Here is a 114362-nt window from a genome sequence, read left to right as displayed (position 1 = left end):
GCGAGGTGGTCCGGGTCCCCGGTGCCGGGAATGGCGAGCACGTGGGCGCCCTGGTGCAGGGTCCAGGCCAGGCGTACCTGCTGCGGTGTGACGCCGTGGGCGCGGGCGACGGCCTCGACGGCCTCGCTCTGCACGGCGCTCGCGCCCGCCTCCCGACCGGTGCCGGCCAACGCGAAGAACGGCACGTAGGCGATCCGCCGCTCACCGCAGGCCCGGACGACGTCGTCCTGTTTCCGGTAGGCGTCCACCCCGTAGTTGTTCTGCACGCAGACCACCGGCGCGACGTCGGCCACCTCGTCCAGCTGCTCAAGCCGGACGCCGGACAGCCCGAGGTGCCGGATCAGCCCGGCGGCGCGCAACTCGGCGAGCGCGCCGAACCGGTCGACGAGCGGCACGGCACCGGGCCCCCGGCCGAGGCGCAGGTTCACCACGTCGAGCTGGTCGCGGCCGAGGCGACGCAGGTTCTCCTCGACCTGGGCACGCAACTGGGCCGGGGTGAGCGCCTCGGTGAAGCCCGCCTGCGGGTCGTACCCGAAGCCGACCTTGGTGGCGATCACCAGGTCGTCCGGGTACGGGGCGAGCGCCGCGCGGATCAGGTCGGGGGCGTAGCGGGCCGGGCCGGTGCCGACGCCGAGGGCGCCGCCGGGCGAGACGTAGAACGCGGCCGTGTCGATGTGGTTGACGCCCAGCTCCACGGCGCGGCGCAGCAGGGCGACCGCCCGGTCGCGGTCGGGATTGGCGGTGATCCGCATGGAGCCGAAGCCCATCCGGTACACGGTCCGGTCGCCCAGGGTCCAGGTGCCCGCCGCGGCGGCGGTGATCTCGTCGGTTGGCATCGGGCGACAGTAACCAGCACGGGTACGCGGCGCAGTCGGCCGCGTACCCGATACCGCCCGGCGGTGACGTGGGTTAGTTTTTACCTACCGACGGAGCAGTTTCGGCGGTGTGCGGCGGGCGCAGCACCGGCACCAGCAGCAGGGTCGGCAGCAGCAGCAGCGGCACCACCAGCAGGGCGCGCAGCGTGCCGACCTGGTCGCCGAGCAGCCCCAGCAGCGGCGGCCCACCCAGGAACGCGGTGTAACCGATCACCGCGACCACGCTCACCCGCACCGGCGCGTGTGCCTCCTCGTCGGCGGCCGCGCTCATCCCGACCGGGAAGCCCAGCGACGCACCGAGACCCCACAGCGCGACGCCGACGATGGCGAGCGGCCCCGAACCGGCGAGCACGGCCAGGCCGGCACCGACCACGGCGAGCCCGATGGTGCCGGTGAGCACCGGCACCCGACCCCAGCGGTCCAGCGCGACGGTGCCCGCGGTGCGCCCGGCGGTCATGCCCACGACGAAGACCCCGAAGACCGCCGCGCCGGCTGCCTCGCTCAGGTCCCGTCCGTCGATGAACGCGACGGCCAGCCAGTCGTTGGCGGCACCCTCGGTGAACGCGGCCACCAGCACGAACAGCCCGATCAGCAGGGTGCGCGGTTCCCGCCAGGCGGCGAGCTGGGCACGGCGGCGGGCCGCCGGGGTGGCGTCCGCCGGGTCGCCGGTGTGATCGCCGACGACGGGCAGGAACGTCCGGGACGCGAGCACGGTGCCGGCCAGCACGATCACCGCCACCGCGACGAGGTGCGCGCCGACCGCCACGTCGAACCGGGCCGCGCCGGCGCCGAGCGCCGCTCCGGCCACCGAACCGAGGCTCCACCCCGCGTGGAAACGGGGCATGATCGTACGACCGAGGCGGCGTTCCACAGCCGCGCCCTCGACGTTCATCGCCACGTCGCAGGCACCGGAGCCGTAGCCGAAGGCGGCAAGTCCCAGGGCCACGATGGCGAACGACCCGGTCATCGTGGCGCCCAGCCCCGCCACGGTCAGGCCGAGGGCGACAAGCACGGTGGCCAGGGTCACGGTGCGGGCCGCGCCGAGTCGCTGGGCGAGCAGGCCGGAGGTGGGCATGGCGAGCAGCGCGCCGACGCTCATCGCCAGCAGGAGCAGCCCGAGGCGGCCGGCGGAGAGGTCCAACGCCTCGCGGACCGCCGGTACGCGGGAGAACCAGCTACCGACGGCCAGCCCGTTGAGGGTGAAGGTGACAGCGACGCCGTTGCGGGCGATCAGCACCGCCCGCGAGGGCGGTGTGGTGGCCGGGGCCAGGGGTCTGCTGGTGGGGGCGCTCACGGGGTCAGGTCCTCTTTCTCGGGGTGATCTCCTGGCACGATCGCACACCTGAGAGCGCTACCACCACAACCGGCAACCGCCCCTTACCGCCAATGGACCGACCAGGGCATGATGTGAACAGGCGTTTGTCCGACCGGACGGGCCGCCGCGGGGAGGCGACGATGACGGCAGCGGCACAGCGACCTGCCACTCTCGAGGACGTCGCCCGGATCGCCGGGGTGTCGCGGTCCACCGCGTCGCGGGTGATCGCCGGCACGGGGTTCGCCTCGCCGGCAGCTCGGGAACAGGTCACGGCAGCCGTCGACCAGCTCGGTTACGTGCCGAACCCGGCCGCGCGGGCGCTGGTCCGCGGCGGCGGCGGCGTACGACTGGTCGTGGCCGCTCAGGGGGCCAGCGCGGCGGTGCTGGACGACCCGTACGTCCACCAGGTGGTCGGCTCGGCCGCCCGGGTGTGCACTCCCGCCGGTGTCGGGGTGGCGCTGCACTGGCTGCCGCTCGGTGACCCCCGCGGCCTGCACCAGCTCGCCGGGGACCGCACCGTGTGCGGGGTGATCCTGGTCAACACCACCGAGGACCTGCTGGCGGCGGTGCCCGGGTCGCTGCGCGGCCGGGTGGTCTCGATCGGAGTCGGCTCGGCGACCGTGCCGTCGTTCGACGTCGACAACGCCGCCGGCTCGGACGCGGTACTCCGCCACCTGTACGCCGCCGGTCGCCGCCGGATCGCCATGGTGACCGGCCCCCGGTGGCTGCCCTGCGCGCAACGCCCCGTGCAGACGTACCGCCGGCTGATGCGCCAGGCCGGCCTGCCGGAGTGGGAGATCACCGGGGACTTCACGGCGGCGCGCGGCCGGGTGGCCGCCGGCGAGGCACTGCGCCGCTGGGCGGACGTCGACGCGATCTACGCGATCAGCGACGACACCGCGCTGGGAGTGATCGCGGGGCTGCGCGACGCCGGTGTACGGGTGCCGAGTGACGTCGCGGTGGCCGGCTTCGACGACATCCCGCTGGCCGGGATGACCGCCCCGGCCCTGACCACGGCGAGTCACCCGGTCGGGCGGATCGCCGTGGCCGCGGCCACCGCCCTGCTGGACGGGCGTCCGGCCGCCCGGGTGACTCTCTTCCCGTCCACCCTGGTGGCCCGGGCCAGCGCCTGAGCCCCGACCGCCGGCGGGTCGCCGCGCCTCCCGCGCGAGGCCGACGGTTAAGCCCTGGCCGCCCGGGTAACCGCGTCGGACGTTGCGTCGACCGCGAGGAGCGCAGGCCGTGTCCGACTCCGCGCCGCCGTACCCGGATCCCCGGCACGGGCGGCTGACCGCCCGCCCCCACCCGCCGGTGACGCCGGGCCCCACCGGGCTGGTGCGGATGACCGGCCCCGACGGGGAACGGCTGGCGCTGGCGTACGTCCCGGATCCGGCACCCGACGGTTCGGCGTACCGGCTGGTGCTGCTCCTGCACGGCGCGGGCGGCTCCGCGCGACAGGGGCTGGACCTGCTGTCGCCGGTGGCGGACGCGCAGCACCTGCTGCTTGTCGCCCCGGAGTCGTCGGCGGCGAGTTGGGACCTGATCGCCGGCGGTTTCGGGGCGGACGTCCGACGGATCGACGGGCTGTTGGCGACCGTGTTCGACGGCTACCCGGTGCGGGACGTGACGTTCGGTGGCTTCTCCGACGGCGCCTCGTACGCGCTCTCCCTGGGCCTGGCGAACGGGGATCTGGTCGACGCGGTGCTGGCCTTCTCCCCCGGTTTCGCCGCGCCACCGACCACCCACGGTCGACCACGGATCTTCGTCTCGCACGGTGTCGACGACCGGGTGCTGCCCATCGACGTGTGCAGCCGCCGCCTCGTTCCGCACCTGCACGGCCTCGGGTACGACGTCAGGTTCGAGGAGTTTCCCGGCGGCCACGAGATCCCCGCTTCGATCCGCGACCGCGCCACCACCTGGCTCACGCTCGGGGAGACGTCAGACGGCGGGGAGGCCGAGGGCTTCGTCGACGCGGGCGAGGACGGCGGCGTCGTCCTCCGGGTTGACGCCCCGCAGCAGGTCGATGGCCGTGGCCCGGACCTGACCGACGATCATGGCTAGGGGAAGGGTGGGCGCGGTGCCGAAGAGCTGCCCGGCGGTGTGTACGGCGGCCAGCGCCGACTCGGCGGCCCGGGTGCCGTGCCGGTCGGCGGTCTCGTCGTGGCCGTCGAGGTCGGCGGCGAGGGCGGCACCGGCCTGGCGAACGGCCTCGGCAAGCGATCGCAGGGCGGCTCCCAGCTCGGGCGGCGCCGGGGTGTGCAGCCGGCTGAGCGTCACGCCGGCGCGGGCCAGCACCCGGACGTTGCGGACCGCGTAGTCGATCTGCCGGATCGACTCGTCCACCGATCTCAGCCGACCGATGTGCCGGCGCCGACGTACGTTGAGCCGCAGTGCCTCACCGGCGGCCAGCACCCCGTCGCGCAGCCCGTCCACCCGGGCGTCCATTCCCCGGGCCTGCGTCAGCGCCGCGAACGCGGCGGCCTCGTCGCCGTGGTCAAGCGCGTCGGCGATCTCGCCGAGCAGCCCGGCGAGTTCGTCGAAGGTCCGCCGCACCTCGGCGACAAGCGGCGCGAGGGGGTGCCGGGCGTCGACAAGCAGGCTGGCCGCGAGCGCGACAGCGCCGCCGATCAGCGCGTCGACGAAGCGGAACGGCACCAACGACCCGTCCGGCGGTGCGACCACCACCAGGTAGAGCGCGGAGACCGCGGCCTGCACGAGCGTCACGCCGGTGGCTCCGAAGGCCACCGCGAGGACGACGGTGAGCAGGATGACGGTGCCGACCGTCCAGGTGCTGCCGGGGCCGAGTGCCTGCACCACCAGGTCCGCGACGAGCACCCCGGCGGCGACCCCGAGCACGACCTCGACGGCCCGGCGAATACGTTGACCGCGCGCCTGGCCGAGAACGATCAGCGCCGCGGCCGGCGCGAAGAACGGCTGGGGATGCCCGAGCAACCGGGTGGCCAGCAGCCACGCCACGGTCGCCGCCACGGTCGCCTCCAGCACCGGCCGCCAGCCGTGCCGCAGCCGCCCACCGGCCGTCCGCAGACCGCTGAACCGCACCATCGCCACCTCCTTGCGCCGCCGGCCCCCGACACCCGGGGTGATCGTCTCCCATCACGCGAGGGACCTGCTCACCGGGCTGCTCCGGGGTGGGATCGCGGACCGGGACGGCGGGTCACTTCCCGGTGAGGGCGCGCAGCAGCGTACGGACCGCCGTGCTCAGGTCGGCACGGCTGGCCGCGCTGCCGGGCTGCGGGGCGCTGAGCGCGCCCGCGCCGACCAACCTGTCGAAGAGCAGCCCGTCCACGAACGCGACGAACTGGTCGCCCTGTCGCTCGGGGTCGGCGGCCCCGGCCCGGGTCAGCAGGTCCCGGGCCTGCACCCGCAGGCCGGTGCCGTGTTGCAGGATGCCGCGCAGCTCGGGCCGGTGCACCGCCTCCAGCAGGCAGGCGTACCGGGCCAGGGTCCGGCTGCGCCCGGTGCTGAGCCAACGGTCGAGCACCTCGGCGACGCCGACGGCGAGGCCGTCGAGATCGTTTCCGTCGAGCCGGGGGGCGCCGGTCGGCGGCGGCGGGCCGGTCGGCAGGTCGTGGTGCGCCAGGTCGGCCCGGTCCCGTTCGGCGAGCCGCCCCACCACTGCCTCGATCAGCGCCTGCCGGGTGCGCAGGTACGCGGAGGTGGTGCCGGGGGGCATCCCGGCGCGGCCGTCGACCGCCCGGTGGGTGAGCGCTCGCATGCCACCGTCGGCGATCAACTCGATGGCCGCGTCGGTGAGCGTCGCGATCCGGTTCGCCCGCGCCGTCATGGCACTCCTTCTTCTCGGGGTCCGCAGGTAGTATCACTCTTCTACAGATGTAGAAGGAGGATCGACATGGACGACGCACACGCGGTAGTGGTGGGCGGCGGGATCGGCGGGTTGAGCGCGGCTCTCGCCCTGCACCGGCACGGGTGGCGGGTCACCGTGCTGGAGCGCGCCGCCGAGCTGCGCGAGGTCGGTGCCGGCCTGAGCCTGATGTCCAACGCGGTGCGCGGCCTGGACGCCCTCGGCCTCGGCCCGGCCCTGCGCCGGGGTGGCCACGGTGAGGCACCCGGCGGCATCCGCGACCGGCACGGGCGGTGGCTGTCCCGGGTGGACGCCTCGGAGATGATCCGGCAGCTCGGCACCACGGCGCTCGGCGTGCACCGGGCCACGCTGCATCGCAGCCTGCGCGAGGCCCTGCCGGCCTCCTCCCTGCGCACCAACGCCACTGTGGAACACGTCGAGTCCGACCCGGACCACGCCGAGGTGCGCTACCGGGGGCCCGACGGCCCGCACACCCTGGACGCCGACCTGGTGGTCGGTGCCGACGGCCTGCGCAGCCTGGTCCGCGCCCACCTCTTCCCGCGACACCCCGGCCCGGTGTACGCGGGGTCGACGGCGTGGCGCGCGGCTATCGCGTTTCCGGACCCGGTCCCGGCCGCGATCACCTGGGGACCGGGAGCCGAGTTCGGCATGGTGCCGATCGGCGACGGCCAGCTCTACTGGTACGGCGCACTGAACGCCCCGCCCGGCGGCCACGCCCCCGACGAGCTGGCGGTCCTGCGGGAACACTTCGGCGACTGGCACGCCCCCATCCCGGCGCTGCTCGCGGCGACCCCACCCGGCGTCGTCCTGCGCAACGACATCCACCATTTGGCCGTGCCGCTGCCCTCGTACGTGCGGGGACGGGTGGCACTGCTCGGCGACGCCGCCCACCCGATGACACCAAACCTCGGTCAGGGCGCCGGGCAGGCCATCGAGGACGCCGTGGTGCTCGGCGCGGTCTGCGCCGACGGTGCCGAGGGGGTGCCCGCCGCCCTGGCCGCGTACGACAGGCAGCGTCGACCGCGCAGCCAGTCCGTGGCCCGGGCCTCCCACGTCGCCGGGCGGTTCGGACAGCAACTGCACAACCCGATCGCCGTCGCGGTGCGCAACACCGCGTTGCGCCTCACCCCGGGCCGGGCCGCCCTGCGGAGTATGGCCCGCTACGCCGACTGGCGACCCCCCGCCGGCTAGGCCGGCCCGGTGGGCGTCCGGCCGGTGAACGAGGCGGTGTAGTCGGACGCAGCGAGGAACCGGGTCAGCACCTCCTGGGTGCCCGGAGTCCACTGACGACCGTTGAGCACCTCGTCGCCGGGCACGAAGACCATCGCCGCGCCCTCACCGAGCACCACGTCCTCCTGCCGGGCCCGGGTGAGGCCGAGAAAGTAGTGCATCTCCCGGCCCAGTTCGGGACGCGCCTGCACGGCGATCGGGCGCAGCGGCCCGTCGGGGCGCAGGCCGGTCTCCTCCCACAGCTCCCGCTCGGCGGCCTGCTCCGGCGTCTCCCCCGCCTCCGCGTGGCCGCCGGGCAGCCCCCACACGTCCGGGTGGTACATCGCGTCGGCGTCGCGCAGTTGCAGCAGCACCCGCCCGTCGGGATCCACGAGCAGCACACACGCGACGACAATCACCGGCTCAGCTTAGGCGGGTGCGCCGCCCTGGTACGCCTGCTCCCCCACCGCCACCAGTCGCGCGTGGTCGGCGGCGTCGGTGAGCATGCCGCGCAGGCCGGCGGCGTAGGCGGTCGCGGCGGGCACCCCGAGCTGGGCGGCGAACGCGTACTCATCTGCCAGGGTGATGTCGAAGATGGCCGGGTCGTCGGTGGACACCGAGCAGGCGACCCCGGCGTCGGTCAGCACCGTCAACGGATGCGGCAGGTCCGGTCGGGCCACGCCGAGGCGCAGGTTGGAGGTGGGCGTCACGTCCAACACGACGCCCCGCCCGGCCAACTCGGCGACCAGCTCCGGGTCCTCCACGGCCCGCACCCCGTGCCGGATCCGGACCGCGCCCATCGCCAGCACCTCGCGGACCGCCTCCGGCCCGGCCGCCTCGCCCGCGTGCGGCACGAACGGCAGGCCGCCGTCGCGAGCCAGCTCCACCATCCGGCGGTACGGCGTGGTCGGGTGCCGCCCCTCGGCGCCGGACAGCCCGAAGCCGACCACGCCCCGCCCGGCGAACCGGGTGGCGATGCGGGCCGCGTTCTCGGTGAAGCCCACCTCGTGGCCCCGGCAGACCTGCGGGGTCAGCCCGATCGACACCCCGTACGACTCACGGGCCTCGACCGCCGCGTCGACCAGGGCGGCGAGCAGGTTCGCCCAGCCGGACAACCCGAGCCGCTCCTCGGCGTCCACTATCGGTTCCAGGTGGACCGCGCCGTCGCGGGCGGCCTCCGCCGCGTAGGCCAGCAGTGCCCGCTGGTAGTCCTGCGGCGTCCGCAGCACCGTCGTCATCGCGTTCCAGGTGGCGATGAAGTCGTACAGGTCGTCGAACCGTCCGGGTGTCTCGGCCGGCACCGGGAGGCGATGGCCGCGGGCCAGCGCGGCGAGCAGCGCCGGACGGACCGTTCCCTCCAGGTGGACATGCAGTTCGATCTTCGGGGTGTGGCGCTGAGCCGGCGTCATCGTGGTCCTCGGGGGTGGCTGAACGGGTGCGCCCAGCCTGCCCCAGCCCGCCCGGACCGACCTCCCCCGCGCGGGGGATCACCACCAGGAAACTGTTCTTGGCCCCAAAGCTCCAGAGTAGTCAATTGCACGCCGGTCGGCCTCGGTCACATATGACAGTGCGTCGGTACAATCGGCGACTACCTTGTGACTGATCGCTGACTGCTCTTGGTGAAATGGATCACACACACTGAGCCCATGAACAGGAGAGTCAACCGCGGTAAGGCACTCCGCGTCGCGGTGTGTCTCGTTCTGGTCGCCGCGCTGAGCGGCTGCATGCAACTCAACATGGGGCTCACTGTCAACGCCGACGACACGGTCGACGGGCAGTTGCTGCTGACCGCCGAGAAATCCCTGCTGACCTCGCGGAACAAGAACATCCCGGTGGCCTTCGCGGAGCTGCGGCAGAACATTCCCGCCCTGCCGGCGGGGGAAGAGACCCGGTACGAGGACGACAAATTCTTCGGCGCCCAGATCAGTTATCGCAAGGCACCGCTGGCAGGTTTCGACACGGAGAGCGTGAAACTTGTCCGGGCCGGCGACTTGTACCGTTTCACGTTGCCGCTCGATCCGTCGAAATACGGCGGAAAGGTGGCCGAGCAGAATCCGCAGCAACAGCAGGCATTCCTCAAGTTGATGTCGTTCGAGATCTCGGTGACATTCCCCGGCCGGGTGATCGACAGCAACGGCACCGTCAATGGCCGGTCGGTCAGCTGGAAGGTCGACCCCAACAAGGACAAGCCGGCCGAGCTGCGCGCCGTCGCCGAGGCGCCACCTCGACCGTCCACCTCGCCGGCCGCCGCCGCTGACGACGGCGGCGGGATCGGATGGCCGCTGATCGTCGGCGGTGCCCTCCTCCTCCTGCTGCTGCTCGCCGCGGTGGGCGTACTCCTGCTGCGACGCCGGCACGCCACGGCGCCGGCGGCCCCCGACCCGACCTCGCCCGGACCGACATCGCCGGGCCCGCCCGCCGGCGCCCCGGGGCCCGGTTGATCCACCCGGTGGCCGGCTCAGCCGGCCACGCCCGGCCCCGGTGCTCCCACCCGGCAGCACCGGACCTCACCACCACATCCCGGTCGCACCATCGCAGAAAAGGGGGATCGTCATGAGCGATCTCTTCACCTGGGCAGCCCTGGGGACCATCGCGGGCGCGAGCGCCGCCACCCTGCTGGCCACCAACGTCATCGGCGGGCTGATCGGCCCCAGTGGCGACAAACTCCGCAAGTGGATCGCCATCGCCATCGCGCTCCTGCTGTCCTACCTGACCGCGGCGTTCGCCGACGACGCCGGCGGCGAGAAGTGGATCATCGCGTTCTTCAACGCGCTCGTCATCTTCTCCGCAGCCCTCGGTGTCAACCAGTTCCCGCCCGGCAACCGGCAGGCCACGCCGACCCAGGTCGCGAGCGGTCGCGAGCCCCGAGTCTTCCGTTCCTGGGTCTGAGGGGATGACGTCATGATCTTCGGAGTTCTCAGCGCGGCGGTCCAGGTCATCCTCGGCGCCCTGTTCGGCTTCCTCGCCGGCGGCCCGATCGGGCTCGTGGTCGGCGCCGTCGTGGGCCTGCTCGTCGGCGCGGTCTTCGGCTGGGCGGTGGCCTCCGCCGGGGTGTACGCGGCGGACGCCCGCGGCATCTTCCTCTTCGTCGTCGACCACACCTGGAGTCTGCTCAACACGGTCGTCGGCGCCATCTACCTGACCGTGCACCTGGTCTTCGGGCACTCGCTGGACCGGCCCACCTCGTCGGGCAGCGGCCGGGTCAGCGTGGTGGAGGGGGTCTCGCCCCGCTACGCCACCACCATCGGCACCGTCTGCGCCGGCTCCAGCTCGGGCATCCAACGCCACGAGGACGTGCACATCTTCCAGGGTCGCCTGCTCGGCCCGCTCTACATCCCGCTGGTGCTCGCGAACTACGTGCTGTTCACCATCGCCCCGGTGTGGCTGCTCTACCACGACCACACGAACGCCCCGATCAACCGGTTCACCAGGTACTTCGAGATCGGCGTCTACCCGCACGTGTGGAACGAGGCCATCGCGTACCGGATCCAGGGGACGCCGCCGCGATGAGCGACCACGGGCGCGGACCGATCGAGACGGCCACCGCCGAGTTGGCCGCCTGGCTGACCAGCGCCGCGGGCGAACCCGTCCCGATCGGCCCGCCCCGCACCGACGGCGACGCCGCCGGCCTCACCCTCTGGCCGCTGGAGCTGCGCCCGGCCCGGCAGACCCGCTCCAGCGGCGCGGTCCGCGAACCGTACCGGTTCACGGTCCGCCACCTGCTCTACGTGACCGGGCCGGCCGGGTTGCCCCGGCTGGACCGGGTACTCACCACCGCCACCCGTGACGGCAGCTACGAGGTCGTCCTGGAGGCGGGCGACGCCGCGCTGTGGGCGGCGTTCGGCGCCGCGCCGCGCCCGGCGCTGCTCATCGACGTACCCGCACAGGTCGACCACCCGGCCCCGGCCGCGCCACCGGTGCTGCAACCGCTGCGGTTGCGGCAACTGGACGTACGCACTCTCACCGGCCGGGTGGTCGGCCCCGAGGACCAACCCCTCGCCGCGATGCGGGTCGAGCTGTCGGCCACCGGGTCCGCCACCCGCACCGACACCGACGGCCGGTTCCAACTCGTCGGCGTCCCGCACGACCCCGAGCACCCGGGCCCGGCCCGGCTCCGGCTGACCGGGCGTGGGCTCGTCCTCACCGCCGACGTCGACCCCGGCGAACCCGACCTCGTCATCGTCTGCGCGCCACCGACCCACTGACGCCCGCCCACCCGCACAGGAGGACCGATGCCCAGCTACTTCTCCCCCGGCATCTATGTCGAGGAGGTCCCCAGCGGCGCCCGACCGATCGGACCGGCGAGCACCAGCATCGCCGCCTTCGTCGGTCTCGCCCCGAACCGCGACGCCCAACTGGGCCGGGCGGTGCCGGTCAACAACTGGACGGAGTTCCTGCGGCTCTTCGCCGACGGAGAACGGGTGGAGAGCACCCCGCTGGCCCGAGCGGTCTTCGGTTTCCTGGACAACGGGGGCGCCCGCTGCTGGGTGGTGAACGTCGGCGAGGGCGGCGCGATCACCGGCACCGGGCAGCGGCGCGGTGGCCTGCAACTGCTGGAGGCCATCGACGAGATCTCCATCATCGCCGCGCCCGGCTTCCACGACGTGGTGTCGCACGAGGCGCTGCTCAGCATGGCCGAGCGGACCCGCACGATGGTCGCCATCTGCGACCCGGCACCCGACATCGACGACATCGCCGCGCTGACCCGGGTCGCGACGCCGTCCACCGGCAAACCCCCCAAACCCGCAGAGGGTACGGGCGGCGGCGCGGCCGGCGGTCCCGGCGGCGGCGCGGCCCAGCCGGGCGGCTCCGGCGGCCACGAGGGGGCCGCCTACCGGCCGCGGCAGTCCGAATTCGGCGCGTTCTACTACCCCTGGCTGCGGGTCCGCGACCCGATCAGCGGCGAGTTGGAACTGACCCCGCCGAGCGGGCACCTGGCCGGCATCTGGGCCCGCACCGACGCCCTGCGCGGAGTGCACAAGGCACCCGCCAACGAACCCGTCCGCGGGGCCGTGGACCTGGCCTACCTGGTCACCCGGCCGGAACACGACGTGCTCAACCCCAAGGGCGTCAACGTGATCCGCTACTTCGCCGGTGAGGGCATCCGGGTCTGGGGGGCCCGTACGCTCGCCGCCGAGGCCAGCGAGTGGCGCTACCTCAACGTCCGACGCCTCAGCATTGCCATCGAGCAGGCCATCGCCAACGGCACCCGGTGGATGGTGTTCGAGCCCAACGACTTCACCCTCTGGCGCTCGATCCGGCGCGACATCGGGGCGTTCCTCACCCGGGTGTGGCGCGACGGCGCGTTGCTCGGGCGCAGCCCCGAGGAGGCGTTCTTCGTCAAGTGCGACGAGGAGACCAACCCGGCGGACGTCCGCGACGCGGGCATGGTGATCGCCCACATCGGCATCGCCGTCGTCAAGCCCGCCGAATTCGTGGTGTTCAAGCTGAGCCAGTGGGCCGGCGGCACCGAGACCGAGACGATCGGAGGCTGACATGCCCACCACAGCCACCCCGCAACCCGGCGCCCCGGTCGACCCGTACCGGGCGTACAACTTCCGGCTGCTCATCAACGGCGTCACGAACGGCCACTTCACCGAGATGACCGGGCTGGAGGTGAACATCCCCGGGCAGCCGTACCGGGAGCACGGCCTGGGCCGGATGCGGATGGTGCCCGGCCAGGCCGAGTACGAGCCGGTGACGCTGCACTTCGGCCTCACCGCCTCCCGGGAGCTGTGGGACTGGGTGAACGCCACCGCGCAGGGCACCCTCAACCGTCGCAACGTCTCAGTGGTGCTGCTCGACTCGGTCGGGACCGCCGAGGTGCTGCGGTGGAACCTGATCGACGCCTGGCCCACCCGGTGGCGTGGCGCGCACCTCAACACGCTCAGCCACGAGATCGCCATCGCCTCGCTGACCCTGCGCTACGAGGGTCTGGAGCTGGAGACCGGCGGTGCCACCGCGCCGACACCCGCGTAGCTGGCTGGCCGGCCGGCTGCGCTCAGCGGCCGGGGCGGTGCAGCGCCTCGCCGGGCGGGTCGAGCCCGCCGGGGCACCCGCACGGTCGGACCCGCCGAAGGCGGCACCGCCGACGCTGGGCACGCCGACGGTGGGCGCGCCGGCTTTGGGCGCGCCGGCTGTGGCACCGCGCCGATTCGGCGAACCCCCGCAGCACTGGCTGGACCTGGTCGCCGCCCACGCGCCCGGCCTGCTGCACGACCTGGACGTCGGTCGGCCCGCTGCCGCAACGACAGAGGGGCGCGATGACCCCGCCGACGGCTCCGGCTTCGACGATCGGATCGATCAGGACGGACCGGACCGGTGGACCGAGCTGACCCGACCGACTCGGCCCGCCGGGGAGGGTGCCGGGCTCCCTGCCGACCCGGTGGATCGTCGTGCCCCCGGCACAGTGGGCCATCGTGCCCCCGGCACAGTGGGCCATCGTGCCCCCGGCACAGTGGGCCGTCGTGCCCCCGGCACGGTGGGCCGTCGTGCCCCCGGCACGGATGGTCGGTCCGGCCACGCAACAAGCATGAGCGGGCCTGACGCGGCCGCGCACTCCTCCGGGAGTGGCCGCCCGGCGTCCGCCACACCGGGCACCGTGGGTGGCGACGGCACGGTGGACGCGGCGTACGGCGTCGACGGGCCGGAGGCGGTGAGCGGGGTCGGACGGCCGGACGGGTCGCGCTCGACGGGTGCAACCGGAGAGTCGACGCACGCGTCGAGGGCAGCCGACCGGTCCGGCGGCCCGGAGATGGACGGTGCCAGCCCACGGGTCGGCAGCGACGCCTCCGACGGCGCGGTGACCGCCGAGGTGCCCCGCGCACCGGATGCGGACCGCCGTCCGCCGGGCCGGCTGCGGGACGGTTGGCGGCAGCGCGTGCCGTCCCGACGGGTCGCGGCGACGGAACCGGCGCCTGTCGACACCCCAGCCACCGACCCGAAAGAGCAGCCCCGAGTCGGAAACCCAACCCGGCCGGCCGCCCCTCCCCTCCGCACCCACCCTGCCGAGATCTTGGAAGATTTCGGCCCCTCCAGGGGCACTTTCCTTCCAAGGTCCACAACTGACTCCGCCGGCGGCGGCGGGGCGGCGGGGGGCGGGGCGGCGGGGGGCGGCGGGCTGTGGCCGGCGCTGCCGGACGAGCTGGCACGGTCGGGGCAGCAGGTTGGCGAGCGGGTTGGACAGCACACCGCACCCCGCAACGGTGCGGCCGCGAGGGCCGCGGGCGTGGGTTGGATCGGCTCGGTGCACCGCGAGCCGGGCGGCGGGCGAGGGCCGGAGAACACGGGGTCCCAGGCCGACGCGACGGCGTTCGACAGGTGGCCGGCGCTGCCCGACGACACGGCGCTGTGGTCGGTCGCCGGTGCGGCGCTGGACACCGCCCAACTCGGTCGACTGGACCGGGAACAGGCGGGTGGCTGATGGAGCGCGTCGCCTTTCTTATCGACTCCTCCGGCGAGCGGGTGGACTGCCTGCTCAACCCGGAGACCGTGCAGGTGACCCGGCTCGCCGGGGTACGCCATCGGGGTGCCGCCGGCGGGCAGCTCACCGGGTCCGGGCTGGCCGACGACCCGCTTGTCTTCACCGGCGGTGGTCGGACCGAGCTGGTGCTCGACCTGCTCTTCGACGTCGACTTCGTCCAGGCGCAGGTCCGTCCCGCCGACGTACGGGTGCTCACCCGTCCCCTGTGGATGCTCGCGGAGAACTCGGCAGCCGAGCACGGTTGGCTGCGTCCACCGCTGGTCCGGTTGGTCTGGGGAAAGACCTGGAACGTGCCCGGCGTGATCATCGCGGTGGCGGAGCGGTTCGACGCGTTCACCGGCACCGGCTCGCCCCGGCGTTCCTGGCTGCGGCTGAAGCTGGTCCGCGCCGCCGAGACGGCCGACCAGGCCGAGGCGGGGTTCGCCGAGGAGTTGGCGGCGGCGAGCACCCCGACCGCCGCGCCGGGCAGCGCGGTGATCGCGGCCGGCGACGGCGCCGCGGAGCCGGGCCGATCCGGTGTGCGTTTCGACCTGCTGTCCAACGACGCGCTCGGCTCACCGCTGCGCTGGCGTCTGCTGGCCGACCACAACCGGATCACCGACCCGCTCGCGGTGCCGGCCGGCACCACCCTCGCCGTCCCGCCACCTGGCGCCCCGAGCGGCGGTCGATCGACGGCGATGGGTGCGGTGACCGGTGCCGCGCGGGCGCTGGCCGGGGCGGTTGGTGCCGGCGCGTCGTTCGTCGGAGCCTCGATCGCCACCGCGCCCGCCGCCTGGGGCCCGACCGGCCCCACACCCACCAGCGCCAACCCGGGGGGTACGCCGTGACAAGCGTCGCGCCCCGCGCCCTGATCGTCCTGCTCGACGGCGCCGAGCTGACCGGCGCGGTTCGTCAGCGGATCCGCTCGCTGCGGGTGGCGGCACGGCTGGACCAGCCCACCCAGGCGGAGCTGGTGCTCGCCACCTCCGTCGGCGTCGGCGCGTTCGACCCGGCGGTGCGCCCCGGCACAACCCTCGACGTGCGGCTCGCCGACCAGGCCGACGCCCTGTTCAACGGTGAGGTCACCGCAGTGGAGGTCGAGTACGCCGCCGACGGCGCGGCGGTGCTGCGGCTGCGGGCGTACGACCCGCTGCACCGGCTGCGCAAGCGGCAGGGGTTGCGGGTCTTCACCTCGGTGACCGCCGTCGAGCTGGCCCGGGAACTGTGCGGCGCGGTGGGGCTGGAGGTGACAGCGGAGGTCGACGGGCCACGGGTGGACCGGTTGTTGCAGCACCGGCACAGTGATCTGGATCTGCTGCGCGAGGTGGCCGGCCGGGCCGGGCTGCACCTGGCCGCCGACGGCGGCGCGGTCCGGCTGGTCACCCTCGCGGGCTACGGAGAGCCGGTCGCGCTGGCCCTCGGCGCGAGCGTGCACACAGTGCGCCTGTCCACGAACGCCGACCAGGCCAGCGGTGCCAGCGCCGCGCTGGGCTGGCACCCGCAGCGGGCCGAGGTGATCAGCCAGCAGGCCGACGAGGCGCGATGTGGCCGACCGGCGTTCGACCGACCGGACCCGGCCGATGTCGGCGCCGACGGGGTCCGCACCGCCGTCGACCAGCCGGGCCGCAGCGACGACGAGTTGGCGGCGCTGGCCCAGGCGCGGCTGGACACCCGGGCGGCCACCCTGGTCACCGCCGAAGGGGTGGCCGAGGGCGATCCGGCGCTGCGGCCGGGCCGACGAATCGAGCTGAGCGGTGTGCCCGACCCGGTCGCCGGGGCGTACGTGCTGACCGAGGTGGTGCACACAGTGGACGCCAACGGGCACCTGACGCGGTTCTCCACGGTGCCGCCGGCCACCCCGGCGACCCCGCCCGGCGCGGCGGTGGTCACCCTCGGCACCGTCACCGACGTCGCCGACCCCGACGGGTTGGGCCGGGTCCGCCTGACCCTGCCGGCGTACGGGGACCTGGACGCCGGCTGGCTCGCCGTGCTCTGCCCCGGCGCGGGACGGGGCAAGGGTCTGGTGGCGCTGCCCGATCCGGACGACACCGTGCTGGTGGCGCTGCCCGGTGGCGAGCCGGCCTCGGGCGTCGTGCTCGGTTCGCTGTTCGGCGCCGTCGAGCCGTACGACGCGGGCGTCGACGACGGCCGGGCGCGGCGCTGGACGCTGCGCACCGCCGGCGGGCAGTCGATCGTCGTCGACGACGTGCGGCGCAGCCTGCGGATGTCCACCGAGGGTGGCAGTTTCCTGGAGCTGACCCCGGAGTTGGCCACCCTGCACGCGGCGTCGGACCTGGTGATCTCCGCGCCCGGCCGGGCCATGGTGGTCCGCGCCCGCAGCGTGGACTTCCTGCGTGCCGAGTCGACCGAGGACCCGACCACCGCGGCGCGGCAGGCCCTTTCGCTGGCCCGCGCCCACCACGAAGGAGGCGGCTGATGCGCTGGATCCACAGTGACTCCGTGATCACCTGCGATCACGACGGCCGGGTCGAGAACCGACCCTCGCAGCAGTGGGTGACAGTCACCGGCGTACCCGTGCTTGTGGACGACGACCCGGAGGGACGCACGATCGTCGCCTGCCCGAACTACGGCCCGACCGTCAAGCCGTGCACGAAGACGGAGAGCCTGCGCGTCGGTTACAGCGACTGGCTGCGGGTCGACGGGCACCGGCTGGTGCTCGACAACCTGAAGGGGTTCACCAACGGCACCCCGCCCGACTCGATCCACCACGTCGTGCGCGACCCGCGCCAGCGGTTCCTCGGGGCGGACCGGTGAGGGCCTTCCGCTTCGTCGGGGCCGGCTTCGACGCGGGGCGGGGCGGCGGCCTGGCGCTCACCGCGGCCGGCGGCCTGGCGATGACCGAGGGCGACGAGAGCGTACGGCAGGCGCTGTTCCTGCTCCTGTCGACGACGCCGGGCGAACGGCTGATGCGACCCGGGTACGGCTCCCGACTGCACCGGCTCGTCTTCGCGCCGAACGACGACACCACGGCCGGTCTGGCCATCCACTACGTCCGGCAGGCCATCGCCCGCTGGGAGCCGCGGGTCGAGGTGATCGACGTGGACGCCGGGCCGGATCCGGACGACGCGTGGCGGCTGGTGATCCGGTTGGACTACCGGGTGCGCGCCAGCCTGACACCCGGGCAACTGGTCTTCTCCGTGGACCTGCTCCCCGCCGACGAGCCCGCGCAGGGAGGACAGTCATGACGCTGCCCGTGCCGCACCTGGACGATCGCGGCTTCCTCGACCTCGTCACCGAGGCCCGGGAACGGATCCGACAGTCCTGCCCGGCCTGGACCGACCTGTCGGCGCACGACCCGGGGATGGCGCTGGTGGAGGCGTTCGCCCACCTGACCGAGGTGATGATCTACCGGTTGAACCAGTTGCCGGAGAAGGCGTACGTCTCGTTTCTGAACCTGCTCGGGGTCACCCGGCACGCACCCACCGCGGCCTGGGCCGACGTCCGGTTCACCCGCAGCGGCAGCGACCGGGCCGCCATCCGGATCCCGGCCGGTCTGCGCGTCGCGGCGGCCCGGGGCGCGGATCCCCGGCCGGTCGTCTTCGTCACCACCGAGCCGACGCTGCTGCCCGCCGACGAGACGTCGGTGACGGTACGGATGCACCACTGCGAACCGGTCGAGGCGGAGTTGCTCGGTGTGGGCACCGGCCAGCCGGGGCAGGTGCTGCGGGCCGCCCACGCGCCGCTGGCGCACACCGCCGAGGCGCTGGACCTGCTGCTCGGCGTGGAGGTGCCGGCCGGCACCGTCGAGTTGGGCGCGGCGGCCCGGGAGCACGACGGCCGCACGTTCGAGATCTGGCGACCGGTGGACAGCTTCGCCGGGCTCGGCCCGCAGGCCAAGGCGTACCTGGTGGACCGCTGCTCGGGCACCGTCACCTTCGCCCCGGCCCTGGACCTGCGACCGCCGGCCGCGCCCGGCGACCCCGCGCCGGCCGGCCCGGCGCCGGTGACCGTGGCGGCGGTGCCGCCGGCCGGACGGCAGGTCCGGCTCTGGTACCGCGCCGGTGGCGGGCCCACCGGCAACGTGGCCGCGGGCACGCTGACCAGCCTGCGCGACCCGCTACCCGGGGTACGCGTGGACAACCCCGCCCCGGCGGCCGGCGGCCGGGAGGTGGAGGCGTTGGAGTCGGTGCTTCTGCGCGGCCCGTACGAGTTCTTCGCCCAGCAACGGGCGGTCACCGCCCGCGACTTCGAGGTCCTCGCCACCAGCTCCGGTGCGGTGGCGCGGGCGCGGGCGTTCACCCGCGCGGCGGTGTACAGCTTCGCCCGGCCCGGTGAGGTCGAGGTGGTGCTGGTGCCGTACGTGCCGCCGACGGCCCGCCCCGGTGGCCGGCTGCCGGTGGCGGTGCTGCGCGAGCACGAGGTGCCCGAGGCGCGCCGCCGGGTGGAGGCGGACCTGGAGGAACGCCGGATGCTCGGCATCCGGTCGCGGGCCACCTGGGCCCGGTTCAAGGCGGTGTCGGTCCGGGCCCGGGTGGTGGTCCGCCGGGAGGAGGACGTGGACGCGGTACGCCGCCGCATCCACGACCGGCTGCACCAGACGTTGAGCCCGCTGCCGACCGCGCTCAACCCGACCGGCTGGCCGTTCGGCGAGCCACTGCGGGCGTCGAACGTGTACCGGCTGCTGGAGCACGCCGAGCCGGGTGTGCGCTATGTCGAGTCGGTCCGGTTCGTGGTCGACGAGGCCCCCGACGCGGAGGTACGCGCCCTCGCCGTCGACCAGTACCAGCCGCGCACCTGGTATGCCGGTCGCGGGCCGGTGCTGTTCCGGTCCAGCAACGGCGGTGCGGGGTGGGAGCCGGCCGGCCGGTTCGACGGTGAGACGGTGCTGCGGGTGGCGCCCGCGCCCGCGCCGGTGCGGCCGGGCATCGTCGCGCGCCCCGGCTCGGTGGCCGTGGTGACGCTGCGGTCGTCCGGCGGCTCCCGGGTGCACCTGAGCAGCGACCTGGGCGAGACCTGGTCACTGCTCACCGACCTGGACGCGCGGATCTCCGACGTGGCCTGGCTGGACCGGGACGGCGCGGGCGCGCTGCTGGTAGCCACCGACACCGGCCTGTACGAGGTGTCGTTGCTGCCCGGGGCGGTGCCGTTGCAGATCCTGGTCGACCCGTCCGACGCCGATCGGGGGTTCTACGCGGTGCGCGCGTTCGTCTCGGAGCGGGGCGCGCCGGGGGTGGCGGTGGCCGCGCAGGCCGGCTTCGGGGTGTACCTGTCGACCGCCGGTGGCCGACCGGGCAGCTTCGTCCACGTGGGCCTGGCGAACGTGGACAACCGGGTGCTCGCGGTGCAGTACGACGGCCCGGCGACGCTGCTGTGGAGCGGCGCGGGCGAGCCGGACCCGAAGAAGCCGGGGCAGGGTTGCCACCGCACCCGCTTGTTCGAGTCCGACGTGAAGTGGCAGCCGGTGCAGAACGGCTGGGTCGGCGGCACCTGCCGCGACCTGGCGTTCGCCGGCCAGCTCGCGGTGGCGGCGACGCAGAGCGGCGGGGTGCTGCGGCTGGACACCCTCGGCGCACAGCCGCAGTGGCAATCGGTGTCCGTCAACTGCGGGTTACCGCTGCGCGACCGGACCCGGTTCGTGCCGGTCGACGCCATCGCCGTCGGCAGCCCGGCGGGCGGAGCGGGCGGCAACCCGGCGGGTGGCGGCCCGGCTGGCGGAGCGGGCGGCCCGGTGGCCGGGCCGGCGGAGCGGCTGATCCTGGCCGGCGGCGAACGCGGCGTGCACCGCAGCGCCAACGCGGTGGACTGGACGCCCAGCGCCAACCAGGCCACCGCCGACGTGGTGACCGTCCCGGATACCTGGCTGCTCTGCTCCGGCGAGCACGACATCGAGGTGGTGCGCCAGGATGCGACGTTCGGCGATTGAACGGCTGCTGCCCGCCGCCTACCAGCGGGCCTGCGTGCCCGGCAGCGTGCTCTGGGCGCTGCTGGACGTGATGGAGGGGCTGCACGCCCCGGACGAGGCGATCCTCGCCGAGGTGGACGCCCTGTTCGACCCGTACCGGGCGCCGGACGGGCTTGTCGTGCGGTTGACCCGCTGGGTGGCGATGGACCACGTGGTGGCCTCGCCCCGGCCCGACGCCCCCCTGCCGCTGCCGGTGGGGCGGCTGCGCGACCTGGTGGCGAACGCCGCGCTGCTGGCCCGGTGGCGCGGCACCCCGTACGGCATGCGGAGAGCTCTCGAGGTGGCTACCGGGTTGAGTGGTTTCGCTCTGGACGAGCCGGCCGAGCAGCCCTTCCACGTCGTGGTGCGCGTCCCGGCCGCCGCCGCCGGCCAACTCGCCGTGATCACCCGCATCGTCGAGGCGGAGAAGCCCGCCTCGACCACCGTCGAGATCGTCCTGGAAGAGGAGTCGTCATGACCACCGAATGGGCGGTCGTCGCCGCCGCCGAGCAGTTCACCCTCGACCCGCGCAACAGCGGCGAGCTGACCTTCACCGTCTCCAACCCGGGCAACGCGCCGGACACTGTGGTGTTCGACGTGGCGCCCGGTGACGGCTCCCAGCGGGCGTGGTTCACCGTCGCCGAGCCGCAGCGGGTGGTACCCGGGCAGGGCTCGGTGTCGTTCCTGGTCAAGCTCGCCGTGCCCGCCGGCACCCCGCCTCGGCGGTACGACATGACCGGGTTCGCGTACTCGGCGAACACCGCGCCGGAGGAGAGTTCGCGGTCCAGCGGTCGGGTCACCTACGAGGTGCGGGCGGTCGCGCCGCCCCGGCGTACCCCGTGGTTGTGGATCGCCGCCGCGGCGGCGTTGGTGCTGGTGGTGGTGGGCGTGGCGGTGGTCCTGCTGACCCGCGACGGCGAGCCGGCTCCCGGCGAGCCGCGGGTGGTCACCATCGAGGCGGAGAGCCTGGTGGACGCCGCGGTCGTCACGTCTCCGCAGAGCAGCAAGGCGGCCGTGGGCGCGCAGCCCAACTGCTGCGGGGTGACCTGGTCCGGGGACAAGCAGCTCTTCTTCACCGGGCTGGCGATCGGTGATCAGGTCACCGTGACGGTGCAGATCCCGGCGGACGGCACCTGGCGCTTCGCGGCGGTGCGGACCACGTCGTTCGACTACGCCAACACCGTCTTCGCCATCGACGGCACGCAGGTCGGCGGCACGTTCCTCGGCTTCACACCGAAGGTGCAGAAGACGGAGTTCCTCGACGTCGGCACCGTCCGGCTCACCAAGGGCTCCCACCAGGTGACGCTCCTGGTGGTGGGCAAGACGCAGGGCACCGACCGGTACTTCGCGGGCGTCGACGAGATCCGGTTCACCGAGCTCGTGGCGCAGGCCGTGGCGCGATGAGTGGCCGGCAGAAGGCGTTGCTGGGGCTGCTCGCCGTGCTGCTGGTGGCGCTGTTCGCGGTCGCGGTCGGCGTGGGCGGCGACGACCGGGGTGATCCGGGGGCCCGGCACGGGTTCGTCGACCGGTTGGGTGCGTTGGGCGGCGAACGGGCGGCGGTGGACCCGGGCACTGTCGACGCCGACTGCGCCGACGAGACGGGCCGGTTGACGTTCTCCGGCAGGTGCGTGGTGCGGGTCGCCGACCCGGGTGGGCTGCGCACCCTGGTGCTGCGCAGCGCGGCACGGTTCATCGTCGTCGCGCCGGCGCCCGGCGATGCCGACCTCACGATCCGCGACGAGGTCGAGCCGGCGCCCGACGGCACCGGCGCGGTGGCGAAGGTCGCCGTCGACCAGGCCACCGAGGTGGGCCTGACCTGCCCCGGCCTCGGTGGCTGCACTGTCGTCGTGGCCACCTCCTAACCCGATCACCGTGGCCACGCCGTGGCCTGATCACCGTGGCCACGCCGTGGCCGGAGAGGAAGGTGCCGCGATGGGTGACCTGCGTAAGCCGTTCCTGCTGCTGGCGATGCTCGCCATCGTCCTGACGATCGGTGTGGAGCTGGGCGCCGGGCTGCTGCTGGGCGGCGCCGACGCCGGCGCTGCCCTCGCGGACAGTGCCGGCGCGCTGGAGGTGGACCTCGACGACGTGTCCGGGGTCACCGAGCCGTCCGGTCGGGGTACCGGCTACCTGGCGTTGATCGACGCGGTGGCGGTCTGGAGCACCGGGCTGTTCTGTCTGGGCATGCTGCTGCCCGAGCGCGTCCAGGGCCGGGTGCAGGGCGTCGCCAGCCTGATCTTCTCGATCATCCTGATCATCGTCGGGTTGGTCGCGCTCGTCGTCGCGTTCGTGGAACTGTCCATCATGGTGTCGCTGTTCCTGGCGGTCCCGTTCGGCACGCTCGCGTACCTGGCGCTGTGGGGGTTCTTCCCGGTCGGCGAGGCGGCGGTGCTACTCGGGCTGGTGCTGCTGCTCAAGCTGGTGTGGGTCGGGCTGTTGCTGCTGGCCCAGCCGCGTTTCCTGCAGAACAAGGGTCTCGTCCTGCTGATGCTCACCACCCTGCTGTGCACCGTCGTCCTGGAGTTCCTGCACAACCTGGTGCCGGTGATCCTGGTCAGCATCGTCGACGACGTGGCGGCACTGATCTTCGCGGTGATCGCGATCATCTGGGGCCTGGTCCTGCTGATCGGCTCAATCCCGGCGATCGTGAAGGCCATCCGGGTCACCGCCGCGCTGCCGGCCCGGTGATGCGCCCACCCCACTGAACCCCGCTGAACCCCGGTGATCATGAGGTTATCGCCATCCCGGCCGGCGTGTCGTGGCAACAACCTCATGATCGACGCGTGCCCTGACCGGGCGGGCGGGCGGGCGGGGTCAGTCCACTTTGGTTAGGAGGGGTTTGCCTTTTTCTACTACGTAGGTGGCTAGCTCGACTGCTATTCCCTTGCCTACGTTGCGGGCCTGGTGGTGGACGCCGTAGGGCACGGTCAGCGCGTCACCAACATTGCACACCACTGGTGGTTGACCCTCGAGCGTGTATTCCAGACTGCCCTGCAGGACGCAGATGATCTCTTCGCCAGGATGGAAGTGCTTGAACGGCGGTGAGTCCGGCGTGAATTCCACCCGACTCTGGATGACCTCGCGTCCTGGAATGCTGAGATCGTGTTTCTGCAGATCGACACGCCACAACCCCGGCGCTCCCTCGACCGCTGTCGGACTGATGCCCTTGGGTCGATCTTGTCCGCCCACCACGGCCTCCTATGGGCCGTCGTGCAGACGACGCCCCGCTCCCTTGATCTATCCGCTGAGGATAAGGGGCCGCAGACGCGTCCGGGGCGGAGATGACCGACAAGGCAGCCCACGACACGCCGACGCGCATCGCGGGCTGCGAGCCTTGATCATTGCGCAGATTCCCACCACGCCAGATTGGCGGCCGCGTGGGCGACCGGTTCAATGACCTCCCACACCTCCGCGATGGAGCCGTCGGCGATACGCAGGATGTCGACGACCACGATCTCCGGTCCCCCGTCGGGGAGCCGACGCCGCGAGTGCACCACGACGTGGTCACTGTCGGCCACCAGGTGAAGGATTTCGACCCGCATGCCGGCGGTCGGGCCCAGCGCGGCGCCGACTGCGGCGAGCCATTCCGCCTTGGTCGAGGTTGTCGAATCCGGCCGGTGGTGGATGAAGTCCTCGCTGAGGAACGAGGCGAGCGTGTCCGTGTCGCCCCTGTCGACCAGCCCCACCAGCGCGCGTTGGACGATGCTCTTGTTCTCCGTCGTCATGGGCCCCAGTGTTTGCCCGGTGCGTTCGGTTGTCGATGACATCGCACTTCATGGCGTTCGACGCGACGATGAGTACGCTCATGATCGTGTATACGGTCGGTGAGCTCCTGCGGCAGTGGCGGCAACGCCGCGGGCTCAGCCAACTCGACCTGGCGATCGCCGCGGACGTCTCGGCCCGGCACGTCAGCCTGGTGGAGACCGGCAGGTCCAGACCAAGCGCGGACATGATCCTCCGGCTCGCCGAGCAACTCCACGTGCCGTTGCGTGACCGCAACCGTCTGTTGCTCGCCGCCGGCTTCGCACCCCGGTACGCGGAGCGTCCGCTCGACGACCCCGCCCTGTCGGCTGCCCTCGACTCGGTCCGCAGGGTCCTCCAGGCGCACGAGCCGTACCCGGCACTGGTCTTCGACCGTCGGTGGAACATCGTGCTGAACAACCGCGCGCTCGACCCGTTCCTCGCGCAGGTCGCGCCCGATCTGTTGCGACCACCGGTGAACCTGGTGCGGCTGGGTCTGGACCCGCGTGGGTTCGCTCCCCTGGTCGTCAACCTGGCGGACGTACGTGCGGTGTTCCGCAGCCGGATCTCGCGCCAGCTCGCCGCAGCGCCCGACGCGGAGCTCACCGCACTCTACGAGGAACTGCTGATGCCCGAGGACCCGGTGGGCCAACGGGTCGACGCCGACGTGGTGATCCCGATGATCCTGCGGATCGGCGGCCGAGAGCTGCGGCTGTTCTCCACCATCACCACATTCGGCACCCCAATGGACATCACGATCGACGAGATCGCGATCGAGTCCTACTACCCGGCAGACCCGGAGAGCGCCGCCTACTTCACGACGTAGTAGCACCGTCCGGCCGCCGGATGGACGCGCCGGCTGCCAGGGCAGCGGCGGTGCCGGCGTCCAAGGCGCCGTCGGCGACGACCACCGCGTGCCGGCCTCGCCGCGTCGTGCCGGCCGCGATGGTGGCCGGCCGCTCGAACGCGAACGCCACTCCCACGCCCGGATACATCGCGGTCCGCGTGAACCACCGGTCGCCGTCGCCGAGACCGCTGAAGACCAGGGTGTACGCCCGCCCGTCCGGCCCGGTGCCGACCAGGGCGACCCACGGCTCGGCGGAACCGTTCACCGCCTCCTCCCCCGTCGTCGAGGGGCCGAACACCGACGCGGGCTCGGCCGAGACCGCCCGCCAGAAGAACCCGCCGTAGCCGGCACGGTCCGGGCGGCCGTTCGTGGTCGGGCTGCCCAGCCGCACGTCCTGCCCGTCCGGGGCGCGCAGCGTGTAGTCCACGTCCAGCCGCCAGGCCGGCACGTGCCCGTCCACCGACACGGCGCCGAGCCGTCGGTTCTCGGTGAGCAGCACCGCCCCCTGCGGGTCGCGCCACTCAAGTCGGTGGGCCAGCCGGTCGGCGGACCGCTGCGACCACCCGGTGTGCGCGATCCGCCCGTGGTCGGCACGCCAGGTGTAGCCGACGTCGCGCACGTAGGTGCGCCCGCCCCAGAGGTTGGAGCCGTTGACGTCCGGCACGGCCAGGGAGGCGCCGAGGTGCCAGACGTGGTCGGCGGGCAGCGCGTCGGTGACCACCGTGCCGCCCAGGGTGCGGACCGGGTGCAGGTACGGTCGCGGCCCGTGCCGCGCGTCCAGCGCCGGGTCGACCACGTACCGGGCCACCTCCGTGGCGCCGACCACCAGCCGCGCCGACTCCTGCCCGGCGTTCACGGCAGCTCCGGGTGGGCGGGGACCGGCCGGCGGCCGGCAGGGCTGGCGGGGACCGGCCGGCGGCCGGCGACGGCGTGCAGGGCGGCCACGGTGTAGCCGGCGAGGATCGGCACCGCGACCGGGGTGACGAGCACGGCGAGCAACCCGGCCAGCGCGGTCACCCCGGCGAGGGCTGCCCACCGGGCGGGGGCGTCGAGGCAGGCGCGGGCGGCGGATCGGGCCGCCGCCCGCCACCGCCCGCCCCCGTTGCCGCCCACCTCGACGACGACCAGCCCGGCGTACCCGGTCAGGCCGGCCGCGACAAGCGCGGTCACCAGCAGCGCCGGCGGTCCACCCGGCACCCGGCCGGTGACCAGCGCCGCCAGGTCTGCGGCGAGCAGCCCGGCCACGCCGATCGTGAGCAGGCTGACCGGCACGCCCGGTAGCACCGACCGGCCGAACCGGCGCACGGTTTCCCGTGCCGACGGCCAATTGCCGGTACGCGTCCAGTCGTGCACCGCCGCGCTGGCGGTGCCGGCCGCCGCCGCCGCGGTGAGCAGGGGTGCCGCGGCGAGGGTCAGCAGGATGCCGAGCAACGCCAGGTCGGCGGCGTCGCGGGCGACGTCCCGCCAGTCCCGCCGACCGCCGGTGTCCGTCGCCGGTTCAGCCCTTGATGCCACTTGTGTTGATCCCCTCGACGAGCATCCGCTGGAAGGCGACGAAGAACAGGAAGACCGGCAGCAGCGACAGCACCGACATGGCGAACATCGGCCCGACCGCGCTCTGGCTCGTCGAGTCGATGAACAGGGTCAACGCGACAGGCACCGTGTAGTCCTCCAGTTGGGACAGGAAGACCAACTGCCGGAAGAAGTCGTTCCAGGTCCAGATGAACGAGAAGATCGCCGTGGTGACCAGCGCGGGGCGGCTCAGCGGCAGGATGATGTGCCGGAAGATGCCGTACGGGCCGGCGCCGTCGATCCGGGCCGCCTCGTCCAGTTCGCGGGGGACGCCCCGCATGAACTGCACCATCAGGAAGACGAAGAACGCCTCGGTGGCCAGGAACTGCGGGATGAGCAGCGGCAGGTACGGCCAGTCGCCGCCGACCAGCCCGAGCGTCCGGAACAGGATGTACTGCGGCACGATCAGCACGTGTTGCGGCAGCAGCAGCGTGCCGATCATGACGGCGAACCACACCCCGCGCAGCCGGAACCGCAGCCGGGCGAAGGCGTACGCGGCCAGCAGGCAGGAGAGCCCGTTGCCGGCGACGGTGAGCAGGCTGACCATCGCGCTGTTGAGGAAGAACCGGCCGAAGCTGACGTCGAAGTTGGACCACCCGGCGGTGTAGTTGCCCGGCGAGAACCGCTCCGGCAGCAGGCCGACGTTGTTGACGATCTCCTCCGGGGACTTCACCGAGGTGCCGACCATCCAGATCAGCGGGTAGAGCACCACGGCGACGATCGCCACCAGGATCAGCAGTCGCAGCACCGATCGACCGCCGGTGCGTCGGCGCGCGGTGGGCGCCGGTCCGGTCGGTACGTCGGCCGTCGGGGTCACCGTCACCGTCACCGGTCCTCCCCGTCGGAGTAGTGCACCCAGAACCGTCCGGTGCTGAAGAAGATCGCGGTGATGACCGCGATGGCGAGCAGGAACACCCAGGCCATCGCCGAGGCGTAGCCCATCTGGAGTTCGGTGAAGCCGGTGATGTAGAGGTTCAGCGTGTACATCAGCGTCGAGTCGACCGGGCCGCCGGTGCCGTTGCTGAGCACGAACGCGGCGGTGAAGCCCTGGAATCCGTTGATCGTCTCCAGCACCAGGTTGAAGAAGATCACCGGGGAGAGCATCGGCAGGGTGACGTTGCGGAACTGGCGGAACCGGCCGGCGCCGTCGACGGAGGCGGCCTCGTACAGCTCGGTGGGCACCTGCTTGAGCCCGGCCAGGAAGATCACCATCGGCGCGCCGAACTGCCAGATGGCCAGCACCATCAGGGTCTCCAGGGCCCAGTCCGGGTCGTTGACCCACGGTCTGCCGGTGATGCCGAAGAGGCTCAGCAGCGAGTTGAACGCACCGTCGCGGTTGAACATGTTCACCCAGACGATGGCCAGCGCGACGCTGCCGCCGAGCAGCGACGGCAGGTAGAACAGCCCCCGGAACAGCCCGACGCCGCGCCAGGCGCGGTTGAGCAGCAGCGCCACGCCGAGCGCCGCGGCCAGCTTCAGCGGTACGGCGATCAGCGCGAAGGTCACTGTCACCCGCACCGCGTGCCAGTACGACGGGTCGGCGGTGAACATCCGCTCGTAGTTGTCCAGCCCCACCCACTGTGCCTCGGCGAAGGGGGTGAGGACGTCGTAGTTGGTGAAGCTCAGGTAGAGCGACAGCAGCATGGGGATCGCCGTGACACCCATCAGGCCGATGAGCCACGGTGACAGGAAGACGTACCCCGCCAGACCTTCGCTGTGCCGGAGGCGTCCGGGCCCACGCCTCCAGGCGTGGGCCCGGACGGATCCGGGGCCGCGTCGGGTCGGGTCGGGCGCCGTGGTCAACGCCACGAACGGCTCCTCTCCTCGCGTTGGGTCTGTGTCGAAGTCCCCGGTCGAGCCGAGGCGGAGTCCAGGCGGCGGTCCGGCAAGGCGGAGATGGGTCCGGATACCGGTGTTGTATCCGGACCCGTCTCCAACGCGGCCGGTCGTTGGCTGGGCCCGCCGCAGGCCGGCCAGGGACTTCGACACAGACCCTGGGGGCGGTCAGGCGATGGCGGACCTGCACGCCTCGACGAACTGGGTGGCGGCCTCGGCGGTGGTGGCCCGGCCGTACTGGGCGTTCTCGGCGGCCTTGATCAGCTCGGACTTGACCTTGCTGTGTCCCTTGATCGGCACCTGTGGCGACTTGCCGAACTTCTGGGTCAGCTCGGCCTCGACGGCGATGGACTGCTTCATGGCAGGGTCGGTGGTGTCGTCGCTGACCACCCGACGCAGGTCCAGGTTGGACGGCAACCCCCGGTCGGTGCCGAGCAGCTTGACCACCTCGACGTCGTTGTTCAGGAAGTTGATCACGTCGACCGCGACGTCCTTGTTCTTGCTGCCCTTGAAGACCGACCAGTACATCGAGGCCCGGGCCCACTGCGCGATGGGGTCACCCGGGTAGGCGATCACGCCCAGCTCGTCCTTGGTGTTCTTCTTCAGGTCGGGCATCTGGTTGGCCCACACCCAGGAGGTCGCGGCCTTGCCGGTGACGACCAGCTGCTTGGTGACGTCGCTGGAGTTGCCCTCGTGGATGACGTCGGCGGTCGGGGTGGCCCTGCGGTCGCGGGCGCCCTTCCACAGGTCGAACCACTTCGTCACGTCCTCGGCGGTGAAGCCCAGCTCCTTGTCCTGGTAGAGGTCCTTGCCCTGCTGGCGCAGCCAGACCCAGAACGCCTTGTAGTCGGCGCTCGGGTCCTGGGTGCCGGGCACCTTGGTCTTCGCGGTGACCTGCTCGGCCCAGGCGATGTGCTGCTCCCACGTCATCCCGGTGGTCGGCTCGGGCAGGTTGTGCTTGGTCAGCAGCGTCTTGTTGTAGACCAGGCCCTGGGTGTTCTCCCCGGCGGCCAGGCCGGCGAGCTTGCCGTCGACCACGCCGTACTGCCAGAGGCTCTCGGGAAACTTCGAGGTGTCCAGCTTGCCGGACTTCTGGTAGGAGGTCAGGTCGAGCGTGGTGTTGCGGGCCGCGTACTCGGCAAGGAAGTTGTCGTCGATCTGGAACAGGTCCGGCGGGTTGCCGCCGGCGGTGAGCGTGGCCAGCTTGTCGAAGTAGCCCTGGTTGGCCTGCCAGGTCTTCTCGAAGGTCACGTTCGGGTGCTTGCGGGTGTAGAGCGCGAGGGCGTCCTCGGTCAGCTTGGCGCGGGCGTCGCCGCCCCACCAGAAGATGGAGAGCTTGACCGGGGCGTTCGGGTCGGCGGAACCGCCGCCGTCGTCGTCGCCGCAGGCGGCGGCCCCGAACATCAGCGGCGCGGCCACCGTCATGGCGAGCAGGCCGCGCAGCAGGCGCCGCCGGGGCAGCGGGGTACGGTCATTGCGCCCGACGGGCGCGTCAACGGTGGGGGACGTGGCGGGGTGCATGTGCGCTCACTCCTCGGCATTAGGAGGCGACGGCGTCACCGGTGGCCGCGGTCGGGATGCCCGGGCCCGCAGGGCAATGCGGGTCCGGGCCATGCGGTGCGGCCAGGGAACGTGCCGGTCGGGCGTGCGGGCCCGGTCCGGTCGAGTCGCGGATGACCAGGTCGGTCTGGAGCATTACCTGTGCTGTGGTACGACGGACGCCGAGCGCCGTGCCGGCACCGGGTCCCCGCGCACCGCGCGGTGACTCGATGTCCTGTTGCAGCAGCATGTCGACGGCCGTCCGGCCGGCGGCCCCGGTGGGTGTGGCCACCGTCGTCAGTTTGGGGCGGGTGAGCCGGCTCAGGGTGATGTCGTCGACGCCGACGACGCTCACCTCCTGCGGCACCCGCACCCCGAGCGCGTCCAGCCCTTCCATCAGGCCGATCGCCATCAGGTCGTTGTAGGCGAGCACTGCCGACACGCCGCTGCGTCGCACCTGCTCGGCGACGGCGGCGCCGCCGGTCTCGGTGGGCGCGTTGGGGCCGAGCACTGTCAGCTCCGCGCCACCGGCCCGGGCGGCCGTGCCGGCGGCGCGGCGCATCTCCCGGTTGGTCCACGAGCTGCGCGGGCCGCCGAGCAACGCGATGCCGCGGTGGCCGAGGCCGACCAGGTGCTCGATCGCCGAGCGGGCACCCTGTCCGACGTCCATCAGCACGCAGGGCAGGCCGGTCACCTGGCGGTTCACCACCACCAGCGGCACCTCGCGGCTGAGCTGCTCGATCAGGCTGTTGCTCATCCGCGGGCTGCACAGCAGCACGCCGTCCACCTGCTTGGCCAGCGCGTGGACCAGCTCCTCCTCGGTGGCCGGGTCCTCGTTGGTGTCGGCCACGAAGACGTGGTAGTCGCGGTGTCGGGCCTGACTCTCCGCCGCCTTGATCAGCGGTGGGAAGAACGGGTTCGCGATGTCCGCGATGATCAGGCCGATGTTGTGCGTACGCCCGGTGATCAGGGCCCGCGCGGCCCGGTTCGGCCGATAGCCCAGGTCCTCCGCGCAGGCCAGCACCCGGATCCGGGTGTCCGGGTTGACCAGGTGCGGGGCGGAGAAGGTGCGGGACACGGTGGAGATGTGCACACCGGACGCCCGGGCGACGTCCCGGATGGTGACTGGCACGGCTGGCCCTTCGTCCGATGTGGCGACGGTCACGTGGGTGTGGCCCATTAATGCAAACGGTTGCGCCAGTGTCAACGGTCAATGGTTGCGGCTTCGTTGCGTCCGCACTCCCCTGGGTGACCTACCGCCGCCCAAAACTGGATAATTACCGCCGTTTGCATCACTGTCGTTGACGCGATCGCATTGATCGTGATTACTTCATTGCAAACCTTTGCAGGATCACCGGGAGGCGACCGCATGTCACCGAGAGCCGGCGGCCGGGTCCGGTACGCCGTCGTGGGCACCGGCGCGCGGGCGGAGATGTTCGTCCGGGCCCTGGTGCTCGACCACGCCGACACCGCCGAGCTGGTCGCCTTCGCCGACGTCAACCAGGCCCGGATGGACACGCACAACCGCTGGCTGGCCGAGCTGGGCCACCGTCCGGTGCCGACCTACCCGGCCGGTGACTTCGCGGCCATGCTGGACAAAGAGCACGTCGACGTCGTCCTGGTCACCAGCGTGGACGTCACCCACGACGAGTACGTGGTGGCCGCGCTGCGCGCCGGCCGTGACGTGATCACCGAGAAGCCGATGACCGTGGACGCGCCGCGCTGCCGGCGCATCCTGGACGCGGTCACCGAGACCGGTGGTCGGGTGACCGTCGCGTTCAACTACCGCTACAACCCCCTGCACGAACAGGTCCGCCGACTGCTCGCCGACGGCGCGGTCGGCGAGATCGGCTCGGTGCACTTCGAGTGGCTGCTCGACGTCCGACACGGCGCGGACTACTTCCGCCGCTGGCACCGCGACAAGGCCACCTCCGGCGGGCTGATGGTGCACAAGGCCAGCCACCACTTCGACCTGGTCAACTGGTGGCTGGCGGCCACCCCGGTGCAGGTGTACGCGGCCGGCCGCCTCTTCTTCTACGGCGACCGTGGCCGGCGGCACGGCTACGCCCGCGACTACGACCGGGCACACGGCTCCCCCGCCGCCGCCGACGACCCGTTCGCGCTGCGGCTGGACGCCCACCCCCGACTACGCGAGCTGTACCTCGACGCCGAGACCGAGGACGGCTACCAGCGCGACCGCAACGTCTTCGCCCCCGGCGTCACCATCGAGGACGACATGGCGGTGCTCGCCCGCTACTCCACAGGTGCCACGATGACGTACCACCTCACCGCCTACGCGCCCTGGGAGGGCTACCGGGTGATGGTCAACGGCAGTCGGGGTCGGCTGGAGCTGGAGGTCACCGAGAACGACTTCGTCGACCGGGGCACCGCCGGCGCGGTCAAGGGCGCCGCCCTGCACGGCACCGACGCGCCGGCCGAGGGCGGTGGCGCGACCCTCACCCTGCGCCCGTTCTGGGCACCACCCCGGCAGATCCCCGTCGAGGGTCGCACCCGGCACGGCCACGGTGGCGCCGACGCCCGGATGACCGCGGTGCTCCTCGGCGGTCAACCCGACCCGATGGGCCGCGCCGCGACCGCCGACGACGGCGCACTGGCCCTGCTCACCGGCCTGGCCGCCAACCGGTCCTTCGAGACCGGTCAACCGGTCCGGGTCGCCGACCTGCTCACCCCCCGCTGACCAGGAGACGAGGAGCCCATCCCCGTGCCGACGTTCGACCACACCGACCTGCTCCTGCCGCCCGAACCGGGCCAGCGCGCGCTGGCCCGGGAGCTGTACGCCCTCGCGGCGGAGCAACCCATCATCTCCCCGCACGGCCACGTCGACCCGGCCCTGCTCGCCGAGGACCAGCCCTTCCCGGACCCGGCGCGGCTGCTCATCGTGCCCGACCACTACCTGACCCGGATGCTGCTCAGCCAGGGCGTCCCCCCGGCGGACCTGGGGGTGCCCACCCGCGACGGCAGTCCGGTGGAGACCGACGGCCGGGTGATCTGGCGACGCTTCGCCGCGCGCTGGCACCTGTTCCGGGGCACCCCGTCGCGCCTCTGGCTGGAACAGACCTTCCGCACCGTGTTCGGGGTGCACACCCCACTCGGCCCGGCCACCGCCGACACCCTGTACGACGAGATCGCGGCCCGGCTCGCCGAACCGGACTTCCGGCCCCGAGCACTGTTCGAACGGTTCAACATCGAGGTCCTCGCCACCACCGAGTCGCCACTCGACGACCTGAGCCAGCACGCCAAGCTCGCCGCCGACGGCTGGGGCGGCCCGGGCGGCCGGGTGGTCACCACGTTCCGCCCGGACGACGTGGTGGACATGGAGTTCGACGGCTGGTCGACGAACGTGGCACGGCTCGGCGAGCTGGCCGGCGAGGACACCGGCACGTACGCCGGCTACCTGGCCGCCCTGCGGGCCCGGCGGGCCGCGTTCATCGCCGCCGGCGCGACCTCCTCCGACCACGGCCACCCCACCGCGCGCACCCTGGACCTGACCCCGGCCGAGGCCGAGCGGCTCTACGACCGGGGCCGGCGCGGCGAGGCCGACGCCGCCGACGCGGAGGCGTTCCGGGCGCACATGCTCATGGAGTTCGCCCGGATGTCCCTCGACGACGGCCTGGTCATGCAACTGCACCCCGGCGCGGTCCGCAACCACAACCGCTGGCTGCACGCCCGGCACGGCCGCGACGTCGGCGGCGACATCCCGCAGGCCACCGAGTACGTGCACGCCCTCGCCCCGCTGCTGGCGCGCTACGGCAACGACCCGCGGCTACGGCTGGTGCTCTACACCCTCGACGAGGACACCTTCACCCGCGAGCTGGCGCCCCTCGCGGGCGGGTACGCCGCCCTGCTGCTCGGCGCGCCCTGGTGGTTCCTGGACTCCCCCGAGGTGCTGCGCCGGTTCCGGGAGGCGGTCACCGAGACCGCCGGCTTCTACAACACCACCGGGTTCGTCGACGACACCCGGGCGTTCTGTTCCATCCCGGTACGCCACGACGTGGCCCGCCGGGTGGACGCCGGCTTCCTGGCCCGACTGGTCGCCGAGCACCGGCTGCCGATGGACGAGGCCGCCGAGACCATCGTCGACCTGGCGTACCGGCTGCCCAGGCGGGTCTTCAACTTCGGAAGGGTGGACCGGTGACCGTCACCATCACCTCCGTCGAGGTGCACGACGTGCGGTTCCCGACCGCCGCCCGGGGCGACGGCTCCGACGCGGTCAACCGCGGCGACTACTCGGCGACGTACGTGGAGTTGGGCACCGACGCCGGGCCGAGCGGCGCGGGGTTCACCTTCACCAACGGCCGGGGCAACGAGATCACCTGCGCGGCGGTCCGGGCGCTCGCCCACCACGTGCGGGGGCGCACGATCGAGGAGATCACCGCCGAGCCGGTGACGTTCTGGCGTTCACTGAGCGCCGACGTGCAGCTGCGCTGGCTGGGCCCCGAGAAGGGCGTCATCCACATGGCGACCGGGGCGCTCGTCAACGCGGTCTGGGACCTGCGGGCCACCCTCGCCGGCAAGCCCATGTGGCGCTTCCTCGCCGAGCTGCCCACCGACGACCTCGTGGCAAGCGTCGACTTCCGGCACATCACCGACGCGCTCACCCCGGACGAGGCAGCCACCATCCTCGACAAGGGGCGCGACGGGCTGACCGGCCGGTTGGACACCCTCGAACGGGACGGTTTCCCGTCGTACACCACCTCGGTCGGCTGGCTCGGCTACCCCGACGACAAGGTCCGGGCGCTGACCCGGCAGGCGTACGCCGACGGTTGGCGGGCGATGAAGATGAAGGTCGGCGGCCCGCTCGCCGACGACAGGCGTCGGGCCGGGATCATCCGGGAGGAGATCGGCCCGGACGCGCTGCTGATGATGGACGCCAACCAGGTCTGGGACGTGGACGAGGCGATCACCGCGATGGCCACGCTTGCCGAGGTGGATCCGTACTGGATCGAGGAGCCGACGCACGCCGACGACATCCTCGGGCACGCCCGGATCGCCCGGGCGGTCGACGAGCTGACCGGCGGGCGGTGCCGGGTCGCCACCGGTGAGGTGGCCGCCAACCGGGTGATCTTCAAGCAGTTGCTCCAGGCCGAGGCGATCGGGGTGATGCAGATCGACGCGTGCCGGGTCGGCGGCGTCAACGAGGTCCTCGCCGAGTTGCTGCTGGCGGCGAAGTTCGGGGTGCCGGTCTGCCCACACGCCGGTGGCGTCGGCCTCTGCGAGTACGTCCAGCACCTGGCGATCTTCGACTACCTGCGGGTGGGCACCGGCCTGGAGGGGCGGATGATCGAGTACGTCGACCACCTGCACGAGCACTTCGTCGACCCGGTCCGCACCCGCGACGGCCGCTATCTGCTGCCCGAACGGCCCGGTTACAGCGCCACCATGAAGCCGGCGTCGATCGCCGAGTTCCGCTTCCCGGACGGTCCGGCATGGCGGTGACCGTCGGGGCCTCCCGGCTCGGCCTGGGCATGCTGCGCCGACTGCCCGCCGAGGCCCGCCCGCTGATCCGGCCGGGCACCGTGCCGACCGGCATCGTCCACCTGGGGTTGGGCGCGTTCCACCGGGCGCACCAGGCCGTCTTCACCGAGGCGGCGATCGGCGCGGCCGGCGGCGACTGGGGCATCGTGGGCGTCGCTCCGCGCAGCAGCGCGGTGGTCGAGGCGCTCGCCGCCCAGGACAACCTGTTCAGCGTCAGCGCCCTCTCCGCCGCCGCCAGCACCACCCGGGTGGTGGGCGCCCTGAGCGGCGTCCGGCACGCACCCAGCGACCCGGACGCCGTGGTGGCGCTGCTCGCCGACCCGGCGGTCCGCGTGGTGACCCTGACCGTCACCGAGAAGGCGTACCAACTCGACCCGGTGACCGGCGACCTTTCCCCGGACGCGGCGCTCGCGGCCGACCTGGCCGGCGGCGGACCCCCGACCACGGTGCCGGGGCTGCTGCTGCGCGGGCTGGCCGCCCGAGCCGCCGCGGACGCCGGGCCGGTGGCCCTGGTGAGCTGCGACAACCTGCCGGCCAACGGCCGACGGCTGCGCGGGATGCTCGACCAGACGGTCGGCCGTGCCGCCGGGGTGCCCGCCGGGCTGGTCGAGTGGGTGGCCGGCAACGTCACCTGTCCGGGCACCATGGTGGACCGGATCGTGCCGGCCAGCACCCCGGCGACGATCGAGGCGGCCCGTCGGGTGCTCGGCGTGACCGACCTGGCCGCGGTCGCCGCCGAGCCGTACGCGCAGTGGGTGATCGAGGACGACTTCCCCGGCGGCCGGCCGGGCTGGGAGCACGCCGGGGCGGTGCTCACCGACGACGCCGGCCCGTGGGAGCGGTTGAAGCTGCGCGCTCTCAACGGCGTGCACTCGGCCGTGGCGTACCTGGGCGCGCTGGCCGGGCGGGAGACCATCGCCGACGCGCTGGAGATCCCGCACCTGGCGGACGTGCTGCGCCGGCTGATCGCCGAGGATGTGGCGGCCAGCTTCACCCCACCGGACGGCGTCCGGGTGGTCGACTACGGCGAGCAGGCCCTCGCCCGGTTCAGCAACCCGGCGATCCACCACCGCACCCTCCAGGTCGCGCTGGACGGCTCGCAGAAGCTGCCGCAACGCGTCCTGCACACGATCGTCGACCTGCGGGCGAGCGGCCGGTCCGCGCGCTGGGGGGCGTTGGTCGTGGCAGCCTGGTTGCGCTTCGCGCTGGGGTACGCCGACGACGGCCGACCGTTGCCGTTGCAGGATCCCCTCGCCGGGCCGATCCGGGCCGCCCTGGACGCCGGCGCGCGGACCCCGGCCGGCGCGGTGGACGCCGTCTTCGCGCTCCGCGAGGTCATCCCGGCGGAGGTGGCCGCCGACGACGAGGTCCGCGCCGAGGTGATCGCCTGGTTGACCGCGCTGGGACGCCACGGTGTCGAGGCCACCCTGGCCGGTGCCCGGTGACGTGGCCGGTCGGTGCGCGGTGAGCGGCCGGGCGACAGCGACGCCGCCCCGGGTGGCGGTGATCGGTGCCAACGGGCACGGCCGCTGGCACCGGCGGGTGCTCGCGCCGCTGCACGCCACCGGCCGGTTACGGCTGGTCGCTCTGGTCGACGTCCGGCCGGTGGAGGACGATCCGGCGGCGCCGGTGCCGCCCGGGGTCGAGGTGTTCACCGACCACCGGGCGATGCTCGCCGCCACCCGGCCGGAGGTGGTGGTGATCTGCACCCCGCCGCACACCCACCTGGCGATCGCCCGGGACGCCCTGGCCACCGGGGCGGACCTGCTGCTGGAGAAGCCGCCGGTGTTGTCGCTCGCCGAGCACGAGGAGTTGACCTGGGCGCTCGCCGCCGCCGGCCGGGTGGCGCAGGTCGGCTTCCAGGCGCTCGGCTCGGCGGCGCTCACCGCGCTCACCGACGCGCTGGCCGCGGGCCGGCTGGGCACGGTCACCGGCATCTCCACGGTCGCCGCCTGGCAACGGCCGGACGCCTACTACGCCCGCTCCCCCTGGGCGGGCCGACGGAGCCTGGACGGCCGGCCGGTGCTGGACGGCGCGCTTGTCAACCCACTGGCGCACGCGGTGATGCAGTGCCTGGCTGTCGCCGAGGCACTCGGTGGGGCGACGCCCTGGCCGGTGACGATCGAGGTGGAGCGCTACCGGGTCCGGCCGATGGAGGTGGAGGACACCGCAGTGCTGCGGATCCTGTTGCGCGCCGGCCCGCCCGTGCTGGTGGCGGTGACCCTGGCCGCTGAGGAGTTCGTGGCGGGCGAGGTGGTGGTGACCGGTACGGCGGGACAGGCGGTGCTGGAGTACCCGACGGACCGGCTGCGGCTGCCCGGGGACGTGGTGACCCGCCGGATCCCGGGGCGGCAGGGGTTGCTGGAGAACCTGCTCGCGCACCGGGTCGACCCGTCGGGGGTGCCGCTGATCGCCCCGCTGGCCCGTACCGCGCCGTTCACCGCCCTGCTGGACGCGTTGCGGGCCGCCCCCGAGCCCCGGCTGCTCGACGGCGACCTGGTGACAGTCGTCGGGGAGGGTGGGGAACGGGTCCGCCACCTGCGGGGCGTTGTCGACGTGTTGCGCCGGGCGGCCGAGCGGCTGGCGCTCCCGAGCGAACTGGCGGTGCCGTGGGCATCCGCCGCGTACCGCGCCGAGTTGGCCGGATAACGGCGGACACCACCTGGGACGAACCTCCACCACCAACGAATGGAGCGAGTCGATGCGCAGAATCCTCGGCGGCGCCACAGTGGTCGCCCTCCTACTCGGCGCCGCACCGGCCGCCGCGGCCCGCCCCGACGTCCGGTCCACCGAGGGGCTCTCCTGGCTGGCCCGTCACCTCGGCCGGCAGGCCCTGCCCGAGCGCGACGGCTGGGCGGCCGAGGGTGCCGGCACCACCGGCGGCTCGGCGGCCACCCCCGACCGGACCCGGGTGGTACGCAGCCGGGCCGAGCTGGTCGCCGCGCTGGGCGGCGACAACGCCAGCAACGCCACCGATGCCACGCCGAAGCTCATCTACGTCGACGGCGCCATCGACGGCTTCGAGGGGCCCGACGGTACGACGCTGAGCTGCGCCGACCTGGCCGACCCGGGGTACCGGCTGGACGCCTACCTGGCCGCGTACGACCCGGCGGTGTGGGGTCGGGTGGCACCGGCTGGGCCGGTGGAGGAGGCCCGGGTGCGTTCGGTGACCAACCAGACCCGGCAGACCCAGATCAACGTCGGTCCCAACACCACTGTCGTCGGCCTACCCGGTGCCCGGCTGACCGGGTTCACCCTCATGATCGACCGGGCGCCGAACGTCATCGTCCGGAACCTGACCTTCGCCGACGCCCGGGACTGCTTCCCGGCCTGGTCCCCGACCGACGGCGAGGCCGGCAACTGGAACAGCCAGTACGACCAGATCTCGGTCCGCCGCAGCGAGCACGTCTGGGTCGACCACAACAGCTTCACCGACGGTGACAACCCGGACAGCGCCCAGCCGGTCTACTTCGGGCGGCCCTACCAGGTGCACGACGGGTCGTTGGACGTCACCCACACGGCCAGCCTGGTCACCGCGTCCTGGAACCGCTTCACGGGGCGGGACAAGCTGATGTTGATCGGCTCGTCCAACACCGTCGGCCCGGACGTGGGCCGGCTGAAGGTCACACTGCACCACAACCTCTTCGACGGCGTCCTGCAACGGCTGCCCCGGGTGCGCTTCGGTCAGGTCGACGTCCACAACAACCACTACCGGCTCGGCGGGGACGGCTTCCAGTACGCGCTCGGCGTCGGGGTCCAGTCGGCGATCCACGCGGAGAACAACTTCTTCACACTGGACCCGACGGTCGACCCGGCCGACCTGCTCTACGACTGGGGTGGCACCGCGTTGACCGAGCGGGGCTCCTGGGTGCGCCAGGGCGGCGTCCCCGCCCGACCGGTCGACCTCCTGGCCGCGTACAACGCGAGCCACGATCCCGACCTGGCCGCCGACGCGGGCTGGACGCCCACCCTGCGCCGCGGTCCCGTCCTACCGGCGCCGCTGGTCCCCCTCCTGGTGGATCCGCTCGCCGGGGCCGACCGGCTGCCGCTCTGACGGCGAGACCCGCGTCGGGTTCGCGGTCGGGTCGGCGACGTAAGGGCTCATCGATGTGGTGAAGATCGGCTATAAGTGACGCATGGACTTCCCGCCGCACCTGGGCAGCATGCCGATGCACGCGATCACCGAGATCCACGGCGAACCGGGCCTGCTGGAGCGCTTCCGGTTGGAGGTCCAGCAGTTCGACGACGCCGCCCGCGAGCGGTTGACCGCCGCGCTCGACCTCGCCGCCGCGTTGCACCGCGACGACCGGCGCGTCCGCGAGCCGTACCTCAACCACCTGCTGCGGGTGGCGATCCGGTTGATGCACCACTACCAGGTTCGCGACGTGGACGTGATCGTCGCCGGTCTGCTGCACGACGCGGTCGAGGACCATCCGGTCGAGCTGGCCGACGGCGACGTCGGCGCCGACCCGACCGCTGCCGCGCTGGCCGCGCTCGCCGCGCGGTTCGGGACGCGCGTCGCGACGCTCGTCGCCGCCGTCACCAACCCGGTGTACGACCCCGAGCGAGACCGCAACACGCAGTACCGGGAGCACCTGGCGGTCAGCCTGGACCGTGAGCCCTGGGCCCGGGTGATCAAGGTGTCGGACTTCACCGACAACGGAGTCGGAGTGATCCACACGGTCGGGCCGAAGGTCGTCTCGTCGGCCCGGAAGTACCGGCCGCTGGTGCCGCTCTTCCGGGACCTGATCGGCCGGCCGGACACACCGTTGACGGCGGTGGTGAAGCGGCACATCTTCGGCCAGCTCGACCTCGCCGAGGAGCGGTTCAGCGCCATCCTGGACCAGCCCGCGCACCCCAACTGACCTGCCGCCTCATCACCCGACCGGGTTCCGTGACAAGTTCTCGGATCTTTGCCGCTATCTGCGGCATTACGGTGGTTTTGCGTCAGTTGGGAGGCAAAAGTCCTCTCGATCGAAGTTCTGACGTACCCCCGATCGAGAGGACTCGGACCATGCGCGACCTTTCTCGTCGCGATCTGCTCAAGGCGACGGCCGCCGGCGCCGGAGCGGTCGCCCTCCCAGGCATGATGGCCGGCAGTTCGGCGTTGGCGGCGGACGGCCCGTCCTTCGGTGACAAGTTCCCGCCCGCCACGTTGACCGGCCGGATCGTCCGCCCCCAGAGCCCCGACTACCCGCAGGCGAGCCTCGGCTGGGACGAACTGTTCGTGCGCTACCCGCTGGTGATCGTCTTCGCCCAGGAGACCCAGGACGTCGTCAACGCCCTCACCTGGGCCCGGCAGCACGACGTCGCGTTGCGGGTGCGCAGCGGCCGGCACAGCCTGGAAGGCTGGTCGAACGTCGACAACGGCATCGTGATCGACGTCAGTGAGCTGAAGGACGTGGACATCAACCCCACCACTCGGGTGGCGAAGCTCGGCGCGGGGCTCACCCAGTCCGAGGCGGTCGCCGCACTCGGGGAGTACGACCTCGCGGCGACGACCGGCGGCGAGGGGACCGTCGGCCTGTCCGGTGCGACGCTCGGGGGCGGTCTCGGTTTCCTCACCCGCTACATCGGCATGGCCTGCGACAACCTGATCGGCGTGGAGATCGTCGTCGCGGCGGGGGCCGACGGCGCCAAGGTGCTCAAGGTGGACCCGTGGAACCACGCGGACCTGCTCTGGGCGCTGCGCGGCGCCGGAAACGGCAACTTCGGGATCGTCACGTCCCTGACCTACCAGGTGGCTCCGCTGGAGAGCGTCGCCTACCTGCAGGCGACCTGGCCGGGCCTCGACAATCTGCACGACATCTTCGACACCTGGCAGCACACCGGCCCGTTCAGCGACCCTCGTCTCGGCACCCAGGTCGAGGTCCACCGGGACGAGATCCTGCTGTTCGCGGTGCTCGCCGAGGGGTCGGAGGCCGAGGCGAGGAAGCTGCTGGAGCCGCTCCTCTCGATCGGCACCCCCGAGGTCACCGTGCAGATCGGCGGCTGGAGCGAGACGTACGCCGGATTCCAGGTCCCGAGCGACGAAGATCCGGGGAAGTGGAAGTTCTACTCACAGTTCACCAGGGAGCCCTTCCCGGCAGAGGCGATCAGCATCGTCCGCCAATTCATGGAGAAGGCTCCGTCGCCGGACAGCAACTTCTTCGCCCAGGCATTCGGCCGGGGAGCCCAACGGCAGGAGCCCTTCGGTGGGGCGGCGTTCCCGCACCGCGACTCGCTCTTCTACTCCGAGCCCGGCGCGGGCTGGGGCACTCGCGGCGAGCCGGACAGCGACGACGCCATCACCCCGATCGCCCAGGCCTGGATCGCCGAGTTCAGCCTGGCGCTGCGGCCCTACGTGGACGGCGCCTACGTCAACGTGCCGAACATCGGCATGGCGGAGTGGGAGGAGGCCTACTGGGGTCGCAACGTCCCGCGGCTGCGCAAGATCAAGGCAAAGTACGACCCGCACAACGTCTTCCAGTACGAGCAGAGCATCCCGCCCGCGACCCACTGACCCGAACGGCCGGCGGCGCGGGTGACACGACCCGCGCCGCCGGCCACCACCAACCTCGCCCAACCCCACCCACCCCATCTCCTCCGCAGCCTTTGCTCTGCAGCGCGGTCGGGCATAGTGCGGTCGGGCACAGCGCGGTCGGGCATAGTGCAGCGCGGTCAGAGGCAGTGTCGCCATGAGCGTGATGCCTCACAGTCATCTTGATGCCTCACAGTCATCACGCTCATCCGCGCATGCGCCTCCGGCTGCCCTCACCCAGCGTGGGACATCCCTCCACCCGCGCCGGCGCCGCGGTGGAAGCCGAGACGCGCGAATCGGCGGAAGCCGAGCACGCCCGGACCGGCTAACGATCAGCAGACGAAGCCCCGTGCAGAACGACGCGGAGAGGGTGCGCGGCGCTGGTGGCGAGGGCGCCGAGCACGGCGAGCAGCAGGGCGTACTGACCGGCCGGTTCGTCGGCGAGCAACTGGCCGGCGTCGTTGATCAGCAGGGTGAGAGGGCCGGCGTCCAGCCGGTCCCGGAGCACGTCGGAGAGGCCGTCCCAGGTGTTCCCCAGGTACGCCGGCAAGGCCAGCACCTCGGTCAACGCGGCGAACAGCGCGGGCCGGGTCCGGCTCGCCGCGCCGGACAACACCGCCACGTCGGGCGCCACCGTCGCGTCGGGCACCTTCGGGGCGGCGTCGCGGCAGACGATCAGCCAATCGGGCACCCGCCCATCGTCCTCGTCGAAGATCACGTGCCTCCTGGTCTCGTCGGGCGACGATGCCGGGGGCCGACCGGCCGCAGCCGGCCGGCCCCGGGTCGGTCAGAGCCGGTAGAAGTCGGTGTAGTGGTTGGGCGAGAACCAGGTGACCCCGGTGCTGCGGTTCACCACGATCCGGTACGCGTCCCGGGCGGCGCCCTGGGTGCGCGGGTAGACGTCGTACTCGTAGTAGGTGGCGTTCGTCGGCAGTTGACCCTCGTAGTTGTAGAAACGACCGCCGGCAAAGTTGGACAGGCCGCCGCTCCACGAATACCAGGCGCGGCTGGTCGGGAACCCCTTGGCGGCCCACCCGGAGCGGGCGGTGCGGGCGTCCGCGCAGCGGCTGACGGTGCAGGAGCTGTAGACCGCCGCCGAGGCGGAGTCGCTCAGCCGCGGAGCCACCACGGACGGGCCGACCAGCGCGGCGGCGACCATGGTGAGGAGCAGGGCGAGAGTGGTGGTACGCCGGCGGATCGCGCCGAGCGTGGCCAACGGGGACACGAGGGTGGACACAGGCTGCCTCCAGACCATCCGGGTCATCGATCCGCGTCACTGTCGGATCGGACCCAGTCTCACCGTTGCCGGTCGACGACGACAGCCCTCGTCGCCCCAACCGCACCACAATGCTCGGTGAACCCCCGGTGACCCTCCCCCGCGTCGGCGCGACCGGCCGGGAGCAGCGCGAGCATCCCGACGCTCACCCACACGTACGCGTTGGCCCCCACGAAGCCCAGCAGCCCGGCCGACCCGTTGGCGAAGACCCAGACCAGCCCGCTGCAGAGCACGGCGTACCCGGCGATGCCGACACGCGCCCGCCGGCGGGCCGCCGCGTCGACCGGCGGCCACGGCAGCGTCGACGCGGCCAGCACCACCAACCCCGGCAGCAGCCACACCAGGTGGTGCACCCAGGTGACCGGGCTGACCAGACACGCGGCGACGCCGGTCAGCGCGAAACCGGACCGTTCGTCGCCGGCCCGCATGGCTCGGCGTACCCGCGTCGCCCACAGCAGCACCACGGCGACGACAAGCATCAGCCACAGCCGACGGTCCGGGTGCACCGGGTCGAGCCGGGCGACGACACCGAGCAGCGACTGGTTCGACACGTACGCCAACCGGCCGACCCGGTCGGTGTCCCACATCGCCTCGGTGAAGAACGTGCGGGTGGCATCCGGCGCGAGTGCCGCCACCACCACGGTGGCGGCGACGGTGGTGCCGATGGCCGTGGCCGCCGCCCGCCAGCGCCCGGTGACCAGCAGGTACCCGATGAAGACCGCCGGAGTGAGCTTGACCGCGGCGGCCAACCCGGACCCGACACCGGCCAGCCGGCTGCCCCGCTCCAACAACCACAGGTCGACGTAGACCAGGGCCACCAGCAGCAGGTTGACCTGCCCGAAGCTGATGGTGTCCCGCACCGGATTGAGCCCGGCCAGCAGACAGCAGGCCAGCGCGAGGGCGTACCAACGGCTCCACCCGTGCCGGCGGGCCAACGGGTCCACGAGCAGGTGCAGCAGGAACACCACGGCCAACGCGGTGAGCAGCAGGTTCGCCACGATCGTCGGGTACCAGGCCAGCGCGGCCATCGGCAGCATGCTGGCGGCGGCGAACGGCGGATAGGTGAAGCCGTACCCGTTCGGCGTCGTCCACTCGTACAGGTCGCCGCCGCGTACCCAGTGCCCGACCGCCCCGTGGTACACCCCGACGTCGAACCAGCCCCGGTGCCCGGGCAACACCGCGATCGCCACCGCGAGCGCGGTGACCAGCCCGACCACCGTCACGACCCGCCGCCCGGTCGTGTTCATCGGGCCACCTCGACGGCAACGGGCGGCACCAGTAGGCGCAACGCGCCGACCGCGAGCGCTCCGACAAGCACCCCGGCCGCCGCCAGCGCCGCCTGCGCCGCGTCCGGCCCGAAGCCGCTGGGCAGCGCCACGAACGCGAGGATCACCGCGCCCAGCGCCGCCGCCGCCCGGCACCGCCCGGGTGGTGCCGCCGCCGCGATCAGCACCAGACCCCACAACGCGTACCACGGCCGGGTCGCCGGGCCGAGCAGCGCCACGGCCACCAGCACCAGCCCCAGCGCGTACGCCGGGCCGAGCCGCCGCCGACGCCACCAGGCGACGACCGCGACGGCCAGTGCGGCAGCCACGCCCAGACCCAGGCAGAACCGCATCGGGGTGTCGCCCAGGTGCAGACCGAAGCGCCCGGACGCGCGCGACGCCAGCCGACCCAGGCCGCTGGAGATCGACCAACTGTGCCGGTACATCGGAGTGCCGAGCGCGCCGATCCACCCGTACCCGATGCCGGTCGCCCAGGTCACCACGGCGGCGGTGCCCGCCGCGAACCCGGCGGTGCGGGCCACCGAGGCCGGCAGCCCGCGGTGGCGCGCGGCGAGCGAGACGACCACCAGCAACCCGATCACCGCCGGCACCTTGACCAGGGCGGCCAACGTCACCAGCACGGTGGCCGCGCCGTAGCGGTGCTCGAAGGCGAGGCTGAGCCCGGCCACCAGCAGCCCCACCATCACCGCCTCGTTGTGCGCGCCGGCGATGAGGTGCAGCGGTACGAGAGGGTTCAGCACGCCCAACCAGAGCGCGGCGTTCGGGTCGACGCCGCAGTGCCGGGCCAGCCGCGGCAGGTACGCCACCAGCAGCGCCACTCCGGCCACCGCCACCAGTCGCAGCCCGAGCACACCCAGCACCAGTTTGCCGCCGGTCAGGCCACTGACCACCGCCGCCACCGCCAGGAACACCGGCCCGTACGGCGCGGGCGTCTGCTGCCACATCTGCGGCACCTCGCCGGCCAACGCGCCGCCCAACTGGGCAACACCGTGCCGGTACACGTCGATGTCGGCGAGCACCATCGCGCCCTGCGCCAGGTAGCTGTACGCGTCCCGGCTGAACAGCGGCGGCGCCACCAGCAACGGCCCCGCCCAACACGCCAGGGTCAGCGCAGCGGAGCGCCGGACCGCCGCAGGTCGGGCTGACGGCGCGACGCGCTCGACGGACGGCGCGGCACGCAGGTCCCGGCCCGCCCACCACCAGGCGGCGACGAGCAGGGTCAGGCCGGCGTACCCGCAGAGCAGCCCCGGCCCGGCGAGCTGCCGCAACGCGCTCCACCAGGCGGCGTGCGCCCCGACCGGCAACGCGCCGGCGGCCAGACCTGCGGACGCCAGCAGCGTGGCACCGGCTCCCCCGAGCAGCCGGTACGCGACGACGGTCGGCAGTGTGCGCACCCGGGCAGGATGTCGTCCTCGACTGACCGGCACACGACACACCGACCATCAGCAGGCGACGACGCGGTGTCGGATGGGTCGTCCCGCACCGGCGTGGCGGCGGGCGTACCGGTCACCGGTTGTTAGCGTGGGTTGCGGATCCGTGACCATGGAGGGGTGCCATGACGGACGCCCCCGATGGGAGGCCGAGACCCGCGGACCAGTGGCGACACCGGGGCATCCGCGGGCTGACCATCGCCCGCGACGTGAGTGTCCGCGGGTGGCGGTGGTGGGCGCGGAACTGGGATCGGCTGGTCGCCGCCCTCCAGGACGAGGCACCCGTCGGCTCCGCGGCCGACCCGTCGCCGTCCGGCCCGCTCGTCGAACAACGCGACGCGCCCCGACTGATCGCGGTGCCCGCGCGAGGCTACGTGTACTCGTTCCACATCCGCGCCACGTTCGCCTGGTCGTCGCCGGTGAGCCTCCGCTCCGAGGTGCTGAGCTGGTACGTGCGGTACTTCCAGCCCACCGCCGTGCAGCGACTGACCCGGCTCGCCGCCGACGCCGCCCGGGACCTGCCGCCGCACCGGGCCGGTGACCTGGAGGTGGCGTTGCAGCAGGCGCTGGCTGACGAACCAGAGTGGACCTACCAGCGGGGTGACCTCGTCATCACCTGCCGCCCCGACGCGACCGTCCGCCTCGACGAGCGGATCATGCCGGCGCTCCAGCCGCACGTCGACCGGATGCTGGAGCTGGAATACCAGTTCGACGAGCAGGTACGCAGGGCCCGCTACGCCGAGGAACTGAGCCGCCAGTGGACGACGATCCTGAGCGCCCACGCGGACGACCAGGACATCGCCGACGCCCGCGACCACCTGCTCAGCACCCAGCGGGAAGCCGCGAGATGGATCACCGAACTCCTCCACCACCACGCCGAGCACCCGACTGACCCGGTAAGCACCCCACCAACCCCACCCCACCAACCCCACCCCACCAACGCCCCACCCCCACCTAACGCCCCCGCTCCCCCGCCCCGCCCCGCCCGCCGTCATTCATGATCAAGTGATGAAAAGTAGGTCTGGAGCGCCTCTGAGACCTACTTTTCATCAACTGATCATGGGAAACGGGAGCGTGCGGCGAGGATGGCGAGCGTTTCCCGGCGGACCTGGGCCGGATCTGCAGTGAGCCGCCGATGCGTGAACCGGACCACGAGGATCCCGATGGTCGCCAGAAGGGCGTCGCGGCGGAGGTCAATCTCCCGCTCGTGCGCGAACTGCGACGGCGTGATCGTCGTCCACCGGCCCTCCTGCATTCCAGAGATCCTAGGGCCCGTCAGCGGGGAACGAGGACCGCCACCTCGACGCAGGTAGTACGTGCTGTCACGCGTGAGCGTCCAAGCATCCCTCCGTCCGTCTCAGAGACATGGCTACGCCGATTATTCCTAGCCGGTATGCCACATCGGCGCGCCACGACGGACGGTTCGTACCACGATCTCCGGGTCGGCGAGGATGCCGACCAGATCTCTTGTGACCGCCACCGCGACTGGCCCCAGCGTCGGATGACCTACCGTCAAGTGGCAGAGCTGGAGTCCGATCTCCGCCAGCTCCCGGCGGGTCAGCGCGGGCCGCCGGCCGCGTTGTTCGGCCAGGGCGGCGTGGACTCGGTTCAACAGTTCGTCGCGCTCGTCGGTGATCCTGCCCAGCACCTCGACCGACCAGCCCCACGTCTGCACCAGCAGCAGGTCGTCCCGTTCAGTGATCCGGTCCGCCCGCAGCAACTCGCGGTGGCAGACCGCGACGGCGGAGGCCACGTCGCCGTCCTCGAAGAGCAGGCGGGTCAGCAACCCGGCCGCGATCGGCGCGGAACGCCCGAGGCCACCGCCTCCGTCGCCCGCTGGGCGCGAGCCGTCGTCGACCGAAGACCCGCCGTCGTTGGCAGCACCGGCCGTCAGGAGCTGACTAAGCAGCGCCCGCGCCCCAGCGGTGTCGCCCTCGGCGTAGCGCAGAGCGGCGAGGAACTCGTCGGTTGCGCAATCCGCGTCGTCATCCTCCTGGCGACGCAACTCCTCGGCGGCGGCCCGCACCTCGCCCAGCGGCGCGTCAGCGGCGATCAGGCGCGCAACCCGTTGACGCTGCGGCGACGCCGGTGTTCCGGCACCAGGCGTGAAGGGTGCCGGCATAAGCGCCACCAGGTCCGCGAGCCGAGTCCAGTGCCCGGCGGCAGCTCCGACCAGCAGCGCCTTACGCAACGCCGCCACGGTCAGAGTGTCAGCGGGGCCGATGTTCGTCGCGCGGGTTCGAGCGACATCGGCGAAGGCGCCGAGCGCCTCGGTCCAGTACCCAGCGCGGGCGATCTCGATGCCAAATCTCTCCCGTAGTCGGCTGCCCGGCCGGCCGGCCACCGCGCGGGCGGCCAAGCGGTTCTGGAGGCGGCCATGCCGGAAGCGGTATGCCCCAGCGCTGTGGCGCAGCAGGCCGACGGATTCCGTGTAGGCAAGAAACCCCAGCAGCGAGAAGGGCAGTCGCTCCCGCACGGCGAGCACCGCCCGGGCCACCATGAAGCGGATCCACGCGGCGCCGCCACGCCGGTACAGCCACCAGCCCAACCCCAGACCCATTCCGGCGTACGCCAGGGACGACAGCGACGGGATCGCTGGCAGCAGGCCGGTCAGCGCCAGGGTCGTCACGACGACCAGTACTCGGACGACCCCGCTGCCGACGGACAGCAGAGCCGACGCCACGCTCGCCGCACGGTCGCTGTTGACGGTCTCGTCGGCGCTGGTCGCGCTCAACTCGGCGGCCGGAGCAGCGACATCGAACCGCAGCCCGGCCCTTGCGGCGAGATACCCCCAGAAGAGCACGCCGGTCAGGGCCGCAGCGCGTTCCTCGTCGGGCCACGGCGGCAGACCCGGCACCCGGTCCAGCCATCCGGCCAGGTCGATGGACGGGAGCAACAGGAGCAGCGCCAGAACCAGGAAGGCACCCATACCGCCGACGAACAGGCCCCCGATCAGGCCTTCCGCGAAGGCTCGCCAGCCACCGACAAACACCACCCGTCGAGGCGTCTCCCGCGCTGTGCCACCACGCAACGCAGCCCCACACCCACCGGCCAGGAAGGCGGCGACGGCCAAGCCGTCCGGGTGGCGGGCGAGCCAGAGCAGCAGGTCACTAACACCTGGGTCGCCAACCAGCGCGGCAGTCTCGGCGAGGGCGTCATGGGCGTACGTGAGGGCCACCCAGACCGCCAGCGCGGCACGCAGACCGTCGATGATTGCCCAGAACGGGCCGGGCAGCGCGGCGGACAGTTGCCACCAGCGGAACTCGCGCTGGTCAAGTGCTTGCAGGTGGGCAGCGAGGAAGTCGAGGTAGCGGCGGGACTCGTCCGGCTCCCACCGACCCGATCCTCGACGACCTCGGCCGGAACGCAGGGCGGCGTCCACGGCCCGGGTCAGCAGGTTGTCCTCGACCGACTGGCTGCCCTGTTCCCGGGCCAGCGGGACGAGTTCACGCGGATCGGTGCCAGGCTGGTCGAAGGCGGTACGGGCCATCGCCACCATCAACGGCGTGGACAGCGCGCCGGTCAGCACCGGGTCGTGGCCGATGGTGGCGGCGACATCCGACCAGTTGCCGACCTGGTGGTACGGAGCGGCGTCAACCAGGTAGTCGGCCACCTCGGCAGATCTCAACGGTTCGAGCACCACCACGGCGGCGCCGCGCAGCTTCTCACCCTTGACGAGGTAGCGCTCGTAAACCGACGTGCGGCAGGTGAGCACGAACCGCTGGGTAGCCAGCTCGTTCAGCTGTTCCAGGCAGGCGATGAGCCGCTGCTCTGGCATCTCGTCGAGGCCGTCGAGGACGGGCACCAACAAATCTGCCTCGACGAGGTCTCGCAGCACCGCCTCCCGGCGGGGGTGGTCGGCGGCAAGCTGCGGGTACATCCGGGCGATCCGGTCCGCAAGCCAGTCCGGAAAGCTCTCGCGGTCCGGGTCCCACGACGCGATGGGAATCGGCACCGGCACGGGTACGTCGGGCTCGCGTGACGCGGGGAGTTCCCGGGCCATTCGCAGCGTGGTGATGGATTTGCCGGATCCGGGCGGTCCGAGCAGGAGCAGGCGCCCCGACGGGATGCGCCGGTATCGGCTCCACAGGGTGCCGTCGTGGCCGGAGAGGTCGAACGGGACGCCGTCGCTGGAGCGGCTGATGGCCCGCCAGGAGGGCAGGAGCCGGCGTGGACCGTTGGACCAGCGCACCGGCAGCGGGTACGGCTCATCGACGGCGCGCAGCAATGTCTCATCGGTGCGGTCGCGGCGGATCAGGTCGGCGAGCTGGTCCGCGGCCACCCGCCGGTCGTTGACGACCGTGGCGGACACCGCCGGCCGGCTGGTGAACACCTGGTCCAGGACGACGTAGACGGCGATGAACCCGGCGATGACGCCCCAGGCCCAGTTGACCTTTTCGAAGTCGTAGCGCAGCCAGACCCAGGCGGTCCCGCCCGCCGCCACTGAGGCGACGACGGCCAGCAAACCCCAGTTCCACACTCGACGCCGCACGGCATGATTGTGGTCGTTCCGAGGTCATCGGGGACACCCCGGCCGGGCGTACGCGTCCAACCGCCGCTCGTCCCAGCGGACCGTCTGGTTACGTCGCCATCGGCCCCGCTCCGTCACCGCCGTGGCGACCATCGTGCCGATGGTGCCGACCAGCACGCCGAGCAGGGCGGGCAACTGCGTCAGAACGGTGTCCACGTGCTGAGCCTGTCATCTCGCCGCCGCGGCGCTCTCGCCGTACTCGCCCCGGATGGGTAGGTAGTAGGCGGGTAGGAAGCCGGCGATGATGGCGACGCCCGCGATCGGCACGAACGCGCCGACGAGGATGCCGGAGCCGATCCAGATCAGCGCGAGCGCGAATCGGCGGCCGATGGCCCGGACGCCGACGGCGCCGAGGGTGGGGGCCAGCAGTGTGGCGCGGCGCAGATACCACCAGATGATGTTGAACAGGGCCGCGGCGGTCCACAGTGTGCTGCCGTAGACGAGGACCGCGGTCCGCAGTCCCTGCTCCGCGCGGAGCGCGCCGGCGAGGAGCGACGTGGAGAACGGGAGGAACGCGATGACCATCAGCAGCAGTGTGTTGAGGAACAGGATTCCCCGGTCGACGTGTCGGACGTAGTCGAACATGACGTGATGGTTGACCCACACCTGCCCGATGAGCAGGAAGCTCAGCGCGTAGGCCAGGTACGACGACCAGAGCGCCCCGAGGCCTCGTAGGAGGTGCCCGAAGTCCGGTGGCGGTTGGATCTCCAGCACGAGCAGCGTCACGGCGATGGCGAAGACTCCATCGCTGAAGGCCACCAACCGGCCCGGCTGACGGGTCAGCGGCGGAGGATCCTTTTGGGCGTTCACGCCCCAATCATGCTATATGCCGCTTTCGCCCAGGGCCGGAGCCGGCTCAGGCGGCCAGGGTGGCGTAGCGCCCGTTGCGGTCGAGCAGGCTGTCGTGGGTGCCGGCCTCGACGATCCGCCCGTGGTCGAGCACCGCGATCTGGTCGGCGTCGCGCACTGTGGACAGCCGGTGGGCGATGGTGATCGTGGTACGCCCCTCGGCGAGCACGTCGAACGCCCGCTGCACGGCCCGCTCGGTCTCGGTGTCCAGCGCGCTGGTGGCCTCGTCGAGGACCAGGATGCGGGGGTCGCGCAGCAGCGTACGGGCGATGGCGAGCCGTTGCTTCTCACCGCCGGAGAACCGGTGGCCGCGGGAGCCGACCATGGTGTCGTACCCGTCGGGAAGCCCGGCGATGAGGTCGTGGATCTGGGCGGCGCGGGCGGCGTCCTCGATCTCGGTGTCGGTGGCTCCCGGCCGGGCGTAGCGCAGGTTCTCCCGGACGGTGGTGTGCAGCAGGTACGTCTCCTGGCTGACCACGCCGACGATCGCGGCCAGGTCGGCCAGACGCAGGTCGCGCAGGTCGACGCCGTCGATGGTGACCCGACCGCCGGTCGGGTCGTGCAGCCGGCTGACCAGTCCGGCGAGGGTGCTCTTGCCGGAGCCGGTCTCGCCGACCAGGGCGAGGCTGGTGCCGGCGGGCACGTCCAGGGTGATCCCGGCGAGGGCGGCGGTGTCGCTGCCCGGGTAGCCGAAGGTGACGTCCTCCAGGCGCAGGTGTCCGCGTACCCGGGTGGGGTCGAGGTGGACCGGCTCGGCGGGGTCGGCCACGTCGACAGGCAGGTCGAGGTATTCGAAGATCCGGGCGAAGAGCGCCAGCGACGCGGTCAGCGACACGCCCACGTTGAGCAGGCCCATCAGCGGCCGGAACAGACCGCCCTGCAGGGCGGTGAACGCGACGAGGGTGCCGATGCTCAGGGTGCCGGCGGTGCCCGGTAGCCCGGCCGCGAGGTAGATGACCGCCGGTACGGCGGCGAAGATGATGCTCATCGAGGCCATCCGCCAGCGACCGGCCAGCTCACTGCGCAGTTCCAGGTCGACGAGTCGTTCGGAGGAGGCGGCGAACCGGTCGATCAGCGCGGGGCCGGTGCCGAGGGTCTTGGCGAGCTGCACACCGCTTATCGACAGGCCCTCCTCGACTGTGACGTTGAGGTCGGCGAGTTCGCGTTGCCGCTGGGCGGTGATCTCGCGGCGCATCCGGGCGACCCGGCGGGTCAGCCAGATCGCCGGCGGCAGCACCACGAGCGAGACGAGGGAGAGCTGCCAGGAGAGCGCGACCATCGCGACAGCGGTGGCGACCACTGTTGTGAGGTTGGCGGCGACGGCGGTGGCGGTGGAGGTGACCACCGACTGCATGCCCCCGATGTCGTTGGTGATCCGGGACTGCACCTCGCCGGTGCGGGTGCGGGTGAAGAAGCCCAGCGACTGGCGCTGGAGGTGGCTGAAGACGTCGGTGCGCAGCCGGTGCATGACCCGCTGCCCGACCTGGGTCGAGATCCAGGTCTGCACGACGCCGAGGGCGGAGGTCACGGCCGCGACGGCGACCATGCCGAGGACCAGCCAGACCAGCAGGGTCACGTCGCGCTGCGGCAGGGCGCGGTCGATCACGGTACGCAGGAGGAAGGGAGTCGCCATCGCGATGATCGAGGAGAGCACGATGATCACGGTGACCACGGCCAGCGCGGGCCGGTGGGGGGTGAACAGGCGGCCGATGCGACGTAGCGACACCTGGCGGGCCTGGGTCTTCTCTTCGGCACTGAGGGCACGGTGGCCGCGGTCGCGGCCCATCGGGGTGGGTTCCAAGGGGCACTACCTCTCGTTCGAATATGCTGAGGTTACCTCAACATGAGGGAACAACCGCATTGGCTGCTACGGTATTCCGGTGACCGCGGACACCACCGGGACTGGCGACGACGACAGCCTGGCCGAGACGTTCTGGGCCGTGGCGTCCCGTCTGCGTCGGCAGACCCAGGAGTCGTTGGCCCCCTGGGAGATCACCCCCAGCCAGTCCCGAGCCCTCGGTGTGCTCGGCCGCCACGGTGAGGTACGCCCCGGCACGCTCGCCGAGCACCTGCGCATCGCGGCCCGTTCGGCAACCGAGGTCGTCGACGACCTGCAGACCCGTGGGCTCGTCGAACGCCGACCCGACCCGGCCGACCGGCGGGCCACCCTTGTCGCGCTGACCGAGGAGGGCAGGCGCGTCGGCGCCGCCATCCGGACCGCCCGCCGGGCCGAGGCCGACCGCTTCTTCGGCCACCTCAACGACACCGACCGGGCCGAACTGGCCCGCATCCTGCGTACCCTGCGCGCCTGACCACGGGTTTACCCACACCGGGCTCGGGTAGCCAGCGGCCCCGTTTTGGGGAAGGTGACAGGAGGACACTGTGTCGCTGGTGCCACACCCGAACCACCGCCCCGGCTGATGTGCGGGATCAGCGGGGAGGCCCGCTTCGACGGCCGGTCACCCGACGCGGCGGCGGTCACCCGGATGACCGAGGCGATGCGCTCACGCGGCCCCGACGACGAGGGCCTGTTCGCCGACGGCTGGGTGACCCTCGGGCACCGCCGGCTGACCATCATCGACCTGTCCGACGCGGGCGGGCAGCCGATGGTCCGCGACGACCTGGGCCTGGCGCTGGTCTTCAACGGCTGCGTCTACAACTACCCGGAGCTGCGCGAGGAGCTGCAGAACGCCGGGTACGCCTTCCACTCCACAAGCGACACCGAGGTCATCCTGGTCGCGTACGCGCACTGGGGTGAACGCTTCGTCGACCACCTGGTCGGCATGTTCGCGATCGGGCTTGTCGACCGGGTGCGGCGGCGGCTGATCCTGGCCCGCGACCGGCTCGGCATCAAACCGCTCTATCTCGCCGAGGCGCCCGGGCGGCTGCGGTTCGCCTCCACCCTACCCGCGCTGTTGCGGGCCGGCGACGTGGACACGGGCATCGACCCGGTGGCGCTGCACCACTACCTCTCCTGGCACTCCATCGTGCCCGCGCCGCGGACCGTGCTGCGCGGTGTGCGCAAGCTGCCGCCGGCCACCCTGCGGGTGATCGAGGCGGACGGGCGCAGCCGCGAGGAGGTGTACTGGCGACCCGACTACGTGCGGGAACCCGCCGACGCGGGAATGGACGCCGCGGACTGGCGGGCCGCCGTCGGGGACGCGCTGCGCACCGCGGTACGCCGACGGTTGGTCGCCGACGTACCGGTCGGCGTGCTGCTCTCCGGTGGACTGGACTCCAGCCTGATCGTGGCGCTGCTCGCCGAGGCCGGCCAGCAGCACCTGCGTACGTTCAGCATCGGCTTCGACAGTAGGGACGGCGAGTCCGGCGACGAGTTCCACTACTCGGACCTGGTGGCCCGCGCGTACGACACCGACCACCACCGGATCCGGCTGGCCGACGACGATCTGATGCCCGCGGTCCGACGTGCCGTGCTGGCGATGACCGAGCCGATGGGCAGCCACGACGTGGTCGCCTTCCACCTGCTCTCCGAGCAGGTGGCGCGGCATGTCAAGGTGGCGCAGTCCGGGCAGGGCGCCGACGAGGTGTTCGCCGGCTACGGCTACCACCAGCCGCTCAGCGAGGCGCCCCGGCACAGCGCCGCCGAGACGTTCGCCGCCGCGTTCTTCGACCGCGACCACGACGAGCTGCGCGCCATCGTCGGCCCGGCGTACGCGCTGGAGCACGACGCGAGCCGGGAGCTGCTCACCGAGCACCTGGCCGCGCCCGGGGCGCAGACCGCGCTGGACGCGGTGCTGCGCCTGGACACCCACCTGATGCTTCCCGACGACCCGGTCAAGCGGGTGGACAGCATGAGCATGGCGTGGGGCCTGGAGGTGCGCACGCCGTTCCTCGACCAGGATCTGGTCGCCCTGGCGGCGCACTGCCCACCGCAGCACAAGGTCGCCCAGGGCGGCAAGGGCGTGCTCAAGGAGGTCGCCCGGGAGGTGCTGCCCGCCGAGGTGATCGACCGTCCCAAGGGCTACTTCCCGGTGCCGGCGCTGCGCACCGTGGCTGGCCCGGTGCGCGAGATGGTCGCCGAGGCGTTGCAGGCGCCGGTCGCGCGGGAGCGAGGGTTGTTCCGCCCGGAGTACGTGGCGCGCCTGCTCGCCGAGCCGGACCGGGCCGAGGCGGCGGCCGGCAGCAACAAGCTGTGGCAGCTCGGCCTGCTGGAGCTGTGGCTACAGACGCACGACATCCGCTGAGCGCCGCCGATCACCCGGCGGTCGTGCGGGCGGCCAGGTCGTCGAGGACGGCGCGCAGGTCACCGGTGCGCGCCAGCACCCGGCGCTGCCGGGTCGCGCCGGTGCCGTCGCGGCGCAACCGGGCCAGTTGCGCCAACACGTACCCCAGGTCGCCGTGGCGCAGCAGGGCCGGAGCGATCACCGCCATCAGCTCGTCGACGAGTGCCCAGGCCGGCCGGGTGCCGCCGGCACGCAGGTCGATCAGCTCGCCGTCGAGGCCGTCGTGGGCGGCCCGCCAGTGCGCGGCGGCGACCAGGCAGTCGCGGATGGGCGGGGCGGTCACCCCGGCGCGTACGTCGTCGGCGAGGGTGGCGACGAGCGACCGGACCAGCGCGGCGACCAGCACGGCGTCGTCCACGTCCGGGCAGACGTCGCCCACCCGGATCTCCACCGTCGGGTAGGCCGACGACGGTCGGGCGTACCAGTAGACCATCGCCGGGTCGAGCATGATGCCGGCGGCGATCAGCTCGTCGACGGTCCGGTCGTAGTCGGCGGCGGAGTCGAAGTACGGCGTCGGACCGATGCTGGGCCACCGTTCGAGCTGCATCGACCGCCAGCTGGCGTGGCCGGTGTCGTGCCCGTCCTGCAGTGGCGAGTTGGTGGTGATCGCCTGCACCACCGGCAGCCACACCCGTAGGTGGTTGCAGACCTGCACGGCCAGTTCCCGGTCGGGCAGCCCGACGTGGACGTGGCAGCCGCACACCGCCGGGTCGTGCGCGACCGGGCCGTACCGGCGCGACATCGCGTGGTAGCGCGGCTCGTCGGGCACCGTCCGGTGCGGTTCGGCCACCGGGGTGGCGCCGATCGCCACGAGCTGGGCCCCGGCCGCCGTGGCGGCCTCGGCGGCGGAGTGGCGCAGCGCCACCAGGTGCGCGCGCAGCTCGCCGAGGTCGGCGCAGACCGGGGTGACCATTTCCACCATGCTGTGCCGGAACTCCTGGCGGCTCTGGTCCCGGGCGGGGCCGCGCAGCGCGGCCAGCACCTGGTCGGCCACCGGCAGGTTGCGCCCGCTGTCCGGGTCGAGCAGCAGGAACTCCTCCTCGACGCCGAGCGTGAGGGTGGACAGGTCGGGCACGGTGCCGGCGGTCGCCGAACGGTACGCCATGGCGCCTCCCCTCCACTGCTGCGGCCGGCGCCTCGGTTTCCCGGCCCGGCCCGGCGGCAAACGCCCGCTCAGCGGGCCGCCAGGGCCGCCGCGCGGGCGGTGAGGAAGGCCCGTTCGGCCGCGTTGTCCGTCAGGGCGACGGCTGTCCGGTACGCCTCGACGGCCTGCGCGTCCCGACCGAGCCGGGCGAGCAGGTCGGCGCGGACCACGTGGTGCACGTGGTAGCCGTCCAGGTCGAGCCGGTCCACCTCGGCCAGCCCCATCGCCGGGCCGGCCACCTCGGCGAGCGCGACGGCCCGGTTCAGCGCCACCACCGGGCTGGGGGCGACCACCATCAGCTGGTCGTACAGCTGGAGGATCTGTGCCCAGTCGGTGTCGGCGCTGCGCGGCGCGGCGCTGTGCACGGCGGCGATCGCGGCCTGGATCTGGTACGGCCCGGGCTGGTCGCGGCGCAGGCAGCGGCGCACCAGCGCCTGCCCCTCGGTGATCAGCTCGCCGTCCCACCGGCCCCGGTCCTGGTTCGGCAGCGCCACCAACGCACCCTCGGCGTCGGTCCGCGCCTCGCGGCGGGACTCGGTGAGCAGCATCAGCGCGAGCAGACCGAGCGCCTCCGGCTCGTCCGGCATCAGCTCGACCAGCAGACGGGTCAGCCGGATCGCCTCGACGCACAGTTCGGCGCGGACGAGCTGTCGGCCGGCGCTGGCCGTGTACCCCTCGTTGAAGATCAGGTAGAGCACCGCGAGCACCGCGTGCAGCCGGTTGGGCAGGTCGGCGTCGCCCGGCACGCGGTACGGGATCCGCGCGTTGCGGATCTTCGACTTGGCCCGAACCAGCCGCTGCGCCATGGTCGCCTCGGGCACCAGGAAGGCCCGGGCGATCTCGGTGGTGCTCAACCCACCGAGCAGGCGCAGGGTGAGCGCGACCCGGGTCGCCGGGGCGAGCGCCGGATGGCAACAGGTGAAGATCAGGCGGAGTCGGTCGTCGCGCACGGGTCCCTCCTCGACGGGTCCGTCGGCGGCGAACAACAGGGCCGCCTGATCGTGCCGCTCGGCCCGGGCCGCCTCTCGGCGCAGCCGATCGATCGCCCGGTTACGGGCCGTCGTGATGATCCAACCGGCCGGACTGGGCGGCGGGCCGGTCGTCGGCCAGCGCGCCAGCGCGACGGCGAAAGCCTCCTGCACGGCCTCCTCGGCGAGGTCGATGTCGCCGAGGAGGCGAACCAGAACGGCGACCGCGCGCCCGTACTCCGCGCGAAACACCGCCTCCACATCCGGCACTGTCAGTCTCCGGCCCCGCCCTGGAAGGGGCGCACCTCGATCGGCAGCGTGGTGGCCAGCGCGTAGCGGCGACCGACGTCCAGCGCTGCGTCCAGGTCGGGCACGTCGATGATCGTGATGCCGCCCAGGTACTCCTTGCCCTCGGCGAACGGGCCGTCGGTGACCAGGACGTCGCCGTCGCGGGCGCGCAGCACGGTGGCGGTCTCCGGGCCGTGCAGCCCCTGGCCGAAGACCCACGAGCCGGTGGATGCCAACTCGGCGCGCAGCTCGCCGAGTTGACGCATCACCCCGGCCAGGAACTCCGGCTCCGGGGGCAACTCACCCTGCGGCTGGTGAAGGCTGAGCAGGTACAACGTCATCGTTCCTCCTCGCGGGGGGCCGGCCCGTCGCCGACCTCTCATCCTCCACACGATCGGCCACCGCCCGGATCGACAGACCGCCGGAAAATTCTCGGCGTCCGGCCCGGGAAGGCCCGGCCCTGCCCGGTGTTGGCGCCCTTTGCTCTGCACCCGCGGACGCGACGGGTGCGCAGGCAGGCAGGCAGGGGTGTCGCATCGGCGGGTGCAGAGCAAAGGACCAGGGACAGGGGTACGGCCCGCCGTTGCCGCAACCGGAGCCGGTAGTCATGCCTGCGACGGTTGTGGGTAGAACCCGGTGTGGTCGACGGCTTACGGGTGATCGTGGTCGGCGCCGGCTTCTCCGGTCTCGCAGCCGCACTGGCGCTCACCCGCGCCGGCGCCCAGGTGCGGGTGCTGGAGGCACGCGACCGGGTGGGCGGTCGGGTGCTGACCCGGTGGCTGCCCGAGCTCACACAAATCGACCTGGGGGCGCAGTGGATCGGCCCGACCCAGGACCGGATGTACGCGTTGGTCGCCGAGCACGGGCTGGCCACCTTCGCCTCGGCATCGGTCGGCGCGCCCACCCTGCTCTGGTCCGGTGAGCGCCGGGCCGAGCCGCCGGCACAGGTGGGCCAGCTACTCGGCCTGCTCGACGAGTACGCCGCACGCCTGGACCCGGCCGCACCCTGGACGACGCCGGAGGCCGCACGGTGGGACCGGACGACCCTCGGCGGGTGGCTCGCCACCATGGCCGGGGACGACGACACCGCCGACTACCTGGGGCGGCTGCTGGCCGGCGGGCTGCTGGCCACCGGCCCGGACGAGCTGTCCCTGTTGCACCTGCTGTTCTACCTGCGCAGCGCCGGCGGGAGCGGGCCGTTGCTGGGGATGGCCGGCGGCGCGCAACAGGACCGGATCGTCGGTGGGCCGCCGGCGTTGGCCGAGCGGATGGCCACCGCCCTGCCGCCGGGCGCGCTGACGCTGGCCGCGCCGGTGCGGGCCATCGAACAGACCGTCGACGGCGCGACGGCGTGGACCAATACCGGGCGCGTCGACGGCGACGCCGTGGTGGTGGCGCTGGCCCCGGCGTTGGCTGGCCGGATCAGGTACGACCCGCCGCTGCCCCCGCTGCGTGACGGGCTCACCCAGCGCATGCCGATGGGTTCGGCGCTGAAGGTGCACGCCATCTACCCGGAGCCGTTCTGGCGTGTCGGCGGGCGCTCCGGGGTGGCCACCAGCAGCGCCGGTCCGCTCACCGAGACTGTCGACAACTCCACCCCCACCTCGCCGCTCGGGGTGCTGACCGGGTTCAGCTACTCCACCGATGCCGCCGCGCTTCGCGGCATGTCCCCCGCGCGACGTCGGCGATGCCTGCTGGAGGCGTTCGCCGGCGTGGTCGGGCCACGCGCTGAGGACCCGGTGGACCTCGTCGAGTACGACTGGTCGGCCGAGGAGTGGACCCGGGGCTGCTTCTCCGGTGCGCTGACCCCGGGCACGTGGCGGACGTACGGCCCGCACCTGCGGGCACCGGTGGGGCGGGTGTACTGGGCGGGCACCGAAACGGCCACCCGCTGGACTGGCTACCTGGAGGGCGCTGTGCGCGCCGGTGAGCGGGCGGCGGCGGAGGTGCTGGCCGCCTGAGCGGCACGACCGGAGCCGGCCCGGTCTCGGCGGGACCGGGCCGGCCACGGCCCTGGGTGCTACCCGGCCGACCCGGTCACGGAGGACCGAGCCGGCGCGGGCGCACCGGTCAGGGGTAGGTGGTCAGGTACACCGTCTGGTTTGCCGCGTTCGCGGTGCCACCGGCGTTGTTGATCACCCGGTTGATGGTGCCGACGCCACCGAGGGAGACGGTGACCATGTTGGTGAAGCGCACGTTCGGGTTGGTGGGCACCTCGAAGGACCGCTCCTCGACCACCGCGGGGTTGACGTTGAAGTAGCTGTAGCTACCCAGCCCGAACGCCTGGTGACTGGTCACCGAGTCGGCCACCTTGTACGCGGCGTAGCCCCGGGTCGACCCGTTCATCCAGGCCGCCTGGTTCGGCACGTCGTACGGCAGTTCGTTCTGGTAGAAGTACGTCCGGCCGCCGTTGCCGTTCCAGACGGTCTGGTACTTCTGGTAGTGCTCGACGAAGAGGCCGTACATGGTGACGTTGTCGCCGTTGACGGTGAGCCCGGTGTCGGCGGTGTTGAGCGTCCACCCGGTCGGTACGCCGCTGGCGGCGTGGTCGGCCCGCCACAGCCACATGTGGTCACCGATCACGTTGTCGCTGTTGACGGTGAGCGTGTTGGTGGCCTTGCCGACGTGTGGTCCGCCGATCCGGAAGAACACGTCGTGCAGCGAGGTCGGGTTGCTGGCGTGGCTCGCCGACGAACCGGACGGCCCCACCTCCATCAGCACCGGCGAGTTGGTCGTGCCGGCCTCGAACATCAGGCCGGCGACCTTGACGCCGTCCACATCGGCCACCCGCATCCCGACGCTGCCGTTGTCGGCCTGGATGGTGGCCAGACCGAGGCCGAGGACCACCGTGTCGGCCCGGTTGACCTGGATCGGCTCGGTGACGTGGTGCACGCCCGGGGTGAAGAGCAGGTGCTTGCCCTGGGCGAGGGCCGCGTTGATGGTGGCCGCGCTGGTGCCCTGCTGGACGACGAAGAACTGCGACAGCGAGATGGACGAGCCGGCCGGGGTCTTGTTGTACCAGCTCGTGCCTGTCGAGTTGGTGCGCAGCGCCGGCACGAACACCCGGTACTCGCCGGTGCCGTCGACGTAGAGGAACGGCTTCTCGCGTACCTGCGGGGTCTGCGCGATGACGGTGTGCGACGGGTTGGGGAAGCTCGGCGCGGGAGCGCCGTTGACACCCTGGAAGACCATGTTCCACACCGAGCCGGTCCAGCCGTTGCCGAACTCGCTGTTGCGGGAGTACCACTGCTGCTGCGAGCCGGAGACGACCAGCCCGTCGATGCGGGTGTCGGCCAGCAGTCCACCGCTGGACCAGCCGTCGCCGCCGTTCCAGAGTTGGATCTGGTTCTGCCCGCCGCGCAGGTGCATCCGGCGGTACGGCGCGGCCTGGGACACCGCCCACCGTTCCACGGTCTGCCCCGCGGGCAGGGTGACCGAGAGGTTCTCCGCGGACCGCCAGAAGTTCTGGGTGGCGTTGCCGCCCATCCAGAACGCCTCGGTGCGGACGTGGCCGTTGAGGTTGACGTCGTCCGGGCTCATCCCGAGGCCGGCGACCTGGGTGAAGAAGCCGAGGTTCACGTCGGCGGTGTAGGTGCCGGGCTTGAACAGCACCGCGTAGCGCTGCGGGCCGAACTGGTTGGTCTCCTGCTGGGTGAAGAGGGTGTTCAGTCGGCTCTGGATGGTCGACGTCGGGGTGCTCGGGTCGAAGACGAACGTGTTCGGCCCGAGGTTCGGGTTGCGCGGGTCGGTCCCGTCGACCGGCGGCTCACTGGTCCCTCCGGTGGTGTTCACCGCCAGCTCCCACAGCGAGTAGCCGTAGGTGGTGGCTCGTGAGGTGCCGTACATCCGCAGGTAGCGACCGCTGCCGCTGACGGTCAGCGACTGGGTGCCGCCGGCGCCGGTGGTGGTCGAGTAGATCGTGGTCCAGGTGGCACCGTCGGGCGAGGTCTGGAGCTGGAAGGCCCTCGCGTACGCGGCCTCCCAGGTGAGCACCACCCGGCAGATCGTGCGGGTGCTGCCCAGGTCGACGCGCAGCCACTGCGGGTCGCTGGCGGCGCTGGCCCACCGGGTGCCGGTGTTGCCGTCGACGGCGGCGGACGCCGCGAGGCCGGCATCCTGGGTGGACGACGCGGTGGCGGGGCTGCCCTGCGCGACGTTGGTGCTGCCGCAGGTCGGCGTGCTGCCGCCGGTCTCGCCGTAGACCTGGAACTCCCAGAGCGAGTAGCCGTAGGCGGTCCCCCGGGCGGTGCCGTTCATCCGGACGTAGCGGCCGGCGCCGGTGACGGTGAGGTTCTGGGTGCCGCCGGTGCCGGTGGTGGTCGAGTAGATGGTGGTCCAGGTGGCGCCGTCGTCGGAGGTCTGGAGCTGGAAGGCCCGCCCGTAGGCGCCCTCCCAGAGCAGGTTCACCTGGCTGATGGTGGCCCGGGCACCCAGGTCGACCTGGAGCCACTGCGGGTCGCTGAACGCGCTGGCCCAGCGGGTGCCGGTGTTGCCGTCCACGGCGGCGCTGGCGGGGGTGCCGGCGTTCTCGGTGGACGAGGCGGTGGCCGGGCGGCCCTGCGAGAGCAGGGTGGGCGCGGCCTGCGCGGGGGTGCTGGGGCCGGCCGGCGTGAGCGCCGCGACGAGGGCCACGGTGAGTCCGACGAGCAGGTGTCGAACGGCCCGTCGGGGACGCGGGCGTACGGATGTTGCATGAGATGTCATGACATCGCCTGTCGATAGGGGGTTACGGATGCCGCGAGGGTGGGATCGGGCTCGCCCCGTGGTGCCGTGGGTGGTGCCGCCGATGCGACGCCGCGGGCCGGAGAGCGCTCTCGTAGGAGTGTTGCGGCGAGATTGCGACGGCGTCAAGACATCGATCTATAACTTCGTTATTTATCCCGAGGATTCTTTTTGTGTAATTCGCCGTCGGCGCTGCCGTCGTCCCCGCTCAGCGGCGGATGCCGCCCTCGGTGAGGAAGCGGGCGATCGGCAGCGTGGCGGCACCCAACGCCACCGCGTCCACGCCGAGGCGGCACAGCTCGATCGACGCCTGCTCGAACGGTTGGCGCAACGCCTGCCGGCCGGCGGCCTCGCGGACGGCCGGCAGCAGGTCGCCGAGCGCCATCGCCGCCCAGCCGCCGAGCACCACCCGCTCCGGGTTGAACAGGTTGATCAGGTTCGCCACGCCCGCGCCGAGGTAGCCGGCGGTCTCGTCCAGCACCCGTCGGGCGGTCACCGAGGTGTCGGCGGCGGCGACGAGCGCGGCGAGCTGGGACTCCTCGTCCTCGCCCGGCACCTGTCGACCTCGGCGCGCCTCCCGGTAGCGGTCGATGATCGCCTCCGCGCCCACGTACGCCTCCAGGCAGCCGCGCGCGCCGCACCGGCAGGCCCGGCCGCCGTACACCAGGGTGGTGTGCCCCCACTCCCCCGCGCTGCTGGACGCGCCCCGGTAGGTGGCGCCGCCGGTCACCACCGACGCGCCCACGCCGGAGCCGACGAGCGCGAAGACGGCGTGCCGGGCGCCCCGGCCGGCGCCGAACCACATCTCGGCCTGGCCGAGGGTCTTCGCGCCGTTGTCGATGTGCAGGGGCAGGTCGGTGCCCGCGTTGATCAGCCGCTCCAGCGGCACCCGGTCCCAGCCGAGGGCCTGGGCGTGCACGACGGCCTCGACGCCCTGCTCCACCACCCCGGAGACGCCGATGCCGACGCCGAGCACGTCGCCGGGGGCCACCTGCGCCTGCCCGGTCACCGCGTCGATGCCGGCAAGCACGTGCCCGGCCACCAGGTCGGGCTCGGTCCGGGCCGGGTCGAGCGGGTACTCGATGCTGGCCAGCAGGGTCATCGCGAAGTCGAACAACTCCACCCGGACCCGGGTCTCGCCGACGTCCACGCCGACCACGAAGGCGAAACGGGGCGCGATCCGCAGCAGCATGCTGGGTCGACCGCCGTCGGACTCGGCGGCTCCGGCCTCGGCGACCAGCCCCTCGTCGATCAGGTCGGCCACCACGTTGCTGACCGCCGGCTGACTCAGCCCGGTGCTGCGCACCAGGTCCTGCCGGGTGAGCGGACCGTCGAGGAAGAGCTTGGTCAGCAGGGCGGACCGGTTGCGCAGCCGCACGCTGCGGTTGGTGGCACGCGCCAGCTCCACTCGTCACCTCGTTCCCGTCGGCCGTTCGAGGCGACTGTAACCGCCTCGTGCTTGACGACCCACCGACCAGCCACTTTAATGACGACATAAATTAAGCCGTGATGTAACTCCCGGGAAACGCCGACGGACCCCGACGGCGCACCCCCGAACCCCTGTCCGCAGCCGACCGCCCGTCGCCCCGACCCCTATCGGCGACGGAGGTCGGCGGACCCCCACCACGCACCGGAAGGGCTGACCCGTGTCGAGACGACACCTCGGGATATTCACCGCCGCCGTACTGGCCGCCGCCTCGCTGACCGCCTGCGGCGGCTCCGGCGACGACTCCGCCGCCTCGCCCAAGACGCTCACCTACTGGGCCAGCAACCAGGGCGCCAGCCTGGAGGCCGACAAGGCGACCCTCCAGCCCGAGCTGGACAAGTTCGAGAAGCAGACCGGGATCAAGGTCACCGTCGAGGTGGTCCCCTGGTCGGACCTGCTCAACCGCCTGCTCGCGGCCGCCACCTCGGGCAAGGGCCCGGACGTGGTCAACATCGGCAACACCTGGTCGGCGTCGTTGCAGGCCACCGGCGCGCTCGTCGAGTTCGACGACGCCACCCTGCAGGCCGTCGGCGGCAAGGACCGGATCGTGCCCGCCGCGCTCGCCGCCGCCGGCGCCCCCGGCAAGCCGCCGGCCGCCGTGCCGCTCTACAGCATGGCGTACAGCCTGTACTACAACAAGAAGGCGTTCGCCGACGCCGGCATCACCGCGCCGCCGACCACCTGGGAGCAGCTCGCCGAGGCCGGCAAGAAGCTGAGCACCGGCGGCAAGTGGGGCCTGGCGATCGAGGGCGCCAACCCGTCGGAGAACGCCCACCACGCGTTCACCTTCAGCCAGCAGTACGGCGGCGAGTGGTTCGACTCGGCCGGCAAGCCGACCTTCGACACCCCGCAGAACGTCTCGGCGATCAAGCGGTACATCGACTTCATGGCCGCCGACAAGATCACCAACCCGAGCAACGCGGAGTACGCGCAGAACCAGTCGGTCTCCGACTTCGCCAACGGCAAGGCCGCCATGCTGCTGTGGCAGTCCGCCGGCTCGAACCTCAAGACGCAGAACATGCCCGCCGACGCGTACGGGGTGGCCCCGGTGCCGTTCCTGGCCAACCCGCCGGCCGGCGGCAAGAAGGTCAACAGCATGGTCGCCGGCATCAACATGGCGGTCTTCAAGCACACCAAGAACAAGGACGGCGCGCTGAGCTTCGTCAAGTTCATGACCAGCGACGAGGAGCAGACCCTCCTCAACAAGACGTACGGCTCGCTGCCGGCGGTGAAGACCGCGGGCTCCGACCCGGCGTTCAGCGCCACGGAGCAGAAGAACATCCAGGAGACCCTGGTCACCACCGCGGCCCCGCTTCCGCAGGTGCCCGAGGAGAGCACCTTCGAGACCCTGGTCGGCACCGCGATGAAGGAGCTGTTCGCGGACGCGGCCAGCGGCAAGCCCGTCACCGAGGCCTCGGTGAAGGCGAAGCTGACCGACGCGCAGCAGAAGATGCGCTGACCCAGGCGTCACCGGTGGCCGTGGTCAGGTGCTGAGCCTGACCACGGCCACCGCCTCCGAGAGGACCCCGATGGCAACCAGCACCACCGCGCCGGACGCCGACCGGCGCGAACCCCGGGCCGGATCACCGGCCCGGCGGCCGGACCGCCGGCCCCGCGGCCCCCGCCGCTCACTCCTGCCGTACCTGCTGCTCGCGCCGGCCATCGTGCTGGAACTCGCCATCCACGTGATCCCGATGGTGGTCGGGGTCTGGATGAGCCTGCTGGAGCTGACCCAGTTCCACATCCGCGACTGGTCCACCGCGCCCTTCGTCGGGTTCGAGAACTACCGGGCGACGCTCAACCTCAACAGCGCCGCCGGCAAGGAACTGCTGCACTCGTTCTGGATCACCCTGGCCTACAGCCTGCTCTCGGTCGGGTTCGCCTGGCTGCTCGGCATCGCGGCGGCGGTCGTCCTGCAACGGCCGTTCCGGGGCCGGGCGATCCTGCGGGCGCTCTTCCTCACCCCGTACGCCCTGCCGGTCTACGCCGCGGTGATCACCTGGAGCTTCCTGCTGCAACGCGACACCGGCCTGGTCAACCACGTCCTGGTCGACCAGCTCGGGCTGCTCAACGAGCGGCCGTTCTGGCTCATCGGTGACAACAGCTTCTGGTCGCTGCTGGTGGTGTCGGTGTGGCGCAACTGGCCGTTCGCGTTCCTCTGCCTGATGGCCGGTCTGCAGAACGTGCCCGGCGAGCTGTACGAGGCCGCCGCGATCGACGGCGCCGGGTTCTGGCGTCGGCTGCGCTCGGTCACCCTGCCGATGCTGCGGCCGGTGAACCTGGTGCTGCTGCTGGTGCTGTTCCTGTGGACCTTCAACGACTTCAACACCCCGTTCGTGCTCTTCGGCGGCTCCGCCCCCCAGCAGGCCGACCTCATCTCCATCCACATCTACCGCAGTTCCTTCAAGACCTGGGACTTCGGCTCCGGCTCGGCCATGTCGGTGGCGCTGCTGCTGTTCCTGATGATCGTCTCGGCCGCCTACCTGCTGATCACCAACCGTCGGAGGGACGACCATGCGTGAGACCGCCGGTGAGCGCTGGGGTCGGCGCATCGTGCTGACCCTGCTCACCCTCTTCGTCGTCATCCCGCTCTACGTGATGGTCACCTCCGCGGCGAAGCCGTTGCAGGACGTGCAGAACGGCTTCACCTGGTGGCCGAGCCGGCCCACGCTGCAACCGTTCGTGGACATGTGGAGCACCGTGCCACTGGCCCGGTACCTGGTGAACAGCCTCGTGGTGTCGAGCATCGCGGCGGTCTGCTCGGTGGCGGTGGCCATCTTCGCGGCGTTCGCGGTCAGCCGGTACCGGTTCCGGGGCCGGGGCGTCTTCACGGTGACGGTGCTGTCCACCCAGATGTTCCCCGGCATCCTGTTCCTGCTGCCGCTGTTCCTCATCTACGTCAACCTGGGCAACGCCACAGGCATCGAGCTGTACGCCAGCCGTACCGGCCTGGTGATCACCTACCTGACCTTCTCGCTGCCGTTCTCGATCTGGATGCTGGTCGGCTACTTCGACTCGATCCCCCGAGGGCTGGACGAGGCGGCGCAGGTCGACGGGGCCGGGCCGCTGCGCACCCTGTTCCAGGTCATCCTGCCGGCCGCCGTGCCCGGCGTCGTGGCGGTCACCGTGTACGCGTTCATGACCGCCTGGGGCGAGGTGCTCTTCGCCTCGGTGATGACCGACGAGGGCAGCCGCACCCTGGCCGTCGGCCTCCAGGGCTACTCCACCCAGTTCAACGTCTACTGGAACCAGATCATGGCCGCCTCGCTGGTGGTCAGCATCCCGGTCGTCGTCGGGTTCCTGGCCCTGCAGCGCTACTTCGTCGCCGGCCTCACCGCCGGCGCGGTCAAGTGAGTCAGTCAATCCCAGAGGAGAACCGTCCCGTGCCCGACCTGTCCAAGCTGCCACCCGACTTCCTCTGGGGTGTCGCCACGGCGGCGTACCAGATCGAGGGGGCCGTCGACGTCGACGGCCGGGCGCCGTCCATCTGGGACACCTTCTCGGCGATCCCCGGCAACGTCGACAACGGCGACACCGGCGCGGTGGCCTGCGACCACTACCACCGGTGGCCGGAGGACCTGGCGCTGCTGCGCCGGCTCGGCGTGGACGCGTACCGCTTCTCGGTGGCCTGGCCCCGGGTCATGCCCGACGGCGTCGGGCGGGTCAACGCCGCCGGGCTGGACTTCTACGACCGGCTCGTCGACAAGCTGCTCGCCGACGGGATCCGGCCGTTCGTCACGCTCTACCACTGGGATCTGCCGCAGGCGTTGCAGGATCGGGGCGGCTGGCCGGAGCGCTCCACCGCCGAGGCGTTCGCCGACTACGCGGCGGTGGTGGCCGCCCGGCTCGGTGACCGGGTGGGCGACTGGAGCACCGTCAACGAACCCCTCTGCGTGTCCTGGATCGGGCACCTCGAGGGGAAGATGGCCCCCGGCGAGCGGGACCTGACCCGCGCGGTGCACACCTCGCACCACGTGCTGCTCGGGCACGGGCTGGCCACCCAGGCGATCCGGGCCAACGCCGCCCGGCCGGCCTCGGTGGGTCTGGTGCTCAACCTCAGCCCGATCGAGGCGGCCACCGACCGACCCGAGGACGTCGCGGCCGCCCGCCGGGCCGACGGGCACGTCAACAGGTGGTGGCTGGACCCGATCCACGGACGCGGCTACCCGGCCGACATGATCGCCACCTACGGGGTCGAGCCGCCGGTACGCGGCGACGACCTGGCGGTGATCGCCACGCCCACCGACTACCTCGGGGTGAACTACTACTTCCGTCAGCTTGTGGTCGACGACCCGACCGGGCCGGCCCCGTACGCCCGGCAGGTGCCGGTGCCCGGCTCGGTGGAGACCGCGATGGGCTGGGAGAACTACCCGCCCGGGCTGGAGCGGCTGCTCGTCGACGTGCACGAGGAGTACCGGCCCGGCCGGATCATCGTCACCGAGAGCGGCTCGGCGTGGCCGGACGAGGTCACCGCGGACGGCACGGTGGAGGACAAGGAGCGCACCGACCACCTGGAGCAGCACCTGGCGGCGTGCGCGTCGGCGGTGGCCCGGGGTGTGCCGCTGGCCGGCTACTTCGTCTGGTCGCTGCTGGACAACTTCGAGTGGGCGTACGGCTACGACAAGCGCTTCGGGCTGGTGCACGTCGACTACGCCACCCAGCGCCGGACGGTGAAGGCGAGCGGCCTGCGCTACGCCGAGCTGATCCGCGCCCACCAGCGTCTCGCCGGGGCGACCGGCGCCGCGACACCGGTGGCCTGAACAGGGGCGGTGAGGCTGGCCGCCCGGGTTGCCGCAGTGGCGACCCGGGCGGCCGTCGCCGTCCCGGTCCGACCGAACCCGCCTCCGACACCGTCGCGACTCGCTAGCCTGCGGCAATGTCCGCAGCACCCGACGAGGTCGAGCAGCCTGACGCCGGAGCGCGAGTGTCCGGCATCGACCGGATGACTGCCTTCAGCGACGGCGTGTTCGCCATCGTCATCACACTGCTCGTCATCGAGTTGCGGGTGCCGGAGTACCACGAGGGCGAGTTGCTGACCGGACTGCTCGGCGAGGGCGCCTCCTACCTGGCCTTCGTGGTGTCGTTCGTCTACGTCGGGGTGCTCTGGCTCAACCATCACGCGCTGCTGCGGCTGATCCGCGGCACCACGCTCACGCTGAGCTGGATCAACCTCGGCGTGCTCTTCGGTGCGGTGATCATTCCGTTCCCCACCGCCGTGCTGGCGTCGGCGTTCACCCACGGCGACACCGACGACCAGCGCGCGGCCGTCGCCCTGTACGCGCTGTCCGCCGCGCTGATGTCGGCCCCCTGGCTGGTGTTCTTCGGCTACCTGCGCCGGCATCCGGCGCTGCTGCGGCGCGGAGTCGGTCCCGGGTACGTGCGCAGGCAGCGACTGCGACCGGTGACCGGCCTGGTCCTGTACGCGCTCGGCGGTCTGCTCGGCTGGTTCGTCAATCCGCTGCTGGGCCTGCTCGCCGTCATCTTCATGATCACCTATCACGCGGTGACGAGCGAGGGGTTGCCGCGCTGGCTCACCCGTCGCTGAGGGCGCGCAGCCGCAGCAGGTCGGCCGGGGTGTCCACGTCGAGCGGTGCGCCAACGTCGTCGCAGGGCACCTCGACCACCAGGTCCGGGCGCTCGCGCAGCAGGTCGCGGGCACCCCGGTCGCCGACCGCGTAGCTGTCCAGCAGCGGCCAGCTGCCCCGACCCAGCAGGACCGGGTGCCCCGGACGGCCGGCGTAGGTGGCGACCGCGACCAGCGCACCGCCGGCGTACGCCGCCCGCACCCGCCGGATGGCGACGGGGCTGAGCAGCGGCTGGTCGACGAGGACCACGACCGCGGCCGACACGTCGGGCGGCAGCGAGGCCAGGCCCCGGCGCAGCGACGATCCCAGCCCTTCGCGCCAGCGGTCGTGGCGGACCGGCACCGCGCCGGGCAGGTCGGGCACCTCGTCGGCGCCCGCGCCGAGCACCACGTGCACGGGTGTGCAACCGCCGTCGCCGAGCAGGCGGACCGCGCGCCGCACCAGCGGCTCGCCATCCAGCTCGACAAGCGCCTTCGGGCGGCCGTAGCGCCGACCGGCCCCGGCGGCGAGCAGCAGTCCGGCGATCACCGGCATCACCCCCGTCCGGACGGCTTTGCGTTATTCGCCCTTAGATGTACCGATAAAGCTAGTCTGGGCCGGTGCAGGGCGGACCCGAGAACGCGACGACAACCGACGAGCCGCACTCGTCCCGGGTGGCGTTCGAGGTCAACGGCTCGGCACGGACGATGACGCTTGACAACCGCACCACACTGCTCGACGCGCTGCGCGAGCACCTCGGCCTGACCGGGGCGAAGAAGGGTTGCGACCACGGCCAGTGCGGCTCCTGCACGGTGCTGCTCGATGGTCGCCGGGTGAAGAGCTGCCTGGTCTTCGCGGTCACGCTGGACGGACGCTCGGTGGTCAGCGTCGAAGGGTTGGCCGGGCCGGACGACCTGTCCCCGTTGCAGGCCGCGTTCATCGCGCACGACGCCTTCCAGTGCGGCTACTGCACCCCGGGGCAGCTCTGCTCCGCACGCGGCATGCTCGACGAGGTCGCCCAGGGCTGGCCCAGCGCGGTCACCGACGACCTGAGCGGGCCGGTCGAGCTGACCGACGCGGAGATCCGCGAACGGATGGCCGGCAACCTGTGCCGCTGCGCCGCGTACCCGCACATCGTGGCGGCCGTCCGTGAGACGGCCGCGACGCCATGAGGGCGTTCCGCTACCACCGACCGGCGGACGTGGCCGACGCGGTCGCCGTGCTCAGCGCGGAGCCGCAGGCGGCCTACCTGGGCGGCGGGACCAACCTGGTGGACCTGATGAAACTCGGGGTGCAGCGCCCCGACGTGCTGGTGGACGTGACCGGGCTTCCGCTGGACACCGTCGAGGAGTTGCCCGATGGCGGGCTGCGGATCGGCGCGACAGTGCGCAACAGTGACCTCGCCGCCCACCCGGTGGTCCGCCGGGACTACCCGGTGCTGGCCCGCGCCCTGCTCGCCGCCGCCTCCGGACAGCTCCGGAACATGGCCACCACCGGCGGCAACCTGTTGCAGCGCACCCGCTGCGTCTACTTCCAGGACACCGGCAAGGCGTGCAACAAGCGGGAGCCGGGCAGCGGTTGCGCCGCCCTGCACGGTGAGAACCGCGACCTGGCGGTGCTGGACTGGTCCGAGCAGTGCGTGGCCACCCACCCGTCCGACCTGGCCGTGGCGCTTGCCGCACTCGACACGGTGGTGGAGGTGCACGAGCCCGACGGGCCCCGCGACATCCCGATCGCCGCCCTGTACCGCTCCCCCGGCACCCACCCGGAACGGGAGACCACAGTGGCCCGGGGCACCCTGATCACCGCCGTCCGGTTGCCACCGCTGCCGGCCGCACGCCGCTCGACGTACCTCAAGGTGCGCGACCGCGCCTCGTTCGCCTTCGCCGTCGGCTCGGTGGCCGCGGTGCTGGACCTCGACGGGGACGTGGTCCGCGACGTGCGGCTGGCGTACGGGGCGGTGGCGCACCGACCGTGGCGGGCCTACCGGGCCGAGGCGGAGCTGCGGGGCCGACCGTTCAGCCCCGAGCTGGCCGCGCGGGCCGCCGACGCGGAGCTGGCCGAGGCCCGACCGTTGCGACACAACGGCTTCAAGGTGCCGCTGACCCGGGCCATCACCGTGCGGGCGCTCAGCGAACTGGCGTCGTCATGACCACCGACGCCGTCGGCCGCGCGTACCCCCGGTTGGAGGGCCGAGAGAAGGTCACCGGCACGGCCCGGTACGCGGTGGAGTACCCGGTGGACGGGATCACCTACGGCTGGGCGGTGCCGTCGGCGGTGGTCCGGGGCCGGATCACCCGGATCGACACCACCGAGGCGCTCGCGTCGCCGGGCGTACTGGCCGTCCTGCATTACGGCAACGCGCCCCGCCTCGCGCCCGGCCCCGAGCGGGAGCTGTGGCTGTTGCAGGAGCCGGCGGTGCACTACCGGGGGCAGTACGTCGCAGTGGTCGTGGCCACCAGCCTGGAGGCGGCCCGCGAGGGCGCCCGGCTGGTCCGGATCGACTACGACGCCGGCCCGCACAGCACGGTGCTCACCGACGACCACCCCGGCCTGTACCGGCCGGACCACGTCAACCCCAGCTATCCGACGGACACCGCCGAGGGTGACTTCGACGCCGGGTACGCGGCGGCACCGGTGCGGGTGGACGCCACGTACCGCACGCCGGCGTACCACAACAACCCGATGGAGCCGCACGCCACGACCGCGCGGTGGCGCGACGGCCGACTGCTGGTGCACGACTCCACGCAGGGCGCGTCACCGGTGCGGGCCACCCTCGCCGAGCTGTTCGAGCTGCCCCCGGAGTCGATCCGGGTGGTCGCCGAGCACGTCGGCGGCGGCTTCGGCAGCAAGGGGTACGCCAAGTCCTCGGTGGTGCTGGCCGCCCTCGCGGCCCGGCACGTGGACCGACCGGTGAAGCTGGCGCTGACCCGTCAGCAGATCTTCGGGCCCGTCGGGTACCGCACGCCCACGATCCAGCGGGTCCGCCTCGCCGCCGACGCCGACGGGCGACTCACCGCGATCTGCCACGACGCGATAAGCCAGACCTCGACCATCCACGAGTTCGCCGAGCAGACCGCCGTCTACACCCGCAGCATGTACGCCGCACCCCACCGCCGCACCACGCACCGACTGGTCCGCCTCGACGTGCCCACGCCGTTCTGGATGCGCGCACCCGGCGAGTGCCCCGGCGCGTACGCCCTGGAGTCGGCGATGGACGAGCTGGCCATCGCCGCCGGCATCGACCCGGTGGAGCTGCGCATCCGCAACGACACGGCGGTCGACCCGGACCAGGGGCGGCCGTTCACCAGCCGCAATCTGGTGGCCTGCCTGCGCGAGGGCGCGCAGCGGTTCGGCTGGACCGACCGGGACCCGACGCCTCGCGCCGGGCGCGACGGGCGCTGGCTGATCGGCACGGGGGTGGCCGGGTCGAGCTACCCGGCTCGGGCCAGGCCGTCGTCGGCCTCGGCCACCGCCCGGCCGGACGGGAGCTTCCTGGTCCGGATCAACGCCACCGACATCGGCACCGGCGCCCGGACGGCGATGTGGCAGGTGGCCGCCGACGCCCTCGGGGTGCCGCCGGAGCGGGTGGAGATCCACATCGGTGACAGCGCTCTGCCGTCCGCGCCGGTGGCCGGGGGCTCGATGGGCACCGCCAGTTGGAGCTGGGCGGTGATCCGGGCCTGTCAGGCGCTGGTCGGGAAACTGCGCGAGGGCGTGGAGCCGGACGGGGAGATGACCGTCGCGGTCGACACCGCCGAGGAGGTGGGCGGGCAGCCGGCCCTGCCCCGGTACGCGTACGGGGCGCAGTTCGTCGAGGTGCGGGTGGACGCGGACACCGGCGAGGTGCGGGTGAACCGGATGCTCGGGGTGTTCGCGGCCGGTCGGGTGGTGAACCCGACGACGGCCCGCAGTCAGCTCGTCGGCGGCATGACGATGGGGCTGTCGATGGCCCTGCACGAGGAGGGCCTGCTCGACGAGCGGTACGGCGACTGGGTCAACCACGACCTGGCGACCTATCACATCACCGGCTGCGCGGACGTGGAGTCCGTCGAGGCGTACTGGCTGGACGAGCGGGACGACGAGTTGAACCCGGCCGGGGTGAAGGGCATCGGCGAGATCGGCATCGTCGGCGCGGCGGCGGCCGTCGCCAACGCGGTGCACCATGCCACCGGTGTGCGGGTCCGCGACCTGCCGATCCGGCTGGACAAGCTGATCGGTTCATCACCCTTGGCTTAAATAAGCCGCTGCTGATATAAAGGTCTCGTGCACGCCTTCGACGTGCTGGGCGATCCGGTCCGGCGCCGCATCCTGGAGCTGCTCGCCACCGGCGAGCAGACCGCCGGCGCGGTGAGCGCGGTGATCCGCGACGAGTTCGGCATCTCCCAGCCCGCCGTGTCCCAACACCTCAAGGTGTTACGGGACAACGGTTTCGCCACCGTGCGGCCGGAGGGCGCCCGGCGGCTGTACGCGGTCGACCCACGGCCACTGCGCGAGGTCGACGGCTGGCTGGAGCACTTCCGCCGGTTCTGGACACCACCCCTGGCGGCACTCGCCACCGAGCTGGCCCGAGGCCGACGCGAACGTCGGCTGCGCGAGCCGGCCGACCCACCCGACGAGAGGAACACCTGATGTTCGACGCCACCGAGCAGATCAACGCCGTGCGGCGCACGGTCGGCAGCCGCACCCTGGAGGCCGGCGAGGCGCGGGTGACCACGATCAGCCAGACCTACCAGGCGACGGCCGAGGATCTGTGGGACGCCTGCACCAACGCCGAGCGCATCCCCCGCTGGTTCCTGCCGATCTCCGGCGACCTGCGGCTGCACGGCAAGTACGAGCTCCAGGGCAACGCCCACGGCGTCGTCGAGAGCTGCGAGCCGCCGCACCGCTTCACCGCCACCTGGGAAATGGGCGGCGAGGTGAGCTGGATCGAGGTGCGGATCACAGCGGTCGACGACGAGCGGGCCCGCCTCGACCTGGACCACATCGCGCACGTCGACCAGGACCGGTGGGCCCAGTTCGGGCCGGGCGCGGTCGGCGTCGGCTGGGATCTCGGGCTGCTCGGTCTCGCCACCTACCTGGCCGGCGACGGCAGCGGGGTCACCCCGGAGCAGAGCGCCGAGTGGAGCGCCTCACCCGAGGGGCGACGGGCCATGGAGCTGAGCAGCCGACTGTGGGGCGCGGCGAGCATCGCCGCCGGCACCGACCCCGACGAGGCGAACGCCGCCGCGGCGCGTACCACAGCCTTCTACACCGGCGCCCCGGAAGCCTGAGCGGCGGCGCGACAGCCCGCGCGGCACGGCGGCGGTGCGCGCGGCAGCCCGGGCGGCACTGCGGCGGTGCGCGCGACAGCCCGCGCGGCACGGCGGCGGCGCGCGGTAGGGCGGCGGCGGGGCGGCCTGCGCGTCGATCGGAGTAACGTGCTGCGGCATGACCGGCGCGCCGTACTCGCACTGCTCCTACTGCGGCGCGGCCTACCCGGCGGCGGCCGGGTGGCCGCGGGTCTGCGCGGTCTGCGGCGAGACCGTCTGGCGCAACCCGCTGCCCGTGGCGGTCGCGGTGCTGCCGGTCCGCACGGCCGACGGCCTGGGCGTGGTGGTGGTCCGCCGGGACATCGAGCCGGCCCGTGGGCTGCTCGCGCTGCCCGGCGGTTTCGTCGAGTACGGCGAGGAGTGGTCCGACGCGCTCGTTCGTGAGCTGCGGGAGGAGACCGGCCTGGTCGCGGCCGCCGAGGACGCCCGACTGTTCGCGGTGCACGGCGCCCCGGCGGGCGGCACGATGATGATCTTCGGGGTGTTGCCCGAGCGCGCCGCCGAGGACCTGCCACCGTCCACACCGACGGAGGAGGCAACCGAGTGGCTGGTGCTCACCGACCCGGTCGAGTTGGCGTTCTCCACCCACACACGGGTCCTCGCCGACTTCCTGACACCCACCTCTTGACGTCTCCAGCACCGGATTCGGCACCTGCCCACGCGGCCCACGGCAAGAGCCTCGATCCATTCTGGTGGCCCGACGACCTCTGACCGTGGCCTTTGCCGCCATCAGGCAGCACGGACAAGGGTTTCGTCGATCCGCAGTACCATGCGAGCGCCGCCGCGCCGCTAGGCTACGGCCTCGACGCCGGATGGCTGGTAAGGGGAGACGGACATGTCGCAGGACCGAGCTGAGCAGCCGGTGGGAGGTTCGGCCGCCAAGCTGGACACGACGGTGCCGCATTCGGCACGGGTATGGAACTACTGGCTCGGCGGTAAGGACAACTTCGCCCCGGATCGCGAGGTCGGCCAACAGGTACGGGCGGTCTTCCCGGAAATCGTCGAGGCGGCACGGTATTCGCGCGCGTTTCTCGGACGAGCGGTAACCTATCTCGCCGCAGAGGCGGGGATCCGCCAGTTCCTCGACGTCGGCACCGGCCTACCCACGGCCGACAACACCCACGAGGTCGCCCAACGGATCACGCCGCAGGCGCGCGTCGTCTACGTCGACAACGACCCGATGGTTCTCGCGCACGCCCGGGTGTTGCTGACCAGCAGCCAGGGGGGTGCCACCCAGTATGTCGACGCCGACCTGCGCGACCCGGAGAAGATCGTCCAGGACGCCCGCGAGACACTGGACTTCAGTGAGCCGATCGCGCTGATGATGTTGGGCGTCATGGGTCACGTCGAGAAGCCGGCCGAGGCGCGGGCCATCGTCAACGCACTGGTCTCGTCCCTACCCTCGGGCAGCTTTCTGGCGATGTCCGACGGTACGGCTACCAGCGAGCGGGTCATCGAGTCGCATCGGCAGTACAACGAAAGCGGTGCTCTGCCGTACCACCTGCGTGAGGTCGCCGACTTCACGGCGTTCTTCGACGGCCTCGACCTGGTCCAGCCGGGTGTCGTGCCGCTGGGGCACTGGCGGACTGACAGCAGGCCCGCGGCCGTGGTCGACGGCTACTGCGGGGTCGCCCGCAAGCTCTGACGCGGGAACTGCCCGATCAACAATTCCGGTCAGTGGGTGTCGGCGGAACGGCGTTCGTTGGTGCCGGTCAGGTAGCCGCTGGCCTGGAGGTCGAACAGCTCGCGGTAGAGGCCGCCGGCGGCCATCAGCTCGTCGTGACTGCCGTGCTGGACGAGTCGACCCCGTTCCAGCACGAAAATCCGGTCGGCGTGCCGGACGTTCGCCAGCCGGTGGGTGATCAGCACGACCGCTCGGTCGGGGCGGCGGCGCAGGTGCTGGAACAGGGCGTGTTCGGCGCGCGCGTCCAGGGCGGCCGAGGGTTCGTCACAGATCAGCAGCGCCGCGTCGCGATAGAGGCCGCGAGCCGCGACGAGCCGCTGCCACTGCCCGCCGGACAGTTCGTGGCCGTCCTTGAACTCCCGGTCGAGCAGCGTGTCGTAGCCGTGCGGCAGGCCGACGATCATGTCGTGCGCGGCGGCCGCGTGGGCCGCCTCCTGCACACTCGGGCCGGACCGGTCCGGTGGGCGATCGTGCCGGCCGACGCGGATGTTCTGCCCGGCAGTGAACGGGAACTTCCACCACTCCTGGGTCATCACGGCCACCTGGGCGCCCAGGGTCCGTGGGTCCAACTCGACGGCGTCGACCCCATCCCAACGGATCACCCCGCCGGTCGGCTGGTAGAGCCCCGCGATCAGTTTGGCCAGGGTGGTCTTGCCGGAGCCGTTCTCGCCGACCAGTGCGATCACCTCGCCCCGGCGCACGGTCAGGCTGACCCGGTCCACCGCCGGGGCGTCGGTGTCCGGGTAGCGCAGGCTCACGTCGTCCAACTCGATCACGTCGACACCGTCGGCCACCCGGTTGCCACCGATCGGCACCCGGGCCTGGGCGCGGGCCAGGAAGTCCTGGTAGTCCTGGTAGTAGAGGGCGTCCTCGTACAGCGAGTTGGTGGCGACGACCGCCACGCCCAGGCTGGTCCGCGCGGACTGCAACGCGAGCAGGGCGGTGGCCGCGGCGGCGAGCGCGACCATCCCGCTCAGCAGCAGACCACCGAGGACGGCGTACAGGCCGAAGGTGGCCAGCCCCGCCACCGTGGCCCCGACGACCCGGGTGCCGGTCTGCGAGCGGACCAGCCGCAGATGGGCGCGGGTCTCGACAGCCATCACCCCGCGATACTCGGCGAGCAGGAAGTCACGCATCTGGTACGCACGCACCTCGGCGGCGGTGTGCCGGTTGGCCATCAGGTGGGCCAGCATCCACATCCGGCGTCGCCGGGTGATCCGAGCCAGCATCGCCAGGTATTCCCGGCGGGCCATCCGCACGGCCGTGATCGCCTGGGGCACCGCGGCGAGCAGCAGGCAGGGCAGCAGCAGCGGTTGGATGACGGTCACCGCGACAGCGGTGGCGAGCATCCCGACCACGCCGGTGACCAGGTTGACGGTGTGGTCGACGATCCACGCCGCCTCGCCCATTCCCCGGTCGCGCGCGCGGTCCATCTCCTCGGCGAAGCCGGCATCGTCGAACGCGGCCAGGTCCACCGCCGTGGTGGCCTCGAACAGGCGCAACTCCACCTGGTAGTTGATCTGCGGGGTCAGCCGGGCCTGGGCCCAACCGGCCGCGATGGTCAGGCCACCGCGCGCCGACACCGCCGCCGCGGCCACGATCAGCGCCGGCAGGGCCGAGCGGACCCGGTCCGGGGTGGGGCCGGCCGCGAACAACTCGCGTAGCACGCTGGTCGTGGCGAGCAGGCCGAACGTGGTCATCACCCCGGCGGCGATGTTCAGGCCGATGGAGGCGATCGTGTCCCGACGGTTGGTGGACCAGGCCAGGCCGACCGCTTCCCGGACCAGCCGGGGCAGTCGGCGGGCCACCGCCCAGAAGCTGGTGTGCGCGAACTCGTGCGCGTGGTGCAGCCAGTCGCGATCCTCCAACTCCGGCAGCATCGTGCCCGGTGGATCATCCGGCTGGTCGTTCTCGGCGGGGGTGCGCTGGCGGGCCATCGACTCCACGGAACCCTCCTCGGGGGCGGGATCACGAACGCCGCCCGAGACTACTGCCCGCTACCGCCCAATGTCTCTAGGTAGCCGGCGCGTCGCCTGGCACCTCCGGCGCGCCCTCCGAGATCGGCAGCAGCACCCGGAACGTGGTCCGTCCCGGCTCGGTCTCCACCCGGATGTCGCCGTGGTGCTTGTGCACCACGATCCGGTACGAGATGTCCAACCCCAGGCCGGTGCCCGCGCCGACCGGCTTGGTGGTGAAGAACGGCTCGAAGATGCGCGGACGCACGTCGCGCGGGATACCCGGGCCGGTGTCGGTGACCTCCACCGCCAGCAGGTCACCGACCCGTCCGGTGTGGATGGTCAGCACCCCCTTCTCCCCCATCGCGCCCAACGCGTTGTCGATCAGGTTCGTCCACACCTGGTTCAGCTCCGCCGCGTACGCCGGGACCGGCGGGATGCCGCGGTCGTACTCGCGGACCAGCTTGACCTCGGCGGGGATCTTCCCCTTGAACATCACAAGCGTGGCGTCGAGCAGGTCGTGCACGTCCACCACCCGGTGGGGGGCGCGGTCGAGCTGCGAGTACTGCTTGGCGGCGCCCACGAGGCCGGAGATCCGGGTGACCGAATCCCCGATCTCGCGCATCAGCAGCTCGGTGTCCACCGTGTAGGTGAGCCAGCGCACCGCCGCCTCCAGGTCCGCGGCACCGACCGCCGCCTTCACCTGCGCCAGCCAGGCCGCGTCGAGACCGCCACCCACCAGGATCGGCGCCAGGTCCCAGGCGCCGTCGACCCCGTGCTCCTCCAACCAGTCGGTGAGAGTGTCCTCGGCGTCGGCGGTGGCCATCGGGGTCAACGTCGGCGCGGTCGCCACCCGGGCCACCGCCTCCTCCTGCAACGCGACGAGGCCGTGCAGGGCGGTGCCGTCGAGCCGACCATCAGCGATCATGGCGAGTTTGTGCCGCATCCCGGCGACCCGGTCACGCAACACCGAGGTGGCGCGCACCGCCGCCGCGGCCGGATTGTTCAGCTCGTGGGTCAGCCCCGCCGACAGCGAGCCGAGCGCCAACAGCCGCTCCCGTTCGCCGACGATGGTCTGCGAGTCCCGCATACCGAAGAACAGGCCCTCCAGCAGATGCATGGGCATCGGGAACCAGGACCGCAGGGCGTGCGCGAAGTCCTCCGCCGGCAGCACGAAGAAATCCGCGTCGGTCACCGCCCGCAGACTGTTGCGGTAGACCTGGTCGACCTGGTCACCCAGGTACGCCTGCACAGCCCCGCCGTACACGCCGCGCTGGTCGGTCCGGCTGACCTCGACGTCGTCGCCGCGCACCTGCCGGCTCAACGCCACCGCACCGCGCACCAGCACGAAGAAGCAGGTCGCGGGCTCCCCCTCGCCGTACACGAGGGTGCCGCCGGCGCGCTGTTCGACGCGGCCCCGCTCCGCCAGCCAGTCGAGCTGACCGTCGTCGAGTGCCTCGAACAGGAACAGGGTGCGCAACTGCGCGGGTGACAGCCGATCAGACGCGGTGGTCACGGGGTCTCCTTTGTTCGCGACTGCGGGGCTCGCAAACCCGGCTCACTCCTCGCGCTCACGGGTCTCCTTCGTTCGCGACTGCGGGGCACGCGGAACCGGTTCACTGGGCCTCCAGGTAACGGTGCACGAGCGAAACGGCCATCGCGCCCTCACCGACGGCCGAGGCGACCCGCTTGACCGACTCGGCCCGCACGTCCCCGGCCGCGAAGACCCCCGGCACGCTGGTCTCCAGGTGGTACGGGTCGCGCGACAGCGACCAGCCGGCAGGCCGACGCCCGCCGGCCAGCAGGTCCGGGCCGGTGACGATGAAGCCGCGCCCGTCGCGGACCAGCACACCGTCCAGCCAGTCGGTACGGGGCTCCGCGCCGATGAAGATGAACAACCAGGAGGTGTCGACCGCACGGGCCTCCCCGGTGCGGGTGTCGCAGAGGGTGAGCCGTTGCAGGTGGTCCTCACCCGCCGCGCCCACCACGGCCGTGTGCGGGTGGACGGTGATCCGGTCGATCCGCTCCAACTGGTCGATCAGGTAACGCGACATCGAGGCGGTCAGGTCCGCGCCCCGGATCAGCAGGTGCACCCTCGACGCGTACCGGGAGAAGTGCACCGCCGCCTGGCCTGCGGAGTTGGCCCCGCCGACGATGTAGACCTCCTGCTCGACGCAGCTCGGCGCCTCGGTGGCGGCAGCGCCGTAGAACACCCCCCGACCGGTGAAGTCAGCCAGTCCGGGAGCGTCGAGCACCCGGTACGACACGCCGGTGGCCAGCACCACGGTGTGCGCCGCGATCTCGGAGCCGTCGCCGAAGCGCAACAGCCGGGCACCGCCGGCCTCACTCAGACCGACCACCTCCCGGGCACTGAGCAACTCCGCGCCGAACTTGACCGCCTGCCGCCGGGCCCGATCGGTCAACTGCGCGCCCGAGACGCCGTCGGGAAAGCCCAGGTAGTTCTCGATCCGGCTGCTCTGCCCGGCCTGCCCGCCGGTCGCCCGCCGCTCGACGAGCACGGTACGCAGCCCTTCCGACGCGCCGTACACCGCCGAACCGAGGCCGGCCGGGCCACCGCCGATCACCACCAGGTCGTAGAAGTCCGACGCGGGCACCACGGTCAGCCCGGCCAGCGCGGCCAACTCGGCCTCGCTCGGGGCGATCAACGCCTTACCGTCGGCCGTCACCACAAGCGGCACGTCCGCCTCGGTGGCCCCGGCCGCGTCCAGCAGGCGGGCGCCCTCCGGGTCGTCGGAGAGCATCCACCGGTACGGCACCAGGTTGCGCGCCAGGAAGTCACGGACCTTGAACGACGGCGCCGACCAGCGGTGCCCGACCACCCGGATCTCGGCGCTCGCCGCGTCCGGGGTGACCGACCACGCCTCCAGCAGCCCGTCGACCACCGGGTACAGCTTCTCCTCCGGCGGATGCCAGGGCTTGAGCAGGTAGTGGTCCAGGTCCACGACGTTGATGGCCTCGATCGCGGCGTCGGTGTCCGCGTAGGCGGTGAGCAGCACCCGGCGGGCGGCCGGGAAGATGTCCATCGCCGCTTCCAGGAACTCCACGCCGGTCATCTCCGGCATCCGGTGGTCGGCCAGGAGCAGCGCCACCTGTTCGCCGCGCAGCTTGACCTCCCGCAGCGCGTCCAGCGCCTCCGGCCCCGAGGAGGCCCGCAGCACCCGGTAGCGGTCGCCGTAGCGGCGGCGGATGTCCCGGGCCACCGCACGGGACACCACGGGGTCGTCGTCGACGGTCAGGATCACCGGGTTCGCCATGGCGCCATGAAACCACCTGTTGATGGTCGGCCGCACATGGCCCGGGCTCGGCGCGATGGTTGACCGCGTTTGGAACGGGTAAGCCCGGGAGCCGCGTGGGTGGTCGTACATCGACGACACGCCGGCTGCCGCGCACACCTCGGGGGGCCCATGGCGGACGTGTCGCCGACCGGACCGACCACGTCGGGCGGGATCGTGGAGCTGCGGGTGCACGGCGTCTCCGGCGCCGGAGCGGACCAGATCCTGGACCGGCCGCACGTGCACCAGGTCGCCGGTGACCGCAGCGGCGGGTTCTACCGACCACGCCCCGGCTACCCGGACACGACCGGGACGGACGGGGTGACGCTTGAGGCGTACCGGTGGAGCGACCTGCCGTCCGGCACGGCCGTGCGGACGCTGTCGCTGGTGTTCCTGTTGCCGTTCATGCTCTGCAACGTGGCGCTCTGGATGCGCCCGGCGAACACCACGTCGAAGCTCGGTTTCATGGCGCTGTGCCGCGTGCTCGCCCTCACCCTCACCATGCTCTACGTGCTCTCCATCGTCGGGGTGGCACTGGACCTGGTCGCCTGGCGCTGCATGGACACCCCGTCGTGCCTGGCCGGGCGGAGTTGGCTGTCCTGGCTCGGCGGACGCCCGACCGGGCTGCGCCTGGGTGTGCTGGCGTTGGTGCCGGTCGCCGCCATCGGGTTGGTCTGGTGGCTGGGCGCCCGCCCGGGCCACTCGTTCGACGCGTTCCGGACCCCGTCGACCCCGACCTCCAAGCACCAGTTGAGCGCCGTCGGCCAGTGGGACGGCGAGCCGCTTGTGGGCCGGTTGCGCTCGGTCCACGTCGCGGCGGCGTTCGCCACCCTCGACGGCAGCCTGCTGGCCGCCCGTGCCAGCCAGCACCGCTCGTGGGTGATGGTGACCCTGCTGGCGGCCACCGGGGCGGTGCTGCTGGCCTGTCTCGTCCTGCTCACCGTGGTGCCGAGCATCGACCGGACCGACCCGGCGCCCCGGGTGGACGCCCTCTTCCGCGGGCTGCGCACGATCGCCTGCGGCGTGACGATGCTGGTGATCGTGCACATCGTCATCAGCCCGCACCCGTGGCCGCAGGGCGGCGCGCTGCCCGGCTACGGAGCGATCGTAGCCTGGCTGTTCGTCAGCCAGACGGTACTGGTGGCCGTCCTCGCCGCGCTGGTGCTCTGGCGACGGGGCGGCGGGCAGCACGGGGCGCCGCTGCGCGCGTTGGGAGCGCCGGTCTTCGTCACGATCGCGGCCGGCCTCGCCGTGGCGTTCTCCGCCGAGCTGGTCTACCGGGTCGCGGACCTGCTCGATCGCGAGGGGACGACAGCGGACGGCCTGGAGACCAGCCCGCCCCTGGTGTACAAGTGGGCGATCTTCGGGTTTTTCCTGGCGGTGGTGACCGCCCTGCTGGTGGCCGCTGTGGTGACCAGGCTGACCCGGCGGGGGCGGCGGCGGGCCGCCCAGGCGATCGTGGCCGTCGACTTCCCGCACGCGCCCCCGTCGGCGACGGACCGGCTGCGCCGGGTCGAGCACGCGATCGCCCGAGCCCGGTTCACCGAGCGGCTGGAACCGCTCTCCGTGGTGTACGCCGGGCTGGCGGCGCTCGGCCTGTCCACGAGCGTGCTCGGTCTGCTCCAGCTCCTGCCGGGCGAACTGGCGCAGCGCTACGTCGGAGTGCCCGAAGGCATGGTCAACTTCCTGATCGGGTCGGGCAGCTACGCGATCGCCGCGATCCTGCTCGGGCTGGTCGTGGGCGGCATCTTCGCGTACCGGACCGCGCAGTTCCGTCGGTACGTGGGTGTGCTCTGGGACCTGGGCACGTTCTGGCCCCGGGCGGCGCACCCGTTCGCGCCGCCCTGCTACGCCGAGCGGGCCGTGCCCGAGTTGGCGAAGCGGATCTCCTACCTGGTGGAACAGGGACAGGGCGTGCTGCTGGCCGGGCACAGCCACGGCTCGGTGCTGCTCGCCGCCACCGTGCTGCAACTGCCCACCCGGATCACCGACCGGGTCGCCCTGCTGACCTACGGGTCGCCACTGGGCCGGTTGTACGCGCGGCTGTTCCCGGCCTACGCCGACGACCCGGCGCTGCGGGAGATCGGCGAGCGGGTCGGCTGGCGCTGGATCAACCTGTGGCGCGACACGGACCCGATCGGCGGTTGGATCTTCGCCGCCCACCGGCCCGGGGAGGCCGAGACGCTGACCGGGCCGGCGGCGACGGTGGATCGGCGGTTGGTCGACCCGGAGGATGTGGTGGCGGCGCCCAGCGACAGCGTTCCCCCACCGATTCTCGGGCACTGGCCGTGCGAGTCGCAGGACGAGTTCGCCGAGGCGGTACGGGAGCTGACCGGGCGGCTGCTCCCCGAACGCCGGACGACCGGCTGACGCAGCGGCCGGATATCGTCGCGGGGTGAGCCCCGCCAAGCAGCCCGAACGCCGGTTGATCGCCTCGAACAAGAAGGCCCGGCACGAGTACACGGTGCTGCGCACGTACGAGGCGGGCATCGTGCTGGTCGGCACCGAGGTGAAGTCGCTGCGCGAGGGGCGGGCCTCGCTGGTGGACGCGTTCGCGCACGAACGCGACGGTGAGATCGTGCTGTACGGCCTGCACATCGCCGAGTACGCCTACGGCACCTGGACCAACCACGCCCCGCGCCGCAACCGCAAGCTGTTGCTGCACCGCGCCGAGATCGACCGGATTCTGGACAAGGTCCGCGAGGGCGGGGTGACCCTGGTCCCGCTGTCGATGTACTTCGAGAACGGCTATGCCAAGGTCGAGCTGGCCCTGGCCAAGGGCAAGCGCACCTACGACAAGCGGCAGACGCTGGCCGAGCGGGACGCCAACCGCGAGATCGCCCGCGAGCTGGGCCGGCACCTCAAGGGCCACCCCCGCCGGTCCTGACCTGCTGTCGTTCGCGGTTTCTCTCCGGCGGCGCGCCCGCGGGTCGTTGACGTCCCTGTGATGACGTGGTCTGCTCAGTCGACGCCGTTAATGAAAACGGTAATCGTTAGCTGAAGCGGAGGAGAACCATGTCACTCACCGTCCCGCCCGCCCTGCTCGACGCCGCCGAACGCGGACCCATCGACGACGAGGCCTTCATCGCCTGCGTCCGCGACTCACTCCCGTACGCCTGGGCCACCATCAGCCAGGTGGTGGCCGAACTGGAAGCCGGCGACGCCGACCTCGCCGACAACGTCGTCCCGCCGCCCACCGACGCCGACCGGGGACAACTGCTGCGCGCACTGGCGAGCGACGCGATCCGCGCCGGCCTGGAACGGCACTTCGGCGTACGCCTCGCCTTCCAGAACTGCCACCGCGTCGCCGCGTTCCGCCCGTCGGCCGTGAACGGGGAGCGCTACCGCCGCTTCGTGTCGCCCCGTGGGCAACTGCTCAACCAGTCCCCCGAACTCCGCAACTGCTGAGGAACGCGTCGGGGCGGGCGGCACCCCTGCGGCCGCCTGCCCCAGCGGCCCCGCCGCCCCGTATCGCCCCGCACGACCCGCGACCCGCGACCCGCGACCCGCGACCCGCTCCAAGATCTACGCAACTTCCCGGATGTTGCTGCCTCCGACGCGCCAGAGGCAGCAACATCCGGGTAGTTGCGCGGATCTTGATGGCGCGCACGGTAGCCGGCCGGGCCCCGGTACGGGTTCGGTGGCTCGCGTCCGTTGGTCACGCTCGATCTTGCGCCGCGCCGCGCCACGCCGCGCCAGGGCGGGGCGGGGCAGCGGACAGGGAGCGCCGGGGCAGGGCAGGGCGGGCGCGCAGGGACGCGCCGGGGCGTGGCCGCAACTGCTGGCATTGGCGGCCTTCTGCCTTCGTGAATGGGGGGTGTCGGGGCCTTTCCGGCTCGCAACTGCGGGCACTATGGTGAGCAGGTGACGACGTACCGGATCGGGGAGGCCGCCGACCTGCTCGGCGTCAGCGCCGACACCATCCGCCGCTGGGTGGACGCCGGGCGGCTCGCCGCCGGGCGTGACGAGCACGGCCATCGGATCATCGACGGCGTCGACCTGGCGGGTTTCGCCCGCGCCCAGGCCGCCGAGCCGGCCGCGGGCGCCGAGCTCTCCTCGGCCCGCAATCGGCTGCGCGGCATCGTGGTCGACGTTCGCAAGGACGCTGTCATGGCTCAGGTCGACATCCAGGCCGGCCCGTTCCGGGTCGTGTCGTTGATGAGCCGGGAGGCGGTCGACGAGCTGGATCTGCGGGTCGGCTCGGTGGCTGTCGCGGTGATCAAGTCGACAACTGTGGTGGTGGAGCGGGCCGCACCCGCCCCGGCCCGGGGACGGTCCGCGGGATGAGCGCGCGGGCGGTGCGCACGGCGGTGGCCGTACTGGTGACGCTTGTCGTTGCCGGCTGCGGGACGGGCGGCGACCAGGCGGGTGGCGACCGGGCAGGCGGCGGCCGGGTCACCGGCACGGTGACGGTCTTCGCGGCCGCCTCGCTGACCGAGTCGTTCACCCGCATCGGCAGGGACTTCGAGGCCGCCCACCCCGGCAGCACAGTGACTCTCAACTTCGCCGGCAGCTCCGCGCTGGCCAACCAGATCAACCAGGGTGCGCCGGCGGACGTGTTCGCCTCGGCCGCCCCGACGAACATGACAACGGTCACCGAGGCCGGCAACGCCGACGGCGCACCGAGCGTCTTCGCCCGCAACCAGTTGGTGATCGCGGTGCCCCGGGGCAACCCGGCAGGGGTGAGCGGGTTGGCCGACCTGGGTCGGTCCGGCGTGAAGGTGGCGCTCTGCGCCAACCAGGTGCCCTGCGGGGCGGCTGCCCGCACCGCCCTGGACGCGGCCGGCGTCGCGCTGACCCCGGTCACCCTGGAGCAGGACGTCAAGGGCGCGCTCGCCAAGGTGAAGCTCGGCGAGGTCGACGCGGCCCTGGTCTACCGCACGGACGCGCGGGCCGCGAGCGCGGACGTGACAGGCGTCGAGTTCCCCGAGTCGGCGCGGGCGGTCAACGACTACCCGATCGTCGCGTTGCGGGATGCGCCGAATCCGGCGGGCGCGGGAGCCTTCGTCGCGTACGTCCGCTCGGCGCCCGCGCAGGCCGTCCTCGCCGAGGCGGGCTTCCAGACTCCATGAGTCGGGTCCTCGATCACGCCACCTCCCGACGGCGGGGGCGGGTGCCGGCGGCGCTGTTGATCCCCGCCGGGTTGGGGCTGCTCTTCCTCGTCCTGCCGCTTGTCGGGCTGGTGATCCGGGCGCCCTGGGCGACCCTGCCGCAGCGGCTCACCACGCCGGGGGCGCTGACCGCGCTGCGGCTGTCGGTGCAGACCGCGACCCTGGCCACCGCGCTCTGCCTGCTGCTCGGCGTGCCGCTCGCCTGGGTGCTGGCCCGGGTCGAGTTTCCCGGCCGCCGGCTGGTCCGCGCGCTTGTCACGGTGCCACTGGTGTTGCCGCCGGTGGTGGGTGGGGTGGCGCTGTTGCTGGTCTTCGGCCGGCGGGGGCTGCTCGGTGGTTGGCTGGACGCCACGTTCGGCGTCACCCTGCCCTTCACCACCGCGGGCGTCGTGGTGGCCGAGTCGTTCGTCGCCATGCCGTTCCTGGTCATCGCCGTGGAGGGGGCGCTGCGCGCCGCGGACCACCGCTACGAGGAGGCCGCCGCCACGCTGGGCGCCGGCCGGTGGACCACCTTCACCCACGTCACGTTGCCGCTGGTGGCACCCGGGCTGGCCGCCGGGGCGGTGCTCTGCTGGGCGCGGGCGTTGGGCGAGTTCGGTGCCACCATCACCTTCGCCGGCAACTATCCCGGTCGGACACAGACCATGCCACTCGCCGTCTACCTGGCCCTGGAGACGGACCTGGAGTCCGCGATCGTGCTGAGCCTGGTGCTGCTCGTCGTGTCGGTGGGCATCCTGGTGGCGTTGCGGGATCGCTGGATGACAAGCGCATGAAGCCTCCGCTGCTCGACGCCCGGCTCGTCGTCGACCGGGGTGTCTTCCGGCTCGACGTGCCGCTGCGCGTGGCACCCGGCGAGGTGGTCGCGCTGCTCGGGCCGAACGGCGCCGGCAAGACCACAGCGCTGCGCGCGCTGGCCGGGCTGCATCCCCTGACGGCCGGGCACGTCACGCTCGACGGCGTCGACCTGGATCGGCCGGCCGGCCGTGACTGGGTGCCCACCGAACGCCGGTCGATCGGCGTGGTCTTCCAGGACTACCTGCTCTTTCCGCATCTCAGCGCCCTGGACAACGTGGCCTTCGGGCCGCGCCGGCACGGCGTCGACCGGAAGACCGCCCGCGGCACGGCCCGGCACTGGCTCGACCGGGTGGGGCTGGCCGCGCAGGCGCACCGCCGCCCCCGGCAGCTCTCCGGCGGCCAGGCCCAGCGGGTGGCGCTGGCCCGCGCGCTGGCCGTCGGGCCGTCGCTGCTGCTGCTGGACGAGCCGCTCGCCGCGCTGGACGCCCGCACCCGACTGGACACCCGCGCGGAGCTGCACCGGCACCTGTCGGCGCACCCGGGCGCCACGGTGCTGGTCACCCACGACCCGCTGGACGCCCTCGCGCTGGCCGACCGGCTGGTCATCGTCGAGGGTGGCCGCGTGGTCCAGGAGGGCGACGGACCGAGCGTCACCGCCCGCCCGCGCACCGACTACGTCGCCCGGCTGGTCGGGCTCAACCTCTACCGCGGCAGGGCCGAAGGGCACGGGGTACGCGTCGCACCGGAGCTCACCCTCACCGTCGCCAACCGGTTGGACGGCGAGGCGTTCGTGGCGTTCCGCCCGGCGGCGGTGGCCCTGCACCCGAGCCGACCGGAGGGCAGCCCGCGCAACACCTGGGCGGGCACGGTGGCGGGCGTCCAACGGCACGGCGACAACCTGCGGGTGCAGGTGGACGGCCCGATCGGGGTGGCCGCGGACGTCACGCCGGCCGCCGCCGCCCAGCTACGGCTGATCCCCGGTCAACGGGTCTGGGTCGCGGTCAAGGCGACCGAGACCCACGCGTACCCGGCCACCGGCTGAATGTGGGGCGGTCAGGTCACGCTCTCCATCAGATAATGACCGACGACGAGCCAGCCGCGGCGCCGTTGGACCCGCTGTCGTTCTCGTTCAAGACGACCACCGCTGTTGCGGTCCAGCGTGGACCCGGCAGCCCGCCCGAGCATGAGGAGACAGCACGATGCGCGATCTGGTCTACACCGGCTTCATGTCGCTCGACGGCGTCGTGGACTCGCCCGGCGGCGGGCCTTCAGAGGAGCACCGCAGCGGTGGGTGGGTGTTCAAGGACCTCGAGTTCGTCCCGGAAGCCTGGTCGCTGAAGGGCGAGGAGCTCACCGACACGACGGCGTTGATGTTCGGCCGTCGCAGCTACGAGGCGTTCGCGGCGGTCTGGCCCGGCTCGGAGGACCACGCCAACTACAAGGAGCTGCCCAAGTACGTGGTGTCGACCTCGCTGTCCGACGACGCCATCGTCGACGGGTGGGGGCCGACCACGATCCTGCGCTCGACCGAGGACGTCGCTGCGCTCAAAGAGGGCGAAGGCGGCGCGATCTTCATCCACGGGAGCGCGGAGCTGGCTCGGCGGCTGTCCGACGAGGGCTTGATCGACAAGTACAACCTGCTCGTCTTCCCCGTGTTGCTCGGTGCCGGCAAGAGCCTGTTCGGCCGGGCCGACCGGGACAAGTACATGCTGACGCTGCGGGAGTCGGAGAGCTACCCGAACGGGATCCTCAAGCTGGTCTACGACGTCAAGCGGTGACCCAGGTCGAGGGCGATCGCGCCGCCGGACCCCTCGCGTAGCTGCCGGGCGGCTGTGTGAACCCGTCACCACCGGCGCGCGACCCTGGCGGCGCGGACGCGGTCAGCCGGCGAGCAGGTCGTTGTGCGCCGCGCGCAGCCGGGCCACCGTGGGATCGCTGCCCGGCACGACCCGGCGATCCAGCTCGGCCCACACCTCGACCAGCGCGGCGCGGATCGCCGCCAGCTCGGCGGCGTGCCGCTGGGTGCTACGTCGGTGCTGCTCGTCGAGGCGGCGTGCCCAACCGGCGGTGACCGTGGCGAGTCGGTCGGCGTCGGCACGGGCCTGGGCGCCGCTACGGGCGGCCGCGGCGGGGACGATCGCGGCGACCGGGCGGGGATCGCCGTCGCGGGTGACGACGGTGACCGCGTCGGTCAGCTCGGCGAGCGCGACAAGTTGACTGAACCGGGTGCGCGCCTCACGCAGCGGCACGGAACGCGGCGGGTCGGAGTGGGGGGTGAGCGCGGGGACGGCCATGGATGCATGGTGCCGCCGGGGTACGACAAAACCCCGCAGTCGTCAGTGGACGGTGGTCGGCGCGGCCAGCCACTCGTCGGCCAGCACCGACCAGACCTCAAGGTCGATGCGGCCGTGCGGGCCCGGGCTGACCTGGCGGAGCGTGCCGTCGAGGCGCAGGCCGAGCCGCCGGGCGAGGGCCCTGCTGCGGGCGTTGTCGGCGGTGGTACGCCACTCGACCCGGTGGATGCCGCGCTCGCGCACGGCCCAGTCGACGATCCGGCGGATCGCCGGGGCGACCATTCCCCTGCCCTGCGCGGCGGGCTCCACCCAGCAACCCGCCTCGCAGACGCCCCGGGTCGCGTCGAACGACACGAACATGACGCCGCCGACGAGCGTGCCGCGCCACCACAGCCCCCAGATGCCGCCGGTGTCGCTTGCCCACCGGTCGGCGTACCGCTGCAACACGGCGCGGGCCGACGGCAGGTCGGTGGCGACGAACGACGGCGACACCCAGGGCTGGATGTGCTCCCGGGCCCGGTCCAGGTGGGCGAGGAACTCCTCGGCCAACCACGGGTTCAGCGGGCGCAGCTCGACCTCGTCGGTCAGCGGCAGGGCGAACACCGGGCCTCCAGTCAGATGCGGGAAAACAGCCTCGCACAGGCGTGACGCGTCCGCCCACGCCGGGCACGCTCAGATCGACAGGTGGGTACGCAGTGCCGCGAACTGCGCCACGGTCAGGTACGACGGGTTGGCCGCCTGTGGTTGGCGGAACACCTCCAGGGCGACGAACCGCTCATCGGCGCGTAGCCGCTGCCGGGGCACCCGGTCCTGCTCGGCGAGGATGGGCAGGTCCAGTGGCACCGACCAGGGCTGCCCCGGCGGCCCTGGCTCGGCCGGCCCGGTGACCCGACCGATCCCCCACAACCCGTAGGGCAGCCGACCGCGACTGCCGCTGGCCCAGAAGACGATCGGCTGCCCGGCGCTCATCATCCGCGCCCGGTAGCCCGGGCGTACGCACCAGGTGGTCACCTGCGGGTCCCGGGCGAACCGGGCGGTCAGGTCGACCAGGTCGGCGTTGCCCTTGATCAGCCAGGCCCCGAGGTCATCGAGGCGTACGCGCGGCTCGGTCACCGCCTCATTCTGCCCGGTGGCGGCCGGACCAATCAGATGATCATGTGGGTCCAGTAGGTGAGCCAGAGCACGAACAGCACGCCCTGCACCACGGCGAGCGTCGCGGTCAGCCACACGTCGACGCCGGCGTGGCGGGCCCACCGGGCCAGCACCAGGGCCACCGGGAACGCGGCGAGCAGGTACCGCAGCAGGCTCCGGTACACCGCCGGGCCCATCGACAGCGGCACCAGCACCATGAGGACGCCGTAGACCAGGTAGGCCAGTTCCCGGCGGCGGAACCCGGCGACCAGCACGGCCAACACGGCCACGGCGAAGAAAACCCGGGCGGCGTCGCGGGGCTCCCCGGCCAGCCCGTTCAGCACCACCGGCACCGGGTTCTGCACCTTGATGCCCCACCCGGTCTGCTGGGCGTGCTGGTAGGCGAACCAGTCGCCGCCGCGCCACCGGCAGAACGCCATGAAGGTGAACCAGCCGGCGGGCAGCAGCAGCAACGGCCAGCCGGTCCGCAGGTAGCCGAGCAGGGCGCGGGGGCCGAGCCGCCAGTCGTGCTGGCGCAGCAGGACCAGGGCCAGCGGCAGCGCGACGAGCAGGCCGACGGAGCGGCTCATCGCCAGGAAGTAGCCGAGCACACCGACAAGGAGCCACTGGCGTCGCTCGGCGTGGTAGAAGGCGGCCAACGCGAGACAGACGAACAGCGACTCGGTCAACGCGGCCTGGAACAGAAACGCGGTCGGCAGGAGCACGAGGTAGCGGGTGAATCGGCGGGCCGCGTCCGCGTCGCCGAGCAGGACCTCGGCCAGCCGGTAGCCGTACCAGAGCGCCAGCAGGAACGCGACGTTGCTGATCAACAGCAGGGCCAGCGCGTTGTCGCCGCCGAGCAGCGCGCCGACCGGCCGGGCCAGGAACGGGTAGAGCAGCGGAAAGCCGAAGTCCCGCCACGGCCCGGTCAGGGGCAGCTCGCTCAGCCGCAGGTAGAGCAGCCCGTCCCAGGCGAACCAGAAGGAGATCCACCGGTGCCCGGAGATCTCGCGTTGCTGCGCCCACATCAGCGCCTCGTCGGGCGGCGGCGCTCCGGGAATGCCGTCCCAGGCGTGCAGGACCAGCAGCCCGAGCAGGGTCAGCAGCAGCTTCGCGCCGAGGAACAGGCCGATCACGTACGGCCAGGGCGCCGGAACCCGCCGGGCCGCGCGCGCTCCGGCGCGGCCCGCCGCGGCCAGTCGGCCGGCAAGCGTCGCCGCGCCGCTTCGCCACCGGTGCATCCGCCCCGCCCCCCGGTTCGCCGACCCACCCGCCGCACAGGAGTGTGGTCCCACCCGTTGTACGCCGCCAGACGCCACTCCGGAGCGGAAACGATCGTTGACCGGGAGTGATATTCGGCGCAGAACGGGTAGGCGCGGCGCCTCCGACGATGGCGATGGCGCAGAGCAGGGAGTGCGGCAGCATGAGCGAGCAGCACGGCACGGTGGTCATCGGCGCGGGGCCCGCGGGGCTCACGGCGGCGTACGAACTGCTCCGGCACGGCCGGACCGTCCGGGTCTTCGAGGCCGACGAGGTGGTCGGCGGGATCAGCCGGACGGTGGAACGCGACGGGTGGCGGTTCGACATCGGCGGGCACCGGTTCTTCACGAAGGTGCCCCGGGTGGAGGCGTTCTGGCACGAGATCCTGCCGGACGAGGACTTCCTGACCCGGCCCCGGATGAGCCGGATCTTCTACCGGGGCGCACTGTTCAACTACCCGCTCAGCGCCGTCAACGCGCTGCGCAACCTGGGGCTGTCGGAGGCGGCCCGCTGCCTCGGCTCGTACGCCCACGCCCGGCTGCGGCCGCCACGGGACCAGTCGCACTTCGAGGGCTGGGTGTCGGCCCGGTTCGGCTGGCGCCTGTATTCGATCTTCTTCAAGACGTACACGGAGAAGGTCTGGGGGATGCCGGCGGACCGGTTGCAGGCGGACTGGGCCGCGCAGCGGATCAAGAACCTGTCACTGGCCAAGGCGATCCGCAACGCGCTGCTGCCCAAGCGGTACCGCACGGACGTGACAAGCCTGATCGAGCAGTTCCAGTACCCGAAGTACGGGCCGGGGATGATGTGGGAGCGCTGCGCCGAGCAGGTGCGCCACCGGGGCGGGCAGGTGTCGACGGGCACCTGGGTCACCGCTGTGCACCGCGACCCGACGCGACGGCGGGCGATAAGCGTGACGGTGAACGGCGTGGACGGGCAGCGCACCGAACCAGCCGACCACGTCATCTCGTCGATGCCGATCTCGGAGCTGGTGTCCGTACTGCGTCCGGCGGCGCCGCCGGAGGTGCTGGCCTGCGCCGCCGACCTGCGCTACCGCGACTTCCTGACGGTCGCGCTCGTGGTGCCGGCGGAGTTCTCGTTCCCGGACAACTGGATCTACGTGCACGATCCGGGGGTACGGGTGGGCCGGATCCAGAACTTCGGCTCCTGGTCGCCGTACCTCGTCAAGGACGGCCGCACCTGCCTGGGCCTGGAGTACTTCGTCTTCGAGGACGACGAGATGTGGCGTACCCCGGATGCCGACCTCGTGGCCCTGGCGACCGCGGAGCTGGAGCGGCTGGGGTTGGCCCGGCCCGGCGTGGTGGAGGCCGGCTACGTCGTGCGGATGCCGAAGGCCTACCCGGTGTACGACGAGCGCTACCAGCACAACGTGGACGTGATCCGGGCGTGGCTGGCCGAGGCGGTGCCGAACGTGCACCCGGTGGGGCGCAACGGCATGCACCGCTACAACAACCAGGACCACTCGATGATGACCGCGATGCTCACGGCCGAGAACATCGCCACCGGCAGTACGCATGACGTCTGGACGGTGAACGTCGAGCAGGACTACCACGAGCAGTCCTCCGGCGGCGACCGGCGCGGCACCGGTCGGGACGCGCCGGTGCTGCCCAGCCGGATCGTCGCCGCCCCGATCGCCGCCCCCGTCGGGGTCCGCGCCGGCGGCGACGGCGACCGAGCCGCGCAGGTGCCGCTGGCCTGACGGGACCGGGACGACGTCGATCCCACCGCGCCGCTACACCGGACCTCGACGACATCGCGCCGGAGTGCACAGGCGTCGCCCCTGCCTCGGGACCGGGTTCGTACGGATCACATGGTTTGATCTGGACGTCGATCCGAGGAGGCATGGTGGGGCGCAGGGCGATCATCTTTCACGGGACCGGTGGCAACCCGGACGCGGTCTGGTACCGCTGGCTGGCGCGACGGCTGGAGGCCCGGGGCTACGCCGTCGAGGTGCCGCACCATCCGGGCATCAACGTCGAACCGATCGCCACGTTCCTGCCGACGGTGCTCGACGGGCACCGCTACGACGACGACACGGTCCTGGTGGGCCACTCCGGCGGCGCGGCGCTCCTCCTGGCGCTCCTCGAACATCTCGACACCACAGTCGCCCAGGCGATCCTGGTCGCCGGCTACTGCACCCAGCCCAACACGAGCGAGGAACCGGTCCTGCAGCAGAGCTACGACTGGGCGGCGATCCGGTCCCACGTGCGGGACATCTACTTCATCAACTCCCGCAAGGACCCGTACGGCTGCGACGACGGCCAGGGGCGCGCCATGTTCGAGCGACTCGGCGGCACCCAGATCGTGCGCGACGACGGGCACTTCGGCGACTACGACCAGCCGTTCGAGCGCTTCGAACTGCTCGACCGGCTCATCCCCTGACGCGGGGTCCGCTATCCGCGGGCCCGCTGGCGGGCCGATTCGTACAGGACCACCGATCCGGCCGTGGCGGCGTTCAGGGAGCTGGCCGTGCCCACCATGGGTATCCGGATCAGGTGGTCGCAGGCGTCGCGCCACGCCGAACTCAGCCCGGACGTCTCGTTGCCGACCACCAGCAGTGTCGGCTGGGTGAAGTCGTACTGCGCCGCCTCCACCGCGCCGCTCTCGTCGGTCCCCACCACCCGCACATCGACGCCGTCCGCTCGGATGGTCTCGACCCAGTCGAGCACCGGCCGGTGGGAGGGCACCCGCACCGCGGGGACCGAGAAGAGCGAGCCCGTGCTGGCCCGAACCGACTTGGGGTCGTAGACGTCGGCGGCATGGCCGGTGAGGATGACGCCGCTGGCGCCGAAGGCGTCCGCCGAGCGGATCAGCGTCCCGATGTTTCCGGGGCTGGTGGGCCTGTCGAACACGACCGCGAGCAGGTCCGGGCCCGTCGGGATGCGACGCAGGTCGTCATCGGGCAACGCCACGACGGCGAGCAGCTCCGGGGCGACGTCCACCTTGCCGCCCAGCTCGAACATCAACTCGCCGGCGACGGCGACCTGTGTGGCGCGGGCCGCGTCGAGGGTCTCGTGCGCCCAGGTCGAGAGGTGCGCGTCCGCGTTGTACAGGAGCTGGCGGACCTGCCACCCGAGTTGGATCGCCAGCTTGATGGGTCGGACGCCCTGCACGAGGAACTCGCCGCTGCGCTGGCGCTTGGTGCGGTTGCCCAACAGCGCCTCCCACTGTTGGAACCGTGCATTGCGAGTTGTCACCCGTAGGACCGCCACCAACCCCGCCTCAACTGTCAGAACTGACGAATGGCGCACCAGAAACGTACCGAGCGTACTGGGGTGGGCACCGCGGCCCGGAACGCGCTCCGGCAGAAGTCGTGGTCGTGCTCGGCCCACGGCCACTCCCCCGGCCGGGGGCCGGGGTCCCCCGCGGCGGGGAGGAGGAGCCACCCAGCGCCGGAGATCATCAGTCCATGACCGTCCCTGTGGTTGCCAACCTTGGATCGCCGGGACATCGCGGGTGGGTTCCGGCGGGGACCGCGCTGTGGGTCGCGGCGTACGCGGCCGTGCACGCCTGGTGGGCGGTCCGGGGCGCGCCACGATTCGCCGAGCCTGGTGAGTCCTTCTTTCCCGGCGGGTGGCTTCCGGTGGTGCCCGCGCTGCTGTCGACAGCGGCGGTCCTGCTGATCAGCTCGGGCACCGAACGCGACCGGAGCACCGGGGTTCGCTGGGCGCTTGCCGCACTCGGCTGGGTGTCCGGCGTGTCGATGGTCCTGTACTCGTTCATGTTCCCGCTGAGCCTGCTGATGATCCTCGGCGGCCTGTTCGGGATGGATCTGGACGTCATGGACTGGGTGACCCTGCTGGCACAGGGCAGTGGCGCCCTCGGCGGTGCCCTGACCATCGCCATCGCCACCGCTGAGCAGCGGCGGGCACGCGGGGCCTGCCACGGCTGCGGTCGCGTCCATGGCCGCTCCCCGCGGGGGCGAGACGCTCCCGCGCCATCCTGGGCGTTGTTCGCCGGATACCTGACGGTCGCCGCCTGCCTGGCACGCTTCGTCGCCGAGATCGCGCACGGCTTCGTGTCGAGCAAGGCACCGGAGATCCCCTGGACCTTCATGATCACTTTCATCGTCCTGATGCTCCTCGCGGGCACGCTCCTACCGCTGGCGTTGGTACACCGCTGGGGTCGGATCTGGCCCGGCTGGGTTCTGCCGCTCGCCGGCCGAAACGTCCCGCGGTGGCTGGTGGCCGGCCCCGGGCTCTTCGTCGGCGCGGGCCTCGCCACCTACTTCGGCATCGGCGGGATGACCGCCTGGGCCACCGGCAACAACGTGGACGGGGCGGCGTGGTTCCTGGCCATCGTGCTGCCGGCCTACACCCTGTGGGGCCTGGGGCTGCTTGTCGCCGCCAGTTCGTACGTCAGCCAGACCAGACCCGAGTGCACGCTGAGTCGAACGGGCACCCCCGGGGCCGCACCCCAGCCCCAGCGGTAGGCCGGGTCCGCCTCGCGGTGGAACCCTCAGCGCGGCAGGTGCGCGCAGTACGCCACAGTGGCGTCGTCCGGGGCCTGAGCATCGGGGCCGCCGTCGGCTTCGGCCTCGGCCTGCCGGACGCCACGGATGACGCCAGCCGGGCCGTCGGCGGCGAGAAGTTCCAGCACGCCGGGCCAGTCGCACCGGCCGTACGGATCGACGATGCGGCTGGCGCCATTGCTGAGCAGCGCGATGCCGTTCAGGTCGGCAAGGCGCCGGCTGCCGGTCACCGCCTCCCGCGCCGCTCGCGGGTCGTCCTTGGCGATCCAGTAACCGCCCGGCCGGTTCCGGCGCGCACGCAGCGCCCTGGCACAGGAGGCGCGGACGCTGTCGTACTCCGGTGTCCCCCGGGCAACTCCGTTCAACGGGGCCGAGCAGTCGCGCCGGGCGGTCACCTCGCGCTCGTCGGTGATCACCTGCGGGCCGCCGCGGGCCTGGTCGAGGACGAGGAAGGAGTCCGCGAGGAGCAGATAGTCCAGGCGCCCCCGGTGGGCGCGGGCCAGCACGACTGTCGCCTGCGGGCTGCTGGGGTCGGCGATGTCGCAGGTGTGCCGGTGCGCGGCGGCGATCTCGTCGATGGCGGTGGCGAGGACGGCCCCGAGGTCCCGGCCGTCGTCGGGCGACAGCTCGCCGAGCAGCGCGCCGCCGAGGCGGTGGGTGTACCAGGCGACCCCGTGCCGGCAGAGCGACTCCGCTCCCGGGATGCCGGCGCCGTCCAGCAGGACGACAGCACCGGGGACCGCGCCGACGAAGTCCTCGTTGCGCCGGCCGGCCCTGCCGGCGCTCGTTGCCAGGCTGACGTGCACTCTCGGACTCCTGACTTTCCGGTCGTCGACCAATGGGGGCCGTGCCGAACACGTTCTCTGCGACCGCACGGCCACAGAATCGATTAGTGGCGATATGGTGTGACGCCGACACGTACTCTGCTGTCGGTGACAGGTCTGAGGTTGTCGATCCTGCGGGAGGTGCGTGCGGTGGGCCGCTGGTTCAACCGGAACCGTAAACGCGACGACGAGCCACCGCGCGAATCGACGCCGTCCGAGCCGGTCATCGAGATCACCGTCACCCAGGGCGGCCGCTCGACCACCAAGACGATCGGCGGTCCGACCGCCTTCGGGATGCAGTACCACGCCTTCCACGAGCAGTACGGCGCGACCGACGCGCGGACGTTGGCGGCGGGAACCCGCTACGCGCAGGAGTTGATGCGCGGCAACGACGTCGACGAAGCCGTTGCCGTCTATCAGGAGATCGTCGCGTTGCGCAGCTCGGCGCTCGGGCCGGCGCATCCGGACACCCTGCGCAACAAGCACAGCCTGGCCTTCGCGCTCTGGCAGCGCGGCTCCCACGCCGAAGCGGAACGGGTGCAACGAGACGCCTACGAGGCGCGGCGCCGGGTGCTTGGCGACGGGGACGCCGAGACGTTGCGCAGCGGCAACAACCTCGGCTGGTTGCTGATCGAGCTGCGTCGGATGGACGAGGCCGAGCCGCTGCTGCGCAGGGTCGCCGACGGCATGGCGCGGACGCTGGGCCGGGATGACGCGGAAACCCTGGCCTGCCAGATGAAGCTGGCCGGGCTCCAGCACCTCCAGGGCCACAGCCAGCAGGCCGAGCGGGGCCTGCGGGACGTGGTCCAGCGGCTGACCCGGAAAGTAGGCCCCACCAGCCCGGTGACGCTCCAGGCCCGCAGCAACCTGCTGGTCGTCCTGCTCGACAACGGCCGGGCGGCCGAGGCGGTCGAGGCCGCCCGGACGCTCGCCGACGACGCCGGGCGCGCGCTCAGCAACACCGACGGGGTACGTCTGCATGCCCGGCACTCCCTGGCCCGAGCGCTCGCCGGGGTGGACCGGCGGGCCGAGGCGATCGGGTTGCTGGCCGACACGCTGCCGGACAGTGAACGGGGCCGAGGCGTCGACCATCCCGGGACCCTGGAGATGCGGATGCTCTTCGCCCAACTGCTGGTCGAGGCGGGTGACCGGCGGGCGGGGTCGGAGGCGCGCGCCGCGCTGGCCGGGTGCGAACGTGTGCACGGCCCGGGCCATCCCGACACGGAGAAGGCCCGGGCGCTGGTCCGGCTCATCGACGGGCGTTGAAAGGTCAGCCGCCGGTGTGGATGTGCGCCGCCCACAGCGTCGGTGCCAGCGGGTAGCGGTCCCGCAGCCCCCGCACGGCCGAGTGCAGCGCGTACGCCGCCGCCCCGGTCGCGTCGGCGTGCTCGTAGAAGGCGGTGGTCAGGGCGAGGGAGACCGCGTCGTCGATCTCCCACAGGGTGCCGATGACATGCCGGAACCCGGCGAGCTGGAAGGCGCCGGTGATGTGCAGCGCCTCGTCGACCAGGGTCGGCGGGGCCTGGGCTGTCGCGCAGGCCGACAGGAAGGCGAACTCCGCGTCCAGGTCGAGCTGGGACACGTCGGCCACGGTGAGCGGGCTCTCCTCGTGGTCGTGGACGAGGAGCCGGCCCTGCGCCGGGTCGTGCGGATCGGCCACGGCGTGGCACGCGAAGTGCGCGTACGCCGAGTCGGCCAACCGGTCCAGGACCTGCTGCCGGGTGGCCGTCGCGTCCAGCCCGAGCCACGCTCCGGGCAGCGCCCGCGCCGCCGACGCGGCCTCGCGTTCGGCGCTGGGCAGCGCCCCGGGGCCGCCCGGGGTGGCACGCATCGCCACGACGCAGGACTGGGCGTCGGGCCGGGACCGGCGCGCTGCGGTGCGTTTGCGGGCGAGCGCGGTCACGGTCGGGGTGTAGGAGGAGACCACCCGGTCGAGTGCGGACCGGCCGGCGCCGGCCTGGGCGGCGTGCAGGGGGAAGAACGCCAGCGGGCCGACCGGACACCACCAGACGCGCGGCAGCTCGCCGGCTGCGCCGGGCGCGTCGACCCGGTCCAGCACCGGCCCGACGAGGGCATGCCACAACCATTCCAGTACGCCGGTGAGCACCGACTGGGCACGCAGCCGGCTCCGCGCGTCCGCCGCCGGGTCGTACGCCGCGGTGGTGGCCTCCTGAAGCAGCCGCAGCTGTGTCATCGCGTCGGTGAGCGACAGATCCGGCAGGGGCAGCACCGTCACGCGGTGCTGCCGCAGGATGAGCGCGTCGCAGCGCAACTCGCTCGCGATCGGCACGATCACGGTCCCGTCGACCTGGTCGAGCAACTGCCCGGCGCTGGGCGTGCGCAGAAAGTCACCGAGGCCGGGCAGCTCCCGGATCGTGGCCAGCAACACGTTCCACTCGGTTTCCCGGTCCCGGCCGAAGGTGGTGGGCCGGGGCGATGCGGGGACGGGCGCCTCGAAGTCCCGGCGCATTCGCTGGAAGTCGGCCGCCAGACGCCCGTCGGCGCGTTGGAGCGCCGCCCACTCGCCGTCCGCCGTCAACCGCTGGTGCAGCAGCAGGCCCCGGCCCCGCTCCAGCAGCTCCAGGGCACGCTCCGGCTGCCCGGCCCCGATCGCGCAGGAAGCGGCGGTCGCCGCCAACCCGGCCGTCGAGCCAAGGTCGGCGTACTGGTCGTGCCGGGTACGCCCCCGCGAGGCCAGCCGGGGCAGCAGTGTGATGGCCTCGTCGAAGGCATCCGTCGCCTCCTCCCACCGGGCCAGCGCGGTAAGCGTGTAGGCCGCCTTGTCGAACGCCTGGATCCGGACCGGCACGGCGCCGGAGTCGATGCGGCCGGCGGCGCGCGCCCGCTCGGCGGCCTCGGTGAGCAGGGCCGGTTCACCGGTACGCAGGTAGGTCGCCCGCAACGCCTGGGCGATGGACAACCCGGTCTCGACACGGTGCGGATCGCGCGCGGGCAGGGCGTCCAGCGCTCCGCGCAGCAGGACGAGCGCCTCCTGAAGGTAGGCGGGCTCCCCGGTGGCGTCGTAGAGCAGCCGGAGGCTGTAGCCCAACTGGTCCAGGTACAACGCGTGGTTGGGCTCCCCGCGTACGGACAGCGCGAGCGCCCGGCGCAGCAGGCCGATCGCCGTCTCCAGGGGAGAGATGTCGCCGGTCAACTGGTGCGTCTTCCGGCCGACGGTGGAGAGGCTGGCCAGCGCCATCCGATGGTGCGGATGCCGCTCTCCGACGGTGTTCAGCGCGGCGGCGAACTCCTCCCAGGCCTGGCCGAGCAGCTCGGCGCGGCCGGTGCGGTCGACCAGGGTGAGCAACGTCTGCCCCGCCAGGAAACGTGAGTCGATGCTCTGCGGGGTGTGTTCCCGCAGCACCGCGACGGCCCGTTCGACATCGGCCGTGTGGGTGGTCCCGGCCGCCCTGGCCAGCAGACACCGGGCCCGCAGCATGACAATCTGGTCCTGGTTGGGCCCGGCGGTGTCCACCGAGGACACCAAGTCCATCGCCTCGTCGACGAAGTCCTCCACACCGGTGAGCTGGTAGGCGCGCAACAGCGCCTCCGCGTGAATGCCCCGCAACGCCGGCCGATGCTCCTCGCTGATCCACCGCTCGGCCATCTTGGCGACGGCCGTGAGCTGGTAGAGCGTCTCGACCGAGCCGTCGAAGTCGTGCCGGACCCGATAGACCTGGCAGGTCTTCAGCATCAGGATCGCGCTGTTGCCGAGGTCGGCCGAGGCGTCCTCGGCGAACTGCAGATACTGCTCGGCGATGTCCAGTAGCTGCGGTTCACTGTCGATCCGGGCTCTGGCCAGCAGCACATCGGTGTACGTGACAAGCGCGCGGACACCGTGCGCCGTACCCAACTCCTCAGCCAGAAAGGAGTCGGCCATCGTGCGGATCGCGGCCTCCAGCACGACGGTGGCCTCGATCAGGTCCTCCCGCGCCCGGCCCGCGCCGTACCGGTCGAGCAGCGCGGCCCCCAGCTCCACCTGGGCCTCGGCCCACCGCCGGTCGCCACGCGGCGCACCGGCCGCGGCCCGACGCCAGGTGTCAACGGCGTCCCTTGAGTAGCGACCCACCGGCGCACCTCCCCGTCGCGGTTGCTCCCCAGCCTGCCAGCCGCGTGTCGATATCCACAGGAGATAATCAGCAGATGAGTCAATCGGTGCCGGACCGGCGACCCGACGACGGCCGGGCGGCCCGGCTGGCCCGGATCTGCACGGACATCGCGCAGGTGGGCGACCTGCTCGGGCCGGCACCGGCCCAGGCCCTGGCGCGGCTGCGGGACCGGTCGCTGTCCGGCCAGGGCGTGGACGCGGTGCTCGCCGAGGTGACCGAGTTGATGCGCCGCGGTGGGCTGGTCGGTGGTGACACGACCGTCCGGGGACACCGCTACCTGCCACTGGCCGGCATCCACGGCGACCGCCCGGAGGTCGTCCAGGTGTGCCCCGGTGACCTGTGCGACCGGGTGGAGATCCCCCGGCCGGGCGCCGACCCGCCGCCGCGCTGCGCCGTGTGGGACTGCCCCTTGCCGACGTTTCGGATGGACAGGTGAACGCGGTCATCGCCTCGCTCGGCGGGAAGCTGGCCGAGCGGTGGCTCGCCGGGTTGGCGCTGCCCGGTGTGGTGTTCGTGGCGGTGTACGCCGCGGCGGTGCGGCTCGGCCACGCCCACTGGTGGGACCTGGGGCTGCTGCGGCAGGAGGTGGACCGGCTCGTCCTCGGGTCACCGACCCGGGGCACCGGCTCCGCGCTGCTGATCGTGCTCGGTGTGGTGCTGGCGAGCGTCGTCGCCGCGGCCGCCGCCCAGGGCCTGGAACGCCTGGTAGTGGCCCTGTGGACCCAGGCCTGGGGCCGGGCCGGCGAGGCCGTGACCCGCCGGCGGCGGCGCCGATGGCACGCCGCCGTGGACCGCTACGAGAACGCCCTGCGGGACAAGGCACGCCGGTTGCGGTCCACCGACGACGCCGGCGGACCGCTGCCGGACACCCAGGCGCTCGCCCGCGCCTGCGACCGGATCGCGTTCACCGAGCCGGACCGGCCGACCTGGATCGGTGACCGCATGCTCGCCACGGCGGTACGGGTGCGAGCCTGCTACGGCCTGGACCTGGCCGCGGCCTGGCCCCGACTGTGGTTGCTGCTGCCCGAGGAGACCCGGGAGCCGCTCGCCCTCGCGCAGGCCGACTTCACCGCCGCCGCCCGGCGGGTGGGCTGGGGGCTGCTGTATCTGGCGCTCGGCCTGCTGTGGTGGCCCGCGGCGGTCATCGGCCTCGGCCTGGGCGTGGCGGGTTGGCGACAGGGCCGGGGCACGGTGTCCGTGCTTGCCGACCTGGTGGAGGCGGTGGTCGATCTGCACGTGCGCACCCTCGCCGCCGCGCTGGGGCATCCCACCGACGGCACCTTCGGCACGGCCGACGGAGAGGCGGTGACCGTCCTGCTGCGCAAGGACAGGTGATCCCGTTCAGGCTGGCGTGGTCCGGCCGTCGAGGGCAACTGTCAGACGTTCCGCCCCACCGTCATTGTCGAACGCCAGCGTCAGCGTGCGCGCCTCGTCCGGAGCGCCGGGCTCGAAGACCACGGTTTCCACGACCAGCCCACCGCGTCGTTCCGCGCTGCCGCAGCGGGACCGGTACTGCGTTCCCGCATCGTCCCACCCGCGCCACCGCTTCAATCTGACCTGCATGCTGTCAACAAGCGAACCCGGATCGCGGGCGTCCATGCCGGCATACGCCAGCCTCAGCACGAACATCGTCGACCAGCGTTCCAGGCTGATCAGCGTGGCGGGCACGCCAGCACGCATCGGCGTACGGTCGACAAGCGGAATCACCTCCCGCAACTGAGCAGGGTCAGCAACCGGCTCCCGCCACTGCGCGCGTTCGCGCCCGTGCTGTAACACCAACTGTTGCCGGGCCTCGGCCGACAGCGGCACCCATTGAGGCGACACCCCACTCTCGGCAGACGTGCGCATCTCGACGCGGGTCAACCGGCCACGTCGCTCCAGCTTCTGATCCAGTTCGGCGAGGATGCGTTCCATCTCCTCCTGAGCCAGGGCACCAGCCGCCACCAACCCCATCGCGACTCCGCGGACCTCCGAACGGTCCACCATCAGGCGATGCCCCTCCAGCGGCTGACCATGATCAGCCGCCAGGCGATCGGCAACAAACTTCTCCAGGTACGTCCGTCCCTCCATCGGTCCATCATCCACTCGCTCCCCCAGCCGGCGGGCAGGCCCGATCCGCCGCCCTGTTCCTACTCGCCACCGAACTCCCCGCCGTCGTCCTGGTCCGCATGCTCGGCGTTCGCGCGTCGACTGACACCATGGCGCAGTGACACACGTGGAGATCAACGGTGGGCCGGCAACAGTCGAAGACGTGCACCGGGCAGCCGTGTGGAACTACGGCCACTTCACCTCCATGCAGGTGCGCAACGCAGCCGTGCCCGGCCTGTCGCTCCACCTTCATCGCCTGAACGAGGCCTCGGCCGTACTATTTCCCGAGGCCGTCCCGCCGTCCGGTGACCAGGTCAGAACGTTCATCGACCACGCACTGGGCGACAGGAACGAGGCGTCCGTCCAGGTCACCGTCCTTCCGAACCCCACCCGACGGTCCGATACCGACATCATGGTGTCCGTCGACGAACCGGCCGACGATGCTGCACGGCCACCACTGCGAGTCCGGACTGTTCGGTACGAGCGAGAGCTTCCGCATCTCAAACACCTGTCCACGTTGGGCCTCGCCTTTCATCGCATCCAGGCGCGCCAGGCGGGTTTCGACGACGTCCTGTTCGCCGCGCGGGATGGCTCACTCCTCGAGGGCTCGGTATGGAACATCGCCTTCTGGGACGGTGCGCAGGTCGTCTGGCCCGAGGGCCCGCTCCTGGCGGGCATCACCATGCGGCTGCTCCGGCTCGGCCTGCGGAGGCTCGGCGTTCCCGACACGACCCGGACGACAACTCGCGAATCTCTGAGCGAGATGACGGCAGCCGCCGCAACCAACTCGCACTGCCCGGCACAGCCGATCGCCGCGATAGACGGGACGTCCTTCCCCGGAGACCAGGAATTAACCACTCTGCTGCGGCGCGCCTGGCAAGAAGCCGAATGGGAGCCGGTCCGGCCGGTTCGCCAGGGAGAGTCGCCCACGTCTGGGTCAGGCGACTCGGGCGTCCTCGGCCGGCAGGGCCGGCTCCGGGGTCGACCAATCTCTCCGCGTGGGCAGCAGGAGCGGGGTGGCGAGCAGGAGGACGCCGGAGACGGTGATCGCGGCGAGCGGGCTGGTACGGGTGGCGAGAACGCCCCAGACCACCATCAGGACGGCCTGGAGGAGCCTGCTGCTGGCGCTCCAGGTGCTGAGGACCCGGGCGGTGTGTGACACCGGGGTCCGGTGCAGGCGTTCGGTCGCGTAGATCGGGTTGAAGATGCCCATGCAGGTGATCAGCAGGCCCTCGACGATGATCACGGTGAGGACCCCGGGGATGCCGGGATGGACGAACGCGAGACCGAGTGGGAACACCGATCGCAGCCAGCCGGAGACGACCATGACCCGGTGCCCGCCGTGGCGGTGCACGAGACGGGCGGACAGCCGGGCACCCACCAACCCGCCGAGTGCCGGGATGCCGAAGGCGAGACCGTACTGCCAGGCCGGGATGTGATACTCGCCCAGCAGGAGGACGGCCAGGAGCGGGGCGGTGGCCATGATGAGGCCGCCGACCAGCACCGAGTTAAGGAACAGCCCCCGCAGGACGCGGTCGCCGAGGATGACTCGCCAGCCGTGCAGTAGGTCGGCTGGGCGCAGCCGGGTGGCCCGGTCGCGGGGCGACGCGACGTCGCCACCCCGGATACGCAGGACCGCGAGCGCGGACAGCAGGTAGCTGAGAGCGTCGGCCAGGACCGTGACGACCGGGCCGAGCAACCCGACGAGCGCACCACCGAGCGGCGGGCCCACCGCGGTCGCCGTCCAGCTCGTGCCCTCGAACCGCCCGTTCGCCACCAGGAGACGCTCACCGCTGACGAGATACTTCAGGTACGCGCCGGACGCGGCGGCGAACGCGATGCTCGCCGCCCCGGACACCACCGAGACAACCAGCAGTTGGCCGTACGACAGCACGCCGAGGACGTACGCGATCGGGACACTCCCCATCGCCGCGAACCGGACCAGGTCCATCCCGATCATCACCGGGCGCTTGGCCCGGTGCTCGACCCACGGCCCGAGCGCGAGGGCGACAATCGCTGCGACGGCTGGCCCCGCCGCCGCCAGCAGCGACACGGCGAATGCCGACGAGTCCAGCACTCGTACCGCGATCAGCGGGAATGCGCCGAAGGCGAGCCAGGTGCCGTACGCGCTGACACCGTAGGCCGACCACAGCCAACCGAAGTTCGGCCCCAACCGCGTGCGCATGCGACTCCCCCGTGACACCTGGTTCCGGTCCGGGCATCCCACCGCACGGACCGACGCGGAATCAAACAACCGACATCCGGGCGAGTCACAACCAATGGTTGTGCAGGCGCATAATCGACACGTGGATACCGAGGCGGTGCGATCGTTCGTCCGGGCGGCGGAGCTCGGGCAACTGCAACAGGCGGCCGACGAGCTGGGCGTGACGCAACAGGCCGTGTCGAAGCGGATCGCGGCCCTCGAACGCGAACTCGACGTGCGGTTGTTTACCCGTACCGCCCGAGGGGTCGAGCTGACGCTCGACGGCCAGGCGTTCCTCCCGCACGCCCGGGACGTCGTCGCCGGTGTCGACCGTGCCGTCGCCGCGATCAGGCCGGGCTCGCGGGCTCTGCGGATCGACGTCCTCGGCCTGCGATCCGCGCAGGCCGTCGTCCTACACGACTACTGGCGGTCGCACCCGGAGACCAACCTCGACGTGGTGACCCTGCGGGTCAACGACCCGCGCGAGGCCGCCGCCGCCGTCCAGGCCGGCGACATCGACGCCTCGTTCCGCTCGGTCACCGACCCGGCCGCCCTACCGCGCGACGTGCGGATGATCCACGCGTTCGACTCTCCGCTGGAACTCCTCGTCGGCCCGAGGCACCCGCTCGCCGCCGCACGATCGCTGACACCGGCGCGGCTGCGCGGTCACCGGATCTGGGTGCCGGGCATCGCGCCGCGCAGCGAATGGTCGGATTTCTACGACCAGCTCGCGACCGACTTCGACCTCCGCATCGACGCGGCGGGCCCGCACTTCGGCGACGAGGTCCTCCTCGACATTCTCGCGGACTCCGCCGACGTGGCAACCCTCGTCGGCTCGCGCGACAGGTACATCTGGCCGGCCAACCACGACCTGCGCCGCATCCCGATCGTGCGTCCGACGCTCGCGTACCCCCTGTCGCTGATCCTCCCCCGGGCAAACCCGCACCCGGGCCTGCGGGCGATCATCGACCATCTCGCGAGCCTGGCTCCGCTTCCCGCGACGACCTGGCGCCCATCCTGGGCACCGGCCGACTGAGGGCGCGGGTGGGCCACCCGGACCACTGCCCTTACGCCGCAACGGCACGCAAGGGTCCACGGTGGCTAGAAGGGGGTCTCCCAGGGGACCATGCGCAGGTGTGATCGGCCGAGGACCCGGTGGAGATCAACCTGTTGGGCCGTCGTCGCCGGTCTTCGATCGAGCAGGAGGCGGGCCGGGACGAGTGGCTCGTGTAGGCGGAGGCCGGTCGCGCGCGTGAGGGCGTCGATGCCGCTGTTGCCCGCGTCGGGACCGAGGTCGAACACCGTCAGGGCCTTGTCGAGGTCAGCGGGGGTCGCGTCGTACGGCTCGTCATCGGCCCACCACTCGACCGTGACCACGGGGCCGGGTAGCCACCGCATCGCTTCGCGGAGCAGTTCGGCGTGCTCGGACACCGATCCCCGCAGCAGCCGGTCCAGCAAAGGAATCGAGGAGTACAGGTTTGTCAGCGCCCGCTGTCGGGACACGACCGGCGCAGGGGTCGGTGAGAGCCCGGCGTCGCCTGCTCGACTGCCACCGGCACCGGTGTTCCGCAGGTCATCGGGCCGAAACATCGCCAGCCACAACAATGGTGTCGCGTCGTCGGCGCAGGCGAGCACGTGCTCTTCGGCTTCGAAGTCGGCGTGGTGCCGCGATGGATAGACGTCCCGGTACGGGCTGACGCACAAGTACGTTTCCCGGCTCACGCTGGGCACGCTGTCGGGCGCACCTACCTCATCGTTTCGGTCCTCGTCGGACATGACGGGTTGGCCGATCAGGCTTTGCTGCCGGATCAGCCGGTCAGGCGGCCGACCGGCGGCCACCGTGCGAGGCGACCAGGGCGTCGGCCACGATCGCGGCGTCCGCCTCGGCGATGTCGGCTGGATACTCCGGCAGGAGGTCGTCCCAGACGACAAGCCACGAACCGAAGAGCTGCGCCTGGCCCTCGGGCCGCGCGAAGAACCAGACGTGCAGGTGGGCGGCACCGTCACCGATGCGGTAGACGTGGGCTCGCGAGATGTGCGGCAGGGCCTGCACGTGGCGGACGATTCGCGTGGTCAGCAGTCCCAGCTCCGCGGCGAGATCGTCGGGGAGATCGGCCATGTCGTAGTGGTCGCGCGGGTACAGCATCAACGCCAACGGCACGCCCACTCCCGTGACCCGGGCCAGCCGCCAGTGATCGTTGAACCAGATTCCCTCGTCGCGCTCCCGGCAAGGCTGGCAGTCGGCCGGGTCCTCACCGTGTCGGGCGGGTTCGGGCAGCACCGGGGGGCGTAGTGGTGCGATGCGTAACCCGTCCTGTTCGAATGGGCTGATGTCCCAGCCCGTCATGCGTGCCAGCGGTAGCCGCCCCTCGCCGTCCGCGACGGCGGACGCGTGGTCATGGAACTGGTCTGGTCGCAAGGGCATGGCGGGAAGACTAGTACAGCCAAGATCCTCTTGGTGTCCGTCGCTGTCACGTGGAGCGTGTGGCGGTTTGCGTGACTCCCTCCTGCCGCAGTTCCAGGATGCTCGGCTGGCCGTCGGACGGTAGGAACCGGATCTCCAGATCGAGTCCGGGGTGGAGGTAGCGACCGTCCGGACCGGCCAGCAGCGTCACCGGTTGCTGGCCGGCAGCGGAGAAGATCAGTTGGCCGTCGGTGACCGCGACGTCGATCGGGTAGTCGTCGCGCAGGACGTAGTGCCCCGCGATGTCGTCACGGGGTGCGGTGGTGAGACTGCTGGCGTACCGACGGTCGGCGGCGACGCGGATGCTGGACAGCAGCTCCCAACCGTCGTCGGAGTTGGTCATCGCGGCGACCGCGGTGCCGCTGTCCGGCCACACGAAGGAGAAGCAGGTGTACCCGACGTTCAATCCGGTGTGCCCGAAACGCCGACACCCGGCGCGGTCGCCGATCTCGGTGCCCAGCCCGTAGGAGCCGCCCGGCATCTGCGGTGTCCACATCTGGGTGGCCAGGTCGCGGTCGAGCAGCTTCGAGTTCCCCGAGGCCGCTCGGGCGATCTCCAGGTCGAGCCGGAGCAGGTCGGTAGGGGTGCTCCACAGCCCAGCCGCGGCCGTCTCGGGTTGCGTGCGCCACCCGCCGGGGACCCCGGTGCCGCCGACGTGGTGACCCCGCGCCACCAGGTGCGGTCGCTGGTGTGGAAACCCCTGGTCGAAGCTGCTGTCGGCCATGTCCACCGGGTCCAGCACCAGAGCCCGCATGAGGTCGTCGAACGGCGTCCCGGTCGCGTCCACCATCAACTGCTCAAGGACGCAGTAGTGGCTGCCGGAGTAACGGAATCTGCTGCCCGGCAACAGGGTCGACCGTACCGGCGCGGTTGTCGTCGGACCGCTGCCCTCCAGGACCTGCACCAACGACGGGACGCGATCCGCGGGGTAGCCGCGGTACCAGGTGTCGGACAGGCCCGCCGTGTGGGCCAGCAACTGCCGTACGGTGACCCCTGGTTGCTGGCCGGCGCGGTCGAGCAGTCGCCACGAGGTGAGATATTCGCGCACGTCGGTGTCCAGGTCGAGGACACCGTCCTGGACCAGTCGCAGTGCCCCGAACGCGGCGACATGCTTGCTTATCGAACAGGCCGCGAACGTCGTGCGCTCGGTCACCGGCGTCGACGTCCCGCCACCCGTGACGCCGTACCCCGCCGCCCACACCCACCCGCTCAGGTGCCCGACGGCGATGCTGACTCCCGGCACCTGGTAGCTGCTCATCAGGTCGGGCAACGCCGCCGTGTCCGGCGAGAGCTGACCGGAGGCCACCTGCCGGTCAAGGTGGCTCAGCAACCGGACCCAGCCCCGTGAAAAGTCCCCGTCCTGCACCACTCCGATTCTCGGCCAGACACACCGGTGGATCAAGAGACTCGACGAGCGACAGGTACGCCGGGGCGTGTCGCCGTCGAAGCAGGAAACCGCTTACCTTGCGCTATTGACGCTCGTCACTGGCTGTCAGTACCGTGATGCGGGCAGCGAGAAAGCGCTTTCCGACCCTCACCGTCCGACAGGGAGCGCCCCCATGCCCCGACACCTCCGCGCGTTCTGCCTCATCCTGCTCGCCATCGCCACCGTGGTGAGCACCACCACCGCCCTGCCCGCCGAGGCCGCCCCCCGTTTCCGGGTGCTGGTCTTCTCCAAGATCACCAACTTCTACCACGACTCGATCCCGGCCGGCATCGCCGCGATCCAGCAGCTCGGTGCCGCCCACAACTTCGAGGTCGTCGCCACCACCGACGCCGCCGCGTTCACCGACGCCAACCTCGCCACCTTCGACGCCCTGGTCTTCAACAACACCAACTCGCTCCCGACCTCGGGTGACCTGCTCAACGCCAGCCAGCGGGCCGCGTTGCAGACGTTCATCCGCAACGGCGGTGGCTGGGCCGGCCTGCACGCCGCCTCGGCGAGCGAACGCGACTGGCCCTGGTACGAGGGGCTGGTCGGGACGATCTTCGACTACCACCCCGACTTCTCGGCCACCGGCGGCACCTTCCCCGGCCGGGTGAAGGTGCTCGACCGGGCCCACCCCTCGACGCGTAACCTGCCGGAGCTCTGGGAGCAGAGCGAGGAGTGGTACAACTGGCGGACCAACCCGACCGGCAACGTGCACACCCTCGCGCAGATCAAGGTGCGCGACGGGATCAACGGGCTGGACGAGGGCGTCGACCACGCGTACTCCTGGTGTCAGCGCTACGACGGCGGCCGGTCCTGGTTCACCGCCGGTGGGCACGCCAGCTCCCAGTTCAGCACCCCGACGTTCCTGGAGCACCTGCGCTACGGCATCGAGTGGGCCGCCGGTGCGGTCGCCGGCGACTGCTCGGCCACCAAGACCAGCAACTTCGAGCGGGTGGGGCTGGTCACCGAGAACCTGGCCGACCCGTTCGAGCTGGCCGTCGCCCCGGACCGGAAGGTCTACTACATCCAGCGCACCGGTGCGTTGAAGGTGGTCAACTCCGACACCCTCCAGGTCACCACGCTGCTCGACTTCGCGTACACCTCGGCGATGACCGACCAGTCCGACGGGCTGCTCGGGATGACCCTGGACCGCAACTTCGCCAGCAACGGCTGGGTCTACCTGCTCTGGTCGGACAAGACGCTGAAACAGCTGAACCTGTCCCGGTTCACCGTCGCCAACAACAGTGTCGCGCTGTCCTCGGAGAAACGCCTGCTGACCGTCCCCACCTACCGGGGTGAGGGTCGGGCCAACTCGCACATGGGCGGGTCGCTGGCCATGGACGCGGCCGGGCGGCTCTACGCGGCGATCGGCGACAACACCGACCCGTTCGGCTCCAGCGGTTACACCCCCGTCGACGAACGGTCCGGCCGGGCCGCCTGGGACGCGCAGGGCACCGCCGGCAACACCAACGACCTGCGCGGCAAGATCCTGCGGATCATCCCGCAGGCCGACGGTACGTACACCGTCCCGAGCGGCAACCTCTTCGCGCCCGGCACCGCGCGGACCCGGCCGGAGATCTACGCGATGGGCATGCGCAACCCGTTCCGGATCACCATCGAACCGCAGACCAACGCGGTGCTTGTCGGCGACTACGGCCCGGACGCCCGCGCCGCCGACCCCAACCGGGGTCCCGAGGGGACCGTCGAGTTCAACCGGATCACCGCCGCCGGCAACTTCGGTTGGCCCTACTGCGTGGGCAACAACATCCCGTTCACCGACTACAACTTCGCCACAAGCACCTCCGGGGCGAAGTTCAACTGCGCCGCACCGGTGAACAACTCGCCGAACAACACGGGCCTGACCACCCTGCCGGCGGCGAAGTCGGCGCTGGTCTGGTACGCGTACTCGGCCTCCACCCAGTTCCCCGAGGTGGGCACCGGCGGCGGCGGGCCGATGAGTGGGCCGGTCTACGACTTCGACCCGGCCAACACCCGCACCACGAAGTTCCCGGAGTACTTCGACGGCAAGTGGATCACGTACGAGTTCACCCGCAAGTGGTTCAAGACGCTCTCCATCCACCAGACGGCGCAGACCTTCAGCAACCCGCGCTTCGGCCCCACCGCCGTGGGTGACCTCCAGTCCATCAACGGGATCTTCGGCAACATGAGCTGGATCCAGCCCTTCGAGGCGGAGTTCGGCCCGGACGGGTCGCTCTACGTCATCGACTTCGGCGAGGGCACCGGCAGCGGTCGCGGCGGCAGCAACGCCGGCGCCGGCATCTACCGCATCGACTACGTCGCCAACGGGCGGCCACCGACCGCGAAGATCGCCGCCACCCCGGACAGCGGACGCACTCCGCTCGCGGTGACGTTCTCCTCGGCCGGGTCGTCCGCCGGTGACGGCTCGACGCTCAGCTACGCCTGGGACTTCACGAACGACGGCAGCACCGACTCCACAGCCGCCAACCCGAGCCACACCTACTCGACGGCCGGAAAGCACACCGCCCGGCTGACCGTGCGCAACAGCGGCAACGGGTTGACCGCCACCGCCGTCACCGACGTGGTGGTCGGCAACACCCGGCCCACGGTGACCATCACCGTGCCCGACGGTGGCTTCTTCGACTTCGGCGACAAGATCCCGTACACGGTGACCGTCACCGACCCGGAGGAGACCACCATCGACTGCGCCAAGGTGACAGTGCAGACGCAGCTCGGCCACGACTCGCACGCCCACCCGCTGGACGTCTACACCGGCTGCTCGGGGCTGCTCGCCACCGAGGCCGACGCCGGTGACGGGCACGGGCCGGGGCAGAACCTCTACACCCTGATCACGGCGCAGTACACCGACGGCGGCGCGGCCGGTGGCGCACCGGCACTGACCGGCTCGACCCGGGTGCAGTTGCAGCCCAAGAGCAAGGAGGCCGAGCACTTCACCGCCCAGTCCGGCCTCGTGGTGAACGACCGGGCCACCGCGCGCGCCGGCAAGCGGCTCGGCGAGGTCGACCACAACGACTGGGCTGCGTACGGGCCGGTGGACCTGCGCAACGTCGGCTCGGTCACGCTCGGGGTGACCAACGGCGGACTCGGCGGCACCATCGAGCTGCGGACCGGCTCACCCACCGGCACCCTGATCGGCTCCGCCGCCATCGCCTCGACCGGCGGGTGGGACAACCTGGTGTCGCCCACCGTCACGCTCACCAACAAGCCGGCCGGCACCACCACGCTGTACGCGAAGTTCGTCAACGCCGCCCAGGTCGGCGGCACCCCGGACCTGCTCTCCCTGGACTGGCTGCGCTTCAACGGGGCCGGGGTCAAGCAGGAACCGGGCGGGACGCTCTCCCTCGCGGCCAACCCGGCCGGCGGCACCGCGCCGCTGACCACCACGCTCACCGCCACCGCGACAGCGCCGTCCGGGCAGAGCATCACCGACTACGCGTGGGACTTCGGCGACAACAGCGCCATCGCGCACGGGGCGACGTTGCGGTCGACGGCGCACACCTACAGCCGCAAGGGGACCTTCACCGCCCGGGTGACGACCACCTACAGCAGTGGGGAGACCCGCTCGATCAACCTGACCGTCACGGTCACCTGACCGTCGAGCGGTGGCGGGCAGGGGTCCTACCTGTCCGCCACCGCCTGGCTCAAGACCAGGCGGGAGTCTGCGGCTAGGCCGTACTTGAGAACGTCGCCAGTGTGCGGAACTCATGACGGGCGCGTGTGAGGATGCCGACGTGGAACAGACACTGAGTCGGCGGGCGGCCTCCGACGCGATCAGCGACCAGGGATGGCGGTACTTGCTAGGCGCGTTGCGCACGTCGGTCCCCGTCGGCTCACTGGTCCAGGCAACCGAGGTGGCGGCGCGCGTGGTGGCGGCGTGCGGTAGCGACGCCGATGGACACCTACGCGCTGATATCCGGCCAGACCGGGTCGTCTTGACCCTGCAGTCGTTTGATCAGGCGGCGCTTACCG

Annotated in this window: 103 protein-coding genes and 3 pseudogenes (1 of these 106 running past the window's edge); 62 read left to right on the top strand and 44 right to left on the bottom strand. The window is 72.2% G+C overall.

Annotated elements, in window-relative coordinates:
• Both AB0F61_RS18355 and AB0F61_RS18350 read right to left on the bottom strand, forming a co-directional pair.
• Positions 1-836: the 5' portion of an aldo/keto reductase gene (locus tag AB0F61_RS18355; protein ID WP_357810855.1), read on the bottom strand. Its footprint begins 61 nt before the window's first position; only the first 836 of its 897 coding nucleotides appear in the window; the start codon lies at positions 834-836; its stop codon lies off the left edge, out of view.
• 73 nt (positions 837-909) lie between these two features.
• Positions 910-2169, bottom strand: coding sequence for an MFS transporter (locus tag AB0F61_RS18350; RefSeq protein WP_357810852.1), 1260 nt, complete (start codon positions 2167-2169; stop codon positions 910-912).
• Positions 2170-2330: 161 nt separating this feature from the next.
• Here AB0F61_RS18350 and AB0F61_RS18345 point away from each other — a divergent pair, with 161 nt between their 5' ends.
• On the top strand, positions 2331-3323 hold the full coding sequence (locus AB0F61_RS18345) for a LacI family DNA-binding transcriptional regulator (protein ID WP_357810849.1): 993 nt from the start codon (positions 2331-2333) through the stop codon (positions 3321-3323).
• 208 nt (positions 3324-3531) lie between these two features.
• A pseudogene (locus AB0F61_RS18340) lies at positions 3532-4071 on the top strand (phospholipase); the annotation flags it as partial.
• Positions 4072-4128: 57 nt separating this feature from the next.
• Here AB0F61_RS18340 and AB0F61_RS18335 read toward each other — a convergent pair.
• Complete coding sequence (locus AB0F61_RS18335; protein WP_357810846.1) at positions 4129-5253, bottom strand: FUSC family protein; 1125 nt, start codon at positions 5251-5253, stop codon at positions 4129-4131.
• A 112-nt stretch (positions 5254-5365) separates the two neighbouring features.
• Positions 5366-5995 carry a TetR/AcrR family transcriptional regulator gene (locus AB0F61_RS18330; protein WP_357810843.1) on the bottom strand — a complete coding sequence of 210 codons (630 nt, stop codon included), beginning with the start codon at positions 5993-5995 and terminating at the stop codon, positions 5366-5368.
• Between the two features lie 66 nt (positions 5996-6061).
• Between AB0F61_RS18330 and AB0F61_RS18325 the strand changes: the two genes are divergently transcribed.
• The gene (locus tag AB0F61_RS18325; protein ID WP_357810840.1) at positions 6062-7225 is read left to right on the top strand and encodes an FAD-dependent oxidoreductase; all 1164 of its coding nucleotides are present in this window, start codon (positions 6062-6064) and stop codon (positions 7223-7225) included.
• On the opposite strand, the gene AB0F61_RS18320 is transcribed toward AB0F61_RS18325, so the two are convergent.
• Positions 7222-7662 (bottom strand): NUDIX domain-containing protein, encoded by a 441-nt coding sequence (locus tag AB0F61_RS18320; protein ID WP_357810837.1) that lies wholly within the window; start codon positions 7660-7662, stop codon positions 7222-7224. The two genes, AB0F61_RS18325 and AB0F61_RS18320, sit on opposite strands and share 4 nt — an antisense overlap.
• Positions 7663-7671: 9 nt before the next feature.
• Positions 7672-8652, bottom strand: coding sequence for an adenosine deaminase family protein (locus AB0F61_RS18315; RefSeq protein ID WP_357810835.1), 981 nt, complete (start codon positions 8650-8652; stop codon positions 7672-7674).
• 237 nt (positions 8653-8889) lie between these two features.
• Here AB0F61_RS18315 and AB0F61_RS18310 point away from each other — a divergent pair, with 237 nt between their 5' ends.
• From AB0F61_RS18310 to AB0F61_RS18235, 16 genes are all read left to right on the top strand, one after another.
• Entirely contained in the window at positions 8890-9684 is a 795-nt protein-coding gene (locus AB0F61_RS18310; RefSeq protein WP_357810831.1) for a DUF3153 domain-containing protein, read from the top strand.
• Positions 9685-9796: 112 nt separating this feature from the next.
• Positions 9797-10132, top strand: coding sequence for a hypothetical protein (locus tag AB0F61_RS18305; protein ID WP_357810828.1), 336 nt, complete (start codon positions 9797-9799; stop codon positions 10130-10132).
• Positions 10133-10144: 12 nt separating this feature from the next.
• Entirely contained in the window at positions 10145-10753 is a 609-nt protein-coding gene (locus AB0F61_RS18300; protein WP_357810825.1) for a glycine zipper family protein, read from the top strand.
• Positions 10750-11448, top strand: a complete 699-nt coding sequence (locus tag AB0F61_RS18295; RefSeq protein WP_357810823.1) for a carboxypeptidase-like regulatory domain-containing protein — start codon at positions 10750-10752, stop codon at positions 11446-11448. The genes AB0F61_RS18300 and AB0F61_RS18295 overlap by 4 nt, the downstream gene beginning before the upstream one ends.
• A 27-nt stretch (positions 11449-11475) precedes the next feature.
• Positions 11476-12738, top strand: a complete 1263-nt coding sequence (locus AB0F61_RS18290; RefSeq protein WP_357810820.1) for a phage tail sheath subtilisin-like domain-containing protein — start codon at positions 11476-11478, stop codon at positions 12736-12738.
• Between the two features lies 1 nt (position 12739).
• Positions 12740-13222 carry a phage tail protein gene (locus tag AB0F61_RS18285; RefSeq protein WP_030327509.1) on the top strand — a complete coding sequence of 161 codons (483 nt, stop codon included), beginning with the start codon at positions 12740-12742 and terminating at the stop codon, positions 13220-13222.
• On the top strand, positions 13197-14666 hold the full coding sequence (locus tag AB0F61_RS18280; RefSeq protein ID WP_357810818.1) for a hypothetical protein: 1470 nt from the start codon (positions 13197-13199) through the stop codon (positions 14664-14666). Before AB0F61_RS18285 ends, AB0F61_RS18280 begins: the two co-directional genes overlap by 26 nt.
• Positions 14666-15553: a hypothetical protein gene (locus AB0F61_RS18275; protein ID WP_357810815.1), complete on the top strand. Its 888-nt coding sequence runs from the start codon at positions 14666-14668 to the stop codon at positions 15551-15553. The genes AB0F61_RS18280 and AB0F61_RS18275 overlap by 1 nt, the downstream gene beginning before the upstream one ends.
• Positions 15550-17142, top strand: a complete 1593-nt coding sequence (locus AB0F61_RS18270) for a contractile injection system protein, VgrG/Pvc8 family (protein ID WP_357810813.1) — start codon at positions 15550-15552, stop codon at positions 17140-17142. The genes AB0F61_RS18275 and AB0F61_RS18270 overlap by 4 nt, the downstream gene beginning before the upstream one ends.
• A complete protein-coding gene (locus AB0F61_RS18265; RefSeq protein WP_357810810.1) occupies positions 17142-17480 on the top strand; it encodes a hypothetical protein in 339 nt (112 codons plus the stop codon). Before AB0F61_RS18270 ends, AB0F61_RS18265 begins: the two co-directional genes overlap by 1 nt.
• Positions 17477-17911 (top strand): GPW/gp25 family protein, encoded by a 435-nt coding sequence (locus AB0F61_RS18260; protein WP_357810807.1) that lies wholly within the window; start codon positions 17477-17479, stop codon positions 17909-17911. Before AB0F61_RS18265 ends, AB0F61_RS18260 begins: the two co-directional genes overlap by 4 nt.
• Positions 17908-20589, top strand: coding sequence for a putative baseplate assembly protein (locus tag AB0F61_RS18255; RefSeq protein WP_357810804.1), 2682 nt, complete (start codon positions 17908-17910; stop codon positions 20587-20589). Before AB0F61_RS18260 ends, AB0F61_RS18255 begins: the two co-directional genes overlap by 4 nt.
• On the top strand, positions 20570-21085 hold the full coding sequence (locus AB0F61_RS18250; RefSeq protein WP_357810801.1) for a phage tail protein: 516 nt from the start codon (positions 20570-20572) through the stop codon (positions 21083-21085). Before AB0F61_RS18255 ends, AB0F61_RS18250 begins: the two co-directional genes overlap by 20 nt.
• On the top strand, positions 21082-22011 hold the full coding sequence (locus AB0F61_RS18245) for a hypothetical protein (protein WP_357810799.1): 930 nt from the start codon (positions 21082-21084) through the stop codon (positions 22009-22011). The genes AB0F61_RS18250 and AB0F61_RS18245 overlap by 4 nt, the downstream gene beginning before the upstream one ends.
• On the top strand, positions 22008-22469 hold the full coding sequence (locus tag AB0F61_RS18240) for a hypothetical protein (protein WP_357810796.1): 462 nt from the start codon (positions 22008-22010) through the stop codon (positions 22467-22469). The genes AB0F61_RS18245 and AB0F61_RS18240 overlap by 4 nt, the downstream gene beginning before the upstream one ends.
• 70 nt (positions 22470-22539) lie before the next feature.
• Positions 22540-23295 carry a hypothetical protein gene (locus AB0F61_RS18235; RefSeq protein WP_357810794.1) on the top strand — a complete coding sequence of 252 codons (756 nt, stop codon included), beginning with the start codon at positions 22540-22542 and terminating at the stop codon, positions 23293-23295.
• 126 nt (positions 23296-23421) lie between these two features.
• Here AB0F61_RS18235 and AB0F61_RS18230 read toward each other — a convergent pair whose 3' ends face one another.
• Together AB0F61_RS18230 and AB0F61_RS18225 are read right to left on the bottom strand one after the other, a co-directional pair.
• Entirely contained in the window at positions 23422-23796 is a 375-nt protein-coding gene (locus AB0F61_RS18230; RefSeq protein ID WP_357810791.1) for a cupin domain-containing protein, read from the bottom strand.
• Positions 23797-23945: 149 nt separating this feature from the next.
• Positions 23946-24332: a nuclear transport factor 2 family protein gene (locus AB0F61_RS18225; protein WP_357810788.1), complete on the bottom strand. Its 387-nt coding sequence runs from the start codon at positions 24330-24332 to the stop codon at positions 23946-23948.
• 80 nt (positions 24333-24412) lie between these two features.
• Between AB0F61_RS18225 and AB0F61_RS18220 the strand changes: the two genes are divergently transcribed.
• Positions 24413-25174 (top strand): helix-turn-helix transcriptional regulator, encoded by a 762-nt coding sequence (locus AB0F61_RS18220; RefSeq protein WP_357810785.1) that lies wholly within the window; start codon positions 24413-24415, stop codon positions 25172-25174.
• Here AB0F61_RS18220 and AB0F61_RS18215 read toward each other — a convergent pair.
• From AB0F61_RS18215 to AB0F61_RS18190, 6 genes are all read right to left on the bottom strand, one after another.
• Positions 25164-26051, bottom strand: coding sequence for a PmoA family protein (locus AB0F61_RS18215; RefSeq protein WP_357810782.1), 888 nt, complete (start codon positions 26049-26051; stop codon positions 25164-25166). The two genes, AB0F61_RS18220 and AB0F61_RS18215, sit on opposite strands and share 11 nt — an antisense overlap.
• The gene (locus AB0F61_RS18210; RefSeq protein ID WP_357810779.1) at positions 26048-26710 is read right to left on the bottom strand and encodes a hypothetical protein; all 663 of its coding nucleotides are present in this window, start codon (positions 26708-26710) and stop codon (positions 26048-26050) included. Before AB0F61_RS18210 ends, AB0F61_RS18215 begins: the two co-directional genes overlap by 4 nt.
• The gene (locus AB0F61_RS18205) at positions 26694-27455 is read right to left on the bottom strand and encodes a carbohydrate ABC transporter permease (RefSeq protein WP_357810932.1); all 762 of its coding nucleotides are present in this window, start codon (positions 27453-27455) and stop codon (positions 26694-26696) included. The genes AB0F61_RS18210 and AB0F61_RS18205 overlap by 17 nt, the downstream gene beginning before the upstream one ends.
• A 137-nt stretch (positions 27456-27592) precedes the next feature.
• Positions 27593-28576: a sugar ABC transporter permease gene (locus AB0F61_RS18200; protein WP_357810776.1), complete on the bottom strand. Its 984-nt coding sequence runs from the start codon at positions 28574-28576 to the stop codon at positions 27593-27595.
• A 195-nt stretch (positions 28577-28771) separates the two neighbouring features.
• The gene (locus tag AB0F61_RS18195) at positions 28772-30124 is read right to left on the bottom strand and encodes an extracellular solute-binding protein (RefSeq protein ID WP_357810773.1); all 1353 of its coding nucleotides are present in this window, start codon (positions 30122-30124) and stop codon (positions 28772-28774) included.
• A gap of 19 nt (positions 30125-30143) precedes the next feature.
• Positions 30144-31274, bottom strand: a complete 1131-nt coding sequence (locus AB0F61_RS18190; protein WP_357810771.1) for a LacI family DNA-binding transcriptional regulator — start codon at positions 31272-31274, stop codon at positions 30144-30146.
• A gap of 237 nt (positions 31275-31511) precedes the next feature.
• On the opposite strand from AB0F61_RS18190, the gene AB0F61_RS18185 reads away from it, so the two are divergent.
• The 8 genes from AB0F61_RS18185 (at position 31512) to AB0F61_RS18150 (ending at position 42140) form a co-directional block, all read left to right on the top strand.
• Positions 31512-32840 carry a Gfo/Idh/MocA family oxidoreductase gene (locus AB0F61_RS18185; protein WP_357810768.1) on the top strand — a complete coding sequence of 443 codons (1329 nt, stop codon included), beginning with the start codon at positions 31512-31514 and terminating at the stop codon, positions 32838-32840.
• Positions 32841-32864: 24 nt separating this feature from the next.
• Positions 32865-34298, top strand: a complete 1434-nt coding sequence (gene uxaC, locus AB0F61_RS18180) for a glucuronate isomerase (RefSeq protein ID WP_357810765.1) — start codon at positions 32865-32867, stop codon at positions 34296-34298.
• The gene (locus tag AB0F61_RS18175; RefSeq protein ID WP_357810762.1) at positions 34295-35599 is read left to right on the top strand and encodes an enolase C-terminal domain-like protein; all 1305 of its coding nucleotides are present in this window, start codon (positions 34295-34297) and stop codon (positions 35597-35599) included. Before uxaC ends, AB0F61_RS18175 begins: the two co-directional genes overlap by 4 nt.
• A complete protein-coding gene (locus tag AB0F61_RS18170) occupies positions 35590-37083 on the top strand; it encodes a mannitol dehydrogenase family protein (RefSeq protein WP_357810759.1) in 1494 nt (497 codons plus the stop codon). The genes AB0F61_RS18175 and AB0F61_RS18170 overlap by 10 nt, the downstream gene beginning before the upstream one ends.
• A gap of 52 nt (positions 37084-37135) precedes the next feature.
• Entirely contained in the window at positions 37136-38287 is a 1152-nt protein-coding gene (locus tag AB0F61_RS18165) for a Gfo/Idh/MocA family oxidoreductase (RefSeq protein WP_357810929.1), read from the top strand.
• 52 nt (positions 38288-38339) lie between these two features.
• Positions 38340-39692, top strand: a complete 1353-nt coding sequence (locus tag AB0F61_RS18160) for a pectate lyase (RefSeq protein ID WP_357810756.1) — start codon at positions 38340-38342, stop codon at positions 39690-39692.
• Positions 39693-39774: 82 nt separating this feature from the next.
• A complete protein-coding gene (locus AB0F61_RS18155; protein WP_357810754.1) occupies positions 39775-40503 on the top strand; it encodes an HD domain-containing protein in 729 nt (242 codons plus the stop codon).
• A gap of 149 nt (positions 40504-40652) precedes the next feature.
• Positions 40653-42140 (top strand): FAD-binding oxidoreductase, encoded by a 1488-nt coding sequence (locus tag AB0F61_RS18150; RefSeq protein ID WP_357810751.1) that lies wholly within the window; start codon positions 40653-40655, stop codon positions 42138-42140.
• 343 nt (positions 42141-42483) lie between these two features.
• Here AB0F61_RS18150 and AB0F61_RS18145 read toward each other — a convergent pair whose 3' ends face one another.
• The 4 genes from AB0F61_RS18145 to mptB all read right to left on the bottom strand — a co-directional run bounded on the left by AB0F61_RS18145 (position 42484) and on the right by mptB (position 46114).
• Positions 42484-42876, bottom strand: a complete 393-nt coding sequence (locus AB0F61_RS18145) for a barstar family protein (RefSeq protein ID WP_357810749.1) — start codon at positions 42874-42876, stop codon at positions 42484-42486.
• A 69-nt stretch (positions 42877-42945) separates the two neighbouring features.
• Positions 42946-43395: a ribonuclease domain-containing protein gene (locus AB0F61_RS18140; protein ID WP_357810746.1), complete on the bottom strand. Its 450-nt coding sequence runs from the start codon at positions 43393-43395 to the stop codon at positions 42946-42948.
• A gap of 59 nt (positions 43396-43454) precedes the next feature.
• Positions 43455-44681 (bottom strand): glycosyltransferase 87 family protein, encoded by a 1227-nt coding sequence (locus AB0F61_RS18135; RefSeq protein ID WP_357810743.1) that lies wholly within the window; start codon positions 44679-44681, stop codon positions 43455-43457.
• Complete coding sequence (gene mptB / locus AB0F61_RS18130) at positions 44678-46114, bottom strand: polyprenol phosphomannose-dependent alpha 1,6 mannosyltransferase MptB (protein WP_357810741.1); 1437 nt, start codon at positions 46112-46114, stop codon at positions 44678-44680. Before mptB ends, AB0F61_RS18135 begins: the two co-directional genes overlap by 4 nt.
• Positions 46115-46275: 161 nt before the next feature.
• On the opposite strand from mptB, the gene AB0F61_RS18125 reads away from it, so the two are divergent.
• A complete protein-coding gene (locus tag AB0F61_RS18125) occupies positions 46276-47151 on the top strand; it encodes a hypothetical protein (protein WP_357810738.1) in 876 nt (291 codons plus the stop codon).
• Between the two features lie 56 nt (positions 47152-47207).
• Here AB0F61_RS18125 and AB0F61_RS18120 read toward each other — a convergent pair whose 3' ends face one another.
• The 5 genes from AB0F61_RS18120 to AB0F61_RS18100 form a co-directional block, all read right to left on the bottom strand.
• Positions 47208-47405: a DUF559 domain-containing protein gene (locus AB0F61_RS18120; RefSeq protein ID WP_357810735.1), complete on the bottom strand. Its 198-nt coding sequence runs from the start codon at positions 47403-47405 to the stop codon at positions 47208-47210.
• A 129-nt stretch (positions 47406-47534) separates the two neighbouring features.
• Complete coding sequence (locus tag AB0F61_RS18115) at positions 47535-50642, bottom strand: NACHT domain-containing protein (protein WP_357810732.1); 3108 nt, start codon at positions 50640-50642, stop codon at positions 47535-47537.
• Positions 50643-50666: 24 nt separating this feature from the next.
• Positions 50667-50837, bottom strand: a complete 171-nt coding sequence (locus AB0F61_RS18110) for a hypothetical protein (RefSeq protein ID WP_357810730.1) — start codon at positions 50835-50837, stop codon at positions 50667-50669.
• Between the two features lie 12 nt (positions 50838-50849).
• Positions 50850-51491 (bottom strand): TMEM175 family protein, encoded by a 642-nt coding sequence (locus AB0F61_RS18105; protein WP_357810727.1) that lies wholly within the window; start codon positions 51489-51491, stop codon positions 50850-50852.
• A gap of 46 nt (positions 51492-51537) precedes the next feature.
• Positions 51538-53316 (bottom strand): ABC transporter ATP-binding protein, encoded by a 1779-nt coding sequence (locus tag AB0F61_RS18100; protein ID WP_357810926.1) that lies wholly within the window; start codon positions 53314-53316, stop codon positions 51538-51540.
• 94 nt (positions 53317-53410) lie between these two features.
• Between AB0F61_RS18100 and AB0F61_RS18095 the strand changes: the two genes are divergently transcribed.
• Both AB0F61_RS18095 and AB0F61_RS18090 read left to right on the top strand, forming a co-directional pair.
• Positions 53411-53842: a MarR family transcriptional regulator gene (locus AB0F61_RS18095; RefSeq protein ID WP_357810724.1), complete on the top strand. Its 432-nt coding sequence runs from the start codon at positions 53411-53413 to the stop codon at positions 53840-53842.
• Positions 53843-53950: 108 nt separating this feature from the next.
• On the top strand, positions 53951-55735 hold the full coding sequence (locus AB0F61_RS18090; RefSeq protein WP_357810721.1) for an N-acetylglutaminylglutamine amidotransferase: 1785 nt from the start codon (positions 53951-53953) through the stop codon (positions 55733-55735).
• A 10-nt stretch (positions 55736-55745) separates the two neighbouring features.
• Here AB0F61_RS18090 and AB0F61_RS18085 read toward each other — a convergent pair whose 3' ends face one another.
• From AB0F61_RS18085 to AB0F61_RS18075, 3 genes are all read right to left on the bottom strand, one after another.
• A complete protein-coding gene (locus AB0F61_RS18085; RefSeq protein ID WP_357810718.1) occupies positions 55746-56879 on the bottom strand; it encodes a glutamate--cysteine ligase in 1134 nt (377 codons plus the stop codon).
• Between the two features lie 68 nt (positions 56880-56947).
• A complete protein-coding gene (locus AB0F61_RS18080) occupies positions 56948-58156 on the bottom strand; it encodes an RNA polymerase sigma factor (protein WP_357810715.1) in 1209 nt (402 codons plus the stop codon).
• A gap of 2 nt (positions 58157-58158) precedes the next feature.
• The gene (locus AB0F61_RS18075; protein WP_357810712.1) at positions 58159-58515 is read right to left on the bottom strand and encodes a YciI family protein; all 357 of its coding nucleotides are present in this window, start codon (positions 58513-58515) and stop codon (positions 58159-58161) included.
• A gap of 297 nt (positions 58516-58812) precedes the next feature.
• On the opposite strand from AB0F61_RS18075, the gene AB0F61_RS18070 reads away from it, so the two are divergent.
• Positions 58813-60135 carry an FAD-dependent oxidoreductase gene (locus tag AB0F61_RS18070; RefSeq protein WP_357810709.1) on the top strand — a complete coding sequence of 441 codons (1323 nt, stop codon included), beginning with the start codon at positions 58813-58815 and terminating at the stop codon, positions 60133-60135.
• Positions 60136-60244: 109 nt separating this feature from the next.
• Here AB0F61_RS18070 and AB0F61_RS18065 read toward each other — a convergent pair whose 3' ends face one another.
• A complete protein-coding gene (locus AB0F61_RS18065) occupies positions 60245-62878 on the bottom strand; it encodes a discoidin domain-containing protein (protein WP_357810706.1) in 2634 nt (877 codons plus the stop codon).
• 226 nt (positions 62879-63104) lie between these two features.
• Positions 63105-64304, bottom strand: coding sequence for an ROK family transcriptional regulator (locus AB0F61_RS18060; protein WP_357810703.1), 1200 nt, complete (start codon positions 64302-64304; stop codon positions 63105-63107).
• Positions 64305-64542: 238 nt separating this feature from the next.
• Here AB0F61_RS18060 and AB0F61_RS18055 point away from each other — a divergent pair, with 238 nt between their 5' ends.
• The 5 genes from AB0F61_RS18055 (at position 64543) to AB0F61_RS18035 (ending at position 69927) form a co-directional block, all read left to right on the top strand.
• Positions 64543-65841 (top strand): sugar ABC transporter substrate-binding protein, encoded by a 1299-nt coding sequence (locus tag AB0F61_RS18055; protein WP_357810701.1) that lies wholly within the window; start codon positions 64543-64545, stop codon positions 65839-65841.
• 70 nt (positions 65842-65911) lie between these two features.
• Complete coding sequence (locus AB0F61_RS18050) at positions 65912-66904, top strand: sugar ABC transporter permease (RefSeq protein WP_357810698.1); 993 nt, start codon at positions 65912-65914, stop codon at positions 66902-66904.
• Positions 66897-67736: a carbohydrate ABC transporter permease gene (locus tag AB0F61_RS18045; RefSeq protein ID WP_357810695.1), complete on the top strand. Its 840-nt coding sequence runs from the start codon at positions 66897-66899 to the stop codon at positions 67734-67736. The genes AB0F61_RS18050 and AB0F61_RS18045 overlap by 8 nt, the downstream gene beginning before the upstream one ends.
• A gap of 29 nt (positions 67737-67765) precedes the next feature.
• A complete protein-coding gene (locus tag AB0F61_RS18040) occupies positions 67766-69142 on the top strand; it encodes a GH1 family beta-glucosidase (protein ID WP_357810693.1) in 1377 nt (458 codons plus the stop codon).
• A 116-nt stretch (positions 69143-69258) separates the two neighbouring features.
• Entirely contained in the window at positions 69259-69927 is a 669-nt protein-coding gene (locus AB0F61_RS18035; RefSeq protein ID WP_357810691.1) for a TMEM175 family protein, read from the top strand.
• Here AB0F61_RS18035 and AB0F61_RS18030 read toward each other — a convergent pair.
• A complete protein-coding gene (locus tag AB0F61_RS18030; RefSeq protein ID WP_357810688.1) occupies positions 69914-70501 on the bottom strand; it encodes a nucleotidyltransferase family protein in 588 nt (195 codons plus the stop codon). The genes AB0F61_RS18035 and AB0F61_RS18030 overlap by 14 nt on opposite strands.
• Before the next feature lie 119 nt (positions 70502-70620).
• On the opposite strand from AB0F61_RS18030, the gene AB0F61_RS18025 reads away from it, so the two are divergent.
• The 7 genes from AB0F61_RS18025 to AB0F61_RS17995 all read left to right on the top strand — a co-directional run bounded on the left by AB0F61_RS18025 (position 70621) and on the right by AB0F61_RS17995 (position 76903).
• A complete protein-coding gene (locus AB0F61_RS18025; protein WP_357810923.1) occupies positions 70621-71118 on the top strand; it encodes a 2Fe-2S iron-sulfur cluster-binding protein in 498 nt (165 codons plus the stop codon).
• Positions 71115-72098 (top strand): xanthine dehydrogenase family protein subunit M, encoded by a 984-nt coding sequence (locus AB0F61_RS18020; protein ID WP_357810685.1) that lies wholly within the window; start codon positions 71115-71117, stop codon positions 72096-72098. Before AB0F61_RS18025 ends, AB0F61_RS18020 begins: the two co-directional genes overlap by 4 nt.
• Complete coding sequence (locus AB0F61_RS18015; RefSeq protein WP_357810683.1) at positions 72095-74185, top strand: xanthine dehydrogenase family protein molybdopterin-binding subunit; 2091 nt, start codon at positions 72095-72097, stop codon at positions 74183-74185. The genes AB0F61_RS18020 and AB0F61_RS18015 overlap by 4 nt, the downstream gene beginning before the upstream one ends.
• A 27-nt stretch (positions 74186-74212) precedes the next feature.
• Entirely contained in the window at positions 74213-74578 is a 366-nt protein-coding gene (locus AB0F61_RS18010) for a metalloregulator ArsR/SmtB family transcription factor (protein WP_357810680.1), read from the top strand.
• Positions 74578-75219 carry an SRPBCC family protein gene (locus AB0F61_RS18005; protein WP_357810677.1) on the top strand — a complete coding sequence of 214 codons (642 nt, stop codon included), beginning with the start codon at positions 74578-74580 and terminating at the stop codon, positions 75217-75219. The genes AB0F61_RS18010 and AB0F61_RS18005 overlap by 1 nt, the downstream gene beginning before the upstream one ends.
• Positions 75220-75376: 157 nt before the next feature.
• The gene (locus AB0F61_RS18000) at positions 75377-75886 is read left to right on the top strand and encodes an NUDIX domain-containing protein (RefSeq protein WP_357810675.1); all 510 of its coding nucleotides are present in this window, start codon (positions 75377-75379) and stop codon (positions 75884-75886) included.
• Positions 75887-76093: 207 nt separating this feature from the next.
• Entirely contained in the window at positions 76094-76903 is an 810-nt protein-coding gene (locus tag AB0F61_RS17995) for an SAM-dependent methyltransferase (protein WP_357810672.1), read from the top strand.
• A 29-nt stretch (positions 76904-76932) separates the two neighbouring features.
• Here the strand turns inward: AB0F61_RS17995 and AB0F61_RS17990 are convergent, their stop codons facing one another.
• The 3 genes from AB0F61_RS17990 to AB0F61_RS17980 form a co-directional block, all read right to left on the bottom strand.
• Positions 76933-78879, bottom strand: a complete 1947-nt coding sequence (locus AB0F61_RS17990) for an ABC transporter ATP-binding protein (protein WP_357810920.1) — start codon at positions 78877-78879, stop codon at positions 76933-76935.
• Between the two features lie 76 nt (positions 78880-78955).
• Positions 78956-80413, bottom strand: a complete 1458-nt coding sequence (locus tag AB0F61_RS17985; protein WP_357810669.1) for an ATP-binding protein — start codon at positions 80411-80413, stop codon at positions 78956-78958.
• Positions 80414-80513: 100 nt separating this feature from the next.
• The gene (locus AB0F61_RS17980; protein WP_357810667.1) at positions 80514-82172 is read right to left on the bottom strand and encodes an FAD-dependent oxidoreductase; all 1659 of its coding nucleotides are present in this window, start codon (positions 82170-82172) and stop codon (positions 80514-80516) included.
• A 150-nt stretch (positions 82173-82322) separates the two neighbouring features.
• Between AB0F61_RS17980 and AB0F61_RS17975 the strand changes: the two genes are divergently transcribed.
• From AB0F61_RS17975 to AB0F61_RS17940, 8 genes are all read left to right on the top strand, one after another.
• Entirely contained in the window at positions 82323-84560 is a 2238-nt protein-coding gene (locus AB0F61_RS17975; protein WP_357810664.1) for a hypothetical protein, read from the top strand.
• 25 nt (positions 84561-84585) lie between these two features.
• Positions 84586-85077: an SsrA-binding protein SmpB gene (gene smpB, locus AB0F61_RS17970; RefSeq protein WP_357810662.1), complete on the top strand. Its 492-nt coding sequence runs from the start codon at positions 84586-84588 to the stop codon at positions 85075-85077.
• Between the two features lie 128 nt (positions 85078-85205).
• On the top strand, positions 85206-85598 hold the full coding sequence (locus AB0F61_RS17965; protein WP_357810659.1) for an SCO5389 family protein: 393 nt from the start codon (positions 85206-85208) through the stop codon (positions 85596-85598).
• A gap of 456 nt (positions 85599-86054) precedes the next feature.
• Positions 86055-86477, top strand: coding sequence for a MerR family DNA-binding transcriptional regulator (locus tag AB0F61_RS17960; protein ID WP_357810656.1), 423 nt, complete (start codon positions 86055-86057; stop codon positions 86475-86477).
• Entirely contained in the window at positions 86474-87262 is a 789-nt protein-coding gene (gene modA / locus AB0F61_RS17955) for a molybdate ABC transporter substrate-binding protein (RefSeq protein ID WP_357810653.1), read from the top strand. Before AB0F61_RS17960 ends, modA begins: the two co-directional genes overlap by 4 nt.
• Entirely contained in the window at positions 87259-88074 is an 816-nt protein-coding gene (locus AB0F61_RS17950; RefSeq protein WP_357810651.1) for an ABC transporter permease, read from the top strand. Before modA ends, AB0F61_RS17950 begins: the two co-directional genes overlap by 4 nt.
• A complete protein-coding gene (locus AB0F61_RS17945; protein ID WP_357810648.1) occupies positions 88071-89138 on the top strand; it encodes an ABC transporter ATP-binding protein in 1068 nt (355 codons plus the stop codon). The genes AB0F61_RS17950 and AB0F61_RS17945 overlap by 4 nt, the downstream gene beginning before the upstream one ends.
• Before the next feature lie 157 nt (positions 89139-89295).
• Positions 89296-89874, top strand: coding sequence for a dihydrofolate reductase family protein (locus tag AB0F61_RS17940; RefSeq protein WP_357810645.1), 579 nt, complete (start codon positions 89296-89298; stop codon positions 89872-89874).
• A gap of 102 nt (positions 89875-89976) precedes the next feature.
• On the opposite strand, the gene AB0F61_RS17935 is transcribed toward AB0F61_RS17940, so the two are convergent.
• The 4 genes from AB0F61_RS17935 to AB0F61_RS17920 all read right to left on the bottom strand — a co-directional run bounded on the left by AB0F61_RS17935 (position 89977) and on the right by AB0F61_RS17920 (position 92762).
• Entirely contained in the window at positions 89977-90390 is a 414-nt protein-coding gene (locus AB0F61_RS17935; RefSeq protein ID WP_357810643.1) for a type II toxin-antitoxin system Phd/YefM family antitoxin, read from the bottom strand.
• A 42-nt stretch (positions 90391-90432) separates the two neighbouring features.
• Entirely contained in the window at positions 90433-90993 is a 561-nt protein-coding gene (locus tag AB0F61_RS17930; protein WP_357810640.1) for a GNAT family protein, read from the bottom strand.
• A 69-nt stretch (positions 90994-91062) separates the two neighbouring features.
• Positions 91063-91503, bottom strand: coding sequence for a hypothetical protein (locus AB0F61_RS17925; RefSeq protein WP_357810637.1), 441 nt, complete (start codon positions 91501-91503; stop codon positions 91063-91065).
• 32 nt (positions 91504-91535) lie between these two features.
• Entirely contained in the window at positions 91536-92762 is a 1227-nt protein-coding gene (locus AB0F61_RS17920) for a hypothetical protein (protein WP_357810635.1), read from the bottom strand.
• A 182-nt stretch (positions 92763-92944) separates the two neighbouring features.
• On the opposite strand from AB0F61_RS17920, the gene AB0F61_RS17915 reads away from it, so the two are divergent.
• Together AB0F61_RS17915 and AB0F61_RS17910 are read left to right on the top strand one after the other, a co-directional pair.
• On the top strand, positions 92945-94501 hold the full coding sequence (locus AB0F61_RS17915; protein WP_357810633.1) for an NAD(P)/FAD-dependent oxidoreductase: 1557 nt from the start codon (positions 92945-92947) through the stop codon (positions 94499-94501).
• 143 nt (positions 94502-94644) lie between these two features.
• Positions 94645-95184: an alpha/beta hydrolase gene (locus AB0F61_RS17910; protein WP_357810630.1), complete on the top strand. Its 540-nt coding sequence runs from the start codon at positions 94645-94647 to the stop codon at positions 95182-95184.
• Positions 95185-95195: 11 nt separating this feature from the next.
• Here AB0F61_RS17910 and AB0F61_RS17905 read toward each other — a convergent pair whose 3' ends face one another.
• Entirely contained in the window at positions 95196-96017 is an 822-nt protein-coding gene (locus AB0F61_RS17905; RefSeq protein ID WP_357810917.1) for an RNA methyltransferase, read from the bottom strand.
• A 194-nt stretch (positions 96018-96211) separates the two neighbouring features.
• Between AB0F61_RS17905 and AB0F61_RS17900 the strand changes: the two genes are divergently transcribed.
• Complete coding sequence (locus AB0F61_RS17900) at positions 96212-97234, top strand: hypothetical protein (RefSeq protein WP_357810627.1); 1023 nt, start codon at positions 96212-96214, stop codon at positions 97232-97234.
• A 26-nt stretch (positions 97235-97260) separates the two neighbouring features.
• Here the strand turns inward: AB0F61_RS17900 and AB0F61_RS17895 are convergent, their stop codons facing one another.
• Positions 97261-98079, bottom strand: coding sequence for a hypothetical protein (locus AB0F61_RS17895; protein WP_357810625.1), 819 nt, complete (start codon positions 98077-98079; stop codon positions 97261-97263).
• A gap of 126 nt (positions 98080-98205) precedes the next feature.
• Here AB0F61_RS17895 and AB0F61_RS17890 point away from each other — a divergent pair, with 126 nt between their 5' ends.
• Positions 98206-99363, top strand: coding sequence for a tetratricopeptide repeat protein (locus tag AB0F61_RS17890; RefSeq protein WP_357810622.1), 1158 nt, complete (start codon positions 98206-98208; stop codon positions 99361-99363).
• Between the two features lie 4 nt (positions 99364-99367).
• On the opposite strand, the gene AB0F61_RS17885 is transcribed toward AB0F61_RS17890, so the two are convergent.
• Positions 99368-102166: a CHAT domain-containing protein gene (locus tag AB0F61_RS17885; RefSeq protein WP_357810619.1), complete on the bottom strand. Its 2799-nt coding sequence runs from the start codon at positions 102164-102166 to the stop codon at positions 99368-99370.
• A gap of 74 nt (positions 102167-102240) precedes the next feature.
• On the opposite strand from AB0F61_RS17885, the gene AB0F61_RS17880 reads away from it, so the two are divergent.
• Both AB0F61_RS17880 and AB0F61_RS17875 read left to right on the top strand, forming a co-directional pair.
• On the top strand, positions 102241-102642 hold the full coding sequence (locus AB0F61_RS17880; protein ID WP_357810616.1) for a hypothetical protein: 402 nt from the start codon (positions 102241-102243) through the stop codon (positions 102640-102642).
• The gene (locus AB0F61_RS17875) at positions 102639-103541 is read left to right on the top strand and encodes a hypothetical protein (protein ID WP_357810614.1); all 903 of its coding nucleotides are present in this window, start codon (positions 102639-102641) and stop codon (positions 103539-103541) included. Before AB0F61_RS17880 ends, AB0F61_RS17875 begins: the two co-directional genes overlap by 4 nt.
• Positions 103542-103547: 6 nt before the next feature.
• Here AB0F61_RS17875 and AB0F61_RS17870 read toward each other — a convergent pair whose 3' ends face one another.
• Complete coding sequence (locus tag AB0F61_RS17870; protein ID WP_357810612.1) at positions 103548-104276, bottom strand: hypothetical protein; 729 nt, start codon at positions 104274-104276, stop codon at positions 103548-103550.
• A 136-nt stretch (positions 104277-104412) separates the two neighbouring features.
• On the opposite strand from AB0F61_RS17870, the pseudogene AB0F61_RS17865 reads away from it, so the two are divergent.
• Positions 104413-105180: pseudogene (locus tag AB0F61_RS17865) on the top strand (aminotransferase class IV); the annotation flags it as partial.
• Between the two features lie 51 nt (positions 105181-105231).
• Here AB0F61_RS17865 and AB0F61_RS17860 read toward each other — a convergent pair.
• The gene (locus tag AB0F61_RS17860) at positions 105232-106479 is read right to left on the bottom strand and encodes an MFS transporter (protein WP_357810609.1); all 1248 of its coding nucleotides are present in this window, start codon (positions 106477-106479) and stop codon (positions 105232-105234) included.
• A gap of 121 nt (positions 106480-106600) precedes the next feature.
• Here AB0F61_RS17860 and AB0F61_RS17855 point away from each other — a divergent pair, with 121 nt between their 5' ends.
• Positions 106601-107533, top strand: a complete 933-nt coding sequence (locus tag AB0F61_RS17855; protein WP_357810606.1) for a LysR family transcriptional regulator — start codon at positions 106601-106603, stop codon at positions 107531-107533.
• Between the two features lie 65 nt (positions 107534-107598).
• Here the strand turns inward: AB0F61_RS17855 and AB0F61_RS17850 are convergent, their stop codons facing one another.
• From AB0F61_RS17850 to AB0F61_RS17840, 3 genes are read right to left on the bottom strand one after another with little or no spacing between them, the layout of a single operon-like run.
• Complete coding sequence (locus tag AB0F61_RS17850; RefSeq protein WP_357810603.1) at positions 107599-108336, bottom strand: hypothetical protein; 738 nt, start codon at positions 108334-108336, stop codon at positions 107599-107601.
• Positions 108314-108922, bottom strand: coding sequence for a hypothetical protein (locus AB0F61_RS17845; RefSeq protein WP_357810601.1), 609 nt, complete (start codon positions 108920-108922; stop codon positions 108314-108316). The genes AB0F61_RS17850 and AB0F61_RS17845 overlap by 23 nt, the downstream gene beginning before the upstream one ends.
• A 46-nt stretch (positions 108923-108968) precedes the next feature.
• Positions 108969-110327: a serine hydrolase domain-containing protein gene (locus tag AB0F61_RS17840; protein ID WP_357810598.1), complete on the bottom strand. Its 1359-nt coding sequence runs from the start codon at positions 110325-110327 to the stop codon at positions 108969-108971.
• Positions 110328-110520: 193 nt separating this feature from the next.
• On the opposite strand from AB0F61_RS17840, the gene AB0F61_RS17835 reads away from it, so the two are divergent.
• Positions 110521-113985 (top strand): ThuA domain-containing protein, encoded by a 3465-nt coding sequence (locus AB0F61_RS17835; RefSeq protein WP_357810595.1) that lies wholly within the window; start codon positions 110521-110523, stop codon positions 113983-113985.
• 139 nt (positions 113986-114124) lie between these two features.
• Positions 114125-114362 (top strand): annotated as a pseudogene (locus tag AB0F61_RS17830) (4a-hydroxytetrahydrobiopterin dehydratase); the annotation flags it as partial.

Source organism: Micromonospora sp. NPDC023888 (assembly GCF_040639415.1).
GTDB lineage: Bacteria > Actinomycetota > Actinomycetes > Mycobacteriales > Micromonosporaceae > Micromonospora.
This window is presented reverse-complemented; position numbering and strand designations above follow the sequence as displayed.

Excerpts from the sequence above, each read along its gene's own strand:
- AB0F61_RS18155 (WP_357810754.1), top strand. The coding sequence starts at position 39,775 with ATGGACTTCCCGCCGCACCTGGGCAGCATGCCGATGCACGCGATCACC.
- AB0F61_RS17920 (WP_357810635.1), bottom strand. The coding sequence starts at position 92,762 with ATGCACCGGTGGCGAAGCGGCGCGGCGACGCTTGCCGGCCGACTGGCC.
- AB0F61_RS18170 (WP_357810759.1), top strand. The coding sequence starts at position 35,590 with ATGGCGGTGACCGTCGGGGCCTCCCGGCTCGGCCTGGGCATGCTGCGC.
- AB0F61_RS18160 (WP_357810756.1), top strand. The coding sequence starts at position 38,340 with ATGCGCAGAATCCTCGGCGGCGCCACAGTGGTCGCCCTCCTACTCGGC.
- AB0F61_RS18300 (WP_357810825.1), top strand. The coding sequence starts at position 10,145 with ATGATCTTCGGAGTTCTCAGCGCGGCGGTCCAGGTCATCCTCGGCGCC.
- AB0F61_RS18255 (WP_357810804.1), top strand. The coding sequence starts at position 17,908 with ATGACGCTGCCCGTGCCGCACCTGGACGATCGCGGCTTCCTCGACCTC.
- AB0F61_RS18075 (WP_357810712.1), bottom strand. The coding sequence starts at position 58,515 with ATGACGTTGTACCTGCTCAGCCTTCACCAGCCGCAGGGTGAGTTGCCC.
- AB0F61_RS18150 (WP_357810751.1), top strand. The coding sequence starts at position 40,653 with ATGCGCGACCTTTCTCGTCGCGATCTGCTCAAGGCGACGGCCGCCGGC.
- AB0F61_RS18195 (WP_357810773.1), bottom strand. The coding sequence starts at position 30,124 with ATGCACCCCGCCACGTCCCCCACCGTTGACGCGCCCGTCGGGCGCAAT.
- AB0F61_RS18125 (WP_357810738.1), top strand. The coding sequence starts at position 46,276 with ATGACGGACGCCCCCGATGGGAGGCCGAGACCCGCGGACCAGTGGCGA.
- AB0F61_RS18235 (WP_357810794.1), top strand. The coding sequence starts at position 22,540 with ATGGGTGACCTGCGTAAGCCGTTCCTGCTGCTGGCGATGCTCGCCATC.
- AB0F61_RS18100 (WP_357810926.1), bottom strand. The coding sequence starts at position 53,316 with ATGGGCCGCGACCGCGGCCACCGTGCCCTCAGTGCCGAAGAGAAGACC.
- AB0F61_RS17950 (WP_357810651.1), top strand. The coding sequence starts at position 87,259 with ATGAGTCGGGTCCTCGATCACGCCACCTCCCGACGGCGGGGGCGGGTG.
- AB0F61_RS18085 (WP_357810718.1), bottom strand. The coding sequence starts at position 56,879 with ATGGCGTACCGTTCGGCGACCGCCGGCACCGTGCCCGACCTGTCCACC.
- AB0F61_RS18305 (WP_357810828.1), top strand. The coding sequence starts at position 9,797 with ATGAGCGATCTCTTCACCTGGGCAGCCCTGGGGACCATCGCGGGCGCG.
- AB0F61_RS18245 (WP_357810799.1), top strand. The coding sequence starts at position 21,082 with ATGACCACCGAATGGGCGGTCGTCGCCGCCGCCGAGCAGTTCACCCTC.
- AB0F61_RS18250 (WP_357810801.1), top strand. The coding sequence starts at position 20,570 with ATGCGACGTTCGGCGATTGAACGGCTGCTGCCCGCCGCCTACCAGCGG.
- AB0F61_RS18275 (WP_357810815.1), top strand. The coding sequence starts at position 14,666 with ATGGAGCGCGTCGCCTTTCTTATCGACTCCTCCGGCGAGCGGGTGGAC.
- modA (WP_357810653.1), top strand. The coding sequence starts at position 86,474 with ATGAGCGCGCGGGCGGTGCGCACGGCGGTGGCCGTACTGGTGACGCTT.
- AB0F61_RS18030 (WP_357810688.1), bottom strand. The coding sequence starts at position 70,501 with ATGCCGGTGATCGCCGGACTGCTGCTCGCCGCCGGGGCCGGTCGGCGC.
- AB0F61_RS18120 (WP_357810735.1), bottom strand. The coding sequence starts at position 47,405 with ATGCAGGAGGGCCGGTGGACGACGATCACGCCGTCGCAGTTCGCGCAC.
- AB0F61_RS18135 (WP_357810743.1), bottom strand. The coding sequence starts at position 44,681 with ATGAACACGACCGGGCGGCGGGTCGTGACGGTGGTCGGGCTGGTCACC.
- AB0F61_RS17965 (WP_357810659.1), top strand. The coding sequence starts at position 85,206 with ATGTCACTCACCGTCCCGCCCGCCCTGCTCGACGCCGCCGAACGCGGA.
- AB0F61_RS18325 (WP_357810840.1), top strand. The coding sequence starts at position 6,062 with ATGGACGACGCACACGCGGTAGTGGTGGGCGGCGGGATCGGCGGGTTG.
- AB0F61_RS18335 (WP_357810846.1), bottom strand. The coding sequence starts at position 5,253 with ATGGTGCGGTTCAGCGGTCTGCGGACGGCCGGTGGGCGGCTGCGGCAC.
- AB0F61_RS18005 (WP_357810677.1), top strand. The coding sequence starts at position 74,578 with ATGTTCGACGCCACCGAGCAGATCAACGCCGTGCGGCGCACGGTCGGC.
- AB0F61_RS18000 (WP_357810675.1), top strand. The coding sequence starts at position 75,377 with ATGACCGGCGCGCCGTACTCGCACTGCTCCTACTGCGGCGCGGCCTAC.
- AB0F61_RS18205 (WP_357810932.1), bottom strand. The coding sequence starts at position 27,455 with ATGGTCGGCACCTCGGTGAAGTCCCCGGAGGAGATCGTCAACAACGTC.
- AB0F61_RS18295 (WP_357810823.1), top strand. The coding sequence starts at position 10,750 with ATGAGCGACCACGGGCGCGGACCGATCGAGACGGCCACCGCCGAGTTG.
- AB0F61_RS17940 (WP_357810645.1), top strand. The coding sequence starts at position 89,296 with ATGCGCGATCTGGTCTACACCGGCTTCATGTCGCTCGACGGCGTCGTG.
- AB0F61_RS17870 (WP_357810612.1), bottom strand. The coding sequence starts at position 104,276 with ATGGAGGGACGGACGTACCTGGAGAAGTTTGTTGCCGATCGCCTGGCG.
- AB0F61_RS17910 (WP_357810630.1), top strand. The coding sequence starts at position 94,645 with ATGGTGGGGCGCAGGGCGATCATCTTTCACGGGACCGGTGGCAACCCG.
- AB0F61_RS18290 (WP_357810820.1), top strand. The coding sequence starts at position 11,476 with ATGCCCAGCTACTTCTCCCCCGGCATCTATGTCGAGGAGGTCCCCAGC.
- AB0F61_RS18265 (WP_357810810.1), top strand. The coding sequence starts at position 17,142 with ATGCGCTGGATCCACAGTGACTCCGTGATCACCTGCGATCACGACGGC.
- AB0F61_RS17835 (WP_357810595.1), top strand. The coding sequence starts at position 110,521 with ATGCCCCGACACCTCCGCGCGTTCTGCCTCATCCTGCTCGCCATCGCC.
- AB0F61_RS17915 (WP_357810633.1), top strand. The coding sequence starts at position 92,945 with ATGAGCGAGCAGCACGGCACGGTGGTCATCGGCGCGGGGCCCGCGGGG.
- AB0F61_RS18035 (WP_357810691.1), top strand. The coding sequence starts at position 69,259 with ATGTCCGCAGCACCCGACGAGGTCGAGCAGCCTGACGCCGGAGCGCGA.
- AB0F61_RS18050 (WP_357810698.1), top strand. The coding sequence starts at position 65,912 with ATGGCAACCAGCACCACCGCGCCGGACGCCGACCGGCGCGAACCCCGG.
- AB0F61_RS18020 (WP_357810685.1), top strand. The coding sequence starts at position 71,115 with ATGAGGGCGTTCCGCTACCACCGACCGGCGGACGTGGCCGACGCGGTC.
- AB0F61_RS17980 (WP_357810667.1), bottom strand. The coding sequence starts at position 82,172 with ATGGCGAACCCGGTGATCCTGACCGTCGACGACGACCCCGTGGTGTCC.
- AB0F61_RS18045 (WP_357810695.1), top strand. The coding sequence starts at position 66,897 with ATGCGTGAGACCGCCGGTGAGCGCTGGGGTCGGCGCATCGTGCTGACC.
- AB0F61_RS18345 (WP_357810849.1), top strand. The coding sequence starts at position 2,331 with ATGACGGCAGCGGCACAGCGACCTGCCACTCTCGAGGACGTCGCCCGG.
- AB0F61_RS17945 (WP_357810648.1), top strand. The coding sequence starts at position 88,071 with ATGAAGCCTCCGCTGCTCGACGCCCGGCTCGTCGTCGACCGGGGTGTC.
- AB0F61_RS18310 (WP_357810831.1), top strand. The coding sequence starts at position 8,890 with ATGAACAGGAGAGTCAACCGCGGTAAGGCACTCCGCGTCGCGGTGTGT.
- AB0F61_RS18225 (WP_357810788.1), bottom strand. The coding sequence starts at position 24,332 with ATGACGACGGAGAACAAGAGCATCGTCCAACGCGCGCTGGTGGGGCTG.
- AB0F61_RS18285 (WP_030327509.1), top strand. The coding sequence starts at position 12,740 with ATGCCCACCACAGCCACCCCGCAACCCGGCGCCCCGGTCGACCCGTAC.
- AB0F61_RS18065 (WP_357810706.1), bottom strand. The coding sequence starts at position 62,878 with ATGACATCTCATGCAACATCCGTACGCCCGCGTCCCCGACGGGCCGTT.
- AB0F61_RS17935 (WP_357810643.1), bottom strand. The coding sequence starts at position 90,390 with ATGGCCGTCCCCGCGCTCACCCCCCACTCCGACCCGCCGCGTTCCGTG.
- AB0F61_RS18015 (WP_357810683.1), top strand. The coding sequence starts at position 72,095 with ATGACCACCGACGCCGTCGGCCGCGCGTACCCCCGGTTGGAGGGCCGA.
- AB0F61_RS18090 (WP_357810721.1), top strand. The coding sequence starts at position 53,951 with ATGTGCGGGATCAGCGGGGAGGCCCGCTTCGACGGCCGGTCACCCGAC.
- AB0F61_RS18315 (WP_357810835.1), bottom strand. The coding sequence starts at position 8,652 with ATGACGCCGGCTCAGCGCCACACCCCGAAGATCGAACTGCATGTCCAC.
- AB0F61_RS18240 (WP_357810796.1), top strand. The coding sequence starts at position 22,008 with ATGAGTGGCCGGCAGAAGGCGTTGCTGGGGCTGCTCGCCGTGCTGCTG.
- AB0F61_RS18185 (WP_357810768.1), top strand. The coding sequence starts at position 31,512 with ATGTCACCGAGAGCCGGCGGCCGGGTCCGGTACGCCGTCGTGGGCACC.
- AB0F61_RS18220 (WP_357810785.1), top strand. The coding sequence starts at position 24,413 with ATGATCGTGTATACGGTCGGTGAGCTCCTGCGGCAGTGGCGGCAACGC.
- AB0F61_RS17900 (WP_357810627.1), top strand. The coding sequence starts at position 96,212 with ATGACCGTCCCTGTGGTTGCCAACCTTGGATCGCCGGGACATCGCGGG.
- AB0F61_RS17975 (WP_357810664.1), top strand. The coding sequence starts at position 82,323 with ATGGCGGACGTGTCGCCGACCGGACCGACCACGTCGGGCGGGATCGTG.
- AB0F61_RS17995 (WP_357810672.1), top strand. The coding sequence starts at position 76,094 with ATGTCGCAGGACCGAGCTGAGCAGCCGGTGGGAGGTTCGGCCGCCAAG.
- AB0F61_RS18330 (WP_357810843.1), bottom strand. The coding sequence starts at position 5,995 with ATGACGGCGCGGGCGAACCGGATCGCGACGCTCACCGACGCGGCCATC.
- AB0F61_RS17860 (WP_357810609.1), bottom strand. The coding sequence starts at position 106,479 with ATGCGCACGCGGTTGGGGCCGAACTTCGGTTGGCTGTGGTCGGCCTAC.
- AB0F61_RS17880 (WP_357810616.1), top strand. The coding sequence starts at position 102,241 with ATGAGTCAATCGGTGCCGGACCGGCGACCCGACGACGGCCGGGCGGCC.
- AB0F61_RS17990 (WP_357810920.1), bottom strand. The coding sequence starts at position 78,879 with ATGGCCCGCCAGCGCACCCCCGCCGAGAACGACCAGCCGGATGATCCA.
- AB0F61_RS17845 (WP_357810601.1), bottom strand. The coding sequence starts at position 108,922 with ATGCCCTTGCGACCAGACCAGTTCCATGACCACGCGTCCGCCGTCGCG.